109 protein-coding genes and 2 tRNA genes (1 of these 111 running past the window's edge) are annotated in these 115,343 nt (G+C 52.1%); 18 read left to right on the top strand and 93 right to left on the bottom strand.

The window, feature by feature from the left end; translation table 11 throughout:
• From BJU60_RS00555 to BJU60_RS00540, 4 genes are all read right to left on the bottom strand, one after another.
• A protein-coding gene (locus BJU60_RS00555) for an alpha-amylase (RefSeq protein ID WP_070327020.1) crosses the window boundary here: on the bottom strand, nucleotides 1-488 show its start. It extends 982 nt beyond the left edge of the window; only the first 488 of its 1,470 coding nucleotides appear in the window; the start codon lies at nucleotides 486-488; its stop codon lies beyond the left edge, outside the window.
• Nucleotides 489-610: 122 nt separating this feature from the next.
• A tRNA-Ile gene (locus tag BJU60_RS00550) sits at nucleotides 611-684 on the bottom strand.
• A 4-nt stretch (nucleotides 685-688) separates the two neighbouring features.
• A tRNA-Met gene (locus tag BJU60_RS00545) sits at nucleotides 689-765 on the bottom strand.
• 116 nt (nucleotides 766-881) lie between these two features.
• Nucleotides 882-2,528 carry a Na/Pi cotransporter family protein gene (locus BJU60_RS00540; RefSeq protein ID WP_070327019.1) on the bottom strand — a complete coding sequence of 549 codons (1,647 nt, stop codon included), beginning with the start codon at nucleotides 2,526-2,528 and terminating at the stop codon, nucleotides 882-884.
• A 182-nt stretch (nucleotides 2,529-2,710) separates the two neighbouring features.
• Between BJU60_RS00540 and BJU60_RS00535 the strand changes: the two genes are divergently transcribed.
• Entirely contained in the window at nucleotides 2,711-3,169 is a 459-nt protein-coding gene (locus BJU60_RS00535; RefSeq protein WP_254281610.1) for a hypothetical protein, read from the top strand.
• A gap of 21 nt (nucleotides 3,170-3,190) precedes the next feature.
• Here the strand turns inward: BJU60_RS00535 and BJU60_RS00530 are convergent, their stop codons facing one another.
• Nucleotides 3,191-4,864: a methyl-accepting chemotaxis protein gene (locus BJU60_RS00530; protein WP_254281609.1), complete on the bottom strand. Its 1,674-nt coding sequence runs from the start codon at nucleotides 4,862-4,864 to the stop codon at nucleotides 3,191-3,193.
• 230 nt (nucleotides 4,865-5,094) lie between these two features.
• On the opposite strand from BJU60_RS00530, the gene ispG reads away from it, so the two are divergent.
• Nucleotides 5,095-6,216, top strand: a complete 1,122-nt coding sequence (gene ispG, locus BJU60_RS00525) for a flavodoxin-dependent (E)-4-hydroxy-3-methylbut-2-enyl-diphosphate synthase (RefSeq protein WP_016508052.1) — start codon at nucleotides 5,095-5,097, stop codon at nucleotides 6,214-6,216.
• 70 nt (nucleotides 6,217-6,286) lie between these two features.
• Nucleotides 6,287-6,871 carry a hypothetical protein gene (locus tag BJU60_RS00520; protein WP_070327017.1) on the top strand — a complete coding sequence of 195 codons (585 nt, stop codon included), beginning with the start codon at nucleotides 6,287-6,289 and terminating at the stop codon, nucleotides 6,869-6,871.
• Nucleotides 6,872-6,903: 32 nt separating this feature from the next.
• Here the strand turns inward: BJU60_RS00520 and BJU60_RS00515 are convergent, their stop codons facing one another.
• Genes BJU60_RS00515 through BJU60_RS00500 form a run of 4 tightly spaced genes read right to left on the bottom strand, consistent with a single transcriptional unit; the run spans nucleotide 6,904 to nucleotide 10,373 of the window.
• Nucleotides 6,904-8,301 (bottom strand): bifunctional ADP-dependent NAD(P)H-hydrate dehydratase/NAD(P)H-hydrate epimerase, encoded by a 1,398-nt coding sequence (locus BJU60_RS00515; RefSeq protein WP_070327016.1) that lies wholly within the window; start codon nucleotides 8,299-8,301, stop codon nucleotides 6,904-6,906.
• A 56-nt stretch (nucleotides 8,302-8,357) separates the two neighbouring features.
• Complete coding sequence (locus BJU60_RS00510) at nucleotides 8,358-8,768, bottom strand: Fur family transcriptional regulator (RefSeq protein WP_070327015.1); 411 nt, start codon at nucleotides 8,766-8,768, stop codon at nucleotides 8,358-8,360.
• A complete protein-coding gene (locus tag BJU60_RS00505) occupies nucleotides 8,755-9,618 on the bottom strand; it encodes a metal ABC transporter permease (RefSeq protein WP_070327014.1) in 864 nt (287 codons plus the stop codon). The genes BJU60_RS00510 and BJU60_RS00505 overlap by 14 nt, the downstream gene beginning before the upstream one ends.
• The gene (locus tag BJU60_RS00500) at nucleotides 9,615-10,373 is read right to left on the bottom strand and encodes a metal ABC transporter ATP-binding protein (protein WP_070327013.1); all 759 of its coding nucleotides are present in this window, start codon (nucleotides 10,371-10,373) and stop codon (nucleotides 9,615-9,617) included. The genes BJU60_RS00505 and BJU60_RS00500 overlap by 4 nt, the downstream gene beginning before the upstream one ends.
• Before the next feature lie 190 nt (nucleotides 10,374-10,563).
• Here BJU60_RS00500 and BJU60_RS00495 point away from each other — a divergent pair, with 190 nt between their 5' ends.
• From BJU60_RS00495 to BJU60_RS00485, 3 genes are all read left to right on the top strand, one after another.
• On the top strand, nucleotides 10,564-12,099 hold the full coding sequence (locus tag BJU60_RS00495; protein WP_070327012.1) for a Ppx/GppA family phosphatase: 1,536 nt from the start codon (nucleotides 10,564-10,566) through the stop codon (nucleotides 12,097-12,099).
• Complete coding sequence (locus tag BJU60_RS00490) at nucleotides 12,096-14,261, top strand: RNA degradosome polyphosphate kinase (protein ID WP_070327011.1); 2,166 nt, start codon at nucleotides 12,096-12,098, stop codon at nucleotides 14,259-14,261. Before BJU60_RS00495 ends, BJU60_RS00490 begins: the two co-directional genes overlap by 4 nt.
• 91 nt (nucleotides 14,262-14,352) lie before the next feature.
• The gene (locus BJU60_RS00485) at nucleotides 14,353-14,523 is read left to right on the top strand and encodes a DUF1427 family protein (RefSeq protein ID WP_021065708.1); all 171 of its coding nucleotides are present in this window, start codon (nucleotides 14,353-14,355) and stop codon (nucleotides 14,521-14,523) included.
• A gap of 37 nt (nucleotides 14,524-14,560) precedes the next feature.
• Here the strand turns inward: BJU60_RS00485 and BJU60_RS00480 are convergent, their stop codons facing one another.
• The 5 genes from BJU60_RS00480 to BJU60_RS00460 all read right to left on the bottom strand — a co-directional run bounded on the left by BJU60_RS00480 (nucleotide 14,561) and on the right by BJU60_RS00460 (nucleotide 20,219).
• Entirely contained in the window at nucleotides 14,561-15,127 is a 567-nt protein-coding gene (locus BJU60_RS00480; protein WP_070327010.1) for a hypothetical protein, read from the bottom strand.
• Between the two features lie 3 nt (nucleotides 15,128-15,130).
• A complete protein-coding gene (locus BJU60_RS00475; RefSeq protein WP_070327009.1) occupies nucleotides 15,131-16,033 on the bottom strand; it encodes a deoxyribonuclease IV in 903 nt (300 codons plus the stop codon).
• A gap of 85 nt (nucleotides 16,034-16,118) precedes the next feature.
• A complete protein-coding gene (locus BJU60_RS00470; RefSeq protein WP_070327008.1) occupies nucleotides 16,119-17,462 on the bottom strand; it encodes a DEAD/DEAH box helicase in 1,344 nt (447 codons plus the stop codon).
• Between the two features lie 61 nt (nucleotides 17,463-17,523).
• Nucleotides 17,524-18,459 (bottom strand): sugar ABC transporter substrate-binding protein, encoded by a 936-nt coding sequence (locus BJU60_RS00465; RefSeq protein WP_070327007.1) that lies wholly within the window; start codon nucleotides 18,457-18,459, stop codon nucleotides 17,524-17,526.
• The gene (locus BJU60_RS00460; protein ID WP_070327006.1) at nucleotides 18,456-20,219 is read right to left on the bottom strand and encodes a sensor histidine kinase; all 1,764 of its coding nucleotides are present in this window, start codon (nucleotides 20,217-20,219) and stop codon (nucleotides 18,456-18,458) included. Before BJU60_RS00460 ends, BJU60_RS00465 begins: the two co-directional genes overlap by 4 nt.
• A 120-nt stretch (nucleotides 20,220-20,339) precedes the next feature.
• On the opposite strand from BJU60_RS00460, the gene BJU60_RS00455 reads away from it, so the two are divergent.
• On the top strand, nucleotides 20,340-21,293 hold the full coding sequence (locus BJU60_RS00455) for a 4-hydroxy-3-methylbut-2-enyl diphosphate reductase (protein ID WP_070327005.1): 954 nt from the start codon (nucleotides 20,340-20,342) through the stop codon (nucleotides 21,291-21,293).
• 47 nt (nucleotides 21,294-21,340) lie between these two features.
• On the opposite strand, the gene BJU60_RS00450 is transcribed toward BJU60_RS00455, so the two are convergent.
• From BJU60_RS00450 to BJU60_RS00325, 26 genes are all read right to left on the bottom strand, one after another.
• Nucleotides 21,341-22,453 (bottom strand): Nif3-like dinuclear metal center hexameric protein, encoded by a 1,113-nt coding sequence (locus BJU60_RS00450; protein ID WP_070327004.1) that lies wholly within the window; start codon nucleotides 22,451-22,453, stop codon nucleotides 21,341-21,343.
• Nucleotides 22,453-23,169 carry a tRNA (adenine(22)-N(1))-methyltransferase gene (locus tag BJU60_RS00445; protein WP_070327003.1) on the bottom strand — a complete coding sequence of 239 codons (717 nt, stop codon included), beginning with the start codon at nucleotides 23,167-23,169 and terminating at the stop codon, nucleotides 22,453-22,455. Before BJU60_RS00445 ends, BJU60_RS00450 begins: the two co-directional genes overlap by 1 nt.
• Before the next feature lie 98 nt (nucleotides 23,170-23,267).
• A complete protein-coding gene (cccA, locus tag BJU60_RS00440) occupies nucleotides 23,268-23,606 on the bottom strand; it encodes a cytochrome c550 (protein WP_070327002.1) in 339 nt (112 codons plus the stop codon).
• A 132-nt stretch (nucleotides 23,607-23,738) separates the two neighbouring features.
• Nucleotides 23,739-24,833 (bottom strand): RNA polymerase sigma factor RpoD, encoded by a 1,095-nt coding sequence (gene rpoD, locus BJU60_RS00435; protein ID WP_016508087.1) that lies wholly within the window; start codon nucleotides 24,831-24,833, stop codon nucleotides 23,739-23,741.
• A 35-nt stretch (nucleotides 24,834-24,868) separates the two neighbouring features.
• Nucleotides 24,869-26,686 (bottom strand): DNA primase, encoded by a 1,818-nt coding sequence (gene dnaG, locus BJU60_RS00430; RefSeq protein ID WP_254281608.1) that lies wholly within the window; start codon nucleotides 26,684-26,686, stop codon nucleotides 24,869-24,871.
• Between the two features lie 110 nt (nucleotides 26,687-26,796).
• Nucleotides 26,797-27,639 carry a pyruvate, water dikinase regulatory protein gene (locus BJU60_RS00425; protein ID WP_070327897.1) on the bottom strand — a complete coding sequence of 281 codons (843 nt, stop codon included), beginning with the start codon at nucleotides 27,637-27,639 and terminating at the stop codon, nucleotides 26,797-26,799.
• Nucleotides 27,626-28,255, bottom strand: coding sequence for a helix-turn-helix transcriptional regulator (locus BJU60_RS00420; RefSeq protein ID WP_070327000.1), 630 nt, complete (start codon nucleotides 28,253-28,255; stop codon nucleotides 27,626-27,628). The genes BJU60_RS00425 and BJU60_RS00420 overlap by 14 nt, the downstream gene beginning before the upstream one ends.
• 21 nt (nucleotides 28,256-28,276) lie before the next feature.
• Nucleotides 28,277-30,331 carry a glycine--tRNA ligase subunit beta gene (gene glyS, locus BJU60_RS00415; protein ID WP_070326999.1) on the bottom strand — a complete coding sequence of 685 codons (2,055 nt, stop codon included), beginning with the start codon at nucleotides 30,329-30,331 and terminating at the stop codon, nucleotides 28,277-28,279.
• Complete coding sequence (gene glyQ, locus BJU60_RS00410) at nucleotides 30,324-31,226, bottom strand: glycine--tRNA ligase subunit alpha (protein WP_016508054.1); 903 nt, start codon at nucleotides 31,224-31,226, stop codon at nucleotides 30,324-30,326. The genes glyS and glyQ overlap by 8 nt, the downstream gene beginning before the upstream one ends.
• 280 nt (nucleotides 31,227-31,506) lie before the next feature.
• A complete protein-coding gene (gene recO, locus BJU60_RS00405) occupies nucleotides 31,507-32,256 on the bottom strand; it encodes a DNA repair protein RecO (RefSeq protein WP_070326998.1) in 750 nt (249 codons plus the stop codon).
• 3 nt (nucleotides 32,257-32,259) lie between these two features.
• The gene (era, locus tag BJU60_RS00400) at nucleotides 32,260-33,168 is read right to left on the bottom strand and encodes a GTPase Era (RefSeq protein ID WP_070326997.1); all 909 of its coding nucleotides are present in this window, start codon (nucleotides 33,166-33,168) and stop codon (nucleotides 32,260-32,262) included.
• A 34-nt stretch (nucleotides 33,169-33,202) separates the two neighbouring features.
• The gene (locus BJU60_RS00395) at nucleotides 33,203-33,523 is read right to left on the bottom strand and encodes a diacylglycerol kinase family protein (RefSeq protein WP_255417716.1); all 321 of its coding nucleotides are present in this window, start codon (nucleotides 33,521-33,523) and stop codon (nucleotides 33,203-33,205) included.
• A 17-nt stretch (nucleotides 33,524-33,540) separates the two neighbouring features.
• Nucleotides 33,541-34,017 carry an rRNA maturation RNase YbeY gene (ybeY, locus tag BJU60_RS00390; protein WP_070326995.1) on the bottom strand — a complete coding sequence of 159 codons (477 nt, stop codon included), beginning with the start codon at nucleotides 34,015-34,017 and terminating at the stop codon, nucleotides 33,541-33,543.
• Nucleotides 33,995-36,076: an HD family phosphohydrolase gene (locus BJU60_RS00385; protein ID WP_236633362.1), complete on the bottom strand. Its 2,082-nt coding sequence runs from the start codon at nucleotides 36,074-36,076 to the stop codon at nucleotides 33,995-33,997. The genes ybeY and BJU60_RS00385 overlap by 23 nt, the downstream gene beginning before the upstream one ends.
• Nucleotides 36,077-36,093: 17 nt before the next feature.
• The gene (locus tag BJU60_RS00380) at nucleotides 36,094-37,050 is read right to left on the bottom strand and encodes a PhoH family protein (protein WP_070327896.1); all 957 of its coding nucleotides are present in this window, start codon (nucleotides 37,048-37,050) and stop codon (nucleotides 36,094-36,096) included.
• A gap of 134 nt (nucleotides 37,051-37,184) precedes the next feature.
• On the bottom strand, nucleotides 37,185-37,649 hold the full coding sequence (locus BJU60_RS00375; protein WP_070326993.1) for a hypothetical protein: 465 nt from the start codon (nucleotides 37,647-37,649) through the stop codon (nucleotides 37,185-37,187).
• A 5-nt stretch (nucleotides 37,650-37,654) separates the two neighbouring features.
• Entirely contained in the window at nucleotides 37,655-38,635 is a 981-nt protein-coding gene (floA, locus tag BJU60_RS00370; protein ID WP_016508066.1) for a flotillin-like protein FloA, read from the bottom strand.
• Nucleotides 38,632-39,144 (bottom strand): NfeD family protein, encoded by a 513-nt coding sequence (locus BJU60_RS00365; protein WP_070326992.1) that lies wholly within the window; start codon nucleotides 39,142-39,144, stop codon nucleotides 38,632-38,634. Before BJU60_RS00365 ends, floA begins: the two co-directional genes overlap by 4 nt.
• Nucleotides 39,145-39,280: 136 nt before the next feature.
• Nucleotides 39,281-39,730 (bottom strand): GatB/YqeY domain-containing protein, encoded by a 450-nt coding sequence (locus BJU60_RS00360; RefSeq protein WP_070326991.1) that lies wholly within the window; start codon nucleotides 39,728-39,730, stop codon nucleotides 39,281-39,283.
• 33 nt (nucleotides 39,731-39,763) lie between these two features.
• Nucleotides 39,764-39,958, bottom strand: coding sequence for a 30S ribosomal protein S21 (rpsU, locus tag BJU60_RS00355; protein ID WP_286203271.1), 195 nt, complete (start codon nucleotides 39,956-39,958; stop codon nucleotides 39,764-39,766).
• A 79-nt stretch (nucleotides 39,959-40,037) separates the two neighbouring features.
• Nucleotides 40,038-40,703 (bottom strand): deoxyribose-phosphate aldolase, encoded by a 666-nt coding sequence (gene deoC, locus BJU60_RS00350; RefSeq protein WP_070326989.1) that lies wholly within the window; start codon nucleotides 40,701-40,703, stop codon nucleotides 40,038-40,040.
• A 77-nt stretch (nucleotides 40,704-40,780) separates the two neighbouring features.
• A complete protein-coding gene (rarD, locus tag BJU60_RS00345) occupies nucleotides 40,781-41,644 on the bottom strand; it encodes an EamA family transporter RarD (protein WP_070327895.1) in 864 nt (287 codons plus the stop codon).
• Between the two features lie 147 nt (nucleotides 41,645-41,791).
• A complete protein-coding gene (locus tag BJU60_RS00340; protein WP_070326988.1) occupies nucleotides 41,792-42,949 on the bottom strand; it encodes a bifunctional cystathionine gamma-lyase/homocysteine desulfhydrase in 1,158 nt (385 codons plus the stop codon).
• Nucleotides 42,915-43,853, bottom strand: a complete 939-nt coding sequence (locus BJU60_RS00335) for a PLP-dependent cysteine synthase family protein (protein WP_070326987.1) — start codon at nucleotides 43,851-43,853, stop codon at nucleotides 42,915-42,917. Before BJU60_RS00335 ends, BJU60_RS00340 begins: the two co-directional genes overlap by 35 nt.
• Before the next feature lies 1 nt (nucleotide 43,854).
• The gene (locus BJU60_RS00330; RefSeq protein WP_070326986.1) at nucleotides 43,855-44,322 is read right to left on the bottom strand and encodes an S-ribosylhomocysteine lyase; all 468 of its coding nucleotides are present in this window, start codon (nucleotides 44,320-44,322) and stop codon (nucleotides 43,855-43,857) included.
• Nucleotides 44,319-44,963 carry a class I SAM-dependent methyltransferase gene (locus tag BJU60_RS00325; protein ID WP_070326985.1) on the bottom strand — a complete coding sequence of 215 codons (645 nt, stop codon included), beginning with the start codon at nucleotides 44,961-44,963 and terminating at the stop codon, nucleotides 44,319-44,321. Before BJU60_RS00325 ends, BJU60_RS00330 begins: the two co-directional genes overlap by 4 nt.
• Nucleotides 44,964-45,301: 338 nt before the next feature.
• On the opposite strand from BJU60_RS00325, the gene BJU60_RS00320 reads away from it, so the two are divergent.
• Nucleotides 45,302-48,970, top strand: a complete 3,669-nt coding sequence (locus BJU60_RS00320; protein ID WP_070326984.1) for a S8 family serine peptidase — start codon at nucleotides 45,302-45,304, stop codon at nucleotides 48,968-48,970.
• A 99-nt stretch (nucleotides 48,971-49,069) separates the two neighbouring features.
• On the opposite strand, the gene BJU60_RS00315 is transcribed toward BJU60_RS00320, so the two are convergent.
• The 6 genes from BJU60_RS00315 to hrcA form a co-directional block, all read right to left on the bottom strand.
• Nucleotides 49,070-49,816 carry a 16S rRNA (uracil(1498)-N(3))-methyltransferase gene (locus tag BJU60_RS00315; protein ID WP_070326983.1) on the bottom strand — a complete coding sequence of 249 codons (747 nt, stop codon included), beginning with the start codon at nucleotides 49,814-49,816 and terminating at the stop codon, nucleotides 49,070-49,072.
• Between the two features lie 3 nt (nucleotides 49,817-49,819).
• Complete coding sequence (gene prmA, locus BJU60_RS00310; RefSeq protein WP_070326982.1) at nucleotides 49,820-50,758, bottom strand: 50S ribosomal protein L11 methyltransferase; 939 nt, start codon at nucleotides 50,756-50,758, stop codon at nucleotides 49,820-49,822.
• Nucleotides 50,759-50,776: 18 nt separating this feature from the next.
• Nucleotides 50,777-51,883 carry a molecular chaperone DnaJ gene (gene dnaJ / locus BJU60_RS00305; protein ID WP_070326981.1) on the bottom strand — a complete coding sequence of 369 codons (1,107 nt, stop codon included), beginning with the start codon at nucleotides 51,881-51,883 and terminating at the stop codon, nucleotides 50,777-50,779.
• Between the two features lie 109 nt (nucleotides 51,884-51,992).
• On the bottom strand, nucleotides 51,993-53,816 hold the full coding sequence (gene dnaK, locus BJU60_RS00300; protein WP_070326980.1) for a molecular chaperone DnaK: 1,824 nt from the start codon (nucleotides 53,814-53,816) through the stop codon (nucleotides 51,993-51,995).
• 29 nt (nucleotides 53,817-53,845) lie between these two features.
• Nucleotides 53,846-54,421, bottom strand: coding sequence for a nucleotide exchange factor GrpE (grpE, locus tag BJU60_RS00295; RefSeq protein ID WP_070326979.1), 576 nt, complete (start codon nucleotides 54,419-54,421; stop codon nucleotides 53,846-53,848).
• A gap of 17 nt (nucleotides 54,422-54,438) precedes the next feature.
• Nucleotides 54,439-55,461, bottom strand: a complete 1,023-nt coding sequence (gene hrcA, locus BJU60_RS00290) for a heat-inducible transcriptional repressor HrcA (RefSeq protein WP_070326978.1) — start codon at nucleotides 55,459-55,461, stop codon at nucleotides 54,439-54,441.
• A gap of 192 nt (nucleotides 55,462-55,653) precedes the next feature.
• On the opposite strand from hrcA, the gene BJU60_RS00285 reads away from it, so the two are divergent.
• The gene (locus BJU60_RS00285) at nucleotides 55,654-56,259 is read left to right on the top strand and encodes a DUF1054 domain-containing protein (protein WP_070326977.1); all 606 of its coding nucleotides are present in this window, start codon (nucleotides 55,654-55,656) and stop codon (nucleotides 56,257-56,259) included.
• 37 nt (nucleotides 56,260-56,296) lie between these two features.
• Here the strand turns inward: BJU60_RS00285 and hemW are convergent, their stop codons facing one another.
• From hemW to lepA, 5 genes are all read right to left on the bottom strand, one after another.
• Nucleotides 56,297-57,451: a radical SAM family heme chaperone HemW gene (gene hemW, locus BJU60_RS00280; protein ID WP_070326976.1), complete on the bottom strand. Its 1,155-nt coding sequence runs from the start codon at nucleotides 57,449-57,451 to the stop codon at nucleotides 56,297-56,299.
• Between the two features lie 66 nt (nucleotides 57,452-57,517).
• Nucleotides 57,518-58,702 carry a DUF1015 domain-containing protein gene (locus tag BJU60_RS00275; protein WP_070326975.1) on the bottom strand — a complete coding sequence of 395 codons (1,185 nt, stop codon included), beginning with the start codon at nucleotides 58,700-58,702 and terminating at the stop codon, nucleotides 57,518-57,520.
• A 12-nt stretch (nucleotides 58,703-58,714) separates the two neighbouring features.
• Nucleotides 58,715-59,878, bottom strand: coding sequence for a phosphoglycerate dehydrogenase (locus BJU60_RS00270; protein ID WP_070326974.1), 1,164 nt, complete (start codon nucleotides 59,876-59,878; stop codon nucleotides 58,715-58,717).
• A complete protein-coding gene (serC, locus tag BJU60_RS00265) occupies nucleotides 59,856-60,932 on the bottom strand; it encodes a 3-phosphoserine/phosphohydroxythreonine transaminase (RefSeq protein ID WP_070326973.1) in 1,077 nt (358 codons plus the stop codon). The genes BJU60_RS00270 and serC overlap by 23 nt, the downstream gene beginning before the upstream one ends.
• A gap of 107 nt (nucleotides 60,933-61,039) precedes the next feature.
• Nucleotides 61,040-62,863: a translation elongation factor 4 gene (gene lepA, locus BJU60_RS00260; protein WP_070326972.1), complete on the bottom strand. Its 1,824-nt coding sequence runs from the start codon at nucleotides 62,861-62,863 to the stop codon at nucleotides 61,040-61,042.
• Between the two features lie 219 nt (nucleotides 62,864-63,082).
• Here lepA and rpsT point away from each other — a divergent pair, with 219 nt between their 5' ends.
• On the top strand, nucleotides 63,083-63,343 hold the full coding sequence (gene rpsT, locus BJU60_RS00255) for a 30S ribosomal protein S20 (protein WP_034778152.1): 261 nt from the start codon (nucleotides 63,083-63,085) through the stop codon (nucleotides 63,341-63,343).
• A 30-nt stretch (nucleotides 63,344-63,373) separates the two neighbouring features.
• Here rpsT and BJU60_RS00250 read toward each other — a convergent pair whose 3' ends face one another.
• Both BJU60_RS00250 and holA read right to left on the bottom strand, forming a co-directional pair.
• On the bottom strand, nucleotides 63,374-63,805 hold the full coding sequence (locus BJU60_RS00250; protein WP_070326971.1) for a GNAT family N-acetyltransferase: 432 nt from the start codon (nucleotides 63,803-63,805) through the stop codon (nucleotides 63,374-63,376).
• 9 nt (nucleotides 63,806-63,814) lie between these two features.
• On the bottom strand, nucleotides 63,815-64,819 hold the full coding sequence (gene holA, locus BJU60_RS00245) for a DNA polymerase III subunit delta (RefSeq protein ID WP_083273932.1): 1,005 nt from the start codon (nucleotides 64,817-64,819) through the stop codon (nucleotides 63,815-63,817).
• Nucleotides 64,820-64,916: 97 nt separating this feature from the next.
• On the opposite strand from holA, the gene BJU60_RS00240 reads away from it, so the two are divergent.
• Nucleotides 64,917-65,081: a YqzM family protein gene (locus BJU60_RS00240; RefSeq protein ID WP_070326969.1), complete on the top strand. Its 165-nt coding sequence runs from the start codon at nucleotides 64,917-64,919 to the stop codon at nucleotides 65,079-65,081.
• 53 nt (nucleotides 65,082-65,134) lie between these two features.
• Here the strand turns inward: BJU60_RS00240 and BJU60_RS00235 are convergent, their stop codons facing one another.
• The 7 genes from BJU60_RS00235 to BJU60_RS00205 form a co-directional block, all read right to left on the bottom strand.
• Entirely contained in the window at nucleotides 65,135-67,267 is a 2,133-nt protein-coding gene (locus tag BJU60_RS00235) for a DNA internalization-related competence protein ComEC/Rec2 (protein WP_070326968.1), read from the bottom strand.
• A 1-nt stretch (nucleotide 67,268) separates the two neighbouring features.
• The gene (locus BJU60_RS00230) at nucleotides 67,269-67,820 is read right to left on the bottom strand and encodes a helix-hairpin-helix domain-containing protein (RefSeq protein WP_070326967.1); all 552 of its coding nucleotides are present in this window, start codon (nucleotides 67,818-67,820) and stop codon (nucleotides 67,269-67,271) included.
• 161 nt (nucleotides 67,821-67,981) lie between these two features.
• A complete protein-coding gene (locus BJU60_RS00225; protein ID WP_070326966.1) occupies nucleotides 67,982-69,625 on the bottom strand; it encodes a methyl-accepting chemotaxis protein in 1,644 nt (547 codons plus the stop codon).
• Nucleotides 69,622-70,593 carry a BMP family lipoprotein gene (locus tag BJU60_RS00220; protein ID WP_070326965.1) on the bottom strand — a complete coding sequence of 324 codons (972 nt, stop codon included), beginning with the start codon at nucleotides 70,591-70,593 and terminating at the stop codon, nucleotides 69,622-69,624. The genes BJU60_RS00225 and BJU60_RS00220 overlap by 4 nt, the downstream gene beginning before the upstream one ends.
• Nucleotides 70,594-70,757: 164 nt before the next feature.
• Nucleotides 70,758-72,278, bottom strand: coding sequence for a flotillin family protein (locus BJU60_RS00215; RefSeq protein WP_070326964.1), 1,521 nt, complete (start codon nucleotides 72,276-72,278; stop codon nucleotides 70,758-70,760).
• A 3-nt stretch (nucleotides 72,279-72,281) separates the two neighbouring features.
• Nucleotides 72,282-72,803, bottom strand: a complete 522-nt coding sequence (locus BJU60_RS00210; protein WP_083273931.1) for a nfeD-like family protein — start codon at nucleotides 72,801-72,803, stop codon at nucleotides 72,282-72,284.
• Complete coding sequence (locus BJU60_RS00205) at nucleotides 72,803-73,204, bottom strand: hypothetical protein (RefSeq protein ID WP_070326962.1); 402 nt, start codon at nucleotides 73,202-73,204, stop codon at nucleotides 72,803-72,805. Before BJU60_RS00205 ends, BJU60_RS00210 begins: the two co-directional genes overlap by 1 nt.
• Before the next feature lie 123 nt (nucleotides 73,205-73,327).
• Between BJU60_RS00205 and rnhC the strand changes: the two genes are divergently transcribed.
• The 3 genes from rnhC (at nucleotide 73,328) to BJU60_RS00190 (ending at nucleotide 76,492) form a co-directional block, all read left to right on the top strand.
• Nucleotides 73,328-74,239, top strand: a complete 912-nt coding sequence (gene rnhC, locus BJU60_RS00200) for a ribonuclease HIII (RefSeq protein ID WP_070326961.1) — start codon at nucleotides 73,328-73,330, stop codon at nucleotides 74,237-74,239.
• 72 nt (nucleotides 74,240-74,311) lie between these two features.
• On the top strand, nucleotides 74,312-75,124 hold the full coding sequence (locus BJU60_RS00195) for an alpha/beta fold hydrolase (RefSeq protein ID WP_070326960.1): 813 nt from the start codon (nucleotides 74,312-74,314) through the stop codon (nucleotides 75,122-75,124).
• Nucleotides 75,125-75,469: 345 nt separating this feature from the next.
• The gene (locus BJU60_RS00190) at nucleotides 75,470-76,492 is read left to right on the top strand and encodes a PTS transporter subunit IIC (protein WP_070326959.1); all 1,023 of its coding nucleotides are present in this window, start codon (nucleotides 75,470-75,472) and stop codon (nucleotides 76,490-76,492) included.
• 47 nt (nucleotides 76,493-76,539) lie between these two features.
• On the opposite strand, the gene pheT is transcribed toward BJU60_RS00190, so the two are convergent.
• From pheT to infC, 9 genes are all read right to left on the bottom strand, one after another.
• Complete coding sequence (pheT, locus tag BJU60_RS00185; protein WP_070326958.1) at nucleotides 76,540-78,915, bottom strand: phenylalanine--tRNA ligase subunit beta; 2,376 nt, start codon at nucleotides 78,913-78,915, stop codon at nucleotides 76,540-76,542.
• 12 nt (nucleotides 78,916-78,927) lie between these two features.
• Nucleotides 78,928-79,950 (bottom strand): phenylalanine--tRNA ligase subunit alpha, encoded by a 1,023-nt coding sequence (gene pheS / locus BJU60_RS00180; RefSeq protein ID WP_070326957.1) that lies wholly within the window; start codon nucleotides 79,948-79,950, stop codon nucleotides 78,928-78,930.
• 298 nt (nucleotides 79,951-80,248) lie between these two features.
• The gene (locus BJU60_RS00175) at nucleotides 80,249-80,995 is read right to left on the bottom strand and encodes a TrmH family RNA methyltransferase (RefSeq protein WP_070326956.1); all 747 of its coding nucleotides are present in this window, start codon (nucleotides 80,993-80,995) and stop codon (nucleotides 80,249-80,251) included.
• A 1-nt stretch (nucleotide 80,996) separates the two neighbouring features.
• The gene (locus BJU60_RS00170) at nucleotides 80,997-82,073 is read right to left on the bottom strand and encodes a M42 family metallopeptidase (RefSeq protein ID WP_070326955.1); all 1,077 of its coding nucleotides are present in this window, start codon (nucleotides 82,071-82,073) and stop codon (nucleotides 80,997-80,999) included.
• Between the two features lie 25 nt (nucleotides 82,074-82,098).
• On the bottom strand, nucleotides 82,099-82,581 hold the full coding sequence (locus BJU60_RS00165) for a dUTP diphosphatase (RefSeq protein ID WP_070326954.1): 483 nt from the start codon (nucleotides 82,579-82,581) through the stop codon (nucleotides 82,099-82,101).
• Nucleotides 82,582-82,604: 23 nt separating this feature from the next.
• Nucleotides 82,605-82,859 (bottom strand): hypothetical protein, encoded by a 255-nt coding sequence (locus tag BJU60_RS00160; RefSeq protein ID WP_070326953.1) that lies wholly within the window; start codon nucleotides 82,857-82,859, stop codon nucleotides 82,605-82,607.
• A gap of 86 nt (nucleotides 82,860-82,945) precedes the next feature.
• Nucleotides 82,946-83,305, bottom strand: coding sequence for a 50S ribosomal protein L20 (gene rplT, locus BJU60_RS00155; RefSeq protein WP_016508086.1), 360 nt, complete (start codon nucleotides 83,303-83,305; stop codon nucleotides 82,946-82,948).
• Between the two features lie 28 nt (nucleotides 83,306-83,333).
• A complete protein-coding gene (rpmI, locus tag BJU60_RS00150) occupies nucleotides 83,334-83,528 on the bottom strand; it encodes a 50S ribosomal protein L35 (protein WP_016508031.1) in 195 nt (64 codons plus the stop codon).
• A 30-nt stretch (nucleotides 83,529-83,558) separates the two neighbouring features.
• Entirely contained in the window at nucleotides 83,559-84,089 is a 531-nt protein-coding gene (gene infC / locus BJU60_RS00145; RefSeq protein WP_070326952.1) for a translation initiation factor IF-3, read from the bottom strand.
• A gap of 348 nt (nucleotides 84,090-84,437) precedes the next feature.
• Between infC and BJU60_RS00140 the strand changes: the two genes are divergently transcribed.
• Nucleotides 84,438-84,647: a hypothetical protein gene (locus BJU60_RS00140; protein ID WP_070326951.1), complete on the top strand. Its 210-nt coding sequence runs from the start codon at nucleotides 84,438-84,440 to the stop codon at nucleotides 84,645-84,647.
• A 329-nt stretch (nucleotides 84,648-84,976) separates the two neighbouring features.
• Here BJU60_RS00140 and BJU60_RS00135 read toward each other — a convergent pair whose 3' ends face one another.
• The 8 genes from BJU60_RS00135 to BJU60_RS00100 all read right to left on the bottom strand — a co-directional run bounded on the left by BJU60_RS00135 (nucleotide 84,977) and on the right by BJU60_RS00100 (nucleotide 93,123).
• Nucleotides 84,977-85,840 carry a DUF1002 domain-containing protein gene (locus tag BJU60_RS00135; protein WP_070327894.1) on the bottom strand — a complete coding sequence of 288 codons (864 nt, stop codon included), beginning with the start codon at nucleotides 85,838-85,840 and terminating at the stop codon, nucleotides 84,977-84,979.
• A gap of 112 nt (nucleotides 85,841-85,952) precedes the next feature.
• Nucleotides 85,953-87,890 carry a threonine--tRNA ligase gene (thrS, locus tag BJU60_RS00130; protein ID WP_070326950.1) on the bottom strand — a complete coding sequence of 646 codons (1,938 nt, stop codon included), beginning with the start codon at nucleotides 87,888-87,890 and terminating at the stop codon, nucleotides 85,953-85,955.
• Nucleotides 87,891-88,199: 309 nt separating this feature from the next.
• The gene (gene dnaI / locus BJU60_RS00125) at nucleotides 88,200-89,114 is read right to left on the bottom strand and encodes a primosomal protein DnaI (RefSeq protein WP_070326949.1); all 915 of its coding nucleotides are present in this window, start codon (nucleotides 89,112-89,114) and stop codon (nucleotides 88,200-88,202) included.
• 5 nt (nucleotides 89,115-89,119) lie between these two features.
• The gene (locus BJU60_RS00120) at nucleotides 89,120-90,469 is read right to left on the bottom strand and encodes a DnaD domain protein (protein WP_070326948.1); all 1,350 of its coding nucleotides are present in this window, start codon (nucleotides 90,467-90,469) and stop codon (nucleotides 89,120-89,122) included.
• Between the two features lie 42 nt (nucleotides 90,470-90,511).
• The gene (nrdR, locus tag BJU60_RS00115; protein ID WP_035385865.1) at nucleotides 90,512-90,979 is read right to left on the bottom strand and encodes a transcriptional regulator NrdR; all 468 of its coding nucleotides are present in this window, start codon (nucleotides 90,977-90,979) and stop codon (nucleotides 90,512-90,514) included.
• A 12-nt stretch (nucleotides 90,980-90,991) separates the two neighbouring features.
• Nucleotides 90,992-91,363, bottom strand: coding sequence for a hypothetical protein (locus BJU60_RS00110; protein ID WP_070326947.1), 372 nt, complete (start codon nucleotides 91,361-91,363; stop codon nucleotides 90,992-90,994).
• A gap of 111 nt (nucleotides 91,364-91,474) precedes the next feature.
• A complete protein-coding gene (gene speD / locus BJU60_RS00105) occupies nucleotides 91,475-91,861 on the bottom strand; it encodes an adenosylmethionine decarboxylase (RefSeq protein ID WP_029595188.1) in 387 nt (128 codons plus the stop codon).
• A gap of 230 nt (nucleotides 91,862-92,091) precedes the next feature.
• Nucleotides 92,092-93,123, bottom strand: coding sequence for a glyceraldehyde-3-phosphate dehydrogenase (locus BJU60_RS00100; RefSeq protein ID WP_070326946.1), 1,032 nt, complete (start codon nucleotides 93,121-93,123; stop codon nucleotides 92,092-92,094).
• Nucleotides 93,124-93,277: 154 nt separating this feature from the next.
• Here BJU60_RS00100 and BJU60_RS00095 point away from each other — a divergent pair, with 154 nt between their 5' ends.
• Nucleotides 93,278-93,760, top strand: coding sequence for a site-2 protease family protein (locus BJU60_RS00095; protein ID WP_070326945.1), 483 nt, complete (start codon nucleotides 93,278-93,280; stop codon nucleotides 93,758-93,760).
• 16 nt (nucleotides 93,761-93,776) lie between these two features.
• Here the strand turns inward: BJU60_RS00095 and coaE are convergent, their stop codons facing one another.
• The 15 genes from coaE to dnaE all read right to left on the bottom strand — a co-directional run bounded on the left by coaE (nucleotide 93,777) and on the right by dnaE (nucleotide 113,462).
• Entirely contained in the window at nucleotides 93,777-94,382 is a 606-nt protein-coding gene (gene coaE, locus BJU60_RS00090; RefSeq protein ID WP_070326944.1) for a dephospho-CoA kinase, read from the bottom strand.
• Nucleotides 94,383-94,394: 12 nt separating this feature from the next.
• Nucleotides 94,395-95,219: a DNA-formamidopyrimidine glycosylase gene (gene mutM, locus BJU60_RS00085; RefSeq protein WP_070326943.1), complete on the bottom strand. Its 825-nt coding sequence runs from the start codon at nucleotides 95,217-95,219 to the stop codon at nucleotides 94,395-94,397.
• 20 nt (nucleotides 95,220-95,239) lie between these two features.
• Entirely contained in the window at nucleotides 95,240-97,837 is a 2,598-nt protein-coding gene (polA, locus tag BJU60_RS00080; RefSeq protein WP_070326942.1) for a DNA polymerase I, read from the bottom strand.
• A gap of 208 nt (nucleotides 97,838-98,045) precedes the next feature.
• The gene (gene pnpS / locus BJU60_RS00075) at nucleotides 98,046-99,773 is read right to left on the bottom strand and encodes a two-component system histidine kinase PnpS (protein WP_070326941.1); all 1,728 of its coding nucleotides are present in this window, start codon (nucleotides 99,771-99,773) and stop codon (nucleotides 98,046-98,048) included.
• Nucleotides 99,770-100,474 (bottom strand): response regulator transcription factor, encoded by a 705-nt coding sequence (locus BJU60_RS00070; protein ID WP_070326940.1) that lies wholly within the window; start codon nucleotides 100,472-100,474, stop codon nucleotides 99,770-99,772. Before BJU60_RS00070 ends, pnpS begins: the two co-directional genes overlap by 4 nt.
• A gap of 196 nt (nucleotides 100,475-100,670) precedes the next feature.
• Nucleotides 100,671-101,606 (bottom strand): malate dehydrogenase, encoded by a 936-nt coding sequence (gene mdh, locus BJU60_RS00065; protein ID WP_070326939.1) that lies wholly within the window; start codon nucleotides 101,604-101,606, stop codon nucleotides 100,671-100,673.
• A 40-nt stretch (nucleotides 101,607-101,646) separates the two neighbouring features.
• The gene (gene icd / locus BJU60_RS00060; protein ID WP_070326938.1) at nucleotides 101,647-102,918 is read right to left on the bottom strand and encodes an NADP-dependent isocitrate dehydrogenase; all 1,272 of its coding nucleotides are present in this window, start codon (nucleotides 102,916-102,918) and stop codon (nucleotides 101,647-101,649) included.
• A 114-nt stretch (nucleotides 102,919-103,032) separates the two neighbouring features.
• Complete coding sequence (gene citZ, locus BJU60_RS00055; protein WP_070326937.1) at nucleotides 103,033-104,145, bottom strand: citrate synthase; 1,113 nt, start codon at nucleotides 104,143-104,145, stop codon at nucleotides 103,033-103,035.
• Nucleotides 104,146-104,329: 184 nt separating this feature from the next.
• Nucleotides 104,330-104,794 (bottom strand): DUF441 domain-containing protein, encoded by a 465-nt coding sequence (locus tag BJU60_RS00050; RefSeq protein WP_016508479.1) that lies wholly within the window; start codon nucleotides 104,792-104,794, stop codon nucleotides 104,330-104,332.
• 68 nt (nucleotides 104,795-104,862) lie between these two features.
• On the bottom strand, nucleotides 104,863-106,605 hold the full coding sequence (gene pyk / locus BJU60_RS00045; protein WP_070326936.1) for a pyruvate kinase: 1,743 nt from the start codon (nucleotides 106,603-106,605) through the stop codon (nucleotides 104,863-104,865).
• A 95-nt stretch (nucleotides 106,606-106,700) separates the two neighbouring features.
• On the bottom strand, nucleotides 106,701-107,669 hold the full coding sequence (gene pfkA, locus BJU60_RS00040) for a 6-phosphofructokinase (protein ID WP_083273929.1): 969 nt from the start codon (nucleotides 107,667-107,669) through the stop codon (nucleotides 106,701-106,703).
• Between the two features lie 160 nt (nucleotides 107,670-107,829).
• The gene (gene accA, locus BJU60_RS00035) at nucleotides 107,830-108,765 is read right to left on the bottom strand and encodes an acetyl-CoA carboxylase carboxyl transferase subunit alpha (RefSeq protein ID WP_070326934.1); all 936 of its coding nucleotides are present in this window, start codon (nucleotides 108,763-108,765) and stop codon (nucleotides 107,830-107,832) included.
• The gene (gene accD, locus BJU60_RS00030) at nucleotides 108,758-109,612 is read right to left on the bottom strand and encodes an acetyl-CoA carboxylase, carboxyltransferase subunit beta (protein ID WP_070327893.1); all 855 of its coding nucleotides are present in this window, start codon (nucleotides 109,610-109,612) and stop codon (nucleotides 108,758-108,760) included. Before accD ends, accA begins: the two co-directional genes overlap by 8 nt.
• A gap of 14 nt (nucleotides 109,613-109,626) precedes the next feature.
• On the bottom strand, nucleotides 109,627-110,127 hold the full coding sequence (locus tag BJU60_RS00025) for a FadR/GntR family transcriptional regulator (protein ID WP_233589565.1): 501 nt from the start codon (nucleotides 110,125-110,127) through the stop codon (nucleotides 109,627-109,629).
• Between the two features lie 128 nt (nucleotides 110,128-110,255).
• Nucleotides 110,256-113,462: a DNA polymerase III subunit alpha gene (dnaE, locus tag BJU60_RS00020; protein ID WP_070326932.1), complete on the bottom strand. Its 3,207-nt coding sequence runs from the start codon at nucleotides 113,460-113,462 to the stop codon at nucleotides 110,256-110,258.
• A 62-nt stretch (nucleotides 113,463-113,524) separates the two neighbouring features.
• Between dnaE and BJU60_RS00015 the strand changes: the two genes are divergently transcribed.
• Nucleotides 113,525-113,716, top strand: coding sequence for a hypothetical protein (locus tag BJU60_RS00015; protein WP_016508471.1), 192 nt, complete (start codon nucleotides 113,525-113,527; stop codon nucleotides 113,714-113,716).
• Nucleotides 113,717-113,732: 16 nt separating this feature from the next.
• Here the strand turns inward: BJU60_RS00015 and BJU60_RS00010 are convergent, their stop codons facing one another.
• Entirely contained in the window at nucleotides 113,733-114,698 is a 966-nt protein-coding gene (locus BJU60_RS00010; protein ID WP_070326931.1) for a DHH family phosphoesterase, read from the bottom strand.
• Between the two features lie 76 nt (nucleotides 114,699-114,774).
• Here BJU60_RS00010 and BJU60_RS00005 point away from each other — a divergent pair, with 76 nt between their 5' ends.
• Nucleotides 114,775-115,089, top strand: a complete 315-nt coding sequence (locus BJU60_RS00005; RefSeq protein WP_236633359.1) for a YtpI family protein — start codon at nucleotides 114,775-114,777, stop codon at nucleotides 115,087-115,089.
• The last annotated feature ends 254 nt before the right edge of the window (nucleotides 115,090-115,343 follow it).

Genomic DNA, 115,343 nt, shown 5'->3' with positions numbered 1-115,343 from the left:
CCGTTGAAATGATGGAAGTTCCATTTGAACGACGAGTACTTATCGTTTCGTTCTTTATAATCAAACTTCGTCCACCCTTCGATCTCAAACGGTTCTTCCGACAACACTTTCGTCCGGTCTTCCGGGTCGACTTCTAACACGTCAAACTTCTCGGTCGCGTCGGCTCCGGCTTTATGGTTCAACACGACGTCCATATATACTTGCATCCCGAGCTCTTGGGCGTGTTTCGTCGCCTCAAGTAGCTCTTGCTTCGTCCCATATTTTGTGGCGATGGTCCCTTTTTGATCAAACTCGCCTAAATCATACAAATCATAGACACCATATCCCGTATCCTCATCATTTTGACCTTTTGTGACCGGCGGCAACCAAAGCGCGGTGATTCCTGCTTTTTTTAATTTAGAAGCCCGTTCTTTCAATCGCTTCCAATGCTTTTGGTCAGCCGGGACGTGCCATTCAAAAAATTGCATCATCGTATGATTTCGTTCCATCTTACTTCGCCTCGTTTCATATTTTTCAAAAATAAAATGCTAACGGATATTTACCCGCGTCTTCACTTTTGAAAACAAAAATGTAAACAAAAAAGCAGCTTTCATCAGAAAGCTGCCCTCGATGGACCCTGTAGGACTTGAACCTACGACCGGACGGTTATGAGCCGTCTGCTCTAACCAGCTGAGCTAAGGGTCCTTATTGGTAGCGGCGGAGGGAGTCGAACCCACGACCTCACGGGTATGAACCGTACGCTCTAGCCAGCTGAGCTACACCGCCACGTTGTTATACAGTAATAATATACTGAAGGAAGCCGCTACTGTCAATGAAAAGTCACACGTACGCAAAAAAAGTCTTGCTACTTATAATTTAAGTAGCAAGACTTTTTTGAAACGTTAGACCGATATTTCGTTCGTTGCATCTTCAAGTGTGATTTCCGTGATGTTCATCGCGTGGTCACCGATCCGCTCAAGGTTCGAGAGCATATCGACGAAGAACATACCAGCTTGGCCGTCACATTCACCTGTGTTCAAACGAACGACATGATTTTTACGGAACTGGCGCTCGAGCATGTCGAGTTTCGCTTCCATCTCGATGACTTGACGCGCCTCGACCATGTCACCGCTCGCGAGCGTTTGGAGTGACTTCTCGAGTGTGGACCGTGTCAGATCATACATTTCCGTCAATTCTTTTTGGGCTCCCGGCGAGAGGGTGATGCGTGTCGCCGTCTTATAGTCGATCAACTCGATGATGTTCTCAACGTGGTCACCGATTCGCTCGATGTCGTTGATGGCATGCATGAGTGTCTTATGCTGTTGTGATTCGTGCTCTGTCAAATCGACGGCAGCGAGTTGAACAAGATAATCCGTAATTTTAGAGTTAAGCGAGTTTAACGCATCTTCAATGTGCGCTGATTTTTCCGCGTGCTTCTTGTCACCAGTCTCCATATAAGAACGTGCCTCATCAAGACCGAGTTTCGCGAAATCGCCCATGCGGATGACTTCATATTTAGCTTGTTCGACCGCGATTGAAGGCGACTGTTGAATGAAGATTGGGTCCAAGTGTTGCGCTTTCGTATCAACGATTGAATCTTCACCTGGTACGAGTTTCGTCACGACCCAAGCAATCGTTCCGATGAACCAGAACTGGATCAATGTGTTGGCGACGTTGAACGTACCGTGGGCAAAGGCGATTTGCATCTTCGCTTCAATGTTAAGGAAGTCTGTAATCCAGAAAATATATTGCGTAAAGAGCGGTAAGATAATCAAGAACATGGCCGTCCCGACCAAGTTAAAGATGACGTGGGCCGCAGCTGCGCGACGAGCCGCGACTGACGCACCGAGTGCAGCGAGAACCGCTGTGATTGTCGTCCCAATGTTATCACCGAACAAGACCGGTAGAGCGGCCTTCAAGTCGATTGAACCACCGGCGTATAATTCCTGCAGCACACCGATCGTCGCTGATGACGATTGAACGATCAACGTGAACACCGTACCGACGACAACTCCGAGGATCGGGTTTTGACTCATCGACTGTGTGAGTTCGAAGAAGTACTCGCTCGTACGGAGCGGACGCATGCCGTCTCCCATAAGTTCAAGACCGTAGAAGAGAGCTCCGGCGCCAAAGATGATTTGACCCATATGTTGAAACTTCTCTTTTTTAAAGAAGAACAACAGTGCAGAACCGACGGCAATCATCGGGAGCGCATACTCACCGATATCAATTCCGATGATGAACGCTGTCACCGTTGTCCCGATGTTTGCACCCATGATGACACCGATCGCTTGACGGAGCGTCATGAAGCCGGCACTGACAAGACCGACCGTGATAACTGTCGTACCTGTAGACGTCTGAAGAAGAATCGTAACGATGATCCCGGCTAGTACTCCGAGGAATGGATTCGTTGTATACTTATCAAGGATGTCGCGGAGTCGATCTCCTGCAGACTTTTGAAGGCCGTCTCCCATCGATTTGATACCGAATAGGAAGATCCCTAATCCTCCAAAAAACATGAATAACATTTCTTGCAAATTGTATTCCACGATTTTTGTACCCCTTTTGATTGTGAATTGGTTGTGTTTAATTGGTTCTTATTGCCCTACTCATTATGCCTTCTTCCCTGAGTCGATGTAAACACGTTTAATGTTAAGGTTTTATTAAATAGCTGTCTTATTTTTATGTATTTTAGATAATTTGTACTATAACAGAATGGGGTTTTGTATGTATGCTTAAAACGACATCAATGTTTATCCGCCATAGCCTGCTACCTACGAAGCAAACGCTACGGCTCCGTCTCGCTCCGCTGCACGCTTATATGTTGGCGAGCCTCGTCTTTACAATCGTCGCGACTGTCTTAGATTACCTCGTCTTGCGACCCGATTTTTTCGCACCGATGTGGTTGTTTTTACACGGGTTCGCCATCTTCTTCTTCTATATGATGTGGGTCGCCGTCGCCGCCTTGTTCGTTCAACTCGCGACGAGACTTCGAATGAAGAAACCGTGGCCGTATCGGCAAGCTTGGCCTTACGCGGTCGCGATGACACTCGTCCCGACGCTCTTACTCGTCGCCTTATATCACTTTATGCCCGCATTTCTTTGGCTCGGCTTCGTCGTCACGATCGTCTTCTTGACCGTCCCGCTATTCCAAATTCCGCTCAAACAAAAAAACTCGGGACGGCGCTAATACGCGCTGTCCCGAGTTTTATCACGTCTTCGGTGCAAGTTCAGTAAGTACTTCCTGCAGCCGCCGGCTTTGGTGACCGAGGTCTGTCCCGGCTGCTTGTAACGTTGCTTGAACGTCCGTCCATACTTCGACCCCTTCGTACAATTCGTTCAACTTCCGCTCGAGCGTCAAGCCGATTTCTTTCAGTTGTTCGTTCGCTTCCGCCATGTGGAGCAACTGGCTTCCCGTCGCGGCCGTCTGATCCGTGATCGATTGGAACTCAGCCATCTGGTCGCGCACTTCGTGATTGATTCTCGCAATCCCTGTCTCAACTCGGTCCAACGTCTCACCTAAATGAAGAATATCGTCGCCGAAGCGAATCATATCGCTAAAAATCTCTTCCCGTTCGGATTTGATTTGTCCGATTGCCGCAACGGCAAGTATCGAAGATTCATTCGTCACTTTCGCTAGCTGACCGACTTCATGAGCGACGACAGCAAACCCTTTTCCGTGTTCCCCGGCGCGAGCCGCTTCGATTGAGGCGTTCAATGCCAACATCTTCGTGGCTGCCGCGACCGATAAAATCGTCTGTAGCGCTTCGTCGGCTCGTTCTGACGTTTCCGCGCTGTCGCGTAAACGTTCTTGGATACCGCCCGCCTTCTCGTTGAACTGCTCGCTCACGCCTCTGACCGAAGCAAACGAGGCGATTTCGCTCGAAATCGTTTGTTGCAGCGCTATCGCTCTCAAGTCGACAGCCGAAATATCTTGTTTGAGTGCCGCGACATGGGCCGCAATGTCCATGAAGCGATGCGTCGATTCACTCGTAAACGCCTGATACGATCGACTCGTCTGTTCGACCGTACTTGCGACTTCTTTAAAAGCGACAACTTGTTGTTCATTTGATGCAAGTTGCCGCATGAACGTCGGCAAGCTCGTCTCAAACGCCAAAGACGTCTCGTCCATCGTCAGCAACGACTTTTTCCACAGACCGATGAACGTATTGTACTCACGCTCTAAACTACGGATCTCGAACGACTTGGCTCCTAAGTCTACTTCTTTGAAAGCACGCGTCTCTACCGCCTCACGCAGTCGCGTCGCAAACTGCGATAACGGTCTGACTTCGCGACGGATCATCCGAGAAAATAAATAGATAATGATTCCCATCGCTATGATGATCACAGCGAAAAGCGCCTGTCGAAGTTCCCACATCGACCCAAGTACCGATTGTCTCGTGACAGCCAATACGTAATGAGCTTGTAGTTCTGGGATCGGAACCGCTGCTAAAAAGAAATCGTCTCGTTCAATGACTGCGAGTTCGTTCACTGTCACTTCATTAAATTTGTCTTCAAGCTGCTTGCTCGCTTTTTTTCCTGTCAATTGCTCGACTTGCTCGTCTCGAATCAAGTACTGACCGGCCTCGAGTCCGTCCGCTGATAAAATTGACGCCTGTTGCATGTACGTCGACTTCAACGAGCGTACCAACCCTTTTTCATTTGATAGGTATGCCCCGTACGTCGTTTTGACCGTCTCGCGCATGACTGTCGCTTCTCGGAGTAAGCGCTTCTCGACTTCAGCTGTCAACAGGTGTTCCGCTCTCAGGGCGAACCAACCGAACGTCGTCAAAAACAGGATGACGACAAGCGGCATCAGCGTCCATTGGAGACGTCGTTCAATTTTGACGCCTTCGGGACGTCGCTGCTTCCACAGCTGTTGCAATCGCGTTAACACATCTAATCCTCACCTTTCTCAAGTTACTATTCGTCCGATATATCGGTCTTGAGACGGTGGAAAATTATGAAGCATCTGTTAAGATAACGTTAGGCTTTGTAAAGAGCACATCTCAGGAGCGCTTGCCGGGTGCTTTTTCACAAGCATTTCGTTATGATAAGAAAGAAACCAACCATCTAAATCGATTGGAACCTTTCCAAAAGAAGGAGATTACGTATATGTCAGAAATCTTACACCGTTCATTAACTCGTCCGATTCGTGTCGGCAACGTCATCATCGGAGGATCTGATGAAGTCGTCATTCAGTCGATGACGACGACGAAAACGCACGACGTCGAAGCGACTGTCGCCGAAATTTTACGTCTTGAAGAAGCAGGTTGCCAAATCGTCCGCGTCGCTTGTCCAGATGAGCGAGCGGCCGACGCGCTCGCTGAAATCAAGAGCCGCATCAACATCCCGCTCGTCGTCGATATTCACTTCGACTACAAATTGGCGTTGAAAGCCATCGAAAGCGGTGTCGACAAGATTCGGATCAACCCCGGCAACATCGGTCGCCGCGAAAAAGTCGAAGCGGTCGTTAACGCCGCTAAAGCGAAAGGCATCCCGATCCGCATCGGTGTCAACGCCGGTTCGCTCGAGAAGCAGTTCCTCGAAAAATACGGATATCCGACAGCTCAAGGCATGGTCGAAAGTGCGATGCATCACGTCAAGATTTTAGAAGACCTCGGTTTTTACAACACGATCATCTCGCTCAAAGCGTCTGACGTGAACCTTGCCCTCGAGGCGTACACGCTCGCCGCGAAGACGTTCGACTACCCGCTCCACGTCGGGATCACTGAATCAGGACCGCTGTTCTCAGGATCACTCAAATCAGCGGCCGGACTCGGCGCGATCCTCTCACTCGGGATCGGCTCGACGGTGCGTGTGTCGCTGTCTGACGATCCTGTCGAAGAAATCAAAGTCGCCAAAGAAGTGCTCAAGTCGTTCGGCCTAGCCGCTAACGCCGCGACGCTCATCTCTTGTCCGACATGCGGCCGCATCGAGATCGATTTGATCTCGATTGCGAAAGAAGTTGAAGAGTACATCCAAAACATTAACGTCAACATCAAAGTCGCCGTCCTCGGCTGCGCGGTCAACGGACCGGGTGAAGCACGTGAGGCGGACATCGGCATCGCCGGTGCCCGTAACGAAGGCCTGCTCTTCCGTCACGGGAAAATCATCCGTAAAGTACCGGAAGCAACGATGGTCGAAGAGTTGAAGAAAGAAATCGACGCCATCGTCGCCGAGAAACTTGCCGCGCGTGAGCTTGAAGAACAACAACTTGCCAACCAATCTAACTAATCTCTCGCCCGCTCGGTTGCAACCGAGCGGGCTTTTGATACAATGAGTGTTATGGCAAGGAGGAATCAAGATGCACATTGGGATAGATTTAGACGGAACCGTCACGGATCCGCAAAGTTGCTTTCACTATATGAACGACATGCTCGGTTACGCCATCGATTATCATCAGGCGACCGAATACGAGCTCCATACGTACACGAATATGACGCAACATGATTTTTGGACGTTCATGATTGAACACGGTCATGAAGAAGCCATCTATCGGCGTTCACTCCCTCACTCTGAAGTGAACGAAGTGCTCTGGCACATTCGGAAAACGCACCAACTTCACTACGTGACGGCGCGCAGCGAGGCCGTCCGCTCCGTCACCGAGGACTGGATCAAACAGCATGAACTGCCGCTCGACTCATTGATCATGACAGGCAGTCACGACAAAGTCGGCGTCGTCAAAGATCTCGCGCTCGACTTGTTCATGGAGGACCGCTATGAGAATGCCATCTCGATCCATGAACAGACATTGATTCCGGTGCTCTTGTTCGACGCCCCGTATAATCGTCGACCGTTACCGGACGGGGTGAAACGCATCACGTCTTGGAACGAGGCACTCCATCTCGTCGACCGCTTTGAGACTACAAAATCCATCATCACCCTATAAAAAAGAGGAATCCGCCGCTGGATTCCTCTTTTTCATACCCGTCCGATCGCCTCGATGACATCGCTCGCGAGAACGCTTGCCGGATGGATCCGTTCACTCGCCGACCTAGCGGCTAACGCGTGCCATAGGACGGCTTGTTCGTTCGGGGGCTGCTTTGGCTCGATCCGCGCACTCCGGGCCCAAAGCGCGAGCAGTATGCCGGTCAAGACGTCACCGCTCCCGCCTTTCGAGAGTGCCGGTGCTGCGACCGTGTTGACGGCACCAGTCCCGTCTGGCGAAACGATCAACGTGTACGTCCCTTTTAGAATGAGATGAACCCCATGTTGCCTCGCAAAGTCTGATGCGGCCTTGAACCGGTCTGCCTCGATCATCTCGACCGTCTGTCCCGTCAACCGGGCAAGTTCACCAGGATGCGGGGTGAGCGTCAATGGGCCCGACGCCTGTAAGTGTTCCTTCGTCAGCGCACCGGCATCGACGATGATCGGCGTCGTCCGTTTCTTGACCGCTTGCCAAGCGTTCGTCAACCGTTCATCCTCGACCATGCCGGGACCGATCGCCGTCGCCGCATACCGCGCGTCCGGTATGGCGTCGATCTCGTAAAACATCGCCTCCGGTAACGTTGCGGCCAGTGCCATCGCCTCAGCCGGCACCGCCAAATCGAGTAGTCCGAGTCCGCTCCGAAGGGCGGCCCGGGCTGCTAGAAACGGTGCCCCGATCAAGTGGCGGCTCCCGCCGACGAGCTGACCATGACCGTAAGTCGATTTATGGCCATATGGATCACGGGATAACAGACCGCGATCAAAATCGGTCTCCGTCAACACGCGCCAGTTCGACGTCTCGGGCAATCCGATGTCGATTCGTTCGACTTTCCCGTAAAACGGTGCGGTTTGATTCAAGAACGCACTTCGCTTGTAACCATGTAACGTCAACGTCTGATCGGCTTTGATCGCGTGACCGTCGAACCGGCTCGTCTCGTCGCTCGGCACACCGGACGGGACATCGACCGCGATCACCGTCACCGCTTGGTCGCACATCCAGGTGATCACGTCTCTCGCTTTCCCTGTGACCGGTCCGTCAAGGCCGACTCCGAACAAGGCGTCGATAATATAGTCCGTCCGTCTCGGATCATCTACGACCGGGACCACTTGCTTCGCTAACGCTGCGTGCGTCAAGGCTTCTGGCGATCTCGGCTCGCCGAGTGGTGCCCAGACGCTGACGTCATACCCACGCCGGTGCAGTTCACGGGCGATGACCCAACCGTCGCCCCCGTTATTCCCTCGTCCACAGACGACGAGGACGGATGCCTCTGCTCGAATCGCCAAACGATTCGTCAAGGCCAGCGCCGCCCGCTCCATCAAGGCTTCGGGCGTCGTCCCGTGCGCAAAAGCCTGTTCATCCGCTCGCTTGATGTCGCTTGCCGTATAAATCATCGACTCACTCCTTTCTTATATGTACACAAAAAAGGAAGTTGCAGTAATCAACCTCCTTACTTACATTGTTTACAATACCCGTAAATCTCAAATTTATGATCGATGACCTCAAAATCGGGGTCAAGCGTCTCTACGTAACGCATCGGGCAAAGTTCGAGCAGTTTCGTCTTGCCGCACCCGCGGCAGATCAAATGATGGTGGTGGTGCGATGAGCCACACGTGACCCGGAACGCTTTCTCACCGTTCAACTCGGTCGCTTCGAGCAACCCTTCCTCCGCAAACGACTTCAAGTTCCGGTAGACCGTATCAAAGCTCATCGTCGGATGTTTCGAACGCATATAATCCAGGACGTCTTTCGCACTGACGTAGCGTTCTTCGGCCGCCAAATAAGCGTACATCTCAATCCGTTTCGGCGTCACTTTCAATGACGACGATTGCAACCGTTCGATTTGTTCAGTCTGTTTCATGGAGTACCTCCTTCTTCCGTAACGAGCCGATCTTCTCAAACAACATGACGGCAGCCAAAATCAAGACGGCGAGCAAGACGATGACACCGCCCGGGGCGACGTCTAGTTCGTAGGCGAGGACAAGTCCCCCAATCGTCGCAAACTCACCGAACACGATTGCCCAAACAATCGTCTGTTTGAAACTGTTCGTGAACCGGAGTGCGGCCGCGACCGGTAACGTGATCAAGCTCGAGACGAGCAACGTGCCGACGATCCGCATACTGACGGCGATGACGAGCGCGACGACGAACATGAACAACATGTGTAACAACGTGCTCGGCAACCCGGACACTTTCGCTTGTTCTTCATCGAACGACAAGAACAAGAGCTGTTTATAAAACACGACGATGACGATGACCGTGATGAGCGCGACAGCTAGAATCAAACCGATATCAGACGGACTGACCGCTGAAATCGAACCGAACAACAGCGTCGACAAATCGACCGAGAAGCCGCGCGACAACGAAATGAAGATCGCGCTCAGCCCCATCCCCGCCGACATCATGATCGGGATCGACAGCTCTTGGAAATGGACGTACTTATTGCGGAGCCAATCGAGACCGAGCGCCGCGAGCACCGAGACGAGCGTCCCGAGGTAGAGCGGATTCAAGTCAGAGAAAAACAAGACATACTGTCCGAGAAACAAACTGAAGGAGATGCCGGCGAGCGTCACGTGTGACAAAGCGTCGGCAATCAGACTCATCCGTCTGACGACGACGAAGGAACCGATCAACGGGGCCGTAAACCCGATGACGACGGCCGCTACGAACGCATAACGTAAAAAACTATAGGTTAACAAGTCGGCAATCATGACATACCTTCATGAACGAGGACTTTGACGGGATACGGCTTGATGGCGGCAAGTTCTCCTAGTTCGCTATACTCTTTCAACCCACAGTTACAGGCCATACGTCCCCGGTCAAGATGGACGACTTTCGTGACGAGGTCGGTGACGACGTTTAAATCGTGCGTGACGAGGATGAACGTGCATGACGTCTGCTCGCGCAACAAGTGGAGCACTTCATAAAAGTCCCGCAGATGCTTTTGGTCGACCCCGACCGTCGGCTCATCCAAGATGAGCAAATCGGGTTGGTTGACGATGGCCCGGGCGATGAACACACGCTGCTGTTGCCCACCGGACAGGCTTCCGATTTTGCGGTTCCGATACTGCCACATGTTGACCGTCTCGAGCGCATTTTGAATGGCGGCCTTGTCTTCCATGTTCAATCGCTTGAACAGACCTAGCCGTCCGTACCGGCCCATGGCGACGACTTCTTCGACCGTCACCGGAAACCCCGAGTTAAATGACGCCGCTTTTTGGGAAACGTAACTGATACGGGACTTGTCCTTGAATTGGCCTTGCGGGCGACCGAACAGTTCGACCGTTCCCGCCTGCGGACTCAATAACCCAAGGATCGTCCGAATCAACGTCGACTTGCCTGACCCGTTCTCGCCGACGATGGCGACGAAATCACCTTGCTTGATATCGATGGACACGTCCCGAAGTGCGGCCGTGCCATCATAATAATACGAAACATGATCTAATTTTACGACAGATGTCGTCATGAGCTACCCTTCTCTCGTTTGATAAATCGTAATCATTTCTACTTGCTTGGCGTCTGTATTATACAGAATATTATTAAATGCTTCAAGTTTGAGAAGATCGAGGCGCTCGTCGTCACGTCTTCACACAAAATCAAGATGAGTTTGTCTAGTGTTCGTTGTACACTAGAGGTATCGCAGAGGGGGATTTACCGTGGAAAAAAAATTAGCAGTCATTGATATCGGGTCAAACTCGATTCGCAACGTCATTTTTGAAGTGAATCGACACGGCCAATATTTCGAACGGTTGAACGTGAAAGAAGTCGCTCGGCTCTCGAGTCACATCACCGATGCGAACGAACTGTCCGAAATGGGCATCCAATCGTTAATCGAGACACTCGACCATTTCATCAGTCTGAACAAGCATCATGGCGTCAAAGAGATGTTGCCGGTCGCGACCGCAGCCATCCGCAACGCCAGCAATTCTGAAGCGATTTTAAACGAGGTCCTTGACGCGACCGGGATGGAGATCCGCTTGTTGAGTGACTATGAAGAGGCGTATTACGGATACTCGGCCATCGTCAACTCGACTTATATCGAAGACGGCTATTCGGTCGACATCGGCGGCGGCTCAATGGAAGTGACTTACTTCAAAGACCGCGAGCTCGTCTTTTATCATAGTTTCCCGTTCGGTGCCGTCACGTTGACGAACGATTTTATGTCAGGCGACACGCTCTCGAAAGATGAGCGGAAACAACTGACCGCGTTCTTGAAGAAAGCGTTCAAAGACATCGATTGGCTCGTCCCTCACGGTGTTCCGCTCGTCGGTGTCGGCGGGACCGCCCGAAACCTCGTCCGCGTCGAACAGTCGTTGTCCCACTTCCCGCTTGAAGGCATCCATCAATATACGCTCGGTGCCGATCGGCTTCACGAGGTCGTCGATGAACTGATCGACATGTCGACGAAACAACTCGGACGACTCGATGGCCTGTCAAAAGATCGGATGGACATCATCGCTCCGGCCGTGACCGCAATCGATGAACTGGCCCGCTATTTAAAAGTGCCTGAGTTTACGATGAGCAATAACGGTCTGCGGGAAGGGCTATTTTATGAATACTATTTAAAAGAGAACAACGAAGTCCGTTTCGCTGATGTCAAAGAAGAAAGTTTCCGCCACTTCGAGAAACAATACGACGTCGACCCGGTCCGGCATCGTCATCTCGTCCATCTGGCCCGTCAAATTTATATGGGCTTGATCGAGGCGAAGACGGTCAAACCAAAACCGTTCGAACCGGGACTGCTAGAAGCGGCTTGCCGTCTCGCTTACGTCGGTGAATACATCGACCATAACAACAAGAGCGACCACACGTTCCATTTGATCACGACCAATGACTTTAAAGGCATGAACAACGAAGACCGGCTCGCCCTGGCGCTCGTCACGTCTTACAAGTCACGGCGCCTGCTCGAACAGCATATCGAGGGCTTTCCTGAATGGTTCGACTCGAAAATGTTGAAGAGTCTAGAACTGATCGGATCAATCGTCAAACTTGTCGACGCGCTCGATTTGACCGAACGTCAAGTCGTCGAGAACATCGACGTCGAGACAACAGACGACGGGCTTGCCTTCACCCTTCATACAGCGACGTCACCGCGCTTTGAATTGCAGCGCGGCATCCGTCACAAAAAGCATTTAGAACGCGCGATCGAAACGACGATCGAGTTACGCGTAGAGGAGAGGATCACTTTATGACGACTTACTTACCAGAACATTTTAACAACCGCGAATTGAGCTGGCTCAGCTTTAACGAACGCGTGCTCCAAGAAGCGATCGATGACCGCAATCCGCTCATGGAACGCCTCAAATTCCTCGGCATCTTCAGTGCAAACCTCGATGAGTTCTACATGGTCCGTTTTGGAGGACTGAAAGACGAGGTGCTCGCCGGATTCAACCAACCGGAGGACAAGGCCGGGCTGACACCGAAGCAGCAAATTAAAGCGATCTCGATCAAGGCCCAAGAACTCGTCGAAGTCCAATATGCGACGTATAAAAAAATCGTCAAACAACTCGGAACAGAAAACGTCCGCTTTTTACGTCCGAAGCACTTGAACAAAGAGCAACTTGATTTTGTTAAACTGTATTTTCGGACCCACGTCTTCCCGGTCTTGACACCGATCGCGGTCGATGCGTATCGCCCGTTCCCGATGCTGTTGTCAAAATCGCTCAATATCGCCGTCGAAATCTCGTCGACCTCAGAAGGCAAAAAGCGACTCGCCCTCGTTCAAGTACCGGCCGTCCTACCGCGTTTTCTCGAACTGCCGACAGAAGACGAAGAACATGCCGATTTGATGTTGCTCGAAGACGTCATCATCCAATTCATCGATTCGCTCTTCAAAGGCTTTGAAGTCGAGTCGACGATGCCGTTCCGGATCACCCGCAACGCTGACATGCCGTTCCATGAAGAAGGCAGTCACGATGTGTTGAAACAGATCGAGAAAGAATTGAAGAAACGCCGTTACGGCGTCGGCATCCGCCTCGAGGTCCAACAACGTTCACTCAGTAAAGAACTGTTGTTTATGCTGCAAGACGTCCTCGATCTGCACGACCGCGACATTTTCGTCGTCGACGGACCGATCGATTTGACGTTCTTGTTTGGCATCTATAATAAGATCGGGATCGAGTATGATGAGATGATCAACGAGACGCTCATCCCGTTCGTCCCGGAAGGACTCGAGCCCGGCAAGGACTTGTTCAAGGCCGTCCTGAAAAAGGATTACTTGCTCCATCACCCATACCATTCGTTCGACCCGGTCGTCCGCTTTATCGCCCAGGCCGCGAAAGACCCGAACGTCTTGGCCATCAAGCAGACGCTTTACCGTGTGTCTGGCGATTCACCGATCATTAAAGCGCTCACTGACGCCGCCGAGAGCGGCAAACAAGTCACCGTCCTCGTCGAACTAAAGGCTCGGTTCGATGAAGAGAAGAACATTCAATGGGCGAAACAGCTCGAAAAAGCTGGGGCCCACGTCATCTACGGCTATAAAGAGTTAAAAACGCACTCGAAGATCACACTTGTCGTGCGGATTCTAGAAGGAGGTGTCCTCCAACGCTTCGTCCACCTCGGTACCGGCAACTACAACGACTCGACGGCGAAGCTTTATACGGACATCGGCTTGTTGACGACGAACGAGGACTTGGCCGAAGATGCGACCAACTTCTTCAACTGGCTCTCCGGTTACGGTGAACGACCGTCTTGGCACGAGTTCGAGACGTCGCCTGACGACATGCTCGACTTCTTCCTTCACAAGATTCAAGACGAGATCAAACTGCATGAGAAGTATGGGAACGGTCGCATCGTCGCCAAGATGAACTCGCTCACCGACAAGTCGATCATCACGAAGCTGTATGACGCGTCTCAGGCCGGGGTCAAGATCGATTTGATCATTCGCGGCATCTGTTGCCTGCGGCCGGGCATTAAAGGCGTCTCGGAAAATATTCGTGTCGTCTCGATCATCGACCGCTATCTAGAACATTCTCGCATCTTCTATTTCTACCAAAACGGGAAAGAAGACTTGTATTGCTCGTCTGCGGACTGGATGACCCGAAACATGAAAAAGCGCATCGAGATCTTGTTCCCAATCCTAGATGCGGGTCATAAGTCATACATTAAAGACATGCTCGCGCTACAGCTCGTCGATAACGTCAAAGCGCGGATTCAACGCGCCGATGGCAGTTACGTCTACATCAAGCAAGAGCCTGGCCAAGAGAAAATTCAATCGCAGATCATCATCCATCAATATACAGGCGGCCGTTGGAACAACATCCCGAGCGTCTTCGAACGGGAGCCGTCAAACTGGGCCGAACGTGAAGTGCTTCGCCTCCGGGCCGAAAATGAGAAAATGACTGATGACTGATGTTAGACTTCTCAAACGAGAAAGAACATTGTATAATTAGTTCGTTCAGTTAGTTGAAACGCTTTCATTTTCGAATATGGAGGAATCATTCATGCAAGAAATCTTACTCTCGTTGCTCGCCGGCCTCATCTGTGGCATGATTTTCACTGCCTTGAAGTTGCCGTTGCCTGCCCCCCCGGTCTTGCCTGGCGTCATTGGAATCTTTGGCGTCTTTCTCGGGATGAAAGTTTACCAATTCGCGCTTGCGAACTGGCCATTTTAAACAAAAAGAACGATGCCCGCGGGCATCGTTCTTTTTGTTACTCTGCATGATGGATCGCCTTATGACAAGTCGGACAGACCCACATCCCGCTGTCTCCTTCAAGATGGTACTCTAGCAGACGATGGGCCATCGCCCCATACCTGTCTATCAAGTCGACTCCACAGCTCGTACAAGCCGTGACGGAAGCGATGTGGTGCATCAGTCGTTCCCTGGCTAGATGCGTCTCATACGTTTGCCGTGTCCAGCGTTGGGATGGGACTTGATAACCGCGGTCCCACATATCTTTTAACGTCGCATACGACGTCGACACGTCGTACATACCACTCTTGAGCAGCGGATGATGAAAATCAAGGCCGATTAAATCGACGAGACAATAGTCTCGAACTTCATCGTCGGGACGCGTTCGCCAATACCGGTCGTCGGGGCGCGTCGTCGTCTCGACGAGCATGACCTCGACTTCCGCGACGATCCCGTACCCGACGACTTCGATCAAGGCTGGTCCCTCAATGCTTCCTTCAATGTAAAACGGGCTCTGCTCGCGAAAGTATGTCGGGAGCGCCGACCATACGTCATACGCCTCTGGATCGATCTTTAGCACGTTCATCGCTTATTGGTGCGCGAGCGCGAATCGTTCGCGCCATTCGGCGTCGAACGCGCCTAACCGGAACATGTCGATCTCTTGCTTATACGGCGCGACTTTCGTCTTCTCGCTGATCGGAATGTAAGGTGTTTCAAGAATTTTTGGCAAATGCGCGAACGCCTCATGATGGATGATTCGGTTCAACGTGTCAAAACCGATCTCTCCGTAGCCGATGTTTTCGTGGCGGTCTTTTCTCGCCCCGCGCACGTTTTTCGAATCGTTGACGTGGATGACGCCGAGTCGGTCGAGTCCGACGATGCGGTCAAACTCGGCAATCACGCCGTCTAAGTCCCCCACGAGGTCATACCCGGCGTCATGGACGTGGCACGTGTCGAAACAGACCGACAGCCGGTCGTTATGCGTCACTCCGTCGATGATCGTCGCGAGTTCTTCAAACGTCTTCCCGAGTTCGCTCCCTTTGCCTGCCATCGTCTCGAGGGCGATCTTCACCGTCTCGTCTCCGGTCAGCACTTCATTCAAGCCTTCGATGATGCGAGCGAGACCGACGTCTTCGCCGGCACCGACATGGGCGCCTGGGTGAAGGACGACGTGACGGGCGACTTGTAGCGCCTCGGCCCGCTTGATTTCAGCCGCCAAAAACGAGACCGCGAGTTCGAACGTCTCGGGTTTCGTCGTATTGCCCAGGTTGATGATGTATGGGGCGTGGACGACGATCTCCTCGATGTCATGCGCCGCCATGTGGACGAGCGCCGCTTCGATATTTAACTCCTCGATCGGTTTACGGCGCGTGTTTTGAGGCGCGCCCGTATAGACCATCATCGTCGTCGCACCGTACGAGACGGCTTCCTCACTGCCAGCGAGCAGCATCTTCTTACCTGAAACCGAAACGTGTGAACCAATTTTTAACATAGTCAACTCTCCTTCGCAATCTTCTGCCTTTAGTGTACACAAAAAGAAGAACCGACTCCACGAAGTCGATTCTTCTGTTTAGTGATTACCGTCTGTTCTTCTTACGGGTCTCACGACGTTCCGTGCGCTGTTGTTGCATATGCTCGCGCGAAGCCGTCTCTTTCAATTTATACTTGAACTTCTTCTTGTAGCCTGGTTTGACTTTCTTCTTCGCCTTCTTGATCTCACCGGCCATACGGCTGTGCGCCGTGTGCGATACTTTCATCTTACGGTCGGTCACGCGGCGTTTACGAGTCTTGATCTCTTGGAGCGTCCCGCCTTTGACATCGACATGTGTGAACGCGAAACCACGCTCTTCAAGTCGATTGATTGGGCCGTTCTCGTGATCTTCATACAGCGTATACGCTTCTCCGGTAGCACCGGCACGACCGGTCCGGCCGACACGGTGTGTGTAGAAGTCGAGATCTTTCGGGATACCGAAGTTGATGATGTGCGACACACCTTTAATATCAATCCCGCGGGCAGCCAAGTCGGTTGCGATCACGTATTGATATTTTGCGTCGTTGATGTCTTTGATCGCTTGCTTGCGTCGACGGGCTTGCATGTCGCCATGAAGCGTCCCGACGTTGAGGCCTGCCTCCTGGAACGACTTCTCGAGCTCATCCGCGTCTTGTTTCGTGTTCGTGAACACGAGGCAGACGAACGGATTGATCGCTTTGGCCACTTCGACCGTCAATTCTTTGCGGTCGCGGTGACGGACCGGGATGACGTGGTGCTTGATCTTCGGTGCGACGCGGTGCTCGGCACTCGCTTCCGCGTAGCGCGGGTCGTGAAGATATTTCTTCAAGAACGGCTCGAGCTTCTCTGGGATTGTCGCTGAGAAGACCATCGTTTGCAGTCTTTCCGGAAGCGACTGCGCGATGCGGTCCACTTCTGGCAAGAAGCCCATATCAAGCATTTGATCGGCTTCATCGACGACGAAATGTTTGACTTTATGCGGGAACAACGCCTGAACTTTCATCAAGTCGAGCAGACGGCCTGGCGTCCCGATGATCAACTGTGGTGGGTTTTTCATCTTGTCGATTTGACGTTCACGGTCAGTTCCGCCGACGATCAAACTCGTCTTAATATAGTCAGGCTGCTTCACGAGGAGTGTTTTCAACTCTTCGTGGATTTGCCAGGCGAGTTCGCGTGTCGGTGCGACAACGATCGCCTGGACTTCGTGTTCGCTCGGGTCGATCGATTCTAAAATAGGTAAGAGGAACGCGAGTGTCTTCCCGGTCCCGGTTTGTGATTTTCCAATGATGTCACGGCCATTCATCGCGGCTGGAATAATCCGTGCCTGAATGTCCGTTGGGTTAGTGATGCGCTTTTCTGTCAAGGCATCGACGATAAACGGTAACAATTTGAACTGTTGGAAGCTGTTCAATCGATACACCTCCTGTTTCTTTCCACTTTTCCTAGCATAGCGGAATCTAGTTATTTGTCAATTAATCTTTACCGAGTCCTTCATACAAGTAACTCGATGAATAGTAGTGCGCCGAGATTTTTTTACCGCTCAAATGCTGTTCGAGCGCTTTGAAACCGACTTCAATCATTTCGTTCGGGGATTGCACGACCGTCGCATCGACTTTCCCGCTATGAATCAACGGGTAAATCTCTGTCACACCGTCTACCGACACGATTGTCTTGTCATTTAGTCCCTTGCTCTCGAGCGCCCTCACGACCCCGAACGTGTTGTCGTCGTTATGGGAAAACACGGCGTCGAACGGGATGTCTTCCTCGAGCCAACGCGACATCTCGATCTCGGCTTGGAACGGATCGTAGTTACCCGTGAGCGAGGCCACGACCTCGAGGTCGTCATGGGCTTTATCGTACTCGGTCAACCCAAGGCTACGGTCGATGGTCGAGCGGACTTTTGCCGTTCCCCGCACTTCGACGACACGGATCGGCCGACCGAGTGCGGTATGTTGGGCGGCAATATGGTTGGCGGCCATCCGCCCGATTTCAACGTTATCGGACACGACGGACGTGAGCACGCTATCGTGGTCGATCATCCGGTCGATCGCGATAATCGGGATCCCTTTGTCTCTCGCCTTTGCGAGCGATGACTGTATGAACGTCTCGTCAAGCGTCGTCACGAAGATGGCTTTGACACCGCGCTCGATCAAAGAATTCAATTTCTCTTTTTCTAAGACACGTGAATCTTCACTTGTCGTCGGAATCGGAATGAACCCTTTTTGATTGGCCGTTCGTACAAAGGCGGCTAACAACTTATTGGCGTGTTCGTGTTTTTCACTGACGAACACGAAGCCGACCTCATTGTTCGTCGTCACGCGTTCCGGCAACTGGATCGACGTGATCAATAAAATCGTCATGGCCCAGACGACGGGAATCCAAAGCCAGTAATAGCGGAAGCCTTTCATACGTCTGTCCGCCTTGGGATTTTAATCATCATCGCCGTACCTTCTCCTTCAACGCTCTCGATCTCCATTTGACCGTTTACGGCTTTTAAAGATTCTCGAATCATGTACAGCCCTAGCCCGTTGCCGTTCTCTTTCGTCGTATAGAACGCCGACCCGACCGTGTTCACTTGATCTTTCGTCATCCCGATCCCGTTATCCTCAATCAAGAACCGATAATCCCGCTCCGTGAAGAGGACCGTGACCGTGACGCTACCGTCCGCCCCTTTTGAATCGACGGCTTCGACGGCGTTTTTAAACAAGTTGTAGATGGTTTGGACGAGCATGTCGCTCGAACAGTAGAACGGCGGCATCTCGTTCGGAACAATCAGTTCCCACTTCGTCACCCGTTTATAACATTCGGCGTCGAGTAAGAACTCGAGCCGACTCGCAAATTCGGTCATGTCGAGCCACTCTTCTTGAAGCTTGGATTGATCTGGTTTGGCGAGCGTGAGCATCGTCGTAATCAAATGGTTAGCCCGATTGAGCTCGGACAGTGCAAGGTCGAGCATTTCTTCACTACCATGACCTTCTTTCGCCATCTGCAAGGTGATTTGGACAGGTGTGAGCGGGTTACGGATCTCGTGAGCGATCCCGGCCGCGAGTTGACCGAGCGAGGCGAGCTTCTCTTGTTGGAGCAAGAGCTGTTGTTGGCTCAACTGCTCACGTCGAGCCGTCTCCATCCGGTTCGAGTAGTCGTTATACGTATCGAGGAGCGTCTGGACTTCCTTTGAACCGGTCCGTTCGAGTAAAATCGGTTCGAGTGACTGTTGTTTCTTGATGTTTTGAACGAGTTCGAGCAGCGGGCTCGTCAATGTCTTCGAGAGAAGGAGACCGACTAAAATACTTAAGAAGAAAGTGACGAGCGTAATCATCAAATATTGCCAGCGTGTATCGTAGACCGCCTCATAAACCGAATCCGTGCTATGCTTGGCCAATACGCTCCATCCGTTCACTCGAGCGTCCGGTTCGAACATGATGACGTCGTCTTCGGTACTTAAAATCGTCCGAACGTCATACTCATCCGTCGTTTCGACGATTGAGCGTGACAACCTTCGCTCCGCATCCGTGACGAGGTTAAACGATGTCGATAACACTTCTCCCCGCTCATTTAAGAGGTAGAGAATCATATCATCGTTCGTGGATTCGAGCATGCGCCGATAGAGGTCCGAGTTAAGCACACTGATGCTTCCACCAAACATGCCAATCGGTCGGTTGTCCTCGATGACGGGTACGTAAAGATACGTGCCGGCATCACCAGAAATCGATACAGGGTCACTCATGAATAAATCGTCGCCGTTCGAAGTGATGACTTCTTTAAATTTCGGATCAGCCTTTAACGTCATCGCGGGGACTTGCCGTTGCGAATACCAAGTGAATTCATCTTCTCGTAAATCATAGTAAAAGATCGAAGTGAAACTCGTTCGTTGGTTCAAGTAACCCGTCCGAATCCGCTCTTCAATCAAAGGTTCGTTTCCAACATAAGCACCAAGGTAGACGAGGTCTTCATACAATTTCCCAAGCCTTGTCTCGAGGTTCTCGATACTCCCATCAATCGCATAGTCAAATTGTTCTTTCGCCAATTCTTCCGCGCGGGACACCGTCACGCGATCGGCAGAGAAAGCTAGTGATGAGATGACGAGTCCAAGAATGATAAAGATAATAAATGTGATTTGAAAGAAGTACGATTTTCGAACTTCAAGCAATGTTCTCAAGCGTTCCACGGTGTCCCTCCTTTCTAACCTTAAGATTATAGCATGAATACACGCAATTCTTTTCGTATTTTCGAAACAATGTTAGACTAATACGTAGGAAAGCATCGCGAAAGGAGCGTTCATCACGAAATGAAAGTTAAAAAAATTAGCCCACGCGGATACTGCTATGGCGTCGTCGATGCCATGAAATTAGCGAATGAAGCCGTGGCCAACCCAGATTTACCACGGCCTATCCATATACTCGGTATGATCGTCCATAACCGTCACGTCACCCAAGCGTTTGAAGACTTAGGCGTCAAGACCGTAGACGGTGAGGATCGGATGCAAGCAGTTGAAACAATCGACAAAGGGACCGTCGTGTTTACGGCCCACGGCATCTCCCCGCTCGTTCGGAAGCGTGCCATCGAAAAAGGACTGACGATTGTCGATGCGTCTTGTCCTGACGTTCTCGTCACGCACGATTTAATTCGTGAGAAGACAGCGGCCGGCTACGAAGTCATCTATATCGGCAAGCACGGTCACCCCGAACCTGAAGGCGCGATGGGAGTCGCCCCTGGAAAAGTCCATCTCGTCCAGTACGAGAGCGATTTTGAGGCGTTGCCAGATCATTTGTTAGACGCAAACATTCTCGTCACGAACCAGACGACAATGAGCCAATGGGACGTTTCGGCATTGATCGACCTCATTCAAGAACGCTATCCTCACGTCGAGGTGCACAACGAGATTTGTAACGCGACACAAGTTCGTCAGGAAGCCGTGGCCGAACAGGCCGGCGACTGCGACTTGCTCATCGTCGTCGGTGATCCGAAATCGAACAACTCGAACCGCCTCGCCCAAGTCTCTAAAGAGATTGCCGGGACGAATGCCTATCGCATCGGTGATTTGAGTGAGCTCGATCTCAATTGGCTTCAAGACGTCGAAACGGTCGCGGTCACATCGGGCGCGTCGACACCGACGCCGATCACGAAAAAAGTCATCGACTTTTTGACGCAGTACGACCGTGATGACTTGAGCACACACGACAAGACACCTTATCTCGAACTGCGAAACATTTTGCCGAGAGTGAAGGCGCTTCGCAAATGACAAGCAACCCCCGTCCTCATGCATGAGGGCGGGGGTTGTGTTCGGTTTCAGCGGAACTTAAAAGGGTTCGTGTTCGTAGCGGAAACGAGGAGCTCGACCTCGAGTTTTGCTGCCGTGAACTTCTGTTGCAAGACGTCGACGACGCCTTGTTTCATCACGCTCTCGACGTGATGACCCGGGTCGACCACGGCGAGCCCGAGCGCCATCGCGTCGTGGGCGACATGGAAATATAAGTCACCGGTCACGTAGGCGTCGGCTCCCTTGAAGTGCGCGGCCGAGACGTACTTGTTGCCGTCACCACCGAGCACGGCCACTTTTTTGATCGTTCGGTCCAAATCGCCGACGACCCGCACCGCTTCGACACCAAAGCTTGCTTTGACATGTTCTGAAAATTCAGCGAGCGTCAGCGGCTTGTCGAGTCGACCGATGCGGCCGAGACCTAGGACAGGCCCTGTAATCTCATCCCGAATCAAGTCATGAGCGACCTCTTCGTAAGGGTGGGCGTCAAGCATGGCTTTTAACACCCGCTTCTTCTTACTTTCAGTAACGATTGTCTCGATCTTCACTTCATCGACTTGCTCCGTTTTCCCGATTTGTCCGAGGTACGGGTCGGCCAAGTCGAGCGGGGTGAACTGCCCTTTCCCTGTGACCGTGAATTGGCAATCACCGTAATTCCCAATCCGACCGGCTCCGGCCTTGCCTAACGCTTTAGACACGGCGGACTGATGTGTCTCCGGGACGAAGACCGACAATTTATATACCGGCTCTTCATACGTCGGGACGAGCACTTCGGTCTCACGTAATCCGAGTGCCTCGCTCATCCAGTCGTTGACCCCGCCCTCACAGACGTCTAAATTCGTATGGGCGACGTAGACGGCGATATCGTTTTTCAGACATTTCATAACGATTCGACCGGCGGCGTTGCGATCGGTCACTTGGGTGAGCGCACTAAAGATCGGCGGATGATGCGCGATAATCAAGTCCACCTCTTGTTCGATGGCTTCGTCGACGACCGATTCGAGCACGTCGAGCGTGACCATGACCCGATTCACTTGTTTATTCAGCGTACCGATCTGTAGGCCGATCTTGTCGCCTTCGACCGCGAGATGTTTCGGTGCGAACTCTTCAAACAGTTGGATGATATGATTTCCGTTTGCCATCACTGACTCACCTCTCTCATTTTGTCGCGTAACGTTTTGAACTCCTCCTGCTTCCGGACGAGCGCCTCGGTCTGGGCGCCTGCGGCCATTTGACCGAGCACGTAATCCAATTTGTCCGCTTCCCGGCCCCACTTCAATTTGAACGGTTCAGGACGAGTCTTCAGCAACTCCGGCCCGAACATAAGCTGCCACGTCCGCTCCGCCTCGTCCGCACTGTAACGCGTTTCTGTGCCCCGCTCCCCGACAAGAATCTCATATATTTTATCGTTCTCCTCGACAATCGTTTCCGTGACGAGCGTAAAACCTGATACAAGCAACCATTCCCGAACTTGCTGTCCATCGACGTTCGGTTGCAGCACGAGTCGTTCGACCGCGCCTAGCTTATCCCGTCCGTTCTCTAAGATCGATCGGATCAAGCTTCCGCCCATCCCGCAGATCGAGATACATGTCGCCTCGTCTTCATTCAGGACCGCCAATCCGTCACCGAGCCGGACGTCAATCTTGCTCGATGCGCCGATCAATTCGACTTGGGCTTTGGCCGCTTCCATCGGACCTTGATTCACTTCTCCGGCGATGGCTCGGTCGATGATTCCTTGCTGTACGAGATAACACGGGACGTAAGCGTGGTCGGAACCGATATCGGCTAAAATGCTTCCAGCTGGTATAAAATCGACGACTCGTTTCAGTCGCCGGTCTAACGTGACTTGTTCTTGCATGGGGACAACTCCTTTTGTCTACTACTTCTTCTTTAGGGTAACGAAATATTCTTGTCCGGACAACAAAAAACGTACCCCAGAAGGAGTACGCCTCACCCTTATTGTTCGATCAACCATGTCGCGAGCACGTCGGCTTCTTCAGCAGACGCGAGACCGGCCGGCATTGTACCTTGACCGTTGACGATGATGTTCGCGATCTCTTCAGCAGACAAACGTTCTCCGACTCCAGTCAACGCCGGACCGACGCCACCTTCAAGATTTCCGCCGTGGCAACCTGTGCAGCCTTTAGCAGCGTACAAGTCTTCCGGGTTCATCTCGGTGACGGCTGGACCTTCAGCGGCTTGTTGCGCTTGGTTTACGCCAAAATACGATAATGAGACCATAGCGATGATTGCGACGATCGCAATCGCTGCAAACGGTAACAATGGATTACGCATTGTATTTCCCCCTCATGTTCTTTCCAAATTTCTACCCATCACTATTTTACTCAAAAAACAATAAAGAAGGAAGGAAAATCACTCATTTTCCTTCCTTTCTTCTAAAACTTCACATTTTATTCAAAAACACGATTAATCGAGGAAGTCTTTCAAGCGTTTCGAGCGACTCGGGTGACGTAGCTTCCGTAACGCCTTCGCTTCGATTTGACGGATCCGCTCACGCGTGACCCCGAACACTTTACCGACTTCTTCGAGCGTGCGCGTCCGACCGTCATCAAGCCCGAAGCGGAGACGGAGTACGTTCTCTTCCCGGTCTGTCAACGTATCGAGCACGTCTTCGAGTTGTTCTTTGAGCAGCTCATAGGCTGCTGCGTCTTGAGGTGCCATCGCATCTTGGTCTTCAATGAAGTCACCGAGGTGCGAATCGTCCTCTTCACCAATTGGTGTTTCAAGCGACACCGGTTCTTGCGCGATTTTTAAAATCTCACGAACTTTCTCAGGCGTCAATTCCATTTCCTTGGCAATCTCTTCAGGAGCAGGCTCGCGCCCGAGGTCTTGCAGCAATTGACGTTGAACACGGATCAATTTGTTGATCGTTTCGACCATATGGACCGGAATCCGGATCGTCCGGGCTTGGTCGGCGATGGCACGTGTGATCGCTTGACGAATCCACCACGTCGCATACGTCGAGAACTTGAACCCTTTCATGTAGTCGAACTTCTCGACTGCCTTGATCAGACCCATGTTCCCTTCTTGGATCAAGTCAAGGAACAACATGCCGCGACCGACATAACGTTTCGCGATCGAGACGACGAGACGAAGGTTGGCTTCAGCGAGACGTTTTTTCGCCTCGTCATCGCCTTGCTCGATTCGCTTCGCGAGTTCGGTCTCGTCTTTGGCACTCAACAGATCGACACGGCCGATCTCTTTCAAGTACATCCGGACCGGGTCGTTGATTTTAATTCCTGGCGGGACAGCCAGATCATTCAAGTCGACCTCTTCGTCTTCTTTTTTCGTAGGAGTTTCCTCGGCATCGGCCGCATCTTCTGTGACGCGGATGTCTTTGCCTTCTAAATCTTCAATGAAGTTATCGATAAAATCTGAATCGACCTCAAAATGGCTGAGGCGATCCTGGATCGCTTGCATCGATACGACACCCTTCTTTTTCCCCAACTTTTCAAGTTCGTCTATGGCGTTAAATAAATCCTCTTTTTTCTTCTCTGCCATCTAGCAGTTCAACTCCTTCCAAACTTCCTTCACGTTCATCGTTCACGTAAGCGGCGACTCCGGGTAATCAATTCTTGTAGCTTCGATGCCTGGTCTACTATACTTTCGGCATCCTGCCCGATTTCCCTTTTTGCTCGCTCGATTTGACGCTGTTCCTCATAACTGTTTATCACCTTAATGTATTCATCTAAAACCTCTTCAGTCAGATCATCAGGCGCTGACATGAGGCGAATCTCTGCATAGCGGTTGGCATAGTCAGGACGTTGGTCGCAGTGACGCTCCATAAAAGGCGGCATGACCTGCTCAAACTCTTCAAGCGTCATGTCTTCTGAAACGATCTCATAAAACGCCGTCGCCAACATGCGATGAATCTCATCTTGATAAGCTAGGCCGAGTCGGTCGCGGACGAAGCGAACCCGTTCCGGCCCACTGAGCATCGCCCGTAACAGTAATTTTTCAGCCTTCACAAAACGTGGTTCATTCGCTTTACTCGATCGTTTACGGATTGGTTCTGGTTCACGAACCGCTGGTGATGCCTGCACTTGGCTCGACACCGGTCGCGGCATTCGATTCGCTAGCGTTTCGACAGGAATGTCAAACTCATTCGCCAATTTTTTTAAATATAAATCGCGGCGAATCGAGTTGTCCGTCTTGCTGATTTCCCCAAGCATCGCTTCAATAAACCGAATCCGTTCTCCTTCTCGATTCATATTTTTTCCGCGCCGAAGCGTCCGGTTCATGAAATCGAGGACAGATAAGCGTTCCGATTCGACAAAACGTTGCCATTGCTCCCGACCGTTCGTCCGAATATAATCATCCGGGTCCGTCTTCTCCGGCAACATGAGCACTTGGACGTCGAGCGGATACGCCTCGAGCATGCGAACGACTTTTAGCGTCGCCTCTTGTCCGGCATGGTCTCCGTCGTAACAAATCACGACTTCATCGACCATCCGTGACAACGCCCGGGCATGCTGCGATGAAAATGCCGTCCCGAGTGAAGCGACGACCTCGGCCGTCCCGGCTTGGGCGACTTGGAGGACATCGACGTTCCCTTCGACAAGGAGCACCCGTTTTTGTTTCCGCATCGATGCACGTGCTTGTGAAAATCCAAATAACAACTCACTCTTGTTAAAGAGTGGTGTCTCCGCCGTATTTACATACTTGGGCTGTCTGTCGTCAATCGCACGGCCGCTAAATCCGACGATCGTGCCGTCTCGATCCGCAATCGGAAAGACGACTCTTCCTTCGAACCGGTCAAAATATTCACCGGATCTAGATTTAGAAATAAGTCCTGCTTCGACCATGACTTCTAAGTCGAACCCTCTTCGCTCGAGTGAATCGACGGTGAAGCGGCGTTGATCAGGGGCGTATCCGATTTTGTATTGCCCGATCGTCGCCTCAGCCAAACCGCGTTCACGTAAATACGTCAAGCCGATTTCTCCGGCCTCGGTTTTCATCAATACCTCGTGATACAGGTCGGCGATGATCCGATGAGCATCACGCATTTGTTTGCGAACGACTTGATCGCGTGTCAACTCTTCGTCACCGGCCACCCCTTCTACAGCGATGTTTGCCCGTGTCGCTAAGCGCTCAATCGTTTCCGGGAAGGACAACCCTTCCGTTTCCATGACGAACGTAAAGACGTTCCCACCAGCACCGCAACCGAAACAATGGTACATGCCTTTTTCAGGCGATACGGAAAAAGAAGGACTATTTTCCGAGTGGAACGGACAAAGTCCGACAAGACGGTGGCCTTGTTTTTTCAATTCAACGCGTTCACTGATCAAGTCCACGATATCCGTGGCTTGTTTCACTTCCGCAATGACTTCATCCGGTATACGTGGCAACTCCACCACTCCCTATCCAATCTCGCAACGAAACGGAACGCTCACCACGTTCCGTTTCACTATCGTGTCAATACTCTATTATACCGTTAACACGCGTCGATTACTAATGCGAGCGCTCAGTCATCTTTTGACAGTTCAAGCTGACGTAAGATGATTCCTGCCGTCTCTTCGACCGCCTTATTCGTCACATCGATGACCTCGCAACCGATTCGTTCGTATATCCCTCGCGCGTACTCGAGTTCCCGATTGATTCGCTCGAGTTGGGCGTAATCCGCTTCCGGTTTTAGACCGAGCGATTTCAAACGCTCCATTCGAATCGAGATCAACTTATCCGGCGAAATGATCAAGCCGACACACTTATCCGGTGACACCTCAAACAGTTCTTCCGGCGGACGCGACTCCGGCACGAGCGGGACGTTAGCGACTTTATAACGTTTTAGCGCCAAATATTGTGACAGCGGCGTCTTCGATGTGCGAGACACACCGACGAGGACGATATCGGCCTTTTTCAAGCCACGCGGATCACGTCCGTCGTCATATTTGACGGCAAACTCCATCGCCTCGATTTTACGGAAGTAATCCTCGTCTAGACGATAGATCAGACCCGGCTTCTCACGCGGGCTCTCCCCGAGTTTTCCCGAGAGCACGTCTAGGAGGTCGCCGAGCAGGTCGATCGTTTTGACGTCATACGTTTTACCGAGCGACACGAGCAGTGAGCGATGTTCTTCATTAACGAGCGTGAAGGCGATCACCGCTCCTTGTGCTCTAGCCTGCGTGACGACATCATGAATCGTCTGTTCGTCTTCGACGAAAGGAATCCGGAGTGTCTCGATCGCATTCTCATGGAATTGGATGCTCGCCGCCCGGACGACGAGCTCACACGTTTCTCCGACAGAGTCACTCACGACAAATACGAGTTGTTTGTTTGTCAAACCAATTTCCTCCTCAGAACGATTCATCGTTGGCAAGTGCAATCAACACCTTGGTCATGTTCGTCTTTGTCATTCGGCCGAGCACGATGAGCGAACCATCCTTCTCTTCGACGACTGGCATGGCGTCAATCTGTTTCTCAATCAACTTCATCCCGGCCCGAATGAGCGTCTCACCTTTTTCACAAACGGTAATATTCGGCATCCGCGTCATAATGACGTTGACAGGCAATTGGTCGAGGTCCTGATTGCCGATGGCGGCCCGCAGTAAATCTTTGCGGGACAACACCCCGACAAGCTCATTGTCTTTTCCGACGACGAACAACGACCCGACGTCTTCTAAGAACAACGTGACGACCGCATCATACACGGTCATTTCATTGCTGACGACTTTCGCGGACGACATGAAATCACCAACGGTCAGCGAATCGAGTTTTTCGCGGAGCAGCGATGAATTTCGCTTGCCGACGAACGTGTAGCCGACGCGTGGTCTTGCTTCTAATATTCCAGTCATCGTCAAAATAGCAAGATCAGGGCGGAGCGTGGCACGGGTGAGCGATAACTCTTGAGCAATCTGCTCTCCCGTGATCGGTCCGTTCACTCTCACAATCTCAACAATCTTCTGTTGGCGTTCATTCAGCTGCATAGCCAACCCCCTCTAGTTTGATCAGAGTACGAGCGCGCTGAAGTCAGCAACACGCTCGATCGTCGTAGCGAGTCGCTTCATCTCACTGAGACGATTATGGCGAATCGTTTCTACGTCGCTCATGACCATCGTATTTTCAAAATAAGCACTTATCGGTTGTTCAAGCGCTCGAAGTGATGTGATGGCACGCGTGTAGTCGCCCACTTCGACCGCTTCATGTGTCTCGGGCAATGTTGATTCGACCGCGGCGTGAAGGGCTTTCTCTTCAGCATTCTCAAACAAGGCCGGATCCACTAATCCTGGTTCGCCTTTTTTAGCGATATTGACGACGCGCGTCAACTGCTCGATCAACTGTTTCGCCTCGTCTGACAGCATGTTTTGAACCGCCTCCGCGCGAGCGTCGAGCTGTTCGACAGTCAGACCAGTCGTGAGAACGGCATCAATCACATCGTATCGTACTTGTCTCTCTTGCAGACGATACTTCAAGCGGAGCATAAAGAAGTCGTTAAGTTGCGCCTTGACTTGTTCTTTATCGGCATCGTAAAGTCCTGCTTCCACCTGAGATTCGACAACTTGTGAAAGTAATTTGTCGACTGGTAGATCGACGTGCCAATCTCCAAAAATTTGAACGACTCCTTGCGCTTGGCGGCGAAGGGCGAACGGATCTTGTGAACCGCTTGGAATCATGCCGACCCCGAAGAACGCAGCAATCGAATCGAGTTTATCCGCGAGTGCGAGCGCGGCCCCCGTCGGCGTGGCCGGTGATGCGTCTCCGGCGAAGCGTGGCATATAGTGCTCACGGATCGCGGCCGCAACTTCTTTGTCCTCACCTTGCTGGAGTGCATACTTTTCTCCCATCACGCCTTGAAGCTCGGTAAATTCGTAAACCATCTGGCTAACGAGGTCGAATTTATGAATCTTTCCAGCGCGTTCGACTTTTTGAGCATCGGCACTGAACAGTGGAGCGAGCGTGAGCGCGAGTTGTTGGACGCGACGAACTTTCGCGCCTGTCGTTCCGAGCTTCTCATGGAAGACGATGCGGTCGAGACGGTCGAGCTGGTCGTCGATCTTCGTCTTTTTATCTTCCTCATAGAAGAAGACGGCATCGGCGAGTCGTGCCCGGATGACTTTCTCGTTCCCTTTGGCAACGTTTTGCAGATGGTCTGCGTTACCGTTACGAACCGTCACAAAATAGTGTTGGAGCGTGTCACCGACATAGACCGGGAAATAGCGCTGATGCTCTTTCATCGTCGTGATCAACACTTCTTCCGGAAGGTCGAGGTAGCTCGCATCAAACTCACCGAACAGGGCTGTCGGCCACTCGACGAGGTTCGTCACTTCTTCAAGCAGCGATGCGTCAAGTGGCACCGTCCATCCTTGCTCGTTCGCCAATTGTTCGATTTGACGCTCGATGCGTTCGCGACGGTCGTCGTACGATGCGACGACAAACTCTTGTTCGAGCGTGGCCGCATAGCGGTCAGGTGATGAGATCGTCACGTCGCCTTTACTTAAGAAGCGATGTCCGCGTGTCACATTACCTGTTTTGACGCCCTCGATCTCGAAATCGATCTGTTCTGTCCCAAACATGGCGACTAACCAACGGATCGGACGCATGTAACGGAGGCTGCTCGTACCCCATTTCATATTTTTCGGGAACGTCATGCCGCGGACGACGTCTTCAAGGCCGCCAAGTAATGAAGCCGTCGGCTGACCTGACTCGTGACGATTTGCGAAGACGTATTCGACCCCTTTTTCTTCCGCGAAGTAAAGGTCGTCGACTGACAATCCGCGTCCACGCGCAAATCCTGCTGCCGCTTTCGACCAGTTTCCGTCTGCATCTTGCGCAATCTTTTTAGCTGGTCCCCGGAGCGTCTCCGTCAAATCTTGTTGACTCTCCTCGACGTCACGGACGAGTACAGCGAGACGACGTGGTGTCGAATAGACCGTGACAGCTCCGAAGTTGACGCGAGCGTCCGACAAGAACGCCGCCACGCGCTCTCCTAACTGTTTCTCCGAGCGGAGCACGTATTGGGCTGGTAGTTCTTCAAGTCCGATTTCTAGTAAAAGGTCACGCATCCAAGGCACCTGCTTTCTCTTGATTAAGGAGTGGGAAGCCGAGGCGTTCCCGTTCTTCGATAAATTTGGCCGCACATGCCCGCGACATGTTGCGGACACGTTGGATGAAACCGGTCCGTTCCGTCACCGAGATCGCGCCTTTCGCATCGAGCAGGTTGAACGTGTGCGAGCATTTTAAGATGTAATCGTACGCCGGGAAGACGAGGTTTTCCTCGAGCGCCCGCTTCGCTTCTTTCTCATACGTGTCGAACAACGTGAACAACATATCGACGTCTGACAGCTCGAACGTGTACTTCGAGTGTTCAAACTCTGGCTGATAGAAAATATCGCCATACTTGAAACCGTCTGTCCAGACGAGGTCGAACACGCTCTCGACTTCTTGAATATATGACGCGAGACGTTCGAGGCCGTACGTGATCTCGACGGCGATCGGGTCGCACTCGATCCCGCCGACTTGTTGGAAGTATGTGAACTGGGTGATTTCCATCCCGTTCAACCATACTTCCCAACCGAGTCCGGCCGCACCGAACGTCGGGTTTTCCCAGTTGTCCTCGACGAAGCGAATATCGTGTTCGAGCGGGTTGATGCCGATGAGCTCCAAACTCTCCAAATAGAGTTCTTGAATGTTGTTTGGGGACGGCTTCATGATGACTTGGAATTGGTGATGTTGATACAGACGGTTCGGGTTTTCCCCGTATCGACCGTCAGCCGGACGGCGTGACGGCTCCGTATAACAAACGTTCCAAGGCTCTGGTCCGAGACTCCGTAAAAACGTCATCGGGTTCATCGTTCCGGCCCCTTTTTCTACGTCATACGCTTGCATCGTCAGGCAGTTTTTCGACGCCCAAAAATTTTGCAACGTGAGAATGATTTCTTGCACCGTTTTGTGCTTCATATGTGACACCTCCAAAAGTATTGAAACGACAAAAAACGCCCCTATGTGCCATGCACATAGGGACGGGATTACCCGCGGTTCCACCCTACTTGCCTCGGTATCGAGGCCACTCTTTGGATTGGGGCGCTCCGGAATCGCCATTCGCTCTCTTCATGGCGTTCGGCTCTCACCTTCCCGAACTCGCTTTACCCATGATTTAAGAACTACTCATTTTCCTTCACAGCGCACGCTATTTCATTTGTCTAATCGTAGATTATGGTATCGAACCTTGCATGAATTGTCAATCATCGTTCAAGTAAAGTCGCTGCATCTGATCGAGGACCCGTTTCGTCTTGAGGTTCAATCCGCTGTAAGAGTCCATATAGGCATCAAACAGTTGCCGTAACAGGAGACGTGTCTCCTTCGTCAACGGGACGTTACTAAACTCTGACAGCTCATGCCGGCTCAACAAGTAAAGTAACTTCGCCAGCCGCTCACTCATCTGAATCGACCCTGTTTCTTGGTGACGCGAACAGAGAAACCCGCCCGACGTCACGGAAAAGAACATCGGGTCGGTCACATCGTTGCACCGGACACAACCGGTCAAGACCGGGGCGACACCGAGCAGATACATAATTCTGAGCTCGAAATGATGGGTGATGATCTCTGGGTCCATTCCAGCGTTCAGCGCTTGGAGCGCGTCATTCAAAATTCGGTATAACGGCCGGTTCGGGACTCGATCTTCGACAGTTTTATCGACGAGTTCGAGCAAGTACACGGCATACGCCATCCGCTCGACATCTTTTCGCACTTCCGGGTATGACGTGATCACGTCAGACGACTTGAGTTGACCGAGACCACGGCTCGCCGGAAAGATATAAACGGCTTCGACGAACGGTTGGCTCGATGCGTGCAGCCGGCTCCCCGGCTTTTTCGCACCCCGTGCCATGACGGCGACTTTCCCGAGCTCTTCTGTGAAGATTGTCACGACTTTGTTGGATTCACCATAATTGACGGTCCGAATGACGATGCCCGTGACTTTTTGTAACATGGCTCAATACTCGTCGTCGCGGAAACCGAGGTCACGGAGTTGGCCCATCTTATTGCGCCAATCTTTTTGGACTTTCACCCATAAGTTTAAATAGACTTTCGTACCGAGCAAGAGCTCGATGTCATGACGCGCTTCCGTCCCGACCTGACGGAGCATCGCACCTTTCTTGCCGATGACGATTCCTTTTTGCGAGTCACGCTCGACCATGATGACGGCTTCGACGTCGACCATGTCCGAGTTGTCTCGTTTCTTGATCGATTCGATGTTGACCGCGATCGAATGCGGGATCTCATCGCGCGTGTTATGGAGCACTTTCTCGCGAATCAGTTCCGAGATGATGAAGCGCTCCGGGTGATCCGTCACTTGATCGGCCGGATAGTACATCGGCCCTTCAGGCAGCAGCTTCTTGATCTCACCGATGAGCGGTTCGACGTTATTGCCTTGCAAGGCTGAAATCGGAACGTACGCCGCGAAATCAAGTTGATTCGTATACTGTTCGATGACAGCGGGGATCTCGTCCGGGTGAATCAAATCGATTTTGTTCATCACAAGGATGATCGGTGTGTCGAGTCCTTTCAACTTCTCGATGATGAACTCGTCACCGGCACCGCGCGGCTCTGTGACATTGACCATGAACAAAATCGCGTCGACTTCGCGCAACGCGTTCGTCGCCACTTTCATCATGAAGTCACCGAGACGGTGCTTCGGTTTATGGATCCCTGGCGTGTCGATGAAGATGATTTGCGTGTCGTCTGTCGTATAGACACCTTGGACCTTGTTACGTGTCGTCTGGGGTTTGTCTGACATGATGGCGATCTTTTGACCGATGACCCGGTTCAAGAACGTCGATTTCCCGACGTTCGGACGTCCGATAATTGAAACAAAACCTGATTTAAAACCTTCTTGATACATAGTGCACCTGCTTTCTAAATTTCCAATACATTGATTATAAAGCGAATAAATACGGTCCGAAAATGACGAGCGCTGTTACGGCTGCTCCGCCCGAAGCGACGAGGACCGAGCCCGCCGCGACGTCTTTCGCTTGTTTGGCGAGCGGCTCGATATCTTTCGTCACGAGATCGACCGTCCGTTCGACGGCCGTGTTCATCAATTCGAGAGCGATGACAAGCACGACCCAACCGAACAAGATGAGGTTTTCAAGCGTTGTCGTCGGGAGCCACCAACAGAACAATCCGACGAGCAAGCTTGCAATGAGGTGAATCAGCATGTTCCGTTCGGTTCGCACTGCGTGCACGATCCCGTGCACCGCAAACCAGAACGGATTCACACCTCGCCTCGCTTCAACTCAAAATGAGCGAGCACTTGCTCCTGACGCGCCGTCATCTCGGCTTCTTCTTCTGGCGTCATATGGTCGTAGCCGAGCAAATGGAGAAAGCCATGGATCGCCAAGAAACCGAGTTCACGTTCGAACGAATGACCGTAGTCCGCCGCTTGCTCGCGGCACCGCTCCACCGAGATGACGATGTCGCCCAATAGACGGGGTTCATCCTCATCAAGCATGAAGTCCATCTCTTCTTCTCCCATCTCGTCAAAAGCAAAGCTGATGACGTCCGTCGGCGCGTCTTTGCCGCGCCACTCCTGGTTGATCACTTGAATCTCGTCATTCGTTAAAAATGTGACTGACAGTTCACTCGGTTCTTCGACTTGTTCAGCCAAGGCCGCGTGAACTAAAATCGATTCGACTAACTCGAGCTGAGACTCGGTCAACAACCCTTGTTCATCGTTCGAGATGATTTGCATGTAATTCGCCTTCTTTCTTTAGTTCTGGGTATTCGATCCGTTCATGGAACAAGCCGGTCAACGTCTCGCATGCACTCTCGCCGACACGCCACACTTCTTTCGTCGTCAAGTCACACTCTTCGAACTGACCGTCTTGAAGCTTGTCGCGAATGATCGAGCTGACGAGCTGACGTATCCGCTCCGGTGTCGGTTGTTTTTGCGACCGAACCGCTGCTTCAATCGAATCGACGATCATGACGACCGCCGCCTCACGCGACTGCGGTTTCGGTCCCGGGTAACGGAAACGTGACTCCGACACGTCTCGTGACTCTTTCGCTTTAACATAAAAGAACTTGAGCAGCGACGTCCCGTGATGTTGCTCGGCGATGTCGATAATCTCTTTCGGCAGTTTATAGCGCCGCAACAAATCAGAGCCGTCGTAAGGATGCGCCATAATGATGTCGGCCGACTCTTCCGGTGTGAGCCGGTCGTGCGGGTTCACGCCGTTTTGTTGATTCTCGATAAAGTGGAGCGGCCGTTCCGTCTTGCCGAGGTCGTGATAATAACTCGCGACCCGGGCGAGCAGACCATCGGCCCCGATCGCCTCACACGCCGACTCGGCGAGATTGGCGACCATCATGCTATGGTGATACGTTCCCGGCGCCTCCATCAACAGTTTTCGCAGCAGCGGATGCGTCGGGCTCATCAATTCGACTAGGCGTCCGGACGACAATACGCCGAACCAAGGCTCTAGAAACGGCAGGAAGCCGAACGTGAGAACGATCGACAGCAAGGCGCTCGTGATCGCGAAACCGGATAAATAGGCGACCATCTCCCACGTCACTTGCGTGTTCCGCAAGAACAGGAGCGCGAGCACCATGATGATGTTGATGATTCCGAGCAAGACGCCTGAAAGGAACAAGCGTTTCCGTTGAATCTTCGGTTCGACCAAAAAGACAGCCAGGAAACTCCCGGTCGCAAAGTAAACGACCGTCATAAAGCTCGTATTTTGGCCAAAGCTCGCAACAATTGAACCAGCGATCATCGTGATGAGCGCCGAAGCCAACGCGACCCGTTCATCGACTAAGATACGGAGCAATAAGACGACGAACGCCGTCGGGGCGATGACGTACGCATACGTCGTGAACTCGATCCCGATATAACCGACGCCGAAGAAAATACCTAGTTGCAGCAATAGTAGGCCATAGACAGTAATCAAAATTTTAGGTCGGAGCAAAAGTTCTTGAATTTTTGAACGGATCAGCATGAATAAAAATCCGACCGTCAAGAGTCCGCTGAGCAAATAGGCACCGAACAAAGGCGCGAACGAACGGTTCGGGTCAATCGCACCGGTCAATTCGAGCTTCCGATAGATTTCACGGGTCACGACTTCCCCTTGGTTGACGAGGAGCTGTCCTTCTTGAATGATGACCGGTTCAACGGCGTCGATCGCTTCTTGTTCTTTCTGACGAGTCGCTTCCGAATCGAAGACATAGTTCGGGACGATCAGTTGGTCACTTAAACTCGTCGCGACCGCTCGGAATTCTAACGACAACGGTGATTGGTCGATGACCGTCGACGCCCGGTCTCTCGCCTCGGCAATCGACTCGGAACTCGTTTCGATCCGATTGGCCATGACTTCTTGAAGCGCCGTCACGGCGACGTCTTCGACGGTACGACGCGTGTTCACGGTCGCCTCCAGGAGTGAGTTCAACTCATCGTCTGCAAGGAGCCCGTTCACTTCTGTAGAATTCAATCGATTTTTGATATCAGACAGTTCAGTGTCCTCATCCGTGTCTTCGAACGCCGCGAACAATTGCTCGATTTTGGCAATCTGTTGATCGGCGAATTCACGGCGTAATGAGAACTGACTTCCGACGGCGTTCGTCGCGTCTTGTCTCAGACGGTCCGACGCGACCCTGTCCTCGATCGTGATCGGGGAGCGGATATCTTGTGCGGCGATGCCAAGCGGCTCTACGCTGATGATTGATGGGCGCACCGTAAAGTAGAGAATTGCGCCAAGGATGAGAAAAAAGAGGACGGAGATTGTGGCGACCGTCCAATGACGTGCTTGCTGCATCAGTGCCCCCCCTTTCGTCATGTAATATCTGTACTGTAGGCGTTGATGATTTTTTTGACGAGCGGATGCCGCACGACGTCTGAGGCGCTAAAGTGTTCGAAGTGAATCCCGTCGACCCCTTCGAGGAGATGGAGCGCTTCTTGAAGTCCCGACGCTTTCCCTCTCGGTAAATCGACTTGCGTCAAATCACCGGTGACGACCATCTTCGACCCGAACCCGAGCCGTGTCAAAAACATTTTCATCTGTTCTTTCGTCGTATTCTGCGCCTCATCCAAAATGACGAACGCATCTTCAAGCGTCCGTCCGCGCATGTAAGCGAGCGGGGCGACTTCGATCGTCCCTCGCTCGAGCAGACGGTTCGTGTGTTCGACACCATAGACGTCAAACAAGGCGTCATAGAGCGGTCGTAAGTAGGGGTCGACTTTCTCTTTTAAGTCTCCCGGCAAGAAACCGAGGTTCTCACCCGCCTCGACGGCAGGACGCGTCAAAATGATCCGTTTCACTTGACCTTCTTTCAGCGCCCGCGCAGCCAGGACGACCGCCAAATACGTCTTCCCGGTCCCGGCCGGCCCGATCCCGAATACGAGGTCGCGTTTCTCGATGGCCCGGACGTAACGGCTCTGTCCGACCGTCTTCGCCCGGATCGGTTTCCCTTTGTTCGTCGTGAAGACGACGCGGCCATAATGTTCGAGCAGTTCTTCCCCTTTGCCGATCTTAATATGTTGGATGACACTGATCGCATCGCCCTCGTTCAACCGTGCACCTTGTTTAACGAGTTGTTGCAACGTCTTGATCACACTTTTCGTCAATTCGAGCGTCTCCGCGCTATCGGCTTGGATGATCAGCTCTTCGCCACGAGGCGTAAGTGCGACGGCAAGCTCGGCCTCGATCGCATGGAACACCTCATCTTTCGGTCCGAGGAGTGCCTGCGCTTCGCTCGCATGTTCCATGACGAACGGTATCTTATCTGTCATAATCAATGGATGTTTCTCCCCCTCATCTATAGATTGTTCCTTCTTTACTTTAGCACTATCATGCCGTTCGTGAAAGAAAGACCGTTAGCTCGAGCCACAAAAAAAGCAGTGACATCGAGTCACTGCTAAAAAAATTACCGACGGCGGCGTTTCGAGACCGGCGGCTGAAGAATCTCACTCCAGACGATGGCTTGACGCGCTTGCTTCATCGTAATGCGCGGTTGCGCTGTCTGTCGTGAATCGGTCGCTTCCGTTATCGGAGGGATTTTGACTGCCTGTTCGAACGCAGCGCTCACTTTCGGGAGCGACTCACGCGACTTTGGTGCGTGCCGATTCGGATCAAACTCGTGCCGGTCTGAATTTTCGACCGGAATCGCGACACGACGACGAACTTTTTGCGGTACTTTGTTCTGCCGTTCGTCTCGCGGATCGTTGAGTGGTCCATCGACTTCTTTCACCATGTCGCCGACCGTATCCAAATACCGTTTCAGATCCGTGCTCGGTGGCTTTTCTCCTGTAGATGACGACTTCTCAAGTCGCTTCATGACCGCGGAAGCGACCCCGAAGGCGACTAATAGTAAGATCCATAATCCATCCATATCGATTACTCTCTATCAGATTCGACTGGGTGCCCGATCGCATTACGCATTTGCGTATCCGCTTGGACGTTCAAGTAGTTGACGTAATCCATGACCCCAAGCTTGCCGTTACGAAGCGCATCTGCCATCGCGAGCGGTACTTCCGCCTCGGCCGCGACAACTTTGGCGCGCATTTCTTCGACCGATGACTTCATCTCTTGCTCGCGGGCGATCGCCATCGCGCGACGTTCCTCGGCTTTCGCCTGCGCAATTTTCTTATCTGCCTCGGCTTGGTCGGTTTGGAGCACCGCGCCGATGTTTTTACCGATATCAATGTCGGCGATATCGATCGACAAGATTTCAAACGCCGTCCCTGAATCGAGACCTTTCGTCAATACGGTACGTGAAATCATGTCCGGGTTCTCAAGCACGTGCTTATGGTTATGTTGCGAACCGATCGTCGAGACGACCCCTTCACCGACACGGGCGATGATCGTTTCTTCACCGGCACCCCCGACGAGGCGGTCGATGTTGGCACGAACCGTGATCCGGGCTTTCGCTTTCACTTCGATCCCATCCATCGCCACACCAGCGATGAACGGTGTCTCGATGACTTTCGGGTTAACCGACATCTGAACGGCTTCTAACACGTTCCGGCCAGCAAGGTCGATGGCGGCGGCACGTTCGAACGATAACTCGATATCGGCACGGTGCGCCGCGATCAAAGCGTTGACGACACGGTCGACGTTACCACCGGCTAAAAAGTGACTCTCGAGCTGGTTCGTGTTCAAACCGATGCCTGCTTTGACGGCTTTGATGAGCGGGTTGATGATTTTAGACGGGACGACGCGACGAAGTCGCATCCCGATCAATGTGAAGATGGAGACGTGGACGCCTGAAGCAAACGAGCTGATCCACAGCCCGACCGGTACAAACGTGAAGAACACGGCGAGCGCGATCAATCCCCCACCTGTGATGAGTAACGTGCTTAATAGTTCTGGTGTCATTCTGTTACATCCTCCTTCGGTTCTACAAAGCGTCGGACGACAACGCGTCCTGAGTCGACTTTATACACCTCAATTTTTGTTTGTTCATCGAGATAGCTACCTTCTGCCACAACGTCGATTCGTTCGCCTTCAATCTCAGCAGTACCTGCTGGACGAAGCGGCGTCAATGTGACACCGACTTTCCCAAGCAACCGTTTCCGGTCGTCATGAGACAAATACCCCTTATCAGTCGACGTCGAATCGGTCAAAATCAAACCTTTATACATGAGCGAGCGATTCGACTGCAGTCGACGGTACGCCCAAAACCCGAGTCCCGCAACAAGCGCCGTCGCTAAACCAAGTGACAGCCAAAGCTGCCCGATCGTGGCACCTGCCATAATCAAACTCGCCACGACGGCGCCTATCCCGAGGACCCCGAACAATCCAAAACCGGCAACGAACACTTCAATTCCAAGAAGGACAATCCCGACGAAAAACACCGTCAGAATCACTCCGAGACCAAATGTCATCGTATTGCTACCCCCTTCCAAATCCAAAGCTACCTCTTATCTCTAGTGTATACGAAACAAGATTGAATGTGGTTTCATAATACGCAAAAAAAGGCAGAAACTTTTGGATTTCTCCAAAGTTCCCTGCCTTTTATCATTAATTCGTCAATTGTTGTTTGACAATTCGGTTCACAAGACCACCGTCAGCCTTGCCTTTAACTTGTGGCATGACGACGCCCATCACCTTACCCATATCGGACGGACCCGCAGCGTTCGTCTCGGCAATTGCTGCCTTGACGATTGCTGTGACTTCGTCTTCAGAGAGTTGCTTAGGCATGTAGACCTCTAGTACGACAATTTCATCAGCTACTTTAGAAGCAAGGTCTTCACGACCAGCGCTTTCGAATTCTCGGAGGGAGTCTCTGCGCTGTTTCATCTCTCGGTTGAGCACCGTGAGCTCCTCTTCCTCAGTAAGATCTTGTCGACCAAGTTTGATGGCCTCGTTCTGGAGCGACGCTTTGACCATCCGGATCGTCGTGAGACGATCTTTCTGTTTAGCGCGCATGGCTTGCTTCATGTCGTCCGTCAAGCGTTCTTGCAGACTCATGAGCCAACACCCTCTCTACAAAAGAAACTTCAATCAGAATTTCTTGTTCTTGCGAGCAGCTTCTGATTTCAATTTACGTTTTACGCTTGGCTTTTCGTAGTGACGACGTTTGCGAACTTCGGCAAGAGTGCCATCTTTCGCAACACCGCGTTTGAAACGACGAAGAGCGTCTTCAAGCGATTCGTTTTTACGGACACGAGTTTCCACTAGTTTTCCCTCCCTCCGAATTACACGACTAAGGAAACGTGTTTCACACGTCATACCACATTATAGTGAAATTAAGTCGTGTGGTCAACTACTACTTCAATTAATAATCGCTGTCCGAACGCCCGCCTGTGACGATGGCAATTCCGGCAGAAGCGCCAATGCGCGTTGCACCAGCATCGATCATCGCTTGTGCGCCTGCGAAATCACGAACGCCGCCTGATGCTTTGACGCCAAGATCCGGTCCGACCGTCTCACGCATGAGTCGGATGTCTTCGACGGTAGCGCCGCCAGTTGAGAATCCAGTCGACGTTTTCACGAAGTCTGCACCCGCTTTGACTGACAGTTCAGCCGCTTTTTTGATTTCTTCTTTAGTAAGCAGGCACGTTTCAAAGATGACTTTGACGAGCGTACCGTTTGCTGCTTCGACGACGGCACGGATGTCGCGTTCGACGAGGTCGAAATCGCCGTCTTTCATCGCGCTGATGTTGATGACCATGTCGACTTCGTCTGCGCCGTTGGCAATCGCATCTTTCGTTTCGAACGCTTTCACTTCAGGTGTGTTCGCACCGAGCGGGAATCCGATGACCGTACAAACTTTGACGTCCTCATCTAATTTAAGTTGCTCGGCAGCGTAAGCGACCCATGTCGGGTTGACACAAACGCTCGCGAATTTGTACTCAAGTGCCTCTGCACATAGTTTTGTGACTTGATCTTTCGTTGTTTCTGCCTTCAAGGCCGTGTGGTCGATATAACGTGCTAATTCCATAATAAATTCCTCCTCTGACATATAGGTCTGACATCTAACATATTATCATGTTTTTGAGAAATGTAACAGCTTTCACTTCATGCAAGTTGACGGCGTTTTCGCGTTTGGACCCAGCTGTTCCAACTGAAGAAAAAGATGGCGATCCAGATGCATGTGAACGCGAAAATATGATACGTCGTGAACGGTTCGTCGTACAAGATGACACCGATCGCCAGACTGAGCGTCGGGGCGATGAACTGTAAAAAACCGACGAGCGTGAACGGGATATGTTGCGCCCCGTAACCGAACAACAGGAGCGGCAACGCCGTCATGACGCCCGTGCCTAAGAGCGCGGCCCAGACAATCGGTTCGCCCGTCATCGTGAGCCCGCCGCGCGACGTTTCGAAGGCGAGGAAGATGACCGCGACCGGAACGACCGCGAGCGTCTCGATACCTAGACTGACCGTCGACGCAAGCGGCCGCCGTTTTTTGACCATTCCGTAAAACCCGAACGTACTCGCCAATATGAAAGCAATCCACGGGAACGACCCATAACCGAACGTCAAGACGAGCACCCCGACCGTCGCGACACCGACCGCGAGCCATTGGACTCGGTTTAATGATTCCCGAAAAACGAGGACACCTAACACCATGCTGACGAGCGGATTGATGTAATATCCGAGCGATGCCTCGATGATATAGCCGTGATTGACCGCCCATATGTAGACAAACCAGTTCGCACTGACGATAAAGCCGTTCAACATAAAGGCGTTCCGCGTCGCCCGATGTCTGAGCGCATAATTGAATTCAGTCCACTGTTTCGTCCATTTCAAGACGAGTAAAATGAATAGAAACGACCAGACGATACGGTGGGCGAGGATTTGACTGCTCGGTATTTCCTGTAGAAACTTCCAATAGATCGGCAGGATGCCCCACATGACGTACGCACCGATTGTGGGCATGACTCCTTTATTCAATCCGTTCACCCGCTCTCCTAATCAATTATCGTCAGTTTAGTCGATGCGTTTCGGACATTCAAGCGATTTCTTCCACCCTTCCCACGACAAAAGAGGCGCGCTCTGAGAGCGCACCTCGTGTCACACGTTCATTCAGCTCGTGATTGTCGTCAAGGCCGCAAGTGCTTGCTCCAAGTCTTCAATCAAATCGTTCACGTCTTCAAGTCCGACAGAGATACGGACGAGCCCGTCCGTGATGCCGAGTTCTGCCCGACGTTCGGCCGGAATCGAGGCATGTGTCATCCGTGCCGGCACGCTGATCAAGCTCTCGACCGCACCGAGACTTTCAGCGAGCGTGAAGTAGTTCGTTTTCGCAACGACCGTCTCTGCCGCTTCGGCCGAGCCGACGTCAAAAGCGATCATGCCGCCAAAGCCTCGGGCTTGTGACAGATGGACTTGTTTCGCCGTCTCGCCGGCAATGCTCGGGTGCAACACCCGGCTGATCGCCTCGTGAGACGTCAAGAACTCGACGAGTGCGAGCGCGTTCGTCTCGATCTCTTCCATCCGGACCGCGAGCGTCTTGATGCCGCGCACGACGAGGAAGCTGTCTTGCGGTCCGAGCACGGCTCCGACCGAGTTTTGTAGGAACGCCAAACGTTCCCCAAGTTCTTCTGTCCGGGCGACGACGAGTCCGGCGACGACGTCACTATGTCCACCTAAATATTTCGTGGCACTGTGCAAGACGTAGTCCGCACCGAACTCAATCGGATTTTGGAAATACGGTGTCATGAACGTATTGTCGACGACGAACAAGACGTCGGCCTCGGTCGCAATGTCACGCACACTCCGCATGTCCGTGACGTTCAAGAGCGGATTCGTCGGCGTCTCGACATAAATCATTTTCGTGTTCGGTTGAACGGCTTCGCGGACTGCCGCCGCGTCAGACGTATCGACAAAAGATGCTTCCAAGCCAAGTGATTGAAATACTCGATTGAATACACGGTACGTTCCCCCATATACGTCAGAACCGACGATGACGTGGTCCCCTGATTTCATTAACATGAGAATCGTTGAGATGGCGGCCATCCCTGAAGCGAACGCAAAACCACGCGCCCCGCCTTCGATGTCGGCGATCAGCGTCTCAAGCGCCGTCCGCGTCGGGTTAGCCGTCCGCGAATATTCATACCCGTCCCGCAAATTGCCGATTCCGTCTTGTTTATAAGTACTCGTTTGATAGATGGCTGGTGTCACGGCACCCGTCAACGGGTCCGTCGTCTTACCGCCGTGAATAAGCGCTGTTTTTGTACGCATGTTCTGCCTCCTTGACTATTCCTTGACTTAAATATCGTTCGACACTGTCCGGTAAAATCGTGACGATCACACCTTCGGTCATCCGGTTTGCTTCTTGCACACAGGCGGCGATGGCCGCACCGGAAGAACTTCCGACGAGCAGTCCTTCTTGCTTCGCCAAATGGGCGACGTAATAAAACGCGTCATCATCAGAAATCGTATAAATCCCATCGACGAGTTCACGATCTAAAAATGGAGGCCACTTCTCGACACCGATTCCTTCTGTTTTATGGGGCCCTGGTTGCCCACCGTTTAAGATTGATCCTTCGGGCTCAACGACAACGTTGCGGGTGCCGTGGTTTTTCAAAACCGCGGCGACCCCAGTGAACGTGCCACCCGAGCCCGCGCCGGCGATGAAGACGTCGATATTCGGTATATCTTGCAATAACTCTCGGGCGAGTGAATCGACATACGTATCCGGGTTATCCGGATTCGAGAACTGTTCCGGTAAATAGGCGTTATGTTCAACCGCCAGCGCTTTGGCCCGCTCGATCGCACCCTTCATCCCGAGCTCGGTTTCCGTGTTAATGACAGTCGCGCCAAGCAATGACATGAGCGCTTGCTTCTCTTGACTAAACTTTTCAGGCGTGACCGTGATCAAGTTCACCCCGTACCGCTGACAGGCGAGGGCGAGCCCGATGCCGGTATTCCCTGCCGTCGGCTCGACGACCGTACCACCCCGTTCGAGTTGGCCGCGTTCAAGCGCTTGTTCGATTAAATGAAGCCCGAGCCGGTCTTTCACACTCCCGCCTGGATTCATCATCTCGAGCTTGCCGTATATTTTAACGCCTTTCGGAACAGGCAACGTCCGTAACTCGAGCAGCGGCGTGTCCCCGATCAGTTCATAGACGTTATTGACGAGCATATTACGCCTCGTCCTTAAAGATGATGTGCCACTCGTCACGTTTCGCGAGCATGTCGGCCGCTAATTTTTTTGCGCCCTCAAAGTCGTGGTGGTTGGCGCTACCGCATTGGATCGGGTTTTGCGCCGGCAACTCCGTCGCATTTGCTGCATCACGGAGTGTCGCCTCGACGAGGTCGAGCATCGCTTCGTAGTCTCCATCGTTCAACATCGTCCAATAAAAACCAGTCTGGCAACCCATCGGCGAGACGTCGATGATTTGGTCCGAGTGACTGCGGCTGTTCTCAGCGATCAAGTGCTCGAGCGAATGGACGGCCCGCATCGGCATGAGTCCCTCGTTCGGTTGGATGAAACGAATGTCGTATTTATAGATCGTATCGGCCGTCCCTTTTTTCACACCCGCTAAACGGACGTAAGGCGCTTGTACTTTTGTATGGTCCAAATTAAAACTTTCGACTTTATAACTTTTCATGATTGAGTTCCTCCAGATTGTTTCGTGGCCACGACGAGCCAGACGAATTTATTTTTTTGTGTCAGCGAGACCGTATAGCCGTTCGCTTCGAGCATTGCTTGGATCGTTTGCGTGTACGGATAAAACTCACGATTCAAGTCTTCGATTAAATCGTCGTAACCGTTCATGCTCGCCCAGTCGAGAATGTCTCGCTTCGCCTTTTGTGAGGCGAACATCGTGTCGAGTAAGACGAATCGCGGTGAATCGAGCTGCTCGACGTAACCTTGAATCGCTGTCCGTTTCTCTTCATCCGTCAGATGGTGAAACGCGTATGACGACACGATCGTATCTATCTGCTCTGTCGTCGGATAGTTTAAAAAGTCACCGTCGATAATATCAATCTCAAGTTTTTCGGCGGCGACAGCCCGCATCTCCGGTGACGGTTCGACCGCAACCAGCTCGTGACGTTCTAAAATCTTCATACTTAAGTTCCCGGTCCCGACTCCGAACTCCATAACCTTCCCTTCGAGATGATCCACGACCTCGCTCAACATCTCCTCATAACCTGCGAACACTTCTTTATATTGCTCGTCATGTCCGGCCACGGTCGTGTCGTATTGCGTTGCCCATTCCTTAAAAATGTCCATGAACTGTAATCCCATTGCTCCACCCCATCGCTTTATTCCGACTATGTCGATAAGTTTTATATGTTTTATCTATTCAGACCATACCAATTTTCAAAAAAAATCTCAAGCGAATTGTTCGAATCATTTTATTCGAGGGCATATCACGCCCAAATTTTGAAACTTGAGTTGAACGCGTGAATTTAGACCTAGCTATTTTAGTAAAAGATAGGCCGAAAGTAATTGTCAGAATTTTTAAATTTGTTCAAATTCATTACCTTGTTTTCGAAAAAAACGAGCGATTATCGCCCTGTATTCAGCTATCATTTTCCACAAATACATATACTTCTCAATTAAACGATTGGAGGATTTTCAAATTGCCAAACTTTAAATTTTATGTAAACGTCTCCCTTGCGACATGCCTGGCGTTGACACCTGGGCTGCTCGGACTCGGAACAGATCCGGTACTTGCCAAACGATCCGTTACGCCGAACGCTGAGATCGCCGACAAGCAAGAAAAATTGCGTGTCGTCGTCGAACTCGTCGGTGCACCTGCCATCGAACAAGCAAAAAAGAAAGGGAAAAAATTCAATGAATTGACGAAGGCCGAGAAAGACAATGCTCACGGGCTCGTCAAAGCCGAACAGAAAAAAGCGAAAGCCGCCATCTCAAAAAAAGGTGTGAAAGCAGAAACGATTGGAGAGTTCACGACCGTCTTCAACGGATTCAGTACGCTGCTCTCGGCTACAGACGTCCAGAAAGTTGAAGCGTTACCTGAAGTCGCTCACGTCCATATCGTCAATGAATACGAGCGTCCCGAGGTCAAACCGGATATGGTAACGAGTAACGGCATGGTCCAATCGCAACAGACATGGGGCGACTATGGGTATACCGGCGAAGGAACGATCGTCGCCGTCATCGATACGGGTGTCGATGCAGACCATCGCGACTTCCGCTTAACCGACGATACAAAAGCGGAGCTCACGCAAGGCGAGGTCGAGGCGGCAGTCAGTGAGTTCGGTTTGCCGGGAGCCTACATAAACGAGAAAGTTCCTTATGCTTATAACTATTACGACGAGAACGATGATATTCGCGATGATTCCCCTGGCGCCTCGATGCACGGGATGCACGTATCGGGTACGGTCGCGGCCAACGGGGATGAGGCGACTGGCGGTTTGAAAGGTGTCGCTCCAGAATCGCAAGTACTCGGTCTCAAAGTATTCAGCAACGACCCGAACTACGCCTCGACGTACGGCGATATCTATATTAAAGCGATCGACGATGCCATCAAACTCGGCGCCGACGTCATCAATATGAGTCTCGGATCGACGGCCGGTTTCGTCGATGCCGACTCACCCGAGCAACAAGCGGTACAGCGTGCTGTCGATAACGGTGTCTTCATGTCGATCTCAGCTGGTAACTCGGCGTACTTCGGAAACGGATACGATCTCCCTTATGCGAACAATCCGGATACCGGCGTCGTCGGCGCTCCGAGCGTGAGCTCGGCCTCGACTTCAGTCGCCTCACTCGAGAACGACCAAATCCAATTGGACGCTTTCTCGATTCAATCCGGTGACAAGACCGATAAAATCGGATGGAAGAAACAAGATGGCCCAGCTTTCACGAACGGGGACTATGAACTCGTCCATGTCGGTGACGGACAGCCTGGTCAATACGTCGGGAAAGACGTGAAAGGGAAGATCGTCTTCGCGGTGCGTGACGGCGCCTATTTCTACTCGAACATTCAAAAGACAGCCGAAGCGAACGGGGCTGCCGGTGTCATCGTCCGCGGTGCCGTCGGTCATGGTGATTACGTCAGTATGGCGCTAGCGAACCCACAAATCCCGATGGCGTCACTCAGCATTAAAGACGGAAATGAGCTTCAACAGCGACTCGTTGCCGGTGAACAAATGAACATTAAATTCGCAGGTGACCGCATTAGCGTCGCTAACCGTGCAGCCGGTTCACTGTCTAACTTCACTTCGTGGGGTGTGACACCAAACCTCGATTTCAAACCTGAAATCTCGGCGCCAGGCGGACAAATCTTCTCGACGTTGAATGACGATCAATACGGATTGATGAGCGGAACGTCGATGGCTGCACCACACGTCGCAGGAGGCGCCGCGCTCGTGCTCGAACGTGTCGACCGCGAGTTCGCTTTAAGCGGTACGGCTCGGGTAACGATGGCGAAGAATTTGTTGATCAACACATCGAAAGCCGTGACTGATATCGGTCCATACAACCAACAGTTGAATCAGAACCTCCCATACACGCCGCGTCGGGGAGGAGCCGGTTTGATGCAATTGCACGCGGCCGTCTCAACGCCAGCCGTCGCCTATGAAAAGACAACAAAAGAAGCAAAAGTTGCCTTAAAAGAACTCAACCGAAGCAAAGCGACGTTCACCCTTGTTGTCGAGAACTTATCCGACAAAGCCGTGTCATACGATGTTTTGTCTTCACTTCAGACCGACCTCGCCATCGAACGGACGGCCGGGACGATTCAAAATGCGATGGAGGCCCAACCACTCCAAAACGCCAGCGTGACGATCAACGGGAAGAAAGCAAGTACGGTCAAACTGAAAGCGAAGCAAACAGTAGAACTCAAAATCGCGCTCGACGTCTCGAAAGCGCAGGTTCTCAATCCAAAGACGCTGAGCGGTCTCGTCTCGGCCAAAGACGTATTTGAAAACGGCTATTTCGTCGACGGTTTCGTGCGCTTGACCGATGTGAACGGGGCAGAAGGCAATCCAGGACTCGTCGTACCGTTCGTCGGTTTCGAAGGCGACTGGGGCAAAGCACCAATCTTTGACGCTTCCATCTATGAATCAGGATCGTTCTATCAGACGGCTGGAATGGTCGATCAGACAGGGAATTATTTGGGCATGAACCTAGATGAGTCGTTCACTTCCGACGCAATCGCGTTCTCTCCTGACGGGGACAACGTAAAAGATGTGGCGACACCGGTCTTCTCGCTCCTTCGTAACGCCAAAGACGTCAAATATCGCATCGTCGACGAGTCAGGCGATGTCGTCCGCACGCTCCGGCAAGATGACGAGTTGCGTAAAAACTACTTCGATGGCGGACGCAATACACCTTACTACTACTCAGCCGACTACAAATGGGACGGACGATTGAACGGTAACCCGGCCCCGGCCGGCAAGTACTTCTATGAGATCGAAGCGAGCATCGATTACATGAAAAAAGAGGCACAGACGCTCCGCTTCCCGGTTAAAGTCGACTATACAGATCCGACGTTCTCGGCGAAGTGGCAAGATGACAGTTTGTCCGTAAAAGCGAACGACGACTTCTCTGGTATCCATTCTGTCGAATACTTCTTGAACGGTAAGTCTGTCGCCAAACTTGCAAACGGGTCGGCCAGTCATGCCTTCACGTCGCCACTTAGTGAGACCGATGAAGTCAGCGTCCGCGTCACCGACCATGCCGGAAATAGCACGACCAAAACAGTCGCCTATTCGACGGATTCAGAAAAACCTGGCGTCTTCTTGGACGCGCCGCTCGCTTTGTCACCTTACGCGACGTCAATCGTCCCCATCAAAGGATCGATTCAAGACGCATCAAACATCAACTCATTCCAAGTCGATGGGATTGATGTCCCGCTCACATGGAATGAAACAACGAAACGGTATGACTTCAGTACGAATCGGACATTTATAGACGGCGTGCACAAACTCCGCTTCGTAGCTGAGGATGCGGCTGGAAACGTCGCCAACTTCCAACGGACGATTTTCGTCGATGCGACACCAGCCGTCATCGAGATCGGGAAACTACCGAAACAAATCGGGAAAAAACAAACTGCGGTCAACGTCAACGTGACTGTCAAAGATAATTTTGATGAAGTGAAGCTCCTCGTGAACGGTGATTTGAAATTCAGCCAGGCACTAAAAGCACCTTACGAGATGCGCGCTTTCTCAAGAACTGAAAAAGTCACGCTTCCTGTGACGTCAGGAGAGAATACGTTCACGTTCGAAGCGGTCGACCTCGCCGGCAACGTGACGACGAAGACGATCACGTTGTTCAAAAAATAATCGGTCATGAAGAAGAGCCCTCGCCTAGACGAGGGCTCTTGTCATGTGGTCATTAAACATAAAATCAGCTCCCGCAGTTTGCGGGAGCTGATTTCGTGTTCACTTCAATTCAAGCGCATACGACAACGCCGCTAACGCATAGAGCGGAGCCGTCTCGGTGCGCAAAATCCGGGGACCGAACGCACACGGACGCGCGCCTTGATTCGTCCAGGCGTCAATCTCCTGCTCGTCAAATCCGCCTTCAGGACCGACGATCAGCAGGAGACGCTGTCCGCGTTCAAGCGCTTTGAAGACAGCCGCGAGCGCCGCTTGTTCACCTTGCTTCGCCGACTCTTCATAAGCGATGACGACCACATCGTAATTAGAAAAGTCGTCTAACAGGTCACGCGACGAGACGTACGCGCACGTCGGTACGACGGCACGGTACGACTGTTCGGCCGCTTCTTGCATGATCTTCTGCAAGCGATCGACTTTCTTCGGGGCTTTTTTAGCGTCCCATTTCGCGACCGATCGTTTCGACTCAAATAACTTCAAGTGATGCAACCCGAGCTCAGTCGCCTTCTGAGCGACGAGCTCGACTTTATCACCTTTCGGCAGTGCGTAGGCGAGCGTCACATCAACGGGCAGTTCAGTCGTCGCCTGCCGCGCTTCGAGTACTTTTGCCGTCCCCGATTTTTTTTCGAGCGCGACCACCTCACAGACGTACTCGACACCTGTACCGTCTAACAACACCATCTGATAACCCGGTCCCGCCCGCAACACCGTCCCGATATGATGGACGACGTCTTGCGGCAATGCGACCGTGTCTGTTTTAAACGCATCACGTTGTAAGAAATAGCGTTGCATGGCTTACCCCTTCTTCGCGATGATGGCGACCCAGTCTTCCATGACTCGCGTCTCTTCGATCGAGAATCCAGCCGCCTTGAGCGCTGCCGTCACTTCATCTCGTTTTTGGCCGATGATGCCCGACGTGATGAAATAGCCGCCTGGTTTGACGCGCACGTAAGCATCGTCAACGAACAGCATGATGACGTCAGCTAAAATGTTGGCGACGATCAAGTCATACTCACCGCTCATCCCTTTCAACAAATCACCCGTCTTGACGTCGACGACGTCTAGAACGCCGTTCGTCTCGACGTTTTGGCGGGCCGATTCGACCGCGACCGCATCCAAATCGAGCGCCTCGACTCGTTCCGCGCCAAGCTTCGCCGCCGCGATGGCAAGTACGCCTGAGCCCGTCCCGACATCGATCAAGCGGTCACCCGGTTGGATATAGTTCTCGATCGCTTGAATGCACAGCATCGTCGTCGGGTGCGTCCCGGTCCCGAACGCCATACCCGGGTCGAGCAAGATCACGTTCTCTTCCGGTTGTGGCACGTATTCTTCCCACAGCGGAACGATCGTGAGGTGTTGCGAGATTTTGACCGGTTTATAGTACTGCTTCCACGAGTGGGCCCAGTCCTCCTCATCCATCTCGAGCGCCGTCACGGTACCGGCGCCGACTTCAAAGATATTGCGTAGCCGTTCAATTTCTTTTTTCAGTGTCGAGAGCGTGTCCGGTAAGTCGCCTGAGACAGGAACGTACGCTTTCACGTGAACACCCGACGTTGGATACGTATCACGGCCGGATTCGTCCCAAATCTCTCCGAAATGATCTTCTGCCATCATCCGGTCGTAGTCTTCGACGTCCTCGATGACGACACCTTGTGCCCCCACTTCATGTAGTAAATTTGATACGGCTTCGACTGCCTGCTGTGTCGTGTGGACACAAATTTCAGACCATTTCATCGCTTGTACACGCTCCTTTTACTGGCTAAAAAACTTTTTCATCTTTTGGAAGAGGCCGTGCTGTTCTTCCACGCCCGCTTCTCCGCTGATTTCTTCAAACTCGCGGAGCAATTCTTTTTGACGATCTGTCATGTTCGTCGGTGTCATGATGACGATATTGACGTACTGGTCGCCGTTGCCGCCGCCGCGAACGCTCGGCATCCCTTTTCCACGCAAACGGAATTTCGATCCGGTCTGTGTTCCGGCTGGCACTTTCAAGCTGACCTTGCCGTGCACGGTCGGGACTTCGAGTTCGGCGCCGAGTGCTGCTTGCGCGAACGTGACCGGCATCTCCATCGAGATGTGCTGGTCGACTCGCTCGAAGATTTCGTGCGCCCGAACGCGGACGACGATGTAAAGATCGCCGGCCGGGCCACCGTTAGCGCCAGGACCACCTTTGCCGGACATGCGGATTTGTTGGCCGTTATCGATACCGGCAGGAATTTTGACTTCGACTTGCTGTGTCTTCTTGACGTGACCAGAGCCATGGCACGTCGTACATTTCTCTTTGATCGTCTTGCCTGTTCCATGACATTGGCTACACGTCCGCTGATTGACCATGCGACCGATCACCGTGTTCTGTTCGACCGTTTCGACACCGCTACCGCCACAACGGCCGCACGTCTCTGGTTTCGTCCCCGGCTTGGCACCACTGCCCATACACGTGTCACATTCGACTTCGATCTCAAGGTCGATCGTTTCCGTCTTACCGGTCACGCTCTCCATGAAGTCGAGGTCGACGACGTATTGATAATCTTCTCCGCGTCGCGGTGCGTTCGGGTCTTGACGACGTCCGCCGCCGCCGAAGAACATGTCGAAGATGTCGCCGAATCCGCCTTGGAAGTCACCGCCGCCTCCGAATTGGCTCGCTCCTTCAAATCCGAAGCGGTCATATTGAGCCCGTTTCTGCTCGTCTGACAGCACTTCATACGCCTCACCGAGCTCTTTAAATTTATCCGCCGCATCCGGCTCTTGGTTGATGTCTGGATGATATTCCCGTGCCAATTTGCGATAGGCCCGTTTGATGTCTTGCGCCGAGGCCGATTTGTCTAGGCCAAGCACTTCATAATAATCTCGTTTCGCCACGTTACTCTCTCCTCTTTACTGTTTCAAGTTCGATTTTACCGATTCTACCTTAACATGGAAAGAGCCAAAGCAGAAACCTGCTTTGGCGCCATCCAATCTATCGGTTGCCTTATTTACGATCGTCGAGATCTTCAAACTCCGCGTCGACGACGTTATCGTCTTTCGCTTCTGTTTGTGTCTCAGCGCCTTCAGCACCTTGCTGTTCAGCCATGTTCGCATATACTTTTTGCGTCAATTCTTGTACGACTTCAGATAGCTCATCTTTCGCCGTACGGATTGCTTCGAGGTCTGTACCTTCAAGTGCTGATTTTGCTTTTTCTTTCGCTGCTTCGGCTTTGTCTTTATCTGTTGCGTCGACTTTATCTCCAAGGTCTTTGATCGCCTTGTCCGTCGCGAAGACGAGTTGGTCCGTTTCGTTACGGAGCTCTGCTTCTTCTTTACGCTGTTTGTCTGCTTCCGCGTTCGCTTCCGCTTCTTTCACCATGCGCTCGATTTCAGCCTCGTCGATACCTGAAGACGACTGGATCGTGATCGACTGCTCTTTGTTCGTACCGAGGTCTTTCGCCGATACGTGAACGATTCCGTTCGCATCGATGTCGAACTTGACTTCGACTTGTGGTACACCGCGTGGTGCCGGCGGGATGTCCGTCAATTGGAAACGACCGAGCGTCTTGTTGTCAGGCGCCATCGGGCGTTCCCCTTGCAAGACGTGGATGTCAACGGCTGGCTGGTTGTCTGCCGCTGTCGAGAACACTTGTGATTTCGATGTCGGAATCGTCGTGTTGCGATCGATCAACTTCGTCATCACGCCACCCATCGTCTCGATACCGAGCGAAAGCGGAGTCACGTCGAGAAGGACGACGTCTTTCACGTCACCGGCAAGAACGCCACCTTGGATCGCTGCGCCGAGGGCAACGACTTCATCCGGGTTAACGCCTTTGAATGGCTCTTTCTTCGTGAAGTCGTGAATCGCTTTTTGGACCGCTGGGATACGTGTCGAACCACCGACGAGAATGATCTTGTCGAGGTCAGACGGCGTGAGGCCTGAGTCTTTCAACGCGCGACGAGTCGGTTCCATCGTGCGCTCGACGAGGTCTGCTGTCAACTCATCGAATTTCCCACGTGTGAGTGTCGTTTCAAGGTGAAGCGGGCCTGCTGCCCCTGCCGTGATGAACGGGAGGCTGATGTGTGCGCTTGTCACGCCTGAAAGGTCTTTCTTCGCTTTCTCGGCCGCATCTTTCAACCGTTGGAGCGCCATCTTGTCTTGCGCGAGGTCGATACCGTTCTCTTTCTTGAATTCGGATACGAGGTGATCGATGACTTTTTGGTCAAAGTCGTCTCCGCCGAGTCGGTTGTCCCCTGCTGTCGCGACGACTTCAAACACGCCGTCTCCAAGCTCGAGAATCGAGACGTCGAACGTACCGCCACCGAGGTCATAGATCAAGATCGTGTGGTCTTCACCTTTGTCGAGGCCGTAAGCGAGCGCCGCTGCCGTCGGCTCGTTGATGATCCGTTTGACATCAAGACCGGCAATTTTCCCTGCGTCTTTCGTCGCTTGACGCTCAGCGTCGTTAAAGTAGGCAGGAACTGTGATGACCGCTTCAGTTACTGACTCACCAAGGTAGTCTTCTGCATCTTTTTTAAGTTTTTGCAAAATGATGGCCGAAATTTCTTGTGGCGTGAATTTCTTACCGTCGACTTCGACCGTATGTGACGTTCCCATATGACGCTTGATCGATTGGATCGTGTTCGGGTTCGTGATCGCTTGACGCTTCGCGACTTCACCGACTTGACGCTCTTCCCCTTTGAATGCGACGACAGACGGTGTCGTACGGTTCCCTTCTGCGTTTGAGATGACGACCGCTTCGCCACCTTCCATAACTGCTACACAAGAGTTCGTTGTTCCTAAGTCAATTCCGATAATTTTAGCCATTGTCTATTCCTCCATCTAGTTAAGTAATTTTATTCTGAAACTTTTACCATGCTTGGACGAATGACGCGTCCGTGCAACGTGTACCCTTTTTGAAGCTCCATCGTTACAATCCCAGACTCGAACTCATCGCTCGGTTCTTGCATGACCGCTTGGTGATAATTCGGGTCGAACGGCTGACCGACCGCTTCGATCACTTCAACGTTCTCGGCGTTTAACACGTCGAGCAATTGACGGTGGATCATATCGACGCCCGCTTGAATGTTCTTTGCATCGTCTGAAGACGCTTCGACTTGAAGCGCACGCTCAAAGTTATCGATGAGCGGAATCAATTTCTCGATGACGGCTTGCGAAGCGAACTTGACGCGTTTCGCGTTCTCTTCGTTCGTTCGGCGGCGGAAGTTGTCAAAATCAGCACGAATCCGAAGCTCGCTCGCTTTGAGCGCTTCGATTTCTTGTTGCAAATCTGGTCCCTCAGAACTTTCTTCCACTATTTCAGCATTTGAAACCTCGTCAGCGTCCGCAGTCTCTGACTGCAACGCGTCGAAATCTTTCTCTTCGAGCACTTCTTCTTCTTGGTCTGGCCCGTTTTGATTTTCAGTAGTCATATTGAGGCTCCTTTCGTTCACTCTTCTAGTTTCGTTCGCCTTAACGCTTCAATGATTTGTCCCATCATCCGCACCCCGTGCCGATAATCCATCCGGGTCGGACCGATCATCGCGATCGTCCCGAACGTCTTGCCGTCGAGCGTATAGTCCGAGGTGATGACGCTACAATTTTGAAGCGCAAGGATCCCATTCTCGCTCCCAATGCTCACATAAATCTCGCGATTTGGCAACGATTCGAGCCAGTCGGTCAACCGTTCTTGCTCGTCGATCCACTCTAGGAACGGACGTAACGTATCGAGCGTTTGAAACTCGGGTTGGTTGAAGATGTTTTTCTTCCCACCAAGATACAGCGAGGTCGGATGATGTACCCCGACGGTCGCTTGAATGAGTTGCATCATCGACTCATATTGTTGTTGATGAGCGAGGCGAAGGTTTGACACTTCTTCTCCGATACGGAACTTCAGTTGACCGAGCGGAGTTCCTTTTAGACGATCGTTTAAAAATCGGATTGTTTGTTCGACCATATCCGGCGCCATCGGCGATTCGAACACGACCGTTCGATGTTCGACGTGCCCTTGATCCGTTACGATCAAGACGACACCGCGCCGTTCATCGAGCGGCATCAAATCGATCCGTGCCAGCCGGTTCATCTGACTGCTCGGACCGAGCGCTACCGTCGTATAATTGGTCAAATCAGAGAGTAGGTCAGCGGCTTGACGAATGAGGACTTCTGACTCTTGGGCGGACGCTCGCAAGCGTTCCCCGAGCCGATATGTTTCCCGCTCGTCGATGAGTTTCGTCTCGACAAGGTGATCGACGTAATAACGATATCCGACTTCAGACGGGATTCGTCCTGCTGAAGTGTGCGGTTTTTCGATCAAGCCCATGTCTTCTAAATCCGCCATGTCGTTTCGGATCGTCGCCGAACTGAACGACAAGTCATCCCGTTTCGAAAGCGTCCGTGAACCGACGGGCTGGGCTGTCTGAATGTAATCATCAATGATCGCTCGTAAAATGAGCAATTGTCTCTCTGTCAGCACAACATCACTCCTCTCTGAAGGATTGGCCTCACTTTTATTAGCACTCATATTTACTGAGTGCTAATCACACTTCAAATATTATCATGTTCTCCTTATTTGTCAATTCAAATGCATCATTTTTTCCATCGATTGAAAGTCATTCGAAATGCATCTTCCGCGCACTTTCGGTATGATACGAATTGAGGTGATCATATGTTTACAACTAAACAATTTAACGTGTTTACGCAAGACGGGCTCGACGCCCGCATGTCAGGTATTCGCGCGGACATTCAACCGCTGTTCCATCGCATCTATGACGAGGTCGGTCCGCAGCTTGAAGCCGACGTCGGCATCCCGCTCTATCTCCACGTCGCCAAGCACGCCCGCCGGACGGTCAATCCGCCGAAAGATACGTGGATGGCGATCTGTCACGATAAACGTGGCTATAAGAAACATCCGCATTTCCAAGTCGGTCTGTTCGACGACCGTGTCTTCGTCTGGCTTGCCTTCATCTATGAGATGCCGAACAAAGAAGCAATCGGCAAACGACTCATGACAATCGACTTTAAACATGAATTTCCCGACTTCCATCTTGCCGGCGATCATATGAAAAAAGAGGCGTTCTTGATCGAAGAGACGTCCTCTGCGTCAATCGATGCCATCGTCGAGCGCTTCGCGACCGTCAAAAAAGCCGACTTCTTGATCGGTCGTCAACTTTCGGCCGATGCCTCGATCCTCCAAAACGAAGCGGCGTTCCTCGCCCTTGTCGAGGATACGTTCGGACGGCTCATGCCGATCTACCGCGAGCTCGTTCTCTAACTAAAACAGGCGAATCCGACATCGGATTCGCCTGTTTTTACGTTGTCACATCATTTAATCGTGCCTCACCGATGAATGCCGCGAACGCCTCGTTGGCGAGCGGGAGTCCCGACTCGGTCAACCGGACGTGCGTGTCCGTCGTTTCAATCAACTGTTTCGCTTTCAGTTCGGACAAGACGTGCCCGAACACCGACTCCATCGAGACACCGTACTTCGTTTCGAACGTCTCGAACGACACACCGCTGCGCATCCGGAGACCGAGAAACAACTCTTCTTCCATCCGCTCGAACGTCTCGAGTGTCGTCGTACTTCGAACCGGTAAACCTTCCGCCTTGATATAGTGCGGGATCGGCGCGACGTTCGCCCGGCGCTCGCCGTTCAAGTAACTGTGAGCCCCGGCTCCGAAGCCGTAATACTCCTCGTTCCGCCAATACACTTGGTTGTGACGGCTCTCCCGTCCCTCGACACTGTAGTTCGAGATCTCGTACTGCTTGAGCCCACGGCGTTCGAGCGTCTCCATGACTTTCAAGTACATGGCGACTTCGATGTCCTCACCCGGCAGACGCAGCTTGCCTTTGCGATCTTGAATCGCGAAGACGGTGTGCGGTTCGAGGATCAAGGAATAGGACGAGACGTGTTGGATCGGCAGTTTGAACGCCAAGTCGAGATCCCGTTCGATCTGTTCGAGCGTCTGCTCCGGTAGTCCGAACATGAGGTCGATCGAGATGTTGTCGAACCGTTTCGCCGCCTCCGTCACCGTCGCGAACACGTCATCCGCCCGATGCGTCCGCCCGATCCGTTCAAGCCCGCCGTCGTCGAACGTCTGGACGCCGAAACTGACGCGGTTGACACCGCCTCGTTTCATCGTATCGAGCTTTTCGGCGCTCACAAAGTTCGGATTCGCCTCGACCGAGTATTCTATATTCTTTGTAGCGAGCGGGAGCAAGTGCCGCTCGACCATGTCCATGAGACGTTTCATCTGCACCTCATCGAGCGCGGTCGGCGTTCCTCCGCCGATAAAGATCGTCTCGATCTCATCTGTCGGATATTGTTCAAGCGATAGGACAATCTCTCGTTCTAACGCATCTAAATAGTCATCAACCGGTTGGTTCTTTAAGAACACCTTGTTGAAATCGCAGTAATAACAAATATGTTCACAAAATGGAATGTGAAGATATACGGCTTTAGCCATGGCGGCCACCCCTTTCTTCTCCTTCCATTTATAACGCTTTTTACGTCTTCACGCCACTGTCTGCATTCAATCGAAACGATGGATGAACAATCCGCTCTTCAGTTTCGGATCGAACCAAGTCGATTTCGGTGGCATCTGTCCGGATTCATCGGCGACCTGCATCAACTCTCCCATCGCCGTGGCGTGACATGTCAACACGACGACATCCGGTCGCTCGGCCAACCGTTCCAGTTGTAAGGCGGCGTCTGAGCCGCCGACGAAGTCAATCCGTTTATCGGTCCGGACATCGTCCACTCCGAAGTACGGTTCGAGAATATCCCGTTGTAGCGTGGCGACGTCGAGAGCCGTGGTCGACTGTCGTTTCGTCAACTCATACTGTTTGCCACGGTAAGACAATCCGAACGAACCGCGCGCTTGCGGAACGACGAGGCCGTCAGTCGACACCACTTCGTACGAGAACGAAATCCCGTCCAATAAAGCCGCGACTTCTTCAGGCGTAACATCGGTCAACAGGCGATGGTACGGCAAGATCGTCAACTCGTCGCTCGGGAAGAGCACACCTAAAAAGTGATCGCGCTCTAGTTTCGATTCACCTTCAGGCAGTTCTAGCGCCGCGACGACAGCCGCCGCTTTGGCCCGATGATGCCCGTCGGCGATATAGATGGACGGGATCGTCGCCCCGATCATAATGACACGCGCCTGGTCTTTCGGCGGCACCGCATAGCCTTCGTGCAAGACACCTTGACTGTCCGTGAAGGAAAATAGAGGTCGTTCGTTCGTGGCGGCTTCAAGGATACGCCGTAACGCCTCGTCCGGCTCATGGCTCAGTAAAATCGGTCCGGTGTGCGCTTTCGTCGCCGCCACATGTTCGACCCGTTCCCGCTCTTTCACTTCTCGTGTATGTTCATGGATCTTGATGCGGCCCGCCTCATAATCCGCGACCGAAAACGTCGCCACGAGACCGGTTTGGCGCCGCCCTTGATTCGTCAGCCGATAGACGTAAAAGCCGTTTGCCTGTTCCGTCAGTTCAGTCGCGTACAACCGTTCCAACTCGGTCCTCGCACGTCGTCCCCACGCTTCGAGCGACAGATCAGCAGCAAACAGTTCCGGCTTATCGACCGAGAGAAATGAGTTCGGACGTCGCTCGACGTCTCCTCGTGCCTGTTCGACGTTCACGACGTCGTACGGGTCGGCCGCCACAGCTTCAGGATGGGCCGGCATATACGGTTTAAACGGTTTAAATATGACCATATTGATCCCTCCTTAAAATTCACGGACGCGCATGACGCCCTCGATGTCGTACAAAGCATGCACGGACAGTTCTTCTTGTTTATGGTTATCGATGTCGATCATCGTGTAGGCTACATCGTTCCGGCTGCGATTCACCATGTTATCGATGTTGATCCCGTTCTCGGCGAGCCGGCTCGCGATTTGACCGACCATGTTCGGGACGTTCAAGTGCAGCACCGCCAAGCGTCGCTTGCCGACGTAAGGAAGTTCAGTGTCCGGGAAGTTAGCGGAATTCCGGATGTTTCCGGTCTCTAAATACAGTTTCAGCGTATCGACGGCTTGAATCGCGCAATTCACTTCGGATTCTCGTGTCGAAGCCCCAAGATGCGGAAAAGCGACGACTTGAGGATGGCCGAGTAACGCCTGTTGCGGGAAGTCTGTAATGTACGTCGCCACTTTATCTTGTAACGCCTCAATCAAATCAGCGTCGTTCACGAGCTCGCCACGGGCGAAGTTCAATAACGTCACCCCAGGCTTCATCCGTTTGAACCAACTAGCGTCGATCAAGTTGCGTGTGTCGTCCGTGAGCGGCATATGGATCGAGAGCAAATCGACGTCTCTGAGCAAGTCGTCCAAGTGCTTGGCTCGTTTTACTTGCTTCGATACGTTCCACGCCCCATCGACCGATAAATGCGGGTCGTACCCGACGACGTCGACACCGAGCTGGAGCAGGTCGTTCGCGAGCGACGCCCCGATCGCACCGAGGCCGACGATGCCGACCTTCTTGCCTCGTAATTCAGAGCCGACGAAACGGCGCTTCTCGTCTTCCATCGCCCGCTCAAGTAACGCTTGGCTTGGGAACGTTTGCTCGTTCACCCAACGCGCGCCTTCAAGGATCGGCCGGACCGATAAAAGCATGCTCGCGAGTACGAGTTCTTTGACCGCGTTCGCGTTCGCCCCTGGTGTATGGAACACGACGACGCCTTGACGCGCCAAGCGCTCAAGCGGGATGTTGTTCACCCCAGCCCCGGCCCGGGCGATCGCGAGCAAGTACGGGGGAATCTCGGCGTCGTGAACGTCATGGCTCCGAATGACCCAGGCATCGGCCTGCTCCACTGCGTTGACGGCGTATTCTCTCGGCTCAAAACGCTCTAGCCCGGCTGATGCGATTTGATTATATGTTTTGATGTGGAACATCGTATCCCTCCTGTTCAAATGCTTGCATCACTTCGACTAGACGAACGACTCCTTCGAGCGGCATCGCGTTGTAAAGACTGGCTCGCAGCCCTCCGACCGAGCGGTGGCCACCAAGTTCGATCAATCCACGTTCCTCGGCGAACTGTTGAAACGCTCGATCCGTCTCGTCCCGTCCCGTCGTGAACGGAATATTCGTCAATGAACGGATATCTCCTGTGACGAGCGACCGGAACAACGTTGAGCCGTCTAAATAAGCATACAATCGCGCGCTCTTCTCACGGTTGCGCCGTTCCATCTCGGCGACGCCACCCGTCCGTTCGACCCAGGCGAGAACCCGTTCGGCGACATACATGCTAAACGTCGCCGGTGTGTTCAAAACGGTGTCGGTGTGACGGGCGTAGTTCAAATAACTTGGCAAATCGCGGTCGACAATCAAGTCGCGACGAATGATGACGACGCTTAACCCGGCCGGTCCGATATTTTTTTGGGCGCCTGCGTACAGCAGACCGTAGCGGCTCACGTCGATCGATTCTGCCAAAATATTGGAGGACACGTCCGCGACGAGCGGGATGCCTGTATCCGGAAGCATCGTATAACGTGTCCCTTCGATTGTATTGTTCAGCGTCAAGTGGAGATAATCGGCGGTCTCGCCATCCCCTTCATAGTCAGGCAGTTCCCGATAGTTCGAACTCGCCGAACTGCCGACGACGGCGACGTCCCCATAGTGGCGGGCATCAGCGATCGCTTTTTTCGACCACGTGCCGCTGTCGAGATAAGCGAAACGCCCTGTCGTACGCAAGTTCATCGGAATCATCGAGAACTGGAGCGTCGCCCCGCCTTGCAGCCAAAGGACGGCGTAATCGTCTGAGATGCCCATCAACCTCCGCAGCCTCGCTTCGAGCGCCTCGGTAATCGCAATGAAGCGCTCCGAACGGTGGCTCATCTCGACGATCGAGACACCCGTTTTTTGATAAGACAGAAACTCGTCTTGCACTTCTTGTAGTACCGATTTTGGCAAAACGCTCGGCCCTGCTGAAAAATTATAGACGGTCACCGCTACTCCTCCTCTATTTTTCTGTAAGTGGGTACTATTCCGTACCGGACGTCACGAATCCTGCCAAATGAAAAAAATCGCCCTTATCCATGGATAAGGGCGACCACTCATTCTTCGTCCATCGACAAGACGGACATGAACGCTTCTTGCGGCACTTCGACGGATCCAACCATCTTCATGCGTTTTTTACCTTCTTTTTGTTTCTCGAGAAGTTTACGTTTCCGCGAGATGTCGCCGCCGTAACATTTGGCAAGGACGTTTTTACGCAACGCCTTGATCGTCGACCGGGCGACAATTTTCGTGCTGACCGCTGCTTGGATCGGCACTTCGAACTGCATCCGTGGGATGAGCGCCTTTAACTTTTCAACGATGACTTTCCCACGTTCGTAGGCGAAGTCGCGGTGAACGATAAAGCTGAGCGCATCGACGAGCTCGTTGTTGAGGAGAATATCCATCTTGACGAGGCGTGACGGACGATACCCGATCAAATCATAGTCAAGTGAGGCATAGCCTTTCGTACTTGATTTCAATTGATCAAAGAAGTCGTAGACGATTTCACTGAGCGGAATATCGTACGTGATTTTAACACGGGTCGTATCGATGTACTCCATATCGATAAAACTGCCACGTTTCTTCTGACAAAGTTCCATGATCGAGCCGACGTAATCGTTCGGTGTCATGATCGCCGCTTTGACGTATGGCTCTTCGATCAATTCAACTTTTTGTTGCTCAGGCATCTTCGACGGGTTATCGACGTGGATGACGTCTCCTGACGTCGTCGTGACGTGATAGATAACCGACGGTGCCGTCGTGATCAAGTCGATTCCAAACTCGCGCTCGATCCGCTCTTGAATGATTTCCATATGAAGCATGCCGAGGAATCCGCTACGGAAACCAAATCCGAGCGCTTGTGACGTCTCGGGCTCGAACTCGAGTGCCGCATCAGATAACTGGAGCCGCTCAAGCGCTTCACGCAAATCGTTATACTTGGCCGCATCAATCGGATAAAGACCGCAGTATACCATCGGGTTCATCTTACGGTAACCAGGAAGTTGCTCGGTCGATGGGTTTTTAGCGAGCGTGATCGTATCACCGACACGAACGTCGCCAACCGTTTTAATCGATGCCGAGAGCGTACCAACGTCTCCGACATTCAACTCTTTCACAGATAACGGTTTAGGTGTCGAGACACCAAGATCCGTCACTTCGAACGATTTACCGGTCGACATCATTTGAACTTTATCCCCGACTTTGACCGAACCGTTGACGACTCGGATCGAGGCGACGACGCCACGATACGCATCGTAATACGAGTCGAAGATCAAAGCCTGAAGCGGTGCTGACGGATCTCCCGTCGGCGGCGGCACAAGCTCTACGATCTGTTCAAGAATTTCTTCAATCCCGATTCCTGCCTTGGCAGAAGCCGGCACCGCATCACTGGCGTCTAGTCCGATCACGTCCTCAATCTCTTGACGGACGCGTTCGACGTCAGCCGACGGTAAGTCGATCTTGTTGATGACCGGGATGATCTCGAGGTCGTTGTCGAGTGCGAGGTAGACGTTTGCGAGCGTCTGCGCCTCGATCCCTTGGGCGGCATCAACGACGAGGACCGCACCTTCACACGCCGCGAGTGAGCGCGAGACTTCATACGTGAAGTCGACGTGTCCAGGCGTGTCGATCAAATGAAGGATGTACTCAACTCCATCTTTTGCGGTATAGTTCAATTTAACAGCGTTCAATTTGATCGTGATGCCACGTTCCCGTTCGAGATCCATCGCGTCAAGCGTCTGTTCTTTCATTTCACGCGCCGTAAGCGCACCAGTTCTCTCGAGAATCCGGTCAGCTAGCGTCGACTTACCATGATCGATGTGGGCGATGATGGAAAAGTTGCGAATCTTCTTCTGACGGTTCTCTAATTCTTGTTTGTTCATATATGGGTTCACCTATCCTTCTCATGCATACCGTGTCATTATATCAAAATCCTAAGTTAATGTGTACGACCTACTACAACAATACCACATATAGTTTTCAGAATAATCATCAAGTGGTTGCTTTTCGAATAACCGTTTGCTACAATTGTGCTTGTTCTGTTGAATGATTACTTGAAGTAATGAGAACATACACTTTCTTGTTTCAGGAGGTGAAATAACATGGCAAATATCAAATCAGCAATCAAACGTGCAAAAACTTCTGAAAAACGTCGCGTCGCTAACTCGCAAGAGAAAGCAGCAATGCGTACAGCAGTAAAACGTGTCGATACTCTCGTCGTCGAAGGAAACAAAGAAGCAGCTCAAGAAGCTTTCGTCCTCGCTACGAAGAAAATCGACAAAGCTGCAGCAAAAGGTCTCATCCACCAAAACAAAGCAGGTCGTGACAAATCACGTCTCGCAGCTCGTATCGCAGCTCTCTAATTAGAGAACAAACGAAACAGCCGCCTCCGTTCAGGAGCCGGCTGTTTTTTTGTATAGCATGACGTAATGTGTCCCGATGCCTTCAATTTCGAACGGATCCCCGACGATGACGAGGCCGTTGCGTTCGTAAAACCGGACCGCGACCTCGCGAGCGTTACACCACCAAGAAGCGTTCAATTCACGATGGACCGCCTGTAAGAAACGAGATCCGATGCCCGTCCCGGCGATGGCCGGATCGGTGGCCATGCCGCGCAGTTGAAACGAAACTCGTTCGCCAGACAGCTCCCGGCCTTGTCGCATCACCGTCGCAATCGATAAGATACGCCCGTCTTCAGCCCAGGCGTAGTGACGGGTCGACTCGGCGTCATCCCCGTCAAAATAACACGTCGAAACGGCTAAACCTGGACGCAGTACTTCATGCCGGAGCGGGATCACTTCTTCAAGCAACACTTGTTGCAACATACAACCACCTCACAGTAATGTTAATTGACAGACGAGCGTGTCAAACACGATCTGCTTGTCGCCCCGTCCTGTCTTCATCGCTTCGTCCGCATCGGCGATGAGCGTGAGCGCCTTGGCGAGCTGTGCCTCTGAAAAGTTACGGCTCGCTTGCGTCGCCAGTTTCACCGTATAAGGGTGGGCGCCAATTTTTGAGGCAATTTGCTTCTCGCCGTACCCTTTCTCGGTCAACTGCTTGGCGAGGTACATATTTCGATATTGACGGGCGAGCAACGCCAAGAGACCGATCAGTTCTTGGCCTTGTTTTTCTAAATCACGGACGAGACGCAGCGCCAAATCGGCCCGTCGTCCCACCAAATACTCGGACAGTTGGAACACGTTGTCCTCTAGCGTCCGAGGCACGAGATCGTTGACGATTTCAAGCGGGATGTTGGCTCCGTCGCCAGCATAGAGCTGGAGCTTCTCCAGTTCCCGGACGAGCTTGCCCCAGTCGTCTTGACAAAGGAATAGCAAGCGTTCGACCGTCGTCCGCTCCATCGACTGCCTGCGCCGGTTCAGCTCGTCATTGACGTAGCGCATGAGCTCACTTTGGCTCGGCTTCTTCGCCTCGAGGACGATGGCTCGCTCTTTCAAGCGCTTGACGACTTTCTTCCGCTCATCGAGTTTTTCCGCTTCAACGATGAAGACGAGCACCGAGTAAGGCGCCGGCTGCAACACGTACTCGGTCAACCGCTCGAGATTTTGCTTTTGTTTTTCTTTGGCGCCGGTTAAAAATTGGGCCTGTTTGACGATGACGGTGCGGTAGTCACTAAAGAACGGTACCGTTTCAGCTTCGTCTAACGCCGTATCGAGTGACGTTTCATGTAAATCGAGCTGCATGACGTCAAATTTGTCGCCGGACGGACTGGCCGCCTTGACGATTTCTCGTTCCCACGTCTCGAGCAAGTACTTCTCTGTCCCGTACAGGACGTATACGTTCGACAACTTCCCGTTGTGCAACCACGGTTCATTCAACACACACACCACTTTCACAATTTATTCTTATCTAAAACATAGATTATCCTTCTTTGATTCGCTATACTTAGAACGGAACCATTTTAAGGAGGGACTCACTATGCATATTAACTCGGTTCGCCCGCAAAGCGAAAACCCGTTTGAGAACGACGTGCAGTGCAAACGTAACGATGCCATCGATTCAGCAATCGGCTTCATCGTCCCGTTCGGCTTTTTCGTCACGATTTTCGCAATCGGTGTTCTCATCAAATTCTTAAGTCTTTAAGTCGTAAAGCGATTGCCCCGGGGGAGCAATCGCTTTTTAGTTTATCATAGTTTTCATGGCCTGACTGCCCTTCTCACGCTCCCCTGACACCCTCCCCGCTCACAGACGACCATCCCGTCCTCATCCGTCCGCAACAACCGCCTTCCCTGAATACGGGCGAGCGTGTCTGGATGAGGATGACCGTATCGATTGTTGGCGCCGACGCTGACGACCACAAACTCTGGATCGATGCGAGCGATCAAGTCAGCACCGGAAGACGTTTCGGCCCCGTGATGGCCTAGTTTGAACACATCGACGTCGACAGTCGGGATCAACCGCTCGTTCGCCTCCGGTAAGTCACCCGTCAATAAATAGGACAAGTCTCCGACTTTCATAAAAACCGACACTGAATTCGCATTCTCGTCCTCACCCGCATCAACCGGTGTGACGACCCACATCCATGGATAAGGCCGCTCTCCTGCTTCTAACAACCGCACGTTCACGTCATACGGTTCGAGCTCGTCGACTAACGCCCGCCGCTTCGTTTCATCGGCCACTTCCGCCGCGATCCATACTTCCTCGACCGGAATCAGATCAAGCACGCCCGTCAGCCCACCGATATGGTCATGGTCGGCATGCGTCAGCAAAATGAAATCAAGTCGGGTCTCGCCTCGTTTCCATATGTAAGGGACGACGACATCGGCACCCGGGTCGAACGTCGACCGTTTCTGCTCATCCGGATGTTGAAACACGCCGCCGACATCGATGACACCGGTGATGCCGGCTTGCTCGACGACGATGGCGTCCCCTTGCCCGACGTCTAAAAACGTCACCCGCGGCTCCTCCGACCATTCTAACCAGACGTGCAACGCAAGCAGCGAAACTGCCGCAATGACCCATCCGACCGCTCGTTTCTTATCTAACAGAATCAATCCGACCCCGAGCAACACGAACAAATAGACCGCATGCCAAAATGTGATGTCGTGCAACGGGACCCACGGACGATACGTATGATGCATCTGAAACATCCCGTTCAACCCGTCGAGAATCGGATAGAGCGTCGGTTCGAACTGCGGCATCACATAAGTGACGAGTGCAAGCGGAAGGATCGCCCAGGAAATCAACAATCCGGCAATCACGTTGTACACCGGAGCAAAGATTGAGATGACCGGCTGGATTTGCCATAAAAAAATTAAACCGAACCATTGGGCATAAAGCGCTACGCTGAACAGATTTGTCCACATCGACCGTGTCAAAAGCAAAAACAAGGTCATACCGACTGTCAATTGAAACCCGAGATTCCATAGCAAGTACGGTTGAACGGCTAACAAGGCTGCCGCACACCAACTGAGCATACGAACCGGGTCGCGAATCGTCTGACCGCATAGCGACAAGACGAGCACGACGTCAGCGACAAGCACGGCTCGTGCCACCGGCGGCGAAAATCCGGTCAGCCAACCGAACGCGGTCACGCAGACGATCACGAGGCCAAGTTTCGTCTCCCGATGAAGCGGCAACGGACGAAACATCCACCTGAGCATAAACACGAGCAAGGCGATGTGGGACCCGGAAATGACGAGTAAATGAAGCAGACCCGTCACACGATAGGAGAACGATGTCTCCTCGTCGAGCAATCGGCTCTCACCAAACAGTAACGCTTCCATATAAAGCGCCACGTCCGGACGGTGCGTCGCTTCGATCCGTTCGAGCTGACGTTCTTTCCAGCGCAGCATGCGCCCATTTAATCCGTCACTCGGTCGACACCGCTCGACATGGACATCCTTCCCTTTAAAAGACAATCCAGCTCCGTGCGCCCATTTCGCCTCGTCAAAACCTCCTGTATTTCGAAGCGGTGAAAAAGGGACTGGTTCGAACGTGACGAGACACGTCTCACCCGGCCGCCCGAGCTCGACGTCGCGCCCGATCAAGACCCCAGACATCCCGTTCGATTCACCATAGAGTCGAACCGATTGACCGTTGTCGCGTCGGCTCTCGATGGCGAAGACTGAGTCCCCGGCTTCATGTACCGCTGGGTCAGAACTTTGTAACAGGACTAGGAAAACGAGTGAGATCGCACCGACATGTGTGTAGACCGCTTGCCGACGCCACGTCAGGAACAAGGCTAGCCCGAACAAGAGCACGACACCAAAAGCCCCGGACTTCCAAGCAATGAATAGACCAATCGGGATCAATGGATAGATCGGCATATCACGGGACCAACAAATAGCCTTCCATGCTCTCGAGCGTTTTCTCACCGAACCCTTTGACGTTCCCGAGCTCGTCGTACGATTTAAATGGACCGTTTTCTTTCAAATAGTTCAAAATAGCGTCCGCTTTGGCCGGACCGATCCCGGGGACGGTCATCAACTCTTCTTTCGTCGCACTGTTGACGTGAATGCCGTTCGTCGTATCGGTTTCCGGGACTGCAACGGCCTCTCCTTGTTTCGGTACCGTGATTTTCGTGCCGTCTACGAGCAATTGGGCTAAATTCAGCTGTTCAGGGTCAGCTTCGTCCGTCAACACGGCGAGAGACAAGACGTCCCCGACTCTAGCCCCTTGCGGCATCGTATACGTGTCGGGCGCTTCGACCGCTCCTGTGACGTAGACGACAACTTCTGTCACCGGGCCCGCCTCTGCTTCCTCCACCGTCGTAAACTCCTCGACCATCGTCGTTTCCGGCTCTTTCGAATAGAACATATAGCCGACACCGACGAACAAGATGACGAGCAACGCGACGACATACCGTTTCCACTTCTCCATATCGTTCCCCCCCACATAAACGAATGTCTCTTCATTAGTATGCGAGAAATAGCCGGCTCACGCTCAAGTCCTAGTTGCTAGATGCGGTCGCAATGCTTGACCGTTCACCCACGGATCGATGACGTATCGGAACGCAAAAAAGAGACAAGCCGAAACTTGTCTCATTGCTCTTCAAAATGTTGAACTTGGCTCGCCAGTGAGGCGGCTTGTCCTTCTAGCTCTTGCATCAAGGCAAAGATTTGATCAAAGCTTGCCTGTTGCTCTTTCATCGAGGCGGCGACTTCTTCGTTACCGGCTGCTAATTCTTCGGTCACACCACTCACTTCTTCGACGCGTTTCAACACGTTCGTGACTTCACGGCTCGAAGCGACCATTTCTTGTTCGATCGTGCCCACGAACGAGGCCACGTGATCGGTCCGATCATGGATGCGTGTGAACGCTTGCTTCGTCAGTCCGAACGCTTGAAGTTGCGCCGTTTGCTCGTGGCTCGACTCTTCGACCATGTCTGTCAAATTGCCGACCTCGTCCCGAATCGTTTGGACGACCCCGAAGATCGAGCGCGTCGCCACATTACTCTCCTCAGCCAATTTCTTCACTTCACTCGCGACGACAGCAAAACCTCGTCCGGCCTCACCGGCTCGTGCGGCTTCGATCGCGGCGTTCAAGGCAAGTAAATTCGTTTGGGCGGCAACGTCTTCGACAAGTTTTGCCATCTTCTCGATTTCTTCTGTTTTTCTCGCGAACTGGTCCATCCGTTCGACGAGCGATTGATTCCGCTCGCTCGAGCGCCGTAGAATATGTTCTTGATCCGTCAACGTCTCGATTCCGGCCGCCACTTCGCGCGTCATCTCGGTCGTCTCTTCGGTCGTTTGTTTCGTCTGGTTCAAGCTCGTCTCGAACGATGTCGCCATGATCCCGACCGACTCGAGCGTCTCTTGAAGTTCAGTCGCGATCGATTGGGCCCCGTTCGCCATCTCATCGACCGCGTTCGTGATGTTTGACGTCGTACTCGCGACTGCTTCATTTTCAGCGGCGGCCGTCTCTGTCATCTCATTCACTTTGACCGACGTGACCCGGATCGAGCCGATCACGGTTTGAAGCGACGCCGTCATATCTCGCATGGCGCGTTCTAGTCGGCCGATCTCATCGCGTCGCGTTGAATCCGGCAACGTGATCAAATGCCCGGCCGCGATTGCCTCGGCTGCTTTCACGTTCCGTTCGAGCGGAAGTGTGATCGAGCGGGCGAAGAAGAAGTTGTACAGGCTTAACACCGTGACGACGAACACCGTCAACAAGATTGAGACGAGGAACAGGCGCTTCGTCTCGTCGGCCGCTTCTTTTTGCAACGCCTCGTAAAACGTTCCGTTTTTTAACAACAACGTGTTCACGTCGTTCAAGACCCCTTCTAGTTTCGCCGCTTGAATCCGGGCAGCAATGCCGCCTGCTTGAGCCGTTTCAATATTTGCTCCAATGCGCTCATATTTAGCTGTGGCTCGGTCAAGGTGAGTTGAAAACTCATCGATCAAATAGGTTTGATTCATCTCTTGGAACGTCTCCGTGTTCGTGGCACGAATCCGCTCGAGCTGCGTCAGTGTCGATTGACTCATCTGTTCACCGAGCGACGTCCAAAGGGATTGTTCTTGCAAAAGTGACGTCTCGAGTTGAGATAACTCGATCATCTGGGTTCCGTATTGCTCATTGTACGTCTGCAACCGGTTCAACGTCGTCAATACATAACTCATCATCAAAACGATGAGTAAGACCGTGAATACGGTCGAGAAGATAAAGCGTTTGCGTAAAGTCATTGTAACGTCCCCTCCAGCAACCGTTTCTGAACCGCTTCAAACTGCTCTGTCTCTTCATCGGTCCATTGCACACGGCGCAGCGCTGCTAGCCCGATACCGCCCTCTTCGATTCCGAGTTCGATATGGTTGTTGATTGCTTCTGTTTGAAGACTGTCCGCGATCTTGACGATGGCCAAGTCGACTTGCTTTAACATCGACGTGATGACCGCATCGGGTGCGATCATCGATTGATCGCTGTCGACTCCGATCGCCTTGATCCCGTTTCGTTCAGCCGTCTCGAGTACACCGACACCGGTCAGACCGGCCGCAGCGTAGAGCACGTCGGCCCCTGCGGCAATCTGTTTTTCCGCCAATTTCCGTCCGATCTCAGGCGAGGCGAAATCGTTCGCGTAGTCGACGATCATTTCGACGTCCTCGTTCACGCTTTTCGCCCCTAACTCGAACCCGGTTCCAAATTTCTGGATCAACTCGTTGTCGACTCCTCCGATGAATCCGATTTTATCGGACTCGGTTTCAAGTCCCGCGACCGCACCGGCCAACGCGCTGCCTTCTGTCTCTTCGAACGTGACCGAGATGACGTTTGGTAACGTCGATACCGCGTCGACTAAGGCAAATTGTTGATCTGGGTGCTTTGAAGCCACCGTTTCTAGATCGGTTTGACTCGCGAAACCGAGACCGACGACCACATCGTGTCCATCTTCGACCAATTGCTCAAATCCTACTTTGTATGTTTCGGTCTCGTCCAATTCTCGATAATCGACGAACCAATCTCCCGTCTCTCGTAACTGCCCCATGCCACGCATCGCAGCGTCACTGAACGATTGGTCCCCGAGACCAACGTCAGACAGGACGACACCCATCGATTGGCGAGGTTCGACCGTCTGTTCGGGCTGATCGATGACAGACTGACACCCGGATAGCCAAACGATACAAGTCGTCAATGCGCCGATTATAATTGTTTTGTTCATAACATGTACTTCCTCTCTCTAATGGTCTGACATCTCATGTATCGTCTGATTTACACCGGATTTGAAGTCAAACCTTTTGAAATTTAAAGGAATTGTTCGAACAACGTGACGACTTCATGACAAACAAGGCTGCAGACGATTGCCTGCAGCCTTGTTGATTCAACTTATTCTTCTGACGCCGCGACGGTCGTTTCCGTCAACTTCCGTTCAGCAGTCGGTGAGGTCGGCACGTTGCCTTTTCCGGCAAAATTGTCGAGCAAGTCTTTCATATCGATGCCAGACGACGCTTTGAGCGTCTGCTGCAGTGAAGCCATCAAATCAGTCGCGTAACCCGTGACTTTCCCGGCTCCCCCGTCTTTACCGCTCCCCGTATCGACGACCGTGATTTGGTCGATGTTACCGAGCGGTGCCGCAATTTGCTTCGCGTAGTCAGGAAGCATCTTGACGACCATGTCGAGAATGGCGGCTTGACCGTACTGTTCGAACGCCTCGGCGATCTTTTGTTTCGCTTCGGCTTCGGCGAGACCAGTAAGACGAATAATATCGGCCTCTGCTTCCCCTTTCGCCCGTTCAGCATCGGCTTCGGCGACACCAGCGAGACGGACGCGTTCGGCATCGGCTTTCGCCTCGGCCTCGATGCGGTACTTCCCGGCATCTGCTGCGGCGATTTGACGCGCTTTATCAGCTTCCGCAGCCTGTTCGATCGCATAGCGGTCGGCGTCGGCTTTTTTCTTCACTTCTGAATCATATTGCTTTTCACGACGCATGATTTCTTTCTCTTCGAGCTCGATTTGCTTTTGACGCTCGATGATTTGAACTTGCATCTGTTGCTCTGTGACTTCTTGTTTGGCTTTGGCTTCTTCAAGCTCGTACGATTGGTCAGCCCGTGCTTTAGCGACATCTTGCTCGCGGCGGTAGTCGGCGATGCGGAGTTGGTTCTCTTTTTCCGCTTCCGCGATTTCAGAGTTTCGTTCAAGCTCCGCTTTCCTCGCGTCCTTCATCGCTTCCGCTTGTTTGATGCGCGTTTCTTTATCCGCTTCGGCCGTGGCGATGTCGGCGTCACGTTTTACTTGGGCGATCCGTGGCTTCCCGAGCGACTCGAGGTATCCGTTCTTATCCCGCACGTCTTTAATCGTGAACGAGACGATGACGAGGCCCATCTTCGCTAAATCTTGCGAGGCGACACGTTGCACTTCTTGCGAGAACTTGTCGCGGTTTTTATAAATCTCTTCGACTGTCATCGAACCGAGGATCGAACGAAGGTGACCCTCGAGCACTTCTTTCGCCTCGTTCTCACGCTCGATTTTCGGTTTGCCGAGGAATTGTTCGGCCGCTGTCGCAATCTCACTGATCGAGCCGCCGATTTTAATGATGGCCGTCCCATCAGCCATGACCGGGACTCCTTGCTCGGTATATACTTCAGGCGTCGTTACTTCGAGCTTGCTCGAGAGCAAACTGAGCGGTTCCGCTTGTTGAAATACTGGCAAGACGAACGCCCCGCCGCCGCGGATGATTTTGACGCGGTTACCGGAAGCGTCACTGTGGACGTTCTTTTTACCTAAGTAGCTCCCGGTGACGATGAGCGCCTCATCCGGTCCGACTGTACGATATTTCAAGACAAACACGAAGATCAAGGCGAGCAAAATCACTCCGACGATAATACTGACTAAAATGGTTGTGTCCATACATTATTGCTCCTTTCGAATAGTGGGTTCGTCATATTCCATGACGACCGCGATATTTCGTTGTACTTCGATGATGACGACTCGACGATCACTCGGAATCGCTTTCCCGTCAATACTTTGTGCCGTCTTCAAAATCGAACCGACGACCGACTCGACGAGCACTTCACCGTAACCGCCTTCCGGGACGGGGACGGTCAATCGCCCGACCAATCCGACGAGCGACTCATCAGTCATACCAATCGACTCTTCCGCATTTGACAGCGGTAGGAGGACGAACAAGTATAGTAACGTCGTGAGCGCGAATGAGCCGGCGAGCGCCACCGCGAGACCGATCATCGGCGACACATGGGCGAGCGCGTTCAAGATTAACCCGATCCCTGCCCCGAGCGCCAGGAAAGAGAGGATGACGGCCGGATTGAACCAGCCTTCGAAGAAATCGAACGCGTCCGAGAACAGCATGTATAAAAATGTACCGAGACCGGCAATGATGAGTACCCACCAGTACAGTTGATCTAACGATTCCATTACCATCCCTCCTCGGTGCGGCGCTGTTGTTCATATGCGAGCACACGTCGCAAATGTTCGACTTCAAGTGCGAGTGCCTGTTCAATCGTATCCCATTCCGATAACGGCCGGGTCGGATACTGTACCGCCTTCCGCACGCGGCCAAGCGTTCGTTCAAGGTTTAACCGATCATACCGGTCAACCTCTTCGAGCCGTTCCTGACGCAGTAGTTTTAAATAGTGATCGACTTCGCCCTGTAACGTAATAATCTGCTCTGTCGCCGCCTCCGACGACTCTTGCATCAGCAGGCGACGCACCCTGACTTGATGGGCAACCAGTTTGGCGATCCTGGCCTCGAGCTCGAGAATATGTTTATAGAGGAACTCTGCCTCATCTTGGTCCGTGTCATCGCGCCACCACATCTCCGTCTCACCTCACTTCTTTTCTACTCACTCATTCATACGTATCAATTGAATCATTGGTTTCAAAATGCGCGAAAAAAATGTAAGATAAATTTGCGAACGTTAAGAAAGGAAGTGCTCACTTTGGGCAATCAAGTCATCAAACTATCGACCGCGGCTCAAGAACAATTAATCCAGAGCTATCGCGCTCACGCGGTCAATCCGCCACCACACGCTCGCTTCAGTGCCAAGACGCCCCACTGTGTGATCACCGTGTACAATTCGGGAAAAGTCATGTTTCAAGGTCGGGCTGCGGATGAAGAGGCGGCCAAATGGGGAGATTCCATCAAAAAGGAAACGTCCGGTCCAAAACATACGTTACCGGCCGGTTTTTCCGATTGGTCCGTCATCGGGAGCGATGAAGTCGGGAAAGGCGATTATTTCGGTCCGCTCGTCGTCGTCGCCGCCTACGTCCCGAAGGAAAAGATTGCCCTCGTCAAAGAACTCGGCGTCAAAGATTCTAAATTGCTTACCGATAAAGATATTTTACGCATCGCTAAAGATTTGCACGTCACGATTCCCTACCAGAAAGCGACGCTGCACAACCCGACGTACAACAAAATGCAACGGACGATGACGCAAGGGAAGATGACTGCGATCGCCCACAACGCGGCGTTGTCGGCGCTCTTGAAAAAGTTAGACGAGACGCCAGAAGCGATTCTAATCGACCAGTTCGCTGAAAAAGCCGTCTACTACAAACATTTGAGTTCTGAGACCGATATCGTCAAAGACGATGTCTACTTCTCGACGAAAGCGGAAGGCCTCCACGTCGCCGTCGCCGCGGCCTCGATCCTCGCCCGCGCTTTTTTCTTGAAAGAGATGGACAAATTGAGCGCGACACTCGGTGTCACGTTACCGAAAGGGGCCGGAGCGAAAGTCGATCAAGTGGCCGCGACCTTGATCCTTCGCTACGGTCAAGAACGTTTGAACGATATCGCTAAAGTTCACTTCGCGAACACGAAAAAAGCGATGCGTTTATGCGAGCAGAAACGATAGTTCTCACTTCAAAGATATGTTATATTTATTTTATGGTTCAATGAACTTAAAAACTTTTGGGGGATAGCGTTCATGTTGCATTATAAAACGTACACATTAAGCGACGACCATCCTTGGGTCATCTTCATACATGGCGCAGGCGGGAGTCTATCTCACTGGTATCGTCAAATTCGTCCATTTCGAAAGAAATATAACGTCTTGCTGCTCGACCTCCGCGGTCATGGCGGCTCATATAACGAAGAACAATCTTTGAATCAACCACTCAACGCCTACACGCTCGATGTCGTCGTCGAAGACGTCGTCGAAGTGATGAACTATTTAAATATTGAAAAAGGCCATATGGTCGGGCTATCGCTCGGGACGATCGTCATCCAAGCGATGTTCGAGCATCACCCCGACCGCATCGCCTCTGTCGTCTTAGGTGGTGCGATCGTCAAGTTCAACGTCCGCTCGACCTTACTCATCCGGCTCGGCAGCCTCATGCAAAGTTTCGTGCCTTACATGTGGCTGTATCAACTATTCGCTTGGATCTTGTTGCCGAAGAAACGGCATAAAAAATCGCGGATGATGTTCGTGCGCGACGCGGCCAATTTGTGCCAACGCGAGTTCATCCGTTGGTTCAAGATGACGGAAAACATGAATCCGCTGCTGCGTCACTTCACTTCAATCCAAACATCCGTCCCCATCCTCTACATTATGGGCGACGAGGATTACATGTTCCTTGAGGCCGTCGAACGAACGGCGAAGCATCAACCGACAGCACACGTCCAAGTCGTCCACGATTCGGGGCATGTCGTCAACGTCGATCAACCCGATACGTTCAATTCCATTTCAATGGACTTCATCGATCAACAAGTCGGTTTACTGGCAGCCAGTACGTCTTAAGTCTATACCGTTAAACAGAGACTCACTTCCTTAAACGGAAGCGGGTCTCTGTTTTCGTCTGTGGAAAAAATATTTTTCAGAAAGTTTTCAGAAAATATTGATTATTGAAAAATATCGTGTTACTCTTAGAAAAATCTTGAACAGAGGAGCTGGCGACGATGCGTACACCATTACATAACGGCCTACTGATTATTATTCGACTGAGGGACTGAAAAATCGACTCGCTGACCGAGACGAATTTTTGGGCCCTTGTTTCGATGGTTTCGGACGAGGCGCTCATGGTATGACCGACGCGCCTATCCAATCAGGATAGGTTTTTTTATTGGAGTAACACATATAGAGGAGATGATGGAAGTGAAACAGTACGCAATGGATCGGATGATCAAAATATCAGCAGGGATGGCTAGCGCCGTCCTCGTCACACTCGGGGTCGGACTCTTGATTGAAACGATCGGTAAGATGGCCGGAATCGAGACGCTCGTCTTGATCGGACAAGTCGCGAAGTCACTGCTCGCCCCGGCGCTCGGTGCCGGAGTCGCCTATCAGCTCGGCGGCAACACCCTCATCTTATTCAGTTCGATGATTGCGGCGACCGTCGGGGGTGCGGCCCTTCAAGCGACGGAGAGCGGGCTTGTCCTCGTCCCCGGTCAACCGATCAGTGCCTTGATTGCTGCAGCTGCGGCCGTCTGGTTAGGCAAACGTGTCCTCGGTAAGACGAAGTTCGATATGATGGTCGTCCCGGTCACGGCCGTGCTCGGCGGAGGCATCGTCGGTGTCGGTGCCGCTGCCGTCACGACACCGCTCATCAACTCGATCAGCGCGAGCATCACTTCGTCGGTCAACACATCACCGATCGCAACGTCACTCGTCATCGCCCTCGTCTTCAGCGTCATGCTCATGTCACCTGCCTCATCAGCCGCGCTTGCGATCGCGCTTCAGCTCGACCCGGTCGCGAGTGCTGCTGCCTTGATCGGCTGCACCGCCCAATTCGTCGGCTTCACGCTCATGGCTTATCGCCAAACCGACCCCGGCGGCTTGGTCGCATCGTTTTTCGTCACACCGAAAGTCCAGTTCCCGAACGTCGTCAAAAATCCACGGGTCGTCATGCCGCCGTTCATCGCCGCCATGATCAGCGCTCCGATCGCGACGCTTTGGTTCTCACTCGAGGTGCCGTATGAGATTGCCGGGCTCGGCTTGAACTCAATGATCGCCCCGCTCAATATCCTTGCCGCACAGGGTATGGAAGCGTTTCTCGTCTTCGTCGGCACCGGCGTCATCTTACCGGCTGTCATCACGTTCCTTCTTTACAAAGTGACTTGCCTCGTCGGTTGGACGAAGTTCGGTGACTTGGCGCTTGAAGTTCAATGAATTCTAAAAACAGCGATTCCCACAATAAAGGGAATCGCTGTTGTCTGTTAAGCGCGTACTTCTGCGCCGTATTTGGTTTTGACTGCTTCGATGATTGCATCATACGACGCTGTCACTTCTTCATCAAGAAGTGTCCGCGTCGGATCTTGATATTTGAGCGAGAAGGCAATCGACTTCTCCGCTTCACCGACGTTATCGCCCGTGTAGACGTCGAACAGAGCAAGCTCGATCAAGAGCGGACCCGCCGCTTGTCTGATCGTCGCCTCGACTTGACCGGCCGGAATGTCACGCTTCAATACGAGCGCAAGATCTCGCGAAATCGATGGGTAACGTGGTACGTCTTGATAGACGAGCATCGCTTCAGACTTCAATGCGCCAAGGTCGAGCTCGAAGACGTAAACTTCTTTCAAGCCGTATACGTCTTTCGATACGGCCGGATGGACTTGCCCGACGTATCCGATGACGTTCCCCGCGACGAGAACATTCGCCGTGCGGCCAGGGTGCATGTCTGAAATGACGGCCGCTTCGTACGTCACGTCGATGCGTTGCGAACGCATCAGTGTATCGACGATGCCTTTCGCGACGAAGTAATCGACCGGGATGCGTGTTCCTTGCGAACGGTGATCGTACCAAAGTCCTGTCACTACGCCCGCGACGCGTTCCGTTTCGCGTGGCAACGTTTCTCCGTGCTCTACGTACACCCGTCCTGTCTCAAATAGACGGACGTTCGCTTGTTGACGCGCCGTGTTATAACGGGCCGCTTCAAGCAATCCCGGAACGAGTGATGTCCGTAACACCGAACGCTCCTCGCTCATCGGCATGGCGAGTCGGACTGTCGTCGCTCCCTCACCGTCGAACCGTGATGCATGAAGCTCGCTCGTGAGCGAGTACGTGATCGCTTGTGACAAGCCCGTCCCTTGAAGGACGCGGCGCACTTGACGACGGAGTACGTTGTCTTTTGGCAGGTAGCCTTTCGACTGCGATGCCGGGAGCGTCGATGGAAGGCTGTCGTATCCGTATAGTCGCGCCACTTCTTCCGTAATATCAGCCGGCACTTCTAGGTCCGGTCGCCGCGACGGGACGTGAACCGTCAACGCTTCGTCTCCTGTCACGTCTAACCCGAGCCGCTTTAGAATATGTTTAATCGTCGTTTGGTCGAGGTCCATCCCGAGTCGATGGTTAATATAATCAATCGACACGTCAATCGTGCGGGCGTCGGACGCTTTGCTTCCGGCGATGACCGGCTCACTGATTGTTCCGCCGCTCACGTTGACGATCAATGCAGCGGCACGGTCAAGCGCGAGGAGTAAACGTTCCGGATCGACTCCTTTTTCGAAACGGGCGCTTGAATCAGAACGAAGACCGAGCGTGCGGCTCGTCTTCCGGACCGAGGCCGGCGTGAAGTAAGCCGACTCCAGGATGATGCTCGTCGTCGTCGCGTCGACTTCGGTATTCGCTCCGCCCATCACTCCAGCAATTGCGACCGGATGTTGTCCATCGGTAATGACCATCATCGACGAATCGAGTGTGCGCGTCGCATCGTCAAGTGTGACGATTTCTTCTCCGTCCTGGGCTTGGCGAACCAAAATGATACGGCCGAGCTTAGACGTGTCAAACGCATGGAGCGGTTGACCGAGTTCGAGCATGACGTAGTTCGTCACATCGACCACGTTATTGATCGGGCGCACACCTTCCGCGATCAAGACGTTTTTCAACCACTGTGGCGACTCGCCAATCGTTACCCCGTCGACGCGACGCGTCGCGTAGTACGTGCAGTTGTCTGTCTCGAGTCGCACAGACACGTCGTTCGGCGTATCCGTTTCGACATCGGCTGCTGGCAACGTATACGGGCGTTCTAAAATCGCCGCGACTTCATGAATGATGCCGTATAGGCTAAGGCAGTCCGAACGGTTCGGCGTCAATCCGAGTTCAATCACTTCGTCATCGAGATCGAGCAAGCTGATGACATCCGCTCCGACTTCAACTTCTTCCCGGAACGTATGGATGCCGTCCTGTTCGTCTTCGCGAATCTGTTTTTTCTCGAAACCGAGTTCTTCGAGCGAACAGATCATGCCTTGCGACTCGACGCCACGAAGTTTTGCTTTTTTGATTTTAAGGCCAGGTAGTCTTGCGCCGACTTTTGCGACGATGACATGTTGTCCGGGCGCGACGTTCGGTGCCCCACAGACGATTTGGACAGGGCTGTCGTCACCGACGTCGACCGTTGTCACGTTCAACTTGTCAGCCTCTGGATGTTTCGCGCATGAAAGGACGTGTCCGACGACAAGACCTTTCAATCCTTCAGAGCGGTCTGTCACGCTCTCGACTTCAATTCCGTTTTTCGTGATCAAATCGCCTAACGCTTGCCCGCTCAAGTCTGAGACGTCGATATATTGGTTCAACCATTTTTTCGATAATAACATGTATGATCCTCCTTAGAATTGCTCGATGAAACGTAAGTCGTTTGTATAGAAGTGACGAATATCATCGACACCGTGTTTGAGCATCGCCATCCGTTCGACACCGATCCCGAAAGCAAAGCCAGACATTTTCGTCGCGTCATAGCCTGCCATCTCGAGGACGCGCGGATGGACCATCCCGCCTCCAAGAATTTCAATCCACCCTGTCCCTTTACAGACGTTACAGCCTTTGCCGCCACACTTGAAGCATGAGATATCGACTTCAACGGACGGCTCTGTGAATGGGAAGAAACTTGGACGAAGCCGGATTTCTCGTGTCTCGCCGAACAGTTGCTTGACGAACACTTCAAGCGTGCCTTTCAAGTCGGCCATCGAGATATGCTCATCGACGACGAGTCCCTCGATTTGCATGAACTGGTGTGAATGGGTCGCATCATCTTCGTCACGACGGTACACTTTGCCCGGACAAATGATGCGAATCGGTTTCCCGTCCGCTTCGAGCATCGTCCGTGCTTGCACCGGCGACGTATGCGTCCGCAGAAGCGTCTCGTCCGTGATGTAGAACGAGTCCTGCATGTCACGTGCCGGATGATCTTTCGGCAAGTTCAACATTTCAAAGTTGTACAGATCGGTTTCGACTTCTGGGCCTTCGGCAATCGTATACCCGAGACCGACGAACAAGTCTTCCATCTCGTCGACAATTTGTTGCAGCAAGTGGCTATGTCCCGGAAGTGCCGTTCGACCAGGGAGCGTGACATCGATCGTCTCGGCTGCGAGTTTCGCTTCGAGCTCGACCGCCTTCACGTCCTCGATCCGTGCCTCTAACACCTCTTGAATCGTCGTTCGCACCGTGTTGGCGAGTTCACCGACGACCGGGCGCTCTTCGGCGGACAACTTGCCCATCCCGCGCAATACTTCGGTCATCGGGCCTTTTTTACCTAAATACTTAATCCGGACGTCGTTCAACGTTTTTTGTGATGACGCCGTTTCAATTTCTTGAAGGGCCTCACGTTGTAATTGTTCTAACTGTTCTTTCATCAATGTTTCCTCCTCTACAAAAAAAGTCCCTTCAGTCGATGACTGAAGGGACGAATAAACGCGGTACCACCCTACTTGGCCGATCAGGCCCACTTGAGAGCATCGGTATCGGGATGCCAGTTCGGTGTTGTCTCCAACACGACTCCAGAGTGAATTCAGCGCCGACCTCGGCATCAGCTCTCAATCTAGGCCGATGCTCCCTGTGCTCGTTCGGGGGTTCGCGTACTATGCTCTTTCAACGTCTTACCTATATTGTTCGATGTTTCTAAACTATCACGATTCTCAAGCGGTGACAAGATTATTGTAGCGCGATGCGATACATGAGAATGCCGGCGGCGACTGCCGCGTTCAATGATTCGGCTTCTCCGATTACAGGAATGTGGACACGTGTGTCACAAAGGGCGAGCACGTCGTCATGGACGCCTTGCGCTTCATTCCCGATGACAAGCGCGACTTGATCGTTGAACGCGACTTGGTCGTATGACTTCGCTTTCGAGAGTGCCGTCCCATAGACGTGAAACCCTAAACTTTTCAGTTCCGGCAACGTGTCGAGCAAGTCGACCGATTGAATGTTCACATGGAACAACGATCCTTGCGTCGCCCGTACGACTTTGGCATTGAACGGGTCGACCGTACCTTTACCGAGAAACACGGTATCAAAGCCGGCCGCGTCTGCTGTCCGAATCATCGTCCCGAGGTTACCCGGATCTTGAATGCGGTCAAGGACGAGCACATGCTTCATCTTGCGTTCGACTGGCGTCATCTTGACGACAGCGAACACCCCTTGCGTCTTCTCTGTTTCTGATAACAGATCGGCGACATGGTCGGACAGTTCGAGCACCGGCATCTCGTCTAGACGCCATGAACTTTTCGGACGATAAGATTCGCCCATAATCAATTGGACGAGTCGTCCGGCCCGGATCGCTTCGTCGACCAAGTGTTCACCTTCAACTAAAAATTGTCCAGACTCTTGTCTGCCTTTTTTCGTCATCAAGCGCTTCAAACGCTTAATCGTCTCGCTTTTCGTAGACGTGATTTTCGTCATATTATCCCTCTTTCAACCATTGAACCGTTTCGTTATCCAACCGCTTGGTGAGCGCCACGACTAAATCGATGGCCGCTTCATAATCGGCTTTATGGATGATTGACACGTTCGTATGCAAATAACGGACTGGAACCGTGAGCGCGACAGCCGGCATCCCGACTCCTGATAAATGGAACCGTCCGGCGTCGGTGCCGCCGCCTGGTGTCAAATCTAACTGATACTTAATGTCTTCTGCTTTCGCGACTTCGACGATCAAGTCGATGAGGCGCGGGTTCGTGACAGTCGTCGCATCAAAAAAGATGACTTGAACGCCTTCACCAAGTTTTGACAAACCTTCTGCCGGTGTCATACCTGGCGTATCACCTGGGATACCCGTATCCACGGCAATCGCGACGTCCGGTTTAATCAAGTTTGCCGCTGTGACGGCTCCACGCAATCCGACTTCCTCTTGAACCGTGGCCCCCGAGAAGACGGTTCCTGGCGCATCATTTTTCAGACGTTTGGCCGCTTCAATCGCGATCGCACATCCGATTCGGTTATCCCATGCCTTCGCTATCAAGAAGTCTTCATTTTTCATGACCGTGAACTCGCAATGCGGCACGACCGTGTCACCTGGACGGATTCCCCACTCGGCGACTTGTTCTTTTGACGTCGCTCCGATATCTAAGAACATGTCTTTGATCTCGACCGGTTTTTTACGAGCTTCGACTGGAAGGACATGCGGTGGCTTCGCACCGATCACGCCTGGGATTTTCTCTCCAGAGCGTGTGACGACGTCCATGCGTTGAGCGAGCAATACTTGGTTCCACCAGCCACCGAGTGCTTGGAAGCGCAGGAAACCACTATCTTCGATGCGTGTGACCATAAAGCCGACTTCGTCCATATGACCGGCAATCATGACACGCGGTCCTTCACCGTTCCCCGTCACACGGCCGAACAGACTACCGAGACCATCCTGTTCGAACGATTCGACGTGGGGCTCGAGATACTCGCGCATGAGTGAACGGACTTCCCCTTCGTTTCCCGGGACGCCAGTCGCATCCGTCAGTCGTTTTAGCATATGTAAAGTTTCATTCATCTCGTATCGCTCCCTTTCGACTCCATTAGTAGCCTTGATTTTGTCGCTCATGGTTGACTTCATTCTTCGATAGATACGCCATCAGAATCAATTCTTCATTGAAACCTAGCGTATAGCCTAGTTCGAGATATGCCGCCATCAGCGTCTCGTACATCGCTTCTGTCTTCGACAAACCAAAATTCGTCACTTTTCGAAAGATATCTAAAAAAGCATCAGTCGCGTCAAGATACGAGCTGCCTGCCGGGAACGTCTCCCGTTCGTATCCGAGGGCGAGTCCGAGCGACAGTAAGAAATGGATACCGTCAACGTACTCTTCTAAGATCACGTCTTGAGGCGACGGGCCTTTCGTTGACCAAAATTTAAAACTTCGGGTCTCATTGGCGAGTTCACCGAGTTCGACGAGTAAAGCGAGTAACCGTTCATCGAATTGGTTGCCGGATAGTTGATGTTCTTGTTTGATCCGCTCATCTAATTCACGTTGCCGATCAAATAATGTTGTCCAGTTCACCGGTTGCTCCTCCTATTCTCCACTTAAAGCAGTACTAAAATCATTAAAGACCAGCCCACTGCTAAAATCAATACTTGTATTTGCATGCTTTTTGGGGCATGAACCGTTTTTTGGCGTGTCAAATGAAGTCCAAACAACGCTCCAATGGCTCCTCCGGCATAGGCGTACAACACGTTGAACTTCCCTTCGCCGTGCGTATACTGCTTCGCCTGGAAATACGTATAGACGTTTAAAGCGATGAGCGCCAACGCAACGATGGCCAAGATAGATTGATCCATAGCGTGTCCTCCTTATCTTCATCTTAAGAAATTTCCGAGAAAAAAGAAAGCGCCGAGATAGAGTCTCGGCGCTTTCGATTGAACGATTACGCGTTCAATTTTGATTTAGCTGTGTTAGCGAGTGAAGCGAACGCTTGTGCATCCGATACTGCAAGCTCAGCAAGCATCTTACGGTTGATGTCGATCCCTGCAAGCTTGAGTCCGTGCATCATACGGCTGTATGAAAGACCGTTGATACGTGCTGCCGCGTTGATACGTGTGATCCAAATACGACGGAAATCACGTTTCTTTTGACGACGGTCACGGTATGCGTACATGAGTGACTTCATGACCTGTTGTTTTGCTACTTTAAATAGAATATGTTTCGAGCCATAATAACCTTTGGCAAGTTTGATTTGCTTTTTACGACGTTGACGAGTCGTATAACCGCCTTTTACGCGTGGCATATAGTTTCCCTCCTAAATTCCTTCTGTATTACTTCGCAATCATGTTGCGAATACGTTTGTAGTCTCCAGCTGATACGATAGCACCCTTACGGAGCTTACGTTTTGCTTTCGTCGATTTGTTACCGAACAAGTGACTTGTGAAAGCGTGTGAACGTTTGAGTTTACCTGATCCTGTACGTTTAAAACGTTTAGAAGCACCGCGGTGCGATTTCATTTTCGGCATGAGTATTTCCTCCCCACTATGACTCGATGATTAATCTTCTTTCTTCGGAGCCAGCACTAAGAACATGCTGCGTCCTTCCATCTTCGGCTTTTGTTCAACTGTTGCCAAGTCGGCACATTCCGCCGCCAATTTTTCCATAACACGTCTACCGATTTCCGAGTGTGTGATGGCACGTCCGCGGAAACGGATCGACGCCTTCACTTTGTTTCCACTTTCAAGAAACTTGCGAGCGTTACGCAATTTCGTTTGGAAATCGTTGTCCTCGATTGTAGGACTGAGACGTACTTCTTTCAATTGGATGACTTTTTGGTTTTTACGCGCTTCTTTCTCCTTTTTCTGGAGTTCGAAACGGTATTTACCGTAGTCCATAATTTTAGCGACCGGTGGGTTTGCTTTGTCAGCGACCAAGACGAGGTCAAGGTCAGCTTCTTCCGCTAAGCGTAATGCTTCACTACGCGATTGTACACCGAGTTGTGCACCGTCCGCTCCAATAAGACGAAGTTCACGGGCACGAATGTTTTCGTTGATAAATAGCTCTTTGCTAATGGTTAGCACCTCCATCGTGCGATTGCACGAGTTTTAGATTTTAAAATAAGACAACATAGTAATAGTAACAAAAAAAGCGTCGGCAGTTTCCCGCCCACACATCATTGCGTACTCAGAACGGCAAGACACCGAAACTGAATTACGTACATGATGGACCTGACCGAACCGATTCGGACGAGGTGAGAAGCGGGCGCTTCTGCTTTGTTGTATTTACTCACTAAGTCATCTTAACACTAGCAGAAAAAGATGTCAAGAATTCGCGCATGAATAATTGATAGCTCGCACTTTTATGATAATAACAGTCATTCCATCGTTTCGCAATACCTTTTCAAAGGGAATAAAATAAAAAAGGAGGCGGCGAGGATGAACTGGAGAAAAGACGTGAAACAAGATCACGATTATCATGATCAAATCAAACATATCGTTCAAGAAACGATGCGTCACCATGAAATGAACGACGCTAAACTTGAAGCTGTATTGACCGATCTGCTTGAAGAGATGAACCGCATCACGTTGAAGATCGTCGATGATCATGAATCCGCTCGGGACTATATCCATAAACGTTGGTATTAAAAAGCAGAGCCTTCTCTCTCAGCTTGTTGACTAACCTGATTGATATCGCTCGTCCTTCCGGCGCCCACGCTTTCCGCAGGCAATCCCGGAGCCGCATCGCGACTCGCGTCGCTGCTGGGTCTCCGTCGGATTGCTTTCCTGCGGGAGTCGGGGCGTCGTCGGACGAGCAACGCAAACGGTCGCCATCTGGCGGCCGTTTACATAGCATTTCTTAAATTATATGTCGGTCAGAGCGCCTCGAGGTCTTCGAACATAAAAAAAGACGAACCAGATTGCTTTTAGCGACCTGGTTCGTCAACAGCCTGAGAGCCTTCGCTCTGCTTTTTCGTTTAGTTCGTCAACGACTTGAAGAAATTACTGAGCGACTCAAACAGCCGCGCAAAGAAACCTTGTACTTCTTTCGTCTCTAGAAACGCCTGCACGTCTTGGCCCGCTCCTTTTAATCCATCACTGATCGCTGTCCAATCCAAGTTGGCTTGCTGCATGTTCTCGAACAACGTCGTCAGCTGGTTCAATTGCGTATCGGACAATTGAACGTTGTTTTGATTCAATACTTGAATGACGATATCACGAATTTCAATATTCGTCTCGGGCATTTGATTCGCGATTTCCGCTTTGATCTCATTCATCAGCCCGGCCACATCTTCTTGACCGACCGTCTTCCCGATCTCTGACGTGACCGCAAGTTCTTCTTGCGCGAGATTTTTTCGTTCCTCGGTCAGTTGGATCCCGGTCTCGTCAGCCGTCTGGTCGTACGCCTTCATAATACCTGTCAACGCAGACGTCCCGGTCACACGGATTGGAGACGTGATGTAAATATCGGCGTCAGTGACCCCGGCCGTGACGAGCGCGTTCGCATACATATCTTCCGTCACCCACGTGACGTTCTCGGTTTGAATATCAAGACCCGTCCCGTCAGTCAGCTTGATGCGGGCCGATGAGTACATGCCGCCGCCACGTTGTGCCTGGGGTACGGCGTCACCTAAATACTTCTCTTCGTCAGCTGCAGTCGTGATAATCGGTTCGATTCCTGCCGGCGCTTCAACACGCTCGAGCACCCAGTCTCGCTGCTCTGCTGATAATGTCTCCCCGAGGGTGACGATTGTATCGTCGACGATCGCTTCGGCGTTTACTTTAGGAATCATGCTAGTCGAGACAATCGTCCCGATCGTCAGCGCGATAATTGGTTTCATATAATTCAAACTGAATCACTCCTTTCTTCTACCATACGTGTTCTTTCATAGGTTGCGCATCCGTCTCTGGACCGAAAAGAAGACCACCCTTCCGTTGAAGGATGGCCTACCTTTACCGTGAACGATTCGCGATTTCTTCAGTGAGGGACGTCAAGAACTCATCAAGCGTTGCCGATACTTGTTCTTGTTGACCGTAGCGACGGATGTTGACCGAACGCTCATCACGTTCTTTATCACCGAGTACGAGCGTCATCGGGATCTTCTTCATCTGTGCTTCACGGATCTTATAGCCTAACTTCTCATCCCGAAGGTCTGTCTCGACACGGACACCACGTGATAACAGTTCTGCTTTCACTTCGGCCACATAAGCATCATGGACGTGAGACACCGGGATCAATTTGACTTGGACCGGCGCGAGCCATGTCGGGAAGGCACCTTTGTACTCTTCGATCAAGTAGGCGACGAACCGTTCCATCGTCGACACGACACCGCGGTGGAGGACGATTGGACGATGATCTTTGCCGTCAGGACCTGTATACGTCAAATCGAAACGTTCTGGAAGCAAGAAGTCGAGTTGGACTGTCGACAACGTCTCTTCTTTCCCGAGCGCTGTCCGGACTTGGACATCGAGTTTCGGTCCGTAAAACGCCGCTTCGCCATCCGCTTCGAAGTACGGCAGGCCGAGTTCATCCATCGTTTCTTTCAATTGACGCTGTGCCGATTCCCAGATCGCATCGTTGTCGAAGTATTTCTCTTTATCGGCCGGGTCGCGATAAGACAGGCGGAACCGGTAATCTTTAATCCCGAAGTCGGCATACACTTCTTGGATCAAGTGAACGATATCTTTAAACTCTTGCTTCATCTGCTCTGGTGTCACGAACGTGTGTCCATCGTTCAATACCATGTAACGGACACGTTGAAGACCTGTCAAAGCACCTGACATCTCATAGCGGTGCATGCCGCCAAGTTCGGCGATACGGAGCGGCAACTCACGGTATGAGCGTGGCTCATGCTTATAGATCGTCATATGGTGCGGACAGTTCATCGGGCGCAAGACGAGCTCTTCGTTATCCATCTCCATTTTCGGGAACATGTCGTCTTGATAGTGATCCCAGTGACCTGACGTCTTATACAAGTCAACCGAACCGAGCACCGGTGTATAGACGTGCTGATAACCGAGTTCGAGCTCTTTGTCGACGATATAACGCTCGACCGTACGACGAATCGAGGCACCTTTCGGGAGCCACATCGGCAATCCTTGGCCGACTTCTTGCGAGACGAAGAACAAATCAAGTTCTTTCCCGAGTTTACGATGGTCGCGTTCTTTCGCTTCTTCAAGTAGACGCAAATGCTCGGCGAGCTGTTCTTTCGTCGCCCACGCCGTACCGTAGATCCGTTGCAACATCTTGTTGTCAGAATCTCCGCGCCAGTAAGCACCGGCGACACTCATCAATTTAAAGACTTTCAATTTCGACGTCGACGGGACGTGCGGTCCCCGGCAAAGGTCAAAAAAGTCACCTTGATGGTAAATTGTAAGTGTCTCACTTGCCGGGATATCTTCGATCAACTCGACTTTGAGCGGGTCGCCGAGCTGTTTGTAACGCTCGAGCGCTTCGTCACGCGTGACGACTTCACGTGTGATGTCGAGGTTTTCATCGACGATCCGTTTCATCATCTTCTCGATTTCCGGCAAATCCTCTTCATTGATGCGGCGGTCCATCTCGATATCGTAATAGAACCCGTTCTCAATCGTCGGTCCGATACCGAAATGAATCGTCCCTTCTTCGCCGTACAACCGTTTGATCGCTTGAGCCATCAAGTGAGCGGATGAATGGCGCATCAAGTCGAGGCCTGCCTCCGAGTCCGGCATGACGAGCTCGATTTTACCGTCGCGCTCGATCGGACGACGATAATCGATCAGTTCACCATCAATTTTTGCGGCGATGGCTTTCTTACGAAGTCCCGGGCTAATCGAACCGGCTACTTCTTCTGCTGTGATACCAGCTTCAAACGCTTTGACTGCCCCATCTGGAAATGTCAATTGAATCATGTGTCAACTTCCCCTCTCTATTTGAAAAAAAATAAAAAAAGCCCATCCCTATGAAAGGGACGAGCTTTGATTCTCGTGGTACCACCCTCGTTCCCAAGCTGTAAGCTTGGCTCGAACACACGATAACGAGTGTGAATCGCCGCACGATTGACCCGTGCGGTGCTCCGAGGGAGTAAGTCGATCGGCGTGTTTAGGAAGCTCTCACCATTCTTCCTTCGCTTTGAAACCCGTGACGATGTCTCGTATCCTCTTCTATGCATCAGTTATATGGTTATTAGTATAGTCAACTCGTTCGAGAAATACAATCCTTTACCGACGACGATTTTCGCCTTTCAGCTCGATCTGCGTCGTCGTCGTCGAGATCCGTTGCATGAGCCGCTGTGCTTTCATCTTGTTTTGCGGCGAGCCGTCAATCGAGAAGTGCGTCTCGAGCTCTTCGCTGCTGAAGTTTGAGCTGTAGAGCGTCGGCAGACGATGCATCATGCGGTACTGTAAAATAATCCCGAACAGTTCGTCTCGTACCCACGGGCTGATCGCCTCGGCGCCGATATCATCAATCAACAAAATCGGCACGTGCTGGAACGAGGTCAAAAATGAATCGAACGAATCGGTACGAATTTTACGTTTCGCTTCCGAGACGAATCCCGGAGCGTGAACTAAAATCGTCTCGATATCGGCGACTTTGAGTTCGTTGGCGATCGCGGCGAGCAAGTACGTCTTCCCGACCCCGAAACTGCCGTACAAGTAAAGGCCGTTCACTTTTTGACGCGTCTTCATCCCCGAGACGAATCGCATCGCCTCACGGAGCGCGATCTTTCGGGCATCGTCCGAATAATCAAACGATTGAAAGCTCGCTTCCCGCACTTCTTCCGGTAAAAATAAGCTCTTGAACTTTCGATCCATCTCTTTTTGACGTCTCGCCTGGCGGTGAGCGACCGTCTCTTCATAGCGGATCGCAATTTGACCGAGATCGACATAAAGGACCGGCTGATGCCCGGGGATGACGGCTTGTTCATCGACAAGCTTCTTCCCGTCCATCTGCTCGGCATATTCGCTCAATTTCGTAAATCCGACTTCGATCGCCGTCTCGTCGAGTTCTGGATGCGCCTTTAAAAATGTAATGACACCAGGGTGCTCGAGAGTTCGTCTGCGAATCGACTCGTACGCTTCCCGCACTTCTTTACGGTTCATCATCTGGGCGAGCGTCTGATTGATCCGTTCCATGTCGCTCATCCTTTCTCTTTCAGTTCATTCAACAATTTGACGAGTTCCGCGTCATCTGGCACCGATGATTCGAGCGCCTCTTTGCGCTTCTGATCGTAAGACCGTTGCTCTTTCGCATCGTCTTCGAGCCATTTCGGCAACTCGGTCTTGTCTTTCCGACGCGAGCCGACCGTCGTACGCTGGACGTTCTCACGTTTTTGTTGCTTCTTCTCGATCAACGCGTCTTGCGTCGCTTCACGTTCTAATGCGTCACTCGCGTGCAAATAGCCCGCCGTCTTCCAACTCGTGGCGATGCGCATCACGTAATTCTCGCTGAGCCGCGTCTGTTTCTTCACTTCGATACAATAATAGAACAGCGCGTTGATCACACCTGGTGCGAGACCGAGTGTATCGACCATCTCGATGATGAGCTGTTCGTCACTTTTCGAGAGTTGTGGCGTCTTCCGAAGCGTCGATACGTACTGATGCGGGTGTGCTTCCTCCATGACCGTTGTGTCATGCAAATCGCCGACCTCCGCCTGCTCCGTCTCGTCTGACTTCACTTTTCGATGTCGTGTCTGTTTTTTCTTCAATTGTAATACCATCTGCCGGCAACCATCACGCTTCTCTTGTTCGCTGAGCGGTAAGTATGCTTCGTGAACGAAATACTCTTTTAGCATCTCGGCCATCGTCTCTTCATCGATTTGCGACACGTACGCGAGTTTTGTGATCGTCTCGTCTAACTTCTTCGTGAAGAAGCCGATTGGGAAGTTTGTCAGTTTTTTGACGATATCCATATCGAACGTATAGTTGATCTCGATCTTGGCGCGGTCCGGCTTCTCATAATTTTTTTGAGTGAACGCCATCTGGTTGACCCCTTTGACGTCGAACACTTCATTGAAGTCTTTCGTCACTTCGACGATGCCTGCCGGTAGCGGGTCGATGGTGAACCGTCCTTGCAACTGCTTGAATCGGACCTCCCCTACTTTATAGAAGAGAAAACTCGATAACAGCCCATCGTTTAGGAACGTGTGGGGCGCGAGCGGAACTCTCAGTTGATAGACGTATTGCGTCAGCCGTGCGTCTTTCGTCTTGTACGTCCGGACGAGGCCGATCGCTTCGAGCCGGAATAGACTGTCCGCCAGTTCGTTGATCGAATAATCAAGCATTTCACACAAGGCGCTATGTGATATATAGTTCGACTTCATTTTACCCGGCTTCAATTCACTCCAAAGCGTTTGATACAACGCGAGCGCCTTCACGCCGATGACGGGTTGATATAAATGATAAAGTGACTGATAAGACTCGCGATCAATGAGCCCAGTGCTCATGATCAATAGCTCATCAGTCCCGTAAAGAATCCGTTCTTTTTCCATAACGTTTCTCCCCTGAAAAAAGACGACCAGAAGGCCGCCCCTTTAGTTGGTCGATTTTTCTTGCTTCATTAAATCCTCTAACTCTTTAAAGAACACAGAGATGTCCTTAAACTGTCGATAGACCGATGCGAAGCGGACGTACGCCACTTCATCGACGCGGGCCAGTTCGTTCATGACGAGTTCGCCGACTTGTTCACTCGGGATCTCGGACTGGCCGAGCGCCCGTAACTGTTGTTCGACTTTCGTGACCACACCCTCGAGTTGCTCGAGTGTGACCGGTCGTTTCTCACAGGCTCGAATGATCCCGCGCAGAACTTTCTCTCGACTGAACTCTTCGCGGTTCCCGTCCTTTTTGACGATGATGAGCGGCGTCTGTTCAACCGTTTCAAACGTCGTGAAGCGATAGCCGCACTTTTCACATTCGCGACGGCGTCGAATCGAATAATAATCTTGGACTGGTCGGGAGTCGAGCACCCTCGTTCCGTTATGATCACATTTAGGACAACGCATGCTCAGCCCTCCTTATCGTTCGACAGATTGATTCCCGATGGCACGGAGTGGGAACTTATTTTGTAAAGCATCATAATACGCAGCGACAACTTGTTTCAGGTCAGGACCGAGCATTTGTTCACGATTCATCGTGAAATCGACGGCGGTCCGCCCTCCGTCCACTTGAACGACTGTGGCCAATGCGTCCCAACCGTCACCGTAAAAGGCGAGCTCGCCTCGCTCGGCGTCGATTCGGCGCACCGTCTGCCCCTCCGTTTTAATTCGTTCATCTAACCATGTCAGGACTGCGTTCGGCGACGTCGCGAAATAACGCGTGCGCAACGCCTCATTTTTATGCGTATCATCCGTTTGGATATGTGTTTGAAACTTGTCTAGTAATCCCATTGTCCACCTCGGCACCTAATTTATATACGTTAAGCATATCAAAATTAACGACTTAACAAAACAATTAAAAGGGCTGACCGAAAATCGGCCAGCCTCAAAAGGTCAATCGGATTATTTGCTGATCGCCACTTGTGCTTCTGGAACACGAATCGGTCCCATACCGCGATCAAGTTTGACGTCTTCGCGAACTTTCGCTTCTAAGCCTTCAGCAATGTATTGTGAAGCTGTCGCTGGATCGATCCGGTCCCCACATGTGAACACATCGACTGATGCGTAACCATGCTCTGGGAAACTGTGAATCGTTAAATGTGATTCTGAAATGATAACGACACCACTCACACCGTGCGGCGCGAATTTGTGGAAAGCGACTTCGCGGACTTCAGCGCCCGAGCGAAGTGCTGCATCGACGAACAAGCGCTCGATGTAGTCGATATCGTTCAATTTGTCGGGATTGCACTCCCAAAGTTCTGTAATAATGTGACGTCCCATAGTATCCATATAAGTGGATCCCCCTTTACATCAATGGTCTCAAAGTAGTTGATGATCACTCACTTTGTGCCTGAATCGCCCACAACCACGGGGGCAAGTTAGTCCAGAGAGGTCCTAACCCTTTAAGTTGCGTTTGTCAGACCAATTGAAGTTCACGAGATTGAGTGTATCCTGTTTAGGACGTCGATACAAGCTATTTGTTTGAATTCGTTAAAATATTTTTGACGAAATATATTTTCTCAAGCGTGCGTTTCTTGTTGGCCGATTTGAAGGTAGCTCGCCACCATATCCAAAAGATCGACAACGCGGCACGAATAGCCCCATTCGTTGTCATACCAAGCGAGCACTTTGACGTGGTTGCCGCCGAGCACCATCGTCGAATCCGCATCGATAATCGAGGAGCGCTCGTCTCCATTAAAGTCGATTGAGACGAGCGGTTCGTTCGAGACACCGAGAATCCCGGTCATTTCTCCGTAAGCGGCCCGTTCGAACGCTTCGTTCACTTCGGCGGCCGTGACATCACGACGCAGCTCGACGACGAGATCGACGAGCGAGACGTTCGGCGTCGGGACACGGAGCGCCATCCCGTTCAACTTGCCTTGCAGCTCGGGAAGCACAAGACCGATCGCCTTGGCTGCCCCGGTCGAAGTCGGTATAATGGAGCTACCACAAGCCCGGGCCCGGCGCAAATCTTTATGCGGATTGTCGATATTGTTCTGGTCGTTCGTGTAGGCGTGTACCGTCGTGACGAGTCCTGTCTCGATGCCGAACGTCGAATCGAGCACTTTGACGACAGGTGCGAGGCAGTTCGTCGTACAAGAGGCGTTTGAGATGATATGGTCTTGCTCCGGCATATACTCGCGATCATTGACCCCCATCACGATCGTCCGTAAGTCGCCTTTTCCCGGCGCCGTCAAAATGACTTTCTGCGCCCCGGCCATCAAATGCTTGCGCGCCCCGACGTCCGAATTGAATTTCCCCGTCGCCTCGACGACGATCTCGACATCAAGTTCTTTCCATGGTAATCGTTCCGGGTCACGCTCTGCGATTAACCGAATCTGTTTCCCGTCGACAACGAGCGTATCCCCATGCGCTCGAACAGTGAGCTCAAACGGCCCATGGACCGTATCGTGCTTGATCAAGTGAGCAAGCGTCTCCGCCGGATAACTCGCATTGATCGCCACGACGTCGTGACGCCCTTCAAGCATCAATTTACGAAACACCATTCTCCCGATTCGTCCAAACCCGTTGATTGCAACTTTCGTCCCCATTCCAGTTCCCCCTTTTTTCTGCGTTACGACACCATTATAACGGAAAAATGGAAGCGTTTTCACTATGTATCGTCACATTTTTATCACTTTTTTACAGTTTCGTTTTTGAAAAAGAGGGAAATTTGGTGTAGAGCTTGGAAAGGAGCTACGTTATATGTTTGATTGGACAGACTTAGACAAATTTGTCATCTCGTTTTTTGTCATCTTACCGATTGTGACAATTATCCATCAATTCGGGCATTTCTTTTTCGCGAAATTATTCGGGGGATCACTCGATATGGAGATTGGGACCGGGAAGAAGCTATTCAAGGTCGGGCGCATGCAGTTTAACCGCGTCTACTTCTATGACGCCTGGTGCCAATTCTCGGACTTGAAATACAGTAATCGCTTGACGAGGAGTATCGTCTACGCGGGCGGGTCGATTTTCAATCTATCGAGTATCTTGATTGTGAACTGGTTTATCCTGAGACGGGAGATTGAACCGACACTCTACACGTATCAGTTCGCCTATTTCTCGTTTTATTATGTGTTCTTCTCGCTCTATCCGATCTATTACTCGAACGGACACCCAAGTGACGGGCGCGCTATTTTCGACACATGGAAAAAAGGGCGACCGGACGCAGATCCGCTCAACTGAACAAAAAAAGAAGGCGTCAGTCGCCTTCTTTTTTCATGTCTTGAAATTGTTCGACGAGACGCGTCACTTGAGGCAACAAGTCTCCGAGTGCCCCGTTGTTGTTGATTAAAAAGTCAGCGTGATGCTTCTTTTCTTCGATCGGCATTTGCGAGTGGATCCTTGCGAGCGCTTCTTCTTTCGTCAAGCCGTTACGCTCCATGAGACGCATCAACTGCATCTCTTCCCGGCAATAGACGACGACCGTATAATCGACGAGGTCACGCATCGTCCCTTCGAACAAGAGCGGGATGTCGAAGATGACGACAGATTCCCCTGCTGCCGCAAAGGAATGCATCTGCTCCTGCATTTCTTCCCGGATCGCCGGATGCATGAGCTGATTCAACAATTTCCTTTTTGCTTCGTCATGGAAGATCTCTCGCCCGAGCGCCGGCCGGTTCAACTGCTCACCTTCAAAACAGCGCGGAAACGCTTCTCGGACAGCAGAGTAAGCTTTACCTTCAGGGTCGACGACGGTACGGGCAATCTTGTCGGCATCGATAATCGGAATCCCTTGTTGTCGGAATAGGCGGGACACCGTCGACTTCCCTGTCGCGATGCCGCCTGTCAAACCAATTTTCAACATTGTGTCCACCTCTTACTGTTGGCAGTGCGGACAGTAATGCGTCCCCCGTCCGCCTAGTTTCATCTTTTCAATCGGCCGACCGCAATTGTGACACGGTTCACCGGTCTGCCCGTAGACGTAAAGCGTCTCTTGAAACGTTCCAGCCGCCCCGTCCGGATTCGTATAGCTGCGGATCGTACTTCCACCCCGCTCGATCGCTTCTAATAACACAGCGACCGCTTCTTGACGGACGGTCTCAACTTCAGTGAGTGAAAGCGAGGCTGCTGGCCGGGTCGGATGAATCCGTGCCCGGAACAACGTCTCGTCGACATAAATATTGCCGAGACCGACAAAAATCGATTGATCGAGTAACGCCGTCTTGATCGCTCTCACGTTCATGCGCTTCAGACGGGCGTGCAACGTTTCGGCCGTCACTTCAGGGTCGAACGGCTCGAGCGCGAGCAGCGACAGCGGCGGCGTCACGAACAACTCGTCGTTCGTCCGAAGTTCCATCGTGCCGAACTTCCTGACGTCGTTATAGTGCAGGCTCGTACCGTCGGTGAACGTGAAGACGACGTGCGTATGCTTGACCGGATCGACGGCTTCGCTGTGCGGAAAGAATTTCCCTTCCATCCGTAAATGAGAGACGAGGTAGCCGTTCGTCAATTTAAATAAAATGAACTTGCCGCGCCGCTCGACGTCGACCATCGTCTCGCCGATCAGCTGTTGTACCCACACGTCGGCCTCATGTCCGCGAATGATTTTCGCGTCGCGTACATTGACGTCTTGAATCGTTTTTCCGGAGACGAACGGTCGCAGTCGGCGACAGACCGTCTCTACTTCTGGTAATTCTGGCATATCGATTTCCTTCCTTTACTTTATTTCGTGTCGAACCACGTCTCACCGAACGAGCCGTCCGCCCGAAGCGGGACGTCGAGTGTGATCGTATGTTCCATCGCTTGCTTCACAAGTTTTTCGAGCGCGGACGTCTCAGCAAGCGGTCCTTCAAAGATGAGTTCATCGTGAACTTGAAGCAATAGTTTCGATTGCAGACCCGATGCTTGAAGCGCCGTATCGACGTCGATCATCGCTTTTTTAATGATGTCCGCCGCCGTCCCTTGAATCGGCGTGTTGATAGCCGTCCGTTCGGCAAAACCGCGCAAGTTGAAGTTGCGGGAATGGATGTCCGGGATGTTACGGCGACGTTTGAGCATCGTCTCTACATACCCATGTTCCCGCGCCCGCTCGATAGCGGCATCCATGAAGCGTTTCACACCGGGGAACTGCTCGAAGTACGTGTCGATGAACGTCTGCGCTTCTTTACGGCTGATGCCGAGGTTTTGCGACAATCCATAATCACTGATGCCATAGATGATTCCGAAGTTGACCGCCTTCGCTTGACGCCGCATGAGCGACGTCACTTCTTCTTTGGCGACACGGAACACGTTAGCCGCCGTCGACGTATGAATATCTTCGTCATTCAAAAACGCCTCGAGCATCTTCGCGTCTTGCGACATATGCGCCATGATCCGCAGCTCGATCTGCGAGTAGTCGACCGCATACAGCACCCAGCCCGGCTCACTTGCCGTAAACGCCTTACGGATTCGGCGTCCTTCCTCGAGCCGAATCGGGATGTTTTGCAAGTTCGGATTGACCGATGACAGTCGCCCTGTCTGTGTGAGCGTCTGCGTGTAGCGTGTATGAATCTTCCCGTCCGCTTTGATGACTTTTTGTAAGCCCTCGACGTACGTCGACTGCAGTTTTCCGAGCTCACGGTAATGCATGATATGTTCGACGATCGGATGGAGCGGCGCCAGCTTCTCTAACACGTCGGCTGCCGTCGAGTATCCGGTTTTCGTCTTCTTCACGGGTGGGAGTGCCAACTTCTCAAACAAGATGACGCCAAGCTGTTTCGGCGAATTGATATTGAAGGACTCGCCGGCCAATCCGTGAATTTCTGTCTCGAGCTGATCAAGGCGGTCTCTGAGATCGGTTTCCATCGCTTGAAGCGTCGCCACGTCGACGTGAATTCCGGCCCATTCCATTTCCGCGAGCACCGAGGCGAGCGGACGTTCTAAATCTTGATAAAGTGACGTCTGCTCGTTTTCATCGATTTCCGGAATGACTTTCGCGAACAACGTGAAGATGGCCATCGCCTTCTCGCCGAGATGTTGGTCGAGCACCGCTTGTTCCGGCACGTGCAGTTTCGCCCCTTTCCCGTAGACGGCCTCGTCTTCAGGCAACGCGTAATCGAAGTGCGCGGCGATCGAATCGAGCGTCGTTCCGCCCGACAAGTTGAGCAAATAGCCGGCGACGAGCAAGTCTTCGTAGCCGCGAAGTGTCAATTCGTTCCGTTTCAATTGAATGATCGTCTGTTTGGCATCCAAACAGATTGTTTTCCGGGTCTCGTCCGCTAGCCAAGCCTTCACGTCCGGTACGTCTAACAACGACATATCACCGACGGTCACACCGACTTTCGATGCGATCGCCACACCGATGATGTCGTCTTCGAAATAGTCGTCCCGCAGCTGTTCGATAAACAGGACGGCTTCCGACAAATCTTGCTGTTCGATGCCGACGTGCGTCACGTCTCGCGCTTCTGCCGCCTCTTCCGTCGTCGCATCGGTGTTCAGCTTGCCGACCAGTGATTTGAACTGAAGGCTCATGAACAACGGTTTGACTTTTGCCGCGTCATACGGGTGGAACTGTAAGTCATCCACACTGACGTCGATCGGGACGTCCGTATGGATCGTCGCGAGTTGTTTTGACATCCGGGCTTCCTGCTCGTTCGCCTCGACTTTTTCTTTTTGCTTCCCTTTTAATTCATGTGTATGTTCATACAGCCCTTCGACCGAGCCGTAATTTGACAGCAACTTGAGCGCCGTCTTCTCGCCGACACCCGGAATTCCCGGTATGTTATCGGATTTATCGCCCATCAGCCCTTTGAGATCGATCATTTGGCGAGGTGCCAAGCCCTCGTAACGTTCGTGGAACGCCGCCTCGTCCATCGTCTCGACGTCAGTGATGCCACGTTTCGTTAAGTAGACGGTGACTCGCTGATCGATCAGTTGAAGTAAATCTTTATCACCCGTGACGACCGTGACTTGTTCGAACGCCTCGTTTTTCGAAAGTGTCCCGATTATGTCATCAGCCTCATATTGATCGAGTTCGAGCACTTTGATCCCGAACGCCTCACACAGTTCACGAACGATCGGGAACTGTTCGCGGAGCTCACCTGGTGTTTTCTGCCGCCCACCTTTATAGTCCGCATATGTATCGTGGCGGAACGTCTTCTTCGACGCATCGAACGCGACCGCGAAATGCGTCGGTTGCTCGTCTTCCATCAATTTTAAAAGCATCATCGTGAACCCATATACCGCGTTCGTGTTTCGTCCCGATGCATCCGTCATCGGAGGCAACGCGAAAAACGCACGATACGTCAGTGAGTTTCCATCGAGGAGCAGTAATTTATTCATCGTCCAACCTCCATTCTCTTCTGTATCCATCATATCATACGGGCACATGCGCTCGAAAAAAAAGACCCTTTTCTAAGTACTAGAAAAGGGTCAATCTTCTCGACCGAGTGGAGATGAGCACCGGCCGGGATACGAGATGATGAAGAGGTCTCATCAATAGAGTAGCATCTGTTTGTAAAGTTCGTGTGAACGCGATATAAATTCCTTGTTAAGCGAGCGGGAATTCGATTGTGAACGTCGTCCCAACGCCTTCGTCGCTGTCGACATGGATCGTCGCATGATGAAGATCGACGATGTGCTTGACGATGGCGAGGCCAAGGCCGGTCCCTCCAGAATTTCGACTCCGGGCCTTGTCGACCCGGTAAAACCGTTCGAATATACGGCTCACTTCTTTTGGAGCGATGCCGATCCCGTCGTCTTTGACGATCAAGCGCGCCGTCGTCTCCCGCTTCTCGACCGTAATCTCGACCTGGCTGCCTTCTGGCGAATAGTTGATCGCGTTCGCGACAAGGTTCAAGATGACTTGCTTGATCCGATTCAAGTCCGCTTGCAAGACGACGTCGCCGTCGTGATGCGCTTCAAGATGGATTGCTTTTTGCTCCGCCTTCTGGCTTAAGACGAGACACACCTCTTCGACGAGCTGATTGAGCTGGACAGGCGTGAACTCCAAGTGGAAATTTTCCTGCTCGAGCCGTGACAGTTCGAGCAAGTCCTCGACGAGCATTTGCATACGAGTCGCTTCTTTTTGGATAATATCCAAAAATTGATCGCGCAACTCGGGCACTTCCTTCGCCCCGTCGAGTAACGTCTCACTGAAGCCTCTGATCGAAGTGAGCGGCGTCTTCAACTCATGGCTCACGTTCGCGACGAAATCTTTCCGCATTTTCTCAAGCCGTTTCAGTTCGGAGATGTCGTTAAACAATAGCGTCGTCCCGCGCAGCATGCCGGTATCGCTAAAGATCGGGGCAGCTGACACCATATACGTCTTTTGGTTGAACCCGATTCGAATCGATAGCTGGCGACGGTGCGGCTCTTCTGTCAAATAGACGTCCTCGATCAACGTCTCGACGTCCGGACTCGGTAAAATACCATGGTAAAACTGGCCGATCATCAAATCGTCGTATTGGAACATATCCCGGTACGACCGGTTGACGAGCGTGACGATACCGCGTTCATCGACGAGCAACAGACCGGCTCCCATATACTCGATCAGTGACTCGAGCCTTGCCCGCTGCACCGACTCCCCGAGCGAAATCGTCTCTAAGTTACGAGCGAGGACGTTGATCGACCCGGCCAGACTTCCCGTCTCTTCATCGTTGCGTAGTTCATACACACGGGCCCGGTAATTCCCGTCGGCGAGTTCGCGTAACACGATCGTCGCCTCATCGATCGGCCGGATGAACTGGTTCGTCAGATTGTGGAGGACGAATAGAATGAGGAAGAATGAAAAGAACAATGCGAGCGCGACCGTCAGCCAAATCCGGTTGTAGACACCTTCTAAGTCAGAAATATAGCGGATGAAGCTAAGGTAGACCGTTTCACCGGTCGACAGTTCGATCGGTTTCGTGAACTGGATCAAATCGTCGCGTGTCGCGTTGCCGAACGCACCGTTAGCCGGAATCGTGTCGGCGTCAATCCGGTATTCGAACGCTCCGACGCGGAACGGCGTGCCGGCAATCACTTCCATCCGGCGGTTCAACAGCAAGATGTCGAAACTGCTCTCATCGTCGATTTGTCGAACGTAGTCACGAATCTGCTCAAGTTCGCCCCCGTCCAAATACAAGGCGGCGAGTTGGGCGTCTTCTTTCAACCGGTCGCGCTCCGAGTCCAAATAGAAATCTTTGAACAGTTGACCGAGCACGATCCCGAGTGTCAGCAACACGCCCGTCACGAGCAGGATGAGTGTCGTCAAAAAACGCGAGCGATACGTCTTCATTCGGGCATCGGTTCTTCCATCTTATAACCGAGACCTCGGATCGTCTTGATGTACGTCGGTTTCTTCGTCACCGGCTCAATTTTTTCACGCAAATGACTAATATGAACGTCGACGATACGCGTATCACCGACAAAATCATAGTTCCAAATCGCTGACAGCAGTTGATCACGCGTCAACACACGACCTTTGTTTTTGGCGAGATAAGCCAGCAGTTCAAACTCTTTCGGCGTCAATTCGAGACGTTCGCCTTTTTTGAAAACCTCATAGTTCGAAGCGATGATTTTGACGTCTCCGATCTCGATGACGTCGGCGTCGACCGTCGTCGTTTCCTGTGGACCTGACCGGCGCAAAATCGCTTTGACCCGGGCCACGACTTCGCGCGGGCTGAACGGTTTCGTCAAATAGTCGTCAGCGCCAAGTTCGAGACCGAGCACTTTATCGAACTCGTCGTCTTTCGCCGTCAACATTAAGATCGGCGTGTTCACTTTTTGTTGGCGCAGCCGTTTACATACTTCAAGCCCGTCCATTTCCGGCAACATCAAGTCGAGGATGATCAACACCGCGTCTTGTTTCTCGGCTAATTCAAGCCCTGCTTTTCCATCATGGGCCGTCTCGACCTCAAATCCGGCTTGTTCTAAATTAAATTTTAATAACGTCGCAATCGATACTTCGTCATCAACAACAATTACTTTATCGGCCACACTAGTTCCTCCTCGAATCTATCTGTTCAGTCGTTTACACTACCTATTTTACAAATCAATCCCACTCGCGACCAACTTCAAAGCAATTCTTTACAAAAACAAAACAAATCCACTGTCTATCTCCAGTTTAGCACGCTTGGAAGAAAAACGAATCCAACAAAAAAAGTCTAGCCTGCGACGCAGACTAGACTTGCTTTCAAGTTAGGACGTTCAAGACGGAACGGACCGAGTCAGCCGAGCGCTTGAGCGCGGCTTGTTCTTCGTCCGTCAGGTCAAGTTCGAGCACACGCTCGATCCCGTTCGCACCGAGAACCGTCGGCACGCCAAGATAGAGGTCACGGAAGCCATACTCTCCATCAAGATACGTGATGGCCGGTAAAATGCGGCGTTGATCTTTTAAAATCGCTTCCACCATCTCGACGATGGCCGCGGCCGGCGCGTAGTACGCCGAACCGTTGCCAAGGAGTTGGACGATCTCACCGCCACCTTTACGCGTTCTCGCGACGATCGCGTCGATGCGTTCACTCGGCAACAACTTCTCGAGCGGGATGCCTCCTGCATACGAATAGCGGATGAGCGGCACCATGTCGTCGCCGTGACCGCCGAGAACGAACCCGGACACGTCTTTCACAGAGACGTTCAACTCCGAAGCGACGAACGTCCGGAACCGCGCCGTGTCAAGCACGCCGGACTGGCCGATGACGCGCTCTTTCGGGAAGCCCGACTCTTTGAACACCGTATACGTCATCGCATCGACCGGGTTCGTCAAGACGATCAAGATCGCGTCAGGCGAATACTTGACAATCTCTTTCGTGACCGACCGCATGACGCTAGCGTTCGTCGTGACGAGGTCGTCCCGGCTCATGCCCGGCTTGCGGGCGATACCGGCCGTGATGACGACGATGTCCGAATCAGCCGTGTCGGCGTAATCCGACGTCCCGGTGATCAACGAATCAAATCCTTGAATCGGCGCCGTTTCTTGCATATCGAGCGCTTTTCCTTTCGTCGGGTTCTCAAACTCTGGCATGTCGAGAAGGACGACGTCTCCTAACTCTTTTTGAGCCAAGTATAGTGCCGTCGTGGCCCCCGTGAATCCGCTACCGATAACAGAAATTTTGTTGCGACGAATCATTGTGCTCTCCCCCTTGGTTTAGTCCAAACTTGAGTGCTACTTACATGTTTTTGATCAGTTCATCCGCAAACTCTGAACATTTCACTTCTGTCGCGCCATCCATGAGACGGGCAAAGTCGTATGTGACGACTTTCGATGCGATCGTATTCTCCATCGAACGAACGATGAGGTCAGCCGCTTCGTTCCAGTTCATGTGACGGAGCATCATCTCACCTGACAAGATGACAGATGACGGGTTGACTTTGTCAAGACCAGCATACTTCGGTGCCGTACCGTGTGTCGCTTCGAAGATGGCGTGTCCTGTCACGTAGTTGATGTTCGCCCCTGGTGCGATCCCGATTCCGCCGACTTGGGCAGCGAGCGCGTCCGAGATGTAGTCACCGTTCAAGTTCATTGTCGCGACGACGTCGAACTCACGCGGACGAGTCAAGATTTGTTGGAGGAAGATATCAGCGATTGAATCTTTCACGATGATCTTGCCTTCCGCTTCCGCTTTCGATTGCGCTTCGTTCGCAGCAGCTTCGCCTGACTCTTCTTTGATGCGGTCATACTGGGCCCATGTGAACACTTTGTCGCCGTACTCTTCTTCTGCGAGTTCATACCCCCAGTTTTTGAAGGCGCCTTCTGTGAACTTCATGATGTTACCTTTATGGACGAGCGTGAGCGATTTACGGTTGTTCGCGATCGCGTATTCGAGCGATGCCCGAACGAGACGTTTTGTTCCTTCTGACGAGATCGGCTTGATGCCGATACCCGATGTTTCTGGGAAACGGATCTTGTTGACGTTCATCTCTTCTTTCAAGAACGTGATCAACTTCTTCACTTCGTCGCTGCCTGAAGCGTATTCGATCCCTGCATAAATATCTTCTGTGTTCTCACGGAAGATGACCATGTCTGTGTCTTCAGGACGTTTGACCGGTGACGGGACGCCAGTGAAGTAACGGACAGGACGCAAGCACGTGTACAAGTCAAGTTCTTGACGGAGCGCAACATTGAGTGAACGGATTCCGCCGCCGACCGGTGTCGTGAGCGGTCCTTTGATGGCAATCAAATATTCACGGATCTCGTCGAGCGTCTCGTTAGGAAGCCACTCACCCGTTTGGTTGAACGCCTTCTCGCCAGCGAACACTTCTTTCCATTCGATTTTCTTCTCGCCGCCGTATGCTTTCTCGACAGCTGCATCAAAGACGCGGACTGCAGCGTTCCAGATGTCTGGGCCTGTTCCATCTCCGATGATGAATGGAATCGTTGGTACGTTTGGTACGTTGAGTGCACCGTTTTCTACTGTAATCTTTTGACCTTGTGTTGACATATGAATCCCCCTAAGTACATTTATGTAGGCCGACGCGAGCGCCGACCTACGTCATCTGTTAGTTTACCAAAGTTTATGTCTAAATTGTGACGCAATCTTCGAACGATGCGTCAATTAACGCTCGTTTACCGGTACGTATGAACGATTCGTTTCGCCTACGTACTCGGCACGCGGACGAATGAGACGGTTGTCGGCGTATTGCTCGAGGATGTGTGCGATCCAGCCTGACATCCGCGAGACCGCGAAGATCGGCGTGAACAGCTCTTCGTCAAGGCCGAGCGCATAGTACGTCGAAGCCGAGTAGAAGTCGACGTTCGGTTTGAGCCCTTTTTCAGTCTCGACGAGGTGATCGATCTTCTCAGACATCTCGTACCAATGTGGCTCATTGATTTGAGCCGTCAGTTGGCGACTCATCTCTTTCAAGTGTTTCGCACGCGGATCACCGTCCTTATAAACACGGTGACCGAAGCCCATGATCTTCTCACGGCGTTCGAACTTGCCGCGCACGTAGTCTTCGACTTTGTCGACCGAACCGATTTCGTGAAGCATCTTCATGACCGCCTCGTTGGCGCCACCGTGAAGTGGACCTTTGAGTGCGCCCATCGCTGCCGTCACACCAGAATACATATCTGAGAGCGTCGCTACGCAGACACGGGCTGTGAACGTCGAAGCGTTCAACTCATGGTCGGCGTGAAGAATGAGCGCCTTGTCGATCGTCGTCTCGGCGACTTCATTCGGCTCTTCCCCGTTCAACATATATAAGAAATTGGCTGCATACGACAAGCCTTGCTTCGGCGCAATCGGTTGCTTACCTTTCCGTAACCGCGCGAAAGCAGTCACGATCGTCGCGATTTGTGCTTGAAGACGAATCGCTTTACGCATGTTTGCCTCTTCGCTCATGTCTTCAGCCTCTTCATCGTACAACGCGAGTTGAGAGAGTGCCGTACGAATCGTGGCCATCGCGTTCGCAGACTTTGGTGCCCGCTCGAGTGTCGCGATAACGTCTTCTGGCAACTTCGCTTCTTGAACGAGCGCTTCTGAGAGTTTCGTTAATTCATCTGCCTTCGGAAGGCGGTCGTTCCATAATAGAAAGACGACTTCTTCGAACGTGGCATGGTCTGCCAAGTCATCGATTGTGTATCCTCCATAAGTCAATTGTCCATCAATGATCGAACTGACTTTTGAGGCTGCCGCCACAATTCCTTCTAACCCTTTAGTTGTTGACATTAATAACTCCCCCTCAGTCTTTGAAAGTAGTCGACCGCATCATACAGTCTGTTTGCAGGGAATAAGGGTGGGGGTTCGATAAATCTCCCCAGCACGTATCGAGTTCGCGCCACCCTGTCCTCCGTCTAGTATAAACAATTTACTGAAAAAAAGAAATGTAAGCGTATCCAGTCGTAAAAAAATGTCAAACCCACTTCTCGATAAGGTTATATCCCCCTAAAATGAGCGCGGCAATCCCGGCACCAACGAGCGGACCGACCGGAACGCCTTTCATGAATCCGACCGCAAGAATGGTGCCTGCGAGCAAGGCCGTCGTCACGACCGGGTCGACACGCATCAGTTGCACGCCCTGGGCGGCGGCGAGGGCGACGAAGATACCGGACGAAAAGGCAATGATGCCGACCGGTCCTTTAATACTATTCCACAATTCTCTAAAACCTATGTCTCCGGTCGCGATCGGGACGAGGACGGCGATCGTGATGATCGTCACACCCCAATGGATCCCTTTTGCGGCGAGCGTCGGGAACAGCTGGTCACCGAAGCCGATTGCTTTAATGATTAAGAGTACACTGCTCGCGATTATGACCGATTGATTATGGGAAATCACGCCGATCAAGACGAGTAATAGCAGAAATAAATAAGCACCCATGATTCATCCCTCTTTCTGAATGGAAAAAGAACCGACCTCATGAGAAGGTCGGTTCGATTGTCATTCGATTACGCGTTATAAATTTTTCCAGTAAGCGGGTCGATCGAGATCATCTGTCCGTCACGGAACGTAGACGTTGCAGATTCAACACCGACGATGACCGGTTTACGGAGCGATGGTCCAACGATGCCGGCATGGCTCGTCAATCCACCGTCTTCTGTGATGATGCCGGCTGCTTTTTCGATCGCTGGCATCATTTCTTTATCAGTGAACGGTGCCACGAGGATCATGCCGTCTTTTGCTTTAGCGTTCGCTTCGTCCGCGTTGTTCGCAACGACGACTTCTCCGACGAGGCCGCGCTCACCGATGCCGCGTCCGTTTGCAAGAGCGTGTCCGACGATGTGAATTTTCATCATGTTCGTCGTACCAGAAGTCGCTGCCGGAATACCTGCTGAGATGACAACGAGGTCGCCGTCTGTGACAAGTCCAGCGTGACGAGCTGCTTCAGACGCTTGAACCAACATCTCATCCGTGTTGTTCGGCATCGTGTCAGCAACGATCGGGTATACGCCCCAAACGAGGTTCAACTGACGAGCGACGCGCTCTGATTCAGTCACCGCGATAATGTTTGCTTCCGGACGATATTTCGCTGTACGGGCAGCCGTGTAACCTGATTGTGTTGGTGTCAAGATCGCTTTCGCGTTCAAGTTGATTGCCGTATGGGCAACCGCTTGTGAGATCGCATCCGTTACCGTATGCTCACTGCGTTTTTGACGATCTTTGAGCAAGTTTTTGTAGTCAAGCATACGCTCTGTACGAACAGCGATCGCTGCTTGCATTTGAACTGACTCGATTGGGTAGTCCCCTGCAGCCGTCTCACCTGAGAGCATGACCGCATCCGTACCATCGAGGATGGCGTTGGCAACGTCAGACGCTTCCGCACGTGTCGGGCGCGGGTTGCGTTGCATCGAGTCAAGCATTTGTGTCGCTGTGATGACCGGCTTACCGAGGTCGTTACACTTCTTGATCAATTCTTTTTGTACCGGTGTGACTTCTTCAGTCGGGATCTCGATACCGAGGTCACCACGTGCAACCATCAAACCGTCAGAGATAGACAAGATCTCGTCGATGTTATCGACACCTTCTTGGTTTTCAATTTTCGGGTAAATCTTGATGTGCGACGCATCGTGCTTCTCGAGAAGTTGACGAATGGCGACGACGTCAGACGCACGACGTACGAATGAAGCCGCGATCACGTCGATATCTTGCGAGATACCGAACTCGATGTCCGCGATATCTTTGTCTGTTAAGGCAGGAAGGTTAACCTTGACGTTCGGCAAGTTTACACCTTTCTTCGTCTTGATGACGCCTTCGTTTTCGATGATGCAACGAAGATCGCGGTTCGGAAGTTTTTCGACGACACGGAGACCGATGAGTCCGTCATCGAGCATGATGCTAGAACCGACTTCGACGTCATCGAACAATCCTTCGTACGTGACCGAGAAACGGTCTTTCGTTCCGACGATTTCTTCTGTTGAGACGATTGTCACTTCTTTCCCTTTTTCAAGGAGTGCCTTTCCGTCTGCGAACGTATGCGTCCGAATTTCAGGACCTTTCGTATCGAGAAGGACAGTCACGATTTTGCCTGCGACGCGTGATGCTTCACGGATGTCGCGGATACGTGCTCCGTGCTCTTCGTAGTCACCGTGTGAGAAGTTAAGACGAGCCACGTTCATTCCAGCTTCAATCATTTCTGGGAGAAGCTTCTCTGAAGCTGGTCCGATCGTACATACAATTTTCGTTCTACGCATAAATAAAAACCTCCTAGGGGATGTATTACATTTACACACAGAAAACGGGGGGTCGATTGACCTGATCCCGTCTCTGTGGAGTTCACTGTCACTCGTTAAATCGAAAGTTGGTTCGACAGGTCGATCAACTTCATGTCAAGCGTATGCTTGTTATGGTCGAGCGCCTCGTCGATATCGAGGTCCATCATTTTACCGCCACGGATTCCAACGACCCGTCCAGCTTTGCCTTCTAACAGGATTTCAACGGCGTAAGCGCCCATCCGGCTAGCAAGTACGCGGTCGGCGGCAGTTGGTGAACCACCACGTTGGATATGTCCAAGGATCGTGACACGTGTTTCCGAGTTTGTCTGCTCAGCAATGAGCTTACCAATCTCTTCGGCACTGCCAGCTCCTTCAGCAACGACGACAATCGAATGTTTCTTGCCGCGGGCAACACCATGGTTGATCCGCTCAACAATCGCACTCAAGTCTTCAGGACGTTCTGGGACGAGGATCGACTCCGCTCCACCGGCAAGACCGGCGTAAAGAGCGATGTCACCCGCGTCGCGACCCATCACTTCAATGACATACGTACGTTCATGTGAAGAAGCCGTGTCACGAATCTTATCGATCGCATCGAGCGCTGTGTTGAGCGCTGTGTCAAATCCGATCGTCGCGTCCGTTCCCGGAATATCATTGTCGATCGTACCAGGCAGCCCGATTGTCGGGAAACCAAGCTCCGTCAACTTCTGAGCTCCACGGTAAGAACCGTCTCCGCCTACGACAACAAGCGCATCGATGTTGAATTTCTTCAACTGTTTGACCGCTTTAGCCCGGCCTTCTTCAGTTCTAAACTCTGGGCAACGGGCAGAACGTAAGAACGTTCCTCCGCGTTGAATGATATCGCCGACTGAACCTAGATTCAATTCAACGAGATCGCCTTCAATCAAACCTTGATAGCCGTTATACACACCGTACACTTCTAGACCTTCAAAAATTGCTTTTCGGGTCACTGCACGGACTGCAGCGTTCATTCCAGGGGCGTCTCCCCCACTTGTCAATACCGCAATTCGTCTTAAATTCACGTCACTCACCTCTTATGTGTTTTAACGAAATCTGAAATAAAAATACCATGTCTGACCTTTGTTTTACAACACAAGTATGTGAAAAAAATGCATGGGGTACCGTCGGAAGCAGTCATTTCGTGAGTGGTTTAACGTGAACCTCAAGCGGTTGTTACCGTTTTCACGAGCCAAATGTGCCAATTTGATGATATTTGGCAGCGCGCCCTTGCAGCAACTCATCGCGCGAGCGTTTCACCAACTCACTGACATGCTGTGTTAATACAGGCTTCAAGAGCGAAGACTGTAGTGACACATCGATGTGGGCTCCGCCAAACACTTCCGTCACAATCTCATCGACAATCCCTAAATCGAGCAAATCTTGTGCTGTAATCTTCATCGTTTCAGCGGCCCGTTCCGCCAGCTTCGCGTCTTTCCAAAGCAGTGCTGCCGCACCTTCTGGCGAGATGACCGAGTACGTGCTGTTCTCGAGCATGAGCAGCCGGTCGCAGACACCGATGCCGAGCGCTCCTCCAGAACCGCCCTCGCCGATGACGACAGAAACGATCGGGACTTTCAACGTCGCCATCTCAAACAAGTTGCGTGCGATTGCCTCGCTTTGTCCGCGTTCTTCGGCCGCCTTACCCGGGTAAGCACCTTTCGTGTCAATGAACGTGATGACCGGCCGGTTGAACTTCTCGGCCTGCTTCATGAACCGTAACGCTTTGCGATACCCTTCCGGATGAGGCATGCCAAAGTTTCGCAACATGTTCTCTTTCGTATTGCGGCCGCGTTGATGGCCGATGATTGTCACCGGGACACCGTCGAGCGTGGCAATCCCCGCGACGATCGCCGCATCATCATATCCATGTCGGTCGCCATGCAGTTCAATAAAATCTGGGAACAGCTGATCGATATAGTCGAGCGTCGTCGGCCGTTTCGGGTTCCGTGCCAATTGCACGCGATCCCACGGTTTCATATTCCCATAATTGTCTTTTTCTAATCGGTGGAGCTTCGTCTCGAGATGGCGGATCTCCCGGGATAGGTCGATCCCTTTCGTTTCCGCCATCTCGCGCAACTTCATGAGTTGTTCGTTCAATTCTTTCGTTGAGTCAAACATGATGTGCCCCCCCGTCATGTAAATCGATGATGTTCTTTAAGAACGAACGCATCTGTTCACGATGAACGACGGCATCGAGTTGACCAGCCTCTAGCAAGAACTCAGCAGTTTGGAAGTTGTCTGGTAATTTTTCACGAATCGTCTGTTCAATGATCCGCCGTCCGGCGAAGCCGATCAACGCACCCGGTTCGGCGACGTTCAAGTCACCGAGCATGGCAAAACTAGCCGAGACGCCACCTGTCGTCGGATGGGTCAAGTAGGCGATATACAGCAATCCGGCCTCGTCATGTTGCTTGAGCGCGATGGACGTATTCGCCATCTGCATGAGGCTGACCATCCCTTCTTGCATGCGCGCACCGCCTGAAGCGGTGAACAACACGACAGGTAATCGTTCCGCAGTCGCAGTCCGGACGGCTGAAGCGATCGCTTCCCCGACGTAAGCTCCCATTGACCCCATCCGGAAGCGCGCGTCCATGACACAGATGACGGCGTGACGGCCAGAGATCATCCCCCGGCCGCAGACAATCGCCTCTTCAATCCCAGTTCGTTCCCTGTCTTTTTTTAATTTTTCTTCATAATCTGGAAAACCGAGCGGATTTTCTTTCACGCGCGGTCCAGCAAATTTCACGAATGAGTTCTCATCAGTGAGCAATCGAATCCGCTCATCTGCACTGAGCGGGAAATGGTAGCCACAATCGCACACTTTATGGTGTTCGTTCAATTGTTTCGTGTAATGCATATATTTACAGGATGGACATTTTGTCATCAATCCTTGTGGTGCGTCAATTTTCGGTTCTCGTTGACGCAACGGCATGTATCGTTTTGGTTTCTTGAAAAAAGCAGTCATCGCTTCCCCCTCGTTCATTCCGGCATCCTCACCTTGCGCCACATCTCCAATAATTGTGTTCGTTCTTCGATCGTATACAGTTCACCTGCGTCCGTCCCGTCATAAAATCGGTTCACTTCACTCCAAATTCGAATGAAGAGCTCGTTGTCTAGGCCTAGAATCAGCTGTTGACGGAACTCGCGATCATTCGCTAAGTTCGCTTCGAGCAGCTTGACCCGCTCCGGTGTCGGCTCGACTTCAGAAAACGCAAGGCGCTCAAGCAACCGCAACATGTCGACGATGTCGGACGCTTTCGTCTGTTTCGTGACGATAAACTCAGACAAGATCTCGATGTAGCGGTGCCGATCTTGCTCGCACAAAAACGTCCCGCCCCCGTGACGCGTCTCCACGATCCCAAGAAAGCTGAGGGCCCGAAGCGCCTCTCGGACCGAAGCGCGGCTGATTGAAAGCGTCTCGGCCAGTTCACGTTCGGATGGAAGACGGTCGCCCGGCGCGAGCGATGCCTGAACGATCAACGATCTAATTTTAGAAATGTTTTCGTGAAATGAGGATGCGTATTTTCCATGCATCTGACCGTTCAACTCCTTTTCGGATGGCATTCTCTTTAAAGTGGTCAGACCAATCAAACAGATTATACCACTTTTTATGACTTGGTACTAGTTCCCGCGCCGGACGTTTTTGAATCGACCCGCTTCAAGACGACGTCCGCTTCCCCGAACCGGCTCTTCAAAGCGGTCATGAAGGATTCCGTTGGATTGACCGAGTAAGCAGACGCCAATTGCTTCACCTCTTTTGAGTCGGAGAAGCGACAAATCACCGGGACGTCCCCACTTGCCGTATGAAGGAGTTCTTCGAGCTCGGCGAACGATTCACGGCGAAGCCGGACGAACAACGCTTGACCATTTAACGGCCGCACCCGCTCCACGACGAGTTGAATCCGCCCGTCCCGCTCGTTTGGATGAACCTCGAGCAACAGGACGTTCCCGACATAGAGCGAGCGTGCGTAGTTTGCGAACACGCGTGGGAAGATGACGACCTCATCTTGCGAGACCCCGTCATCGACCATGGCGACACCCATCTCCTCGTTTTTCTTCGTCTTGAACGTCCGGATCGCATCGACGTAGACGACGATGAACCCTCTGTCGCCGCGCAACACTTCCTCGATCGTGGCCGTGTCCACTTGAAGCGGTGCCACCGTCGTCAAAGGTGAGTGGACGATCCACGTCCCGAGCGCCTCGCGTTCTTCTTCCGACCAATTCGGTTCCGGCGTCTCGGTCCGTTTCAAACCGAGGGCCGACAGTTCATCCGGGAGCAGATGTGTCCCCGCCTCTTCCCGCAAGCGTTCCACGGCCCGGAAAGCCCGGCTCCGCTCCCCGTGGTACATGCGGTCTAACGCCCCGGAACCGAGCAGACGGCGCAATTTCAACTGATCTTTCGTTCCCCAGTCCATCAGTTCCACGAGTCGTTTCACATCGGTGAACTGATCGTGATGCTCAATCAATCGTTCCACGTCCCGCTTCGTCAATCCTTGAATCGCCTTGAGGCCGAGACGGACTCCCGGACCTTCTAGAGACGCTCCCGCTTTCCCGTGCAAGACGTCAGGAGGATAGACGGGGATTTTCCCTTTCCTTAGCATACGCACGAGTTGATTCGTCTTATCGTACGTCACGAGATAAAAAATGCGTTCAAAGTGTGCTTTCACATACGCCAATCGATAACTGATCAAACTATAGGCGACGGCGTGCGACCGGTTGAACCCGTAGCCCGCGAATTTTTCAATCCATGAGAACACTTGTCGCATCGAATCCGTGTCGTACTCCGCCGTCTTCTCCAAAAAACGGGTTTTCTCGACCTCGATGGCGGCCATATCCTTTTTAGCGATGGCTCGACGAATCAAATCGGCCTCGGCGTATGAATATCCGGCGAGTTCGCGCAATAACTTCATGACTTGTTCTTGGTAGACGAGCACGCCTTTAGTCGTCTCCATCACTTCGCCAACGATCGGATGGACCGGCTTGTACGGCATCCCGTGCTTGCGTTTGGCATACGTCTCGATGAACTGCATCGGTCCAGGGCGATAAAGCGACATCGTAACGACGATATCTTCAAACTCGGTCGGTTTCACTTGCCGCAGCGCCTGCTTCATCCCGTCCGACTCAAACTGAAAGACGCCGTCTGTATCGCCTCGTGCGAGAACACGTAACGTCCGATTGTCATCGAGCGGGATCGATTTCAGCGAGAATAGTGAATCGGTGTCACGAATCAACATCTCCATCTCGCGCAATCGTGTCAAGTTCCGGAGACCGAGCAAATCGATTTTCAGCAGTCCGAGCGCCTCGAGATCCTTCATATTATATTGTGTCACTTGGCCCCCGTCCGTCGGTTGTAGCGGCGTTACCGTGTCAAGCGGATCTCGGCTCAAGACGATCCCGGCCGCATGGATCGATGCTTGTCTCGGCAACCCTTCCAATTGAGAAGCGATCGTCAACAGGTGCGACCGTTTTTGACTTCCGGCAAACCACTTCATTTTAGTCGGATTGTTCGTAATGCCCGCGATCCCGTCGTCCTTGACTTGTTTACTGGCAGCCTGGCCTTCTTCAAGCGTCATCCCGAGAGCGCGGGCCACGTCACGCAGCGCCGCCTTCGCTCCGAACGTCGCTAACGTACCGATTTGAGCGGCGTGATGCAGTCCATACTTGTCAAGCACGTACTGGACGACCTCGTCTCTCCGTTCGTCTTCGAAGTCTAAATCAATGTCTGGCATACTGATCCGTTCCGGGTTCAAGAAACGTTCAAACAGCAAATCGAAGCGAACAGGATCGACTTCTGTAATATGAAGCGCGAAACTGACGAGCGACCCGGCCGCCGAACCACGCCCTGGACCGACTTCGATGCCCTGCTCCCTGGCGAAGCGAACGATGTCCTCGACAATCAAAAAGTATGAGGCGAACCCCGTACCGGCGATGACGTCAAGCTCGTACCGGGCCCGATTGATATACGTGTCGGTGAGCAAATCGAGTGCTTTCAATCGCTCCGCGACGAGACGTTTGAGTCGTTCGACGGCATCAGGCAGTTCCGGGATCGCGGCAGTCGCGGCCGGAATATGCGTTACCGACGCAAGTTGTTCGAATCGCGCGAGTTCCTCGAGCTCCATGGGTTCGAACCAGTCGTTCATCTCGCTCGGCAGCCGCACATACTTGCCTTTTTGATGAACGTCCTCTTGGGAGATGACCTCGCCTTCCCCGATTGCGACGATGGCACGATACGCTTCAAAATCTTCTGGTCGCATATAGCATGTCTCTGGCGTCGGCACTAAACGAACACCGAGTTCTTCGCGCATCCCCCGAAGCTGTTTGACGATGAGCGTCTGTTCGGTCGTCTGCGGAGCAGGCAACCCGAGCCATAACCGTTCTTCTGCCACAAAGCCGAGTATACGGTTAAACAAACGACGTCGGTGGACCGGGTCACTCGTTTTCCAATTCTCAGGTAAGATGACGACCGATAAATCCGTCGGTTCGGTCAATCCGCCTGCCTCGACGATGCGATACAGCTTTGGAATATCTAGGTCGGTCATCGCATACACGAGCACGGCCAACTCGAGCCCATCGACATGTAGGCTCGTCCGTAGACCGATGACCGGCTTGACCGCATAGCGTTCGCATAGTCTCACAAATTGAGGAACGCCATAAAACGCGTCATCTGCGACCGCGACCGACTTACTCCCCCGCTCCGCCATCGAGGCGACATATTGCTCTAAGCGAATCGTGCTATGCATCAAGCTAAACGCTGATCTTACATTTAAATGGAGCACAAGCGCCCCCCTCTCTTTTTTTTTAATTGTCAAACTCATCTCGATGCTTCTCTGATACAATAATTATAGACAAAACGAATGATAAAAGGGGGTAAAAGCGTATGATTATTAATCGGGGTAAAATCGCGCGCGACAAGTTAGAACTTTTACAGAACGGACAGACCGTATTTGCCGACAGTCCTGAAATTATCGAACGGCTGCGCAAATACATTACCGAGTACCAACTAGACGTCGTCGAAGACGTCACCGATCGCGGCACGTGGTTCATTCCACAAGACGACGATACAAAATGAAGAGAGCTGACCGCGGTCAGCTCTCTTCATTTTCAAATTCGAACGGTGCGGCCACTTCTTCTAGTGCGGCAATCACATCGTCCATTTCTTCCCACGTGTCAATTGTCGCACCGGCTGCCATCGGATGCCCGCCGCCACGGTAACGTTTGGCGACTTCATTGATGACCGGGCCTTTCGAGCGGATACGGACACGAATCTCATCTTTGTTCTCGACGAACATGACCCAACATTTCAACCCCTCCAGTCCAGAGAAGCTGTTGACGAGCAACGATGCCGCTTCCGGCGTCGCATGAAACGTCCGGAGCACGTCGGCGTCGATTTTGACATATCCGACGCCCGCCTCTGTCACTTGAACGTTTTGCAGGACGTAACCTTGCAGTTGGAGTGTCGCCAAGTTCGTCTTATACATTTGGCGGTACAAGCGGTTCGTGTCGATGCCGTAACTGATCAAGTCAGCAGCGATCTCAAACGTGTGCGGCGTCGCGTTCCGGAACTGGAAGCGTCCCGTATCACCGACGATGCCCGCGAAAAGTAAGAACGCCGACTGCTCATCGATAGCCAAGCCCCATATCCGAGCGAGCTCGGCCACAATCTCCGACGTCGAACTGACCGTCGTATCGACGATCTGATGTGTCGCATACTCGTCTTCGTCAGGATGGTGGTCGATCTTGACGACGGTCTTCCCTTTCAAGGCGTATGGTCCATCGATTCGTTCGTGGTTCGCTGTATCAAGCACGAGGACGAGCGCCTCGTCATACATCTCCGGCTCCACGTGTTGCATCTTCCCTAAAAATTCGAGGTCGCGGGCAATCCCGCCGACGACGTAAACGTGTTTATCCGGGTAGGCCCGCTCGATGATCCGCTTTAAGCCGAGTTGACTTCCGAGCGCATCCGGATCGGGACGGACGTGTCGATGGATCATAATCGTGTCCGCCGCCTCGATTAACTTCAATATCGTTGTTGCTTCAGGCCAATGTGCCATGGTCGTTCCTCGCTTTCTTGATGTCCATTCTATGGTATGATGATAACAGATTATACGTTTGAAAGGGGTTTCTCACTTGAGTCAATTAATCATGATCGGACTCATCTTGTTCTCACTCGGTGCGTATTTGGTCTATAAACGTCGGGCCTTCTTGACGAAGACGCCGTACCGGAAAGCGTTGTTCAACACGCAAGCGCTCATCTGGCTCAGCTTGTTTTTGGCGCTGTTCGCCATCAACCAGATGCTCGGCGGCCTCGGCCTCAATTCGACCATCGGCTGGATCGTCAGCATCGTCATGCTCGTCCTCGGGCTTGGCAACGCAATCGTCGGAATCATTCGCTATCGCAAGATTTTCCCGAAGGCGTCTGAAGAACCAATCAACCAATCTTAATATGTAAAGAGGCTGGGACATAACCCAGTAGATTTATAAGAAAGAGGCCACCGGGAGCGACTTGTTCGCTCCCGGTGGCCTCTTCTCATTTTTATGGGTTCGTGCACGCATTTCAGACTAAACAGATAGGGGCGACCTTTGATAAAGTTAAAGTGACCAAACCATAACTTTGGAGGTGCCCCTATGTACAAAGAGTATACCATGAACCAGTTGGTTTTGCCCCTAGATTTAGAAGTCCGTCTCCAGGAAAACGA

Origin of the sequence: Exiguobacterium aurantiacum (assembly GCF_001766415.1) — a bacterium.
Taxonomy (GTDB): domain Bacteria; phylum Bacillota; class Bacilli; order Exiguobacteriales; family Exiguobacteriaceae; genus Exiguobacterium; species Exiguobacterium aurantiacum_A.
This window is presented reverse-complemented; position numbering and strand designations above follow the sequence as displayed.

Coding starts and splice junctions, on each gene's coding strand:
- BJU60_RS00535 (WP_254281610.1), top strand. CDS start 2,711: ATGCTTAAAACGACATCAATGTTTATCCGCCATAGCCTGCTACCTACG.
- ispG (WP_016508052.1), top strand. CDS start 5,095: ATGTCAGAAATCTTACACCGTTCATTAACTCGTCCGATTCGTGTCGGC.
- BJU60_RS00520 (WP_070327017.1), top strand. CDS start 6,287: ATGCACATTGGGATAGATTTAGACGGAACCGTCACGGATCCGCAAAGT.
- BJU60_RS00515 (WP_070327016.1), bottom strand. CDS start 8,301: ATGATTTATACGGCAAGCGACATCAAGCGAGCGGATGAACAGGCTTTT.
- BJU60_RS00510 (WP_070327015.1), bottom strand. CDS start 8,768: ATGAAACAGACTGAACAAATCGAACGGTTGCAATCGTCGTCATTGAAA.
- BJU60_RS00505 (WP_070327014.1), bottom strand. CDS start 9,618: ATGATTGCCGACTTGTTAACCTATAGTTTTTTACGTTATGCGTTCGTA.
- BJU60_RS00500 (WP_070327013.1), bottom strand. CDS start 10,373: ATGACGACATCTGTCGTAAAATTAGATCATGTTTCGTATTATTATGAT.
- BJU60_RS00490 (WP_070327011.1), top strand. CDS start 12,096: ATGACGACTTACTTACCAGAACATTTTAACAACCGCGAATTGAGCTGG.
- BJU60_RS00485 (WP_021065708.1), top strand. CDS start 14,353: ATGCAAGAAATCTTACTCTCGTTGCTCGCCGGCCTCATCTGTGGCATG.
- BJU60_RS00480 (WP_070327010.1), bottom strand. CDS start 15,127: ATGAACGTGCTAAAGATCGATCCAGAGGCGTATGACGTATGGTCGGCG.
- BJU60_RS00475 (WP_070327009.1), bottom strand. CDS start 16,033: ATGTTAAAAATTGGTTCACACGTTTCGGTTTCAGGTAAGAAGATGCTG.
- BJU60_RS00465 (WP_070327007.1), bottom strand. CDS start 18,459: ATGAAAGGCTTCCGCTATTACTGGCTTTGGATTCCCGTCGTCTGGGCC.
- BJU60_RS00455 (WP_070327005.1), top strand. CDS start 20,340: ATGAAAGTTAAAAAAATTAGCCCACGCGGATACTGCTATGGCGTCGTC.
- BJU60_RS00450 (WP_070327004.1), bottom strand. CDS start 22,453: ATGGCAAACGGAAATCATATCATCCAACTGTTTGAAGAGTTCGCACCG.
- BJU60_RS00445 (WP_070327003.1), bottom strand. CDS start 23,169: ATGCAAGAACAAGTCACGTTAGACCGGCGACTGAAACGAGTCGTCGAT.
- cccA (WP_070327002.1), bottom strand. CDS start 23,606: ATGCGTAATCCATTGTTACCGTTTGCAGCGATTGCGATCGTCGCAATC.
- rpoD (WP_016508087.1), bottom strand. CDS start 24,833: ATGGCAGAGAAGAAAAAAGAGGATTTATTTAACGCCATAGACGAACTT.
- BJU60_RS00425 (WP_070327897.1), bottom strand. CDS start 27,639: ATGAATCGTTCTGAGGAGGAAATTGGTTTGACAAACAAACAACTCGTA.
- BJU60_RS00420 (WP_070327000.1), bottom strand. CDS start 28,255: ATGCAGCTGAATGAACGCCAACAGAAGATTGTTGAGATTGTGAGAGTG.
- glyS (WP_070326999.1), bottom strand. CDS start 30,331: ATGCGTGACCTTTTACTAGAAATCGGACTTGAAGAACTACCAGCCCAA.
- glyQ (WP_016508054.1), bottom strand. CDS start 31,226: ATGAAGCACAAAACGGTGCAAGAAATCATTCTCACGTTGCAAAATTTT.
- recO (WP_070326998.1), bottom strand. CDS start 32,256: ATGTTACAAAAAGTCACGGGCATCGTCATTCGGACCGTCAATTATGGT.
- era (WP_070326997.1), bottom strand. CDS start 33,168: ATGTATCAAGAAGGTTTTAAATCAGGTTTTGTTTCAATTATCGGACGT.
- ybeY (WP_070326995.1), bottom strand. CDS start 34,017: ATGCAAATCATCTCGAACGATGAACAAGGGTTGTTGACCGAGTCTCAG.
- BJU60_RS00385 (WP_236633362.1), bottom strand. CDS start 36,076: ATGCAGCAAGCACGTCATTGGACGGTCGCCACAATCTCCGTCCTCTTT.
- BJU60_RS00380 (WP_070327896.1), bottom strand. CDS start 37,050: ATGACAGATAAGATACCGTTCGTCATGGAACATGCGAGCGAAGCGCAG.
- BJU60_RS00375 (WP_070326993.1), bottom strand. CDS start 37,649: ATGGATGGATTATGGATCTTACTATTAGTCGCCTTCGGGGTCGCTTCC.
- floA (WP_016508066.1), bottom strand. CDS start 38,635: ATGACACCAGAACTATTAAGCACGTTACTCATCACAGGTGGGGGATTG.
- BJU60_RS00365 (WP_070326992.1), bottom strand. CDS start 39,144: ATGACATTTGGTCTCGGAGTGATTCTGACGGTGTTTTTCGTCGGGATT.
- BJU60_RS00360 (WP_070326991.1), bottom strand. CDS start 39,730: ATGAGTCTGCAAGAACGCTTGACGGACGACATGAAGCAAGCCATGCGC.
- deoC (WP_070326989.1), bottom strand. CDS start 40,703: ATGGAATTAGCACGTTATATCGACCACACGGCCTTGAAGGCAGAAACA.
- rarD (WP_070327895.1), bottom strand. CDS start 41,644: ATGCCCACAATCGGTGCGTACGTCATGTGGGGCATCCTGCCGATCTAT.
- BJU60_RS00340 (WP_070326988.1), bottom strand. CDS start 42,949: ATGCGTACAAAAACAGCGCTTATTCACGGCGGTAAGACGACGGACCCG.
- BJU60_RS00335 (WP_070326987.1), bottom strand. CDS start 43,853: ATGCTCGTCAATAACGTCTATGAACTGATCGGGGACACGCCGCTGCTC.
- BJU60_RS00330 (WP_070326986.1), bottom strand. CDS start 44,322: ATGAAAAGTTATAAAGTCGAAAGTTTTAATTTGGACCATACAAAAGTA.
- BJU60_RS00325 (WP_070326985.1), bottom strand. CDS start 44,963: ATGGGATTACAGTTCATGGACATTTTTAAGGAATGGGCAACGCAATAC.
- BJU60_RS00315 (WP_070326983.1), bottom strand. CDS start 49,816: ATGCAACGCTATTTCTTACAACGTGATGCGTTTAAAACAGACACGGTC.
- prmA (WP_070326982.1), bottom strand. CDS start 50,758: ATGAAATGGTCTGAAATTTGTGTCCACACGACACAGCAGGCAGTCGAA.
- dnaK (WP_070326980.1), bottom strand. CDS start 53,816: ATGGCTAAAATTATCGGAATTGACTTAGGAACAACGAACTCTTGTGTA.
- grpE (WP_070326979.1), bottom strand. CDS start 54,421: ATGACTACTGAAAATCAAAACGGGCCAGACCAAGAAGAAGAAGTGCTC.
- BJU60_RS00285 (WP_070326977.1), top strand. CDS start 55,654: ATGTTTACAACTAAACAATTTAACGTGTTTACGCAAGACGGGCTCGAC.
- hemW (WP_070326976.1), bottom strand. CDS start 57,451: ATGGCTAAAGCCGTATATCTTCACATTCCATTTTGTGAACATATTTGT.
- BJU60_RS00275 (WP_070326975.1), bottom strand. CDS start 58,702: ATGGTCATATTTAAACCGTTTAAACCGTATATGCCGGCCCATCCTGAA.
- BJU60_RS00270 (WP_070326974.1), bottom strand. CDS start 59,878: ATGTTCCACATCAAAACATATAATCAAATCGCATCAGCCGGGCTAGAG.
- lepA (WP_070326972.1), bottom strand. CDS start 62,863: ATGAACAAACAAGAATTAGAGAACCGTCAGAAGAAGATTCGCAACTTT.
- rpsT (WP_034778152.1), top strand. CDS start 63,083: ATGGCAAATATCAAATCAGCAATCAAACGTGCAAAAACTTCTGAAAAA.
- BJU60_RS00250 (WP_070326971.1), bottom strand. CDS start 63,805: ATGTTGCAACAAGTGTTGCTTGAAGAAGTGATCCCGCTCCGGCATGAA.
- BJU60_RS00240 (WP_070326969.1), top strand. CDS start 64,917: ATGCATATTAACTCGGTTCGCCCGCAAAGCGAAAACCCGTTTGAGAAC.
- BJU60_RS00235 (WP_070326968.1), bottom strand. CDS start 67,267: ATGCCGATCTATCCATTGATCCCGATTGGTCTATTCATTGCTTGGAAG.
- BJU60_RS00230 (WP_070326967.1), bottom strand. CDS start 67,820: ATGGAGAAGTGGAAACGGTATGTCGTCGCGTTGCTCGTCATCTTGTTC.
- BJU60_RS00225 (WP_070326966.1), bottom strand. CDS start 69,625: ATGACTTTACGCAAACGCTTTATCTTCTCGACCGTATTCACGGTCTTA.
- BJU60_RS00220 (WP_070326965.1), bottom strand. CDS start 70,593: ATGAACAAAACAATTATAATCGGCGCATTGACGACTTGTATCGTTTGG.
- BJU60_RS00215 (WP_070326964.1), bottom strand. CDS start 72,278: ATGGACACAACCATTTTAGTCAGTATTATCGTCGGAGTGATTTTGCTC.
- BJU60_RS00210 (WP_083273931.1), bottom strand. CDS start 72,803: ATGGAATCGTTAGATCAACTGTACTGGTGGGTACTCATCATTGCCGGT.
- BJU60_RS00205 (WP_070326962.1), bottom strand. CDS start 73,204: ATGTGGTGGCGCGATGACACGGACCAAGATGAGGCAGAGTTCCTCTAT.
- BJU60_RS00195 (WP_070326960.1), top strand. CDS start 74,312: ATGTTGCATTATAAAACGTACACATTAAGCGACGACCATCCTTGGGTC.
- BJU60_RS00190 (WP_070326959.1), top strand. CDS start 75,470: ATGATGGAAGTGAAACAGTACGCAATGGATCGGATGATCAAAATATCA.
- pheT (WP_070326958.1), bottom strand. CDS start 78,915: ATGTTATTATCGAAAAAATGGTTGAACCAATATATCGACGTCTCAGAC.
- pheS (WP_070326957.1), bottom strand. CDS start 79,950: ATGAAAGAACAGTTAGAACAATTACAACGTGAGGCCCTTCAAGAAATT.
- BJU60_RS00175 (WP_070326956.1), bottom strand. CDS start 80,995: ATGACGAAAATCACGTCTACGAAAAGCGAGACGATTAAGCGTTTGAAG.
- BJU60_RS00170 (WP_070326955.1), bottom strand. CDS start 82,073: ATGAATGAAACTTTACATATGCTAAAACGACTGACGGATGCGACTGGC.
- BJU60_RS00160 (WP_070326953.1), bottom strand. CDS start 82,859: ATGGATCAATCTATCTTGGCCATCGTTGCGTTGGCGCTCATCGCTTTA.
- rplT (WP_016508086.1), bottom strand. CDS start 83,305: ATGCCACGCGTAAAAGGCGGTTATACGACTCGTCAACGTCGTAAAAAG.
- rpmI (WP_016508031.1), bottom strand. CDS start 83,528: ATGCCGAAAATGAAATCGCACCGCGGTGCTTCTAAACGTTTTAAACGT.
- infC (WP_070326952.1), bottom strand. CDS start 84,089: ATGGAGGTGCTAACCATTAGCAAAGAGCTATTTATCAACGAAAACATT.
- BJU60_RS00140 (WP_070326951.1), top strand. CDS start 84,438: ATGAACTGGAGAAAAGACGTGAAACAAGATCACGATTATCATGATCAA.
- BJU60_RS00135 (WP_070327894.1), bottom strand. CDS start 85,840: ATGAAACCAATTATCGCGCTGACGATCGGGACGATTGTCTCGACTAGC.
- thrS (WP_070326950.1), bottom strand. CDS start 87,890: ATGATTCAATTGACATTTCCAGATGGGGCAGTCAAAGCGTTTGAAGCT.
- dnaI (WP_070326949.1), bottom strand. CDS start 89,114: ATGGAACGGATCAATCAGACGCTCGCCCAGATGATGAACCGTAAAGAA.
- BJU60_RS00120 (WP_070326948.1), bottom strand. CDS start 90,469: ATGGAAAAAGAACGGATTCTTTACGGGACTGATGAGCTATTGATCATG.
- nrdR (WP_035385865.1), bottom strand. CDS start 90,979: ATGCGTTGTCCTAAATGTGATCATAACGGAACGAGGGTGCTCGACTCC.
- BJU60_RS00110 (WP_070326947.1), bottom strand. CDS start 91,363: ATGGGATTACTAGACAAGTTTCAAACACATATCCAAACGGATGATACG.
- speD (WP_029595188.1), bottom strand. CDS start 91,861: ATGGATACTATGGGACGTCACATTATTACAGAACTTTGGGAGTGCAAT.
- BJU60_RS00100 (WP_070326946.1), bottom strand. CDS start 93,123: ATGGGGACGAAAGTTGCAATCAACGGGTTTGGACGAATCGGGAGAATG.
- BJU60_RS00095 (WP_070326945.1), top strand. CDS start 93,278: ATGTTTGATTGGACAGACTTAGACAAATTTGTCATCTCGTTTTTTGTC.
- coaE (WP_070326944.1), bottom strand. CDS start 94,382: ATGTTGAAAATTGGTTTGACAGGCGGCATCGCGACAGGGAAGTCGACG.
- mutM (WP_070326943.1), bottom strand. CDS start 95,219: ATGCCAGAATTACCAGAAGTAGAGACGGTCTGTCGCCGACTGCGACCG.
- polA (WP_070326942.1), bottom strand. CDS start 97,837: ATGAATAAATTACTGCTCCTCGATGGAAACTCACTGACGTATCGTGCG.
- pnpS (WP_070326941.1), bottom strand. CDS start 99,773: ATGAAGACGTATCGCTCGCGTTTTTTGACGACACTCATCCTGCTCGTG.
- mdh (WP_070326939.1), bottom strand. CDS start 101,606: ATGATTCGTCGCAACAAAATTTCTGTTATCGGTAGCGGATTCACGGGG.
- icd (WP_070326938.1), bottom strand. CDS start 102,918: ATGTCAACACAAGGTCAAAAGATTACAGTAGAAAACGGTGCACTCAAC.
- citZ (WP_070326937.1), bottom strand. CDS start 104,145: ATGTCAACAACTAAAGGGTTAGAAGGAATTGTGGCGGCAGCCTCAAAA.
- BJU60_RS00050 (WP_016508479.1), bottom strand. CDS start 104,794: ATGGGTGCTTATTTATTTCTGCTATTACTCGTCTTGATCGGCGTGATT.
- pyk (WP_070326936.1), bottom strand. CDS start 106,605: ATGCGTAGAACGAAAATTGTATGTACGATCGGACCAGCTTCAGAGAAG.
- accA (WP_070326934.1), bottom strand. CDS start 108,765: ATGTTTGACTCAACGAAAGAATTGAACGAACAACTCATGAAGTTGCGC.
- accD (WP_070327893.1), bottom strand. CDS start 109,612: ATGACTGCTTTTTTCAAGAAACCAAAACGATACATGCCGTTGCGTCAA.
- dnaE (WP_070326932.1), bottom strand. CDS start 113,462: ATGAGTTTGACAATTAAAAAAAAAGAGAGGGGGGCGCTTGTGCTCCAT.
- BJU60_RS00015 (WP_016508471.1), top strand. CDS start 113,525: ATGATTATTAATCGGGGTAAAATCGCGCGCGACAAGTTAGAACTTTTA.
- BJU60_RS00010 (WP_070326931.1), bottom strand. CDS start 114,698: ATGGCACATTGGCCTGAAGCAACAACGATATTGAAGTTAATCGAGGCG.